The 110,655-nt window shown below is 72.1% G+C and carries 80 protein-coding genes, 4 tRNA genes and 3 pseudogenes (1 of these 87 cut by a window edge); 64 read left to right on the forward strand and 23 right to left on the reverse strand.

Translation table 11 applies throughout. From position 1 onward, the window contains the following. Positions 1-1,397, forward strand: a pseudogene (locus AB0J21_RS07740) (TIGR03767 family metallophosphoesterase); it begins 372 nt to the left of the window's first position. 66 nt (positions 1,398-1,463) lie between these two features. On the opposite strand, the gene AB0J21_RS07745 reads toward AB0J21_RS07740, so the two are convergent. From AB0J21_RS07745 to pepN, 3 genes are all read right to left on the reverse strand, one after another. After that, a complete protein-coding gene (locus AB0J21_RS07745) occupies positions 1,464-2,603 on the reverse strand; it encodes a serine hydrolase domain-containing protein (protein ID WP_363144943.1) in 1,140 nt (379 codons plus the stop codon). 199 nt (positions 2,604-2,802) lie between these two features. Beyond that, positions 2,803-3,885 (reverse strand): hypothetical protein, encoded by a 1,083-nt coding sequence (locus tag AB0J21_RS07750; protein WP_363144944.1) that lies wholly within the window; start codon positions 3,883-3,885, stop codon positions 2,803-2,805. A 245-nt stretch (positions 3,886-4,130) separates the two neighbouring features. Next, positions 4,131-6,701: an aminopeptidase N gene (gene pepN / locus AB0J21_RS07755; protein WP_363144945.1), complete on the reverse strand. Its 2,571-nt coding sequence runs from the start codon at positions 6,699-6,701 to the stop codon at positions 4,131-4,133. A 369-nt stretch (positions 6,702-7,070) separates the two neighbouring features. Between pepN and AB0J21_RS07760 the strand changes: the two genes are divergently transcribed. After that, the gene (locus tag AB0J21_RS07760) at positions 7,071-7,715 is read left to right on the forward strand and encodes a DsbA family protein (RefSeq protein WP_363144946.1); all 645 of its coding nucleotides are present in this window, start codon (positions 7,071-7,073) and stop codon (positions 7,713-7,715) included. Positions 7,716-7,794: 79 nt separating this feature from the next. Here AB0J21_RS07760 and AB0J21_RS07765 read toward each other — a convergent pair whose 3' ends face one another. From AB0J21_RS07765 to AB0J21_RS07775, 3 genes are all read right to left on the reverse strand, one after another. Beyond that, the gene (locus AB0J21_RS07765) at positions 7,795-8,010 is read right to left on the reverse strand and encodes a hypothetical protein (protein WP_363144947.1); all 216 of its coding nucleotides are present in this window, start codon (positions 8,008-8,010) and stop codon (positions 7,795-7,797) included. 146 nt (positions 8,011-8,156) lie between these two features. Then, entirely contained in the window at positions 8,157-8,798 is a 642-nt protein-coding gene (locus tag AB0J21_RS07770) for a superoxide dismutase (protein WP_363144948.1), read from the reverse strand. Positions 8,799-9,055: 257 nt separating this feature from the next. After that, positions 9,056-10,483: an amino acid permease gene (locus AB0J21_RS07775; protein WP_363144949.1), complete on the reverse strand. Its 1,428-nt coding sequence runs from the start codon at positions 10,481-10,483 to the stop codon at positions 9,056-9,058. Positions 10,484-11,106: 623 nt separating this feature from the next. Between AB0J21_RS07775 and AB0J21_RS07780 the strand changes: the two genes are divergently transcribed. Further along, the gene (locus AB0J21_RS07780) at positions 11,107-11,694 is read left to right on the forward strand and encodes a biotin transporter BioY (protein ID WP_363144950.1); all 588 of its coding nucleotides are present in this window, start codon (positions 11,107-11,109) and stop codon (positions 11,692-11,694) included. A gap of 109 nt (positions 11,695-11,803) precedes the next feature. Here the strand turns inward: AB0J21_RS07780 and AB0J21_RS07785 are convergent, their stop codons facing one another. Next, the gene (locus tag AB0J21_RS07785) at positions 11,804-13,309 is read right to left on the reverse strand and encodes an amino acid permease (protein ID WP_363144951.1); all 1,506 of its coding nucleotides are present in this window, start codon (positions 13,307-13,309) and stop codon (positions 11,804-11,806) included. Between the two features lie 164 nt (positions 13,310-13,473). Between AB0J21_RS07785 and AB0J21_RS07790 the strand changes: the two genes are divergently transcribed. The 3 genes from AB0J21_RS07790 (at position 13,474) to AB0J21_RS07800 (ending at position 17,498) form a co-directional block, all read left to right on the forward strand. Then, entirely contained in the window at positions 13,474-13,968 is a 495-nt protein-coding gene (locus tag AB0J21_RS07790; protein ID WP_363144952.1) for a ribose-5-phosphate isomerase, read from the forward strand. 20 nt (positions 13,969-13,988) lie between these two features. Beyond that, positions 13,989-14,804, forward strand: coding sequence for a DNA-formamidopyrimidine glycosylase family protein (locus AB0J21_RS07795; RefSeq protein WP_363144953.1), 816 nt, complete (start codon positions 13,989-13,991; stop codon positions 14,802-14,804). 306 nt (positions 14,805-15,110) lie between these two features. Then, positions 15,111-17,498, forward strand: coding sequence for an AbfB domain-containing protein (locus tag AB0J21_RS07800; RefSeq protein ID WP_363144954.1), 2,388 nt, complete (start codon positions 15,111-15,113; stop codon positions 17,496-17,498). A 146-nt stretch (positions 17,499-17,644) separates the two neighbouring features. Here AB0J21_RS07800 and AB0J21_RS07805 read toward each other — a convergent pair. Next, positions 17,645-18,869: pseudogene (locus tag AB0J21_RS07805) on the reverse strand (GNAT family N-acetyltransferase). Positions 18,870-19,011: 142 nt separating this feature from the next. Between AB0J21_RS07805 and AB0J21_RS07810 the strand changes: the two are divergent. Then, positions 19,012-20,160, forward strand: coding sequence for a PP2C family protein-serine/threonine phosphatase (locus AB0J21_RS07810; protein WP_363144955.1), 1,149 nt, complete (start codon positions 19,012-19,014; stop codon positions 20,158-20,160). Between the two features lie 139 nt (positions 20,161-20,299). On the opposite strand, the gene AB0J21_RS07815 is transcribed toward AB0J21_RS07810, so the two are convergent. Together AB0J21_RS07815 and AB0J21_RS07820 are read right to left on the reverse strand one after the other, a co-directional pair. After that, positions 20,300-21,541, reverse strand: a complete 1,242-nt coding sequence (locus AB0J21_RS07815) for a cation:proton antiporter (protein WP_363144956.1) — start codon at positions 21,539-21,541, stop codon at positions 20,300-20,302. Between the two features lie 184 nt (positions 21,542-21,725). Then, positions 21,726-22,874 carry an acyltransferase family protein gene (locus tag AB0J21_RS07820; RefSeq protein ID WP_363144957.1) on the reverse strand — a complete coding sequence of 383 codons (1,149 nt, stop codon included), beginning with the start codon at positions 22,872-22,874 and terminating at the stop codon, positions 21,726-21,728. A gap of 555 nt (positions 22,875-23,429) precedes the next feature. Here AB0J21_RS07820 and AB0J21_RS07825 point away from each other — a divergent pair. Beyond that, on the forward strand, positions 23,430-23,624 hold the full coding sequence (locus tag AB0J21_RS07825) for a hypothetical protein (protein ID WP_363144958.1): 195 nt from the start codon (positions 23,430-23,432) through the stop codon (positions 23,622-23,624). A 108-nt stretch (positions 23,625-23,732) separates the two neighbouring features. On the opposite strand, the gene AB0J21_RS07830 is transcribed toward AB0J21_RS07825, so the two are convergent. Then, a tRNA-Gly gene (locus tag AB0J21_RS07830) sits at positions 23,733-23,803 on the reverse strand. 138 nt (positions 23,804-23,941) lie between these two features. On the opposite strand from AB0J21_RS07830, the gene AB0J21_RS07835 reads away from it, so the two are divergent. From AB0J21_RS07835 to clpX, 5 genes are all read left to right on the forward strand, one after another. Further along, a tRNA-Pro gene (locus AB0J21_RS07835) sits at positions 23,942-24,018 on the forward strand. 233 nt (positions 24,019-24,251) lie between these two features. Further along, positions 24,252-25,634, forward strand: a complete 1,383-nt coding sequence (gene tig / locus AB0J21_RS07840) for a trigger factor (protein WP_363144959.1) — start codon at positions 24,252-24,254, stop codon at positions 25,632-25,634. Between the two features lie 386 nt (positions 25,635-26,020). Further along, positions 26,021-26,626, forward strand: a complete 606-nt coding sequence (locus tag AB0J21_RS07845) for an ATP-dependent Clp protease proteolytic subunit (protein WP_363145213.1) — start codon at positions 26,021-26,023, stop codon at positions 26,624-26,626. A gap of 53 nt (positions 26,627-26,679) precedes the next feature. Further along, positions 26,680-27,351: an ATP-dependent Clp protease proteolytic subunit gene (locus AB0J21_RS07850; RefSeq protein ID WP_363144960.1), complete on the forward strand. Its 672-nt coding sequence runs from the start codon at positions 26,680-26,682 to the stop codon at positions 27,349-27,351. A gap of 162 nt (positions 27,352-27,513) precedes the next feature. Then, a complete protein-coding gene (gene clpX / locus AB0J21_RS07855) occupies positions 27,514-28,803 on the forward strand; it encodes an ATP-dependent Clp protease ATP-binding subunit ClpX (RefSeq protein ID WP_363145214.1) in 1,290 nt (429 codons plus the stop codon). A 94-nt stretch (positions 28,804-28,897) separates the two neighbouring features. Here the strand turns inward: clpX and AB0J21_RS07860 are convergent, their stop codons facing one another. Continuing rightward, entirely contained in the window at positions 28,898-29,917 is a 1,020-nt protein-coding gene (locus AB0J21_RS07860; protein WP_363144961.1) for a hypothetical protein, read from the reverse strand. Positions 29,918-30,083: 166 nt separating this feature from the next. Here AB0J21_RS07860 and AB0J21_RS07865 point away from each other — a divergent pair, with 166 nt between their 5' ends. Next, positions 30,084-32,705: a valine--tRNA ligase gene (locus AB0J21_RS07865; RefSeq protein WP_363144962.1), complete on the forward strand. Its 2,622-nt coding sequence runs from the start codon at positions 30,084-30,086 to the stop codon at positions 32,703-32,705. 78 nt (positions 32,706-32,783) lie between these two features. Here AB0J21_RS07865 and AB0J21_RS07870 read toward each other — a convergent pair whose 3' ends face one another. Next, positions 32,784-33,311: a hypothetical protein gene (locus tag AB0J21_RS07870; RefSeq protein ID WP_363144963.1), complete on the reverse strand. Its 528-nt coding sequence runs from the start codon at positions 33,309-33,311 to the stop codon at positions 32,784-32,786. Positions 33,312-33,425: 114 nt separating this feature from the next. Continuing rightward, positions 33,426-34,436, reverse strand: coding sequence for a rod shape-determining protein (locus tag AB0J21_RS07875; RefSeq protein ID WP_363144964.1), 1,011 nt, complete (start codon positions 34,434-34,436; stop codon positions 33,426-33,428). Positions 34,437-34,667: 231 nt separating this feature from the next. Here AB0J21_RS07875 and AB0J21_RS07880 point away from each other — a divergent pair, with 231 nt between their 5' ends. From AB0J21_RS07880 to obgE, 16 genes are all read left to right on the forward strand, one after another. Continuing rightward, positions 34,668-36,128: a folylpolyglutamate synthase/dihydrofolate synthase family protein gene (locus tag AB0J21_RS07880; RefSeq protein WP_363145215.1), complete on the forward strand. Its 1,461-nt coding sequence runs from the start codon at positions 34,668-34,670 to the stop codon at positions 36,126-36,128. Positions 36,129-36,133: 5 nt separating this feature from the next. Beyond that, positions 36,134-36,493, forward strand: coding sequence for a DUF4233 domain-containing protein (locus AB0J21_RS07885; RefSeq protein WP_363144965.1), 360 nt, complete (start codon positions 36,134-36,136; stop codon positions 36,491-36,493). Between the two features lie 188 nt (positions 36,494-36,681). Further along, entirely contained in the window at positions 36,682-37,095 is a 414-nt protein-coding gene (gene ndk / locus AB0J21_RS07890) for a nucleoside-diphosphate kinase (protein ID WP_363144966.1), read from the forward strand. A 366-nt stretch (positions 37,096-37,461) separates the two neighbouring features. Next, entirely contained in the window at positions 37,462-38,481 is a 1,020-nt protein-coding gene (locus AB0J21_RS07895) for a rod shape-determining protein (RefSeq protein ID WP_363144967.1), read from the forward strand. 133 nt (positions 38,482-38,614) lie between these two features. Then, the gene (gene mreC, locus AB0J21_RS07900; RefSeq protein WP_363144968.1) at positions 38,615-39,610 is read left to right on the forward strand and encodes a rod shape-determining protein MreC; all 996 of its coding nucleotides are present in this window, start codon (positions 38,615-38,617) and stop codon (positions 39,608-39,610) included. Between the two features lie 7 nt (positions 39,611-39,617). Then, positions 39,618-40,313, forward strand: coding sequence for a rod shape-determining protein MreD (gene mreD / locus AB0J21_RS07905; protein WP_363144969.1), 696 nt, complete (start codon positions 39,618-39,620; stop codon positions 40,311-40,313). Positions 40,314-40,397: 84 nt separating this feature from the next. Further along, complete coding sequence (gene mrdA, locus AB0J21_RS07910; protein ID WP_363144970.1) at positions 40,398-42,710, forward strand: penicillin-binding protein 2; 2,313 nt, start codon at positions 40,398-40,400, stop codon at positions 42,708-42,710. Continuing rightward, positions 42,710-43,906, forward strand: coding sequence for a rod shape-determining protein RodA (gene rodA / locus AB0J21_RS07915; protein ID WP_363144971.1), 1,197 nt, complete (start codon positions 42,710-42,712; stop codon positions 43,904-43,906). Before mrdA ends, rodA begins: the two co-directional genes overlap by 1 nt. An 84-nt stretch (positions 43,907-43,990) precedes the next feature. Then, entirely contained in the window at positions 43,991-45,529 is a 1,539-nt protein-coding gene (locus AB0J21_RS07920; protein ID WP_363144972.1) for a CYTH and CHAD domain-containing protein, read from the forward strand. Between the two features lie 195 nt (positions 45,530-45,724). Further along, positions 45,725-47,656 carry a TIGR03960 family B12-binding radical SAM protein gene (locus tag AB0J21_RS07925; RefSeq protein ID WP_363144973.1) on the forward strand — a complete coding sequence of 644 codons (1,932 nt, stop codon included), beginning with the start codon at positions 45,725-45,727 and terminating at the stop codon, positions 47,654-47,656. A gap of 82 nt (positions 47,657-47,738) precedes the next feature. Next, on the forward strand, positions 47,739-49,436 hold the full coding sequence (locus tag AB0J21_RS07930; RefSeq protein ID WP_363144974.1) for a hypothetical protein: 1,698 nt from the start codon (positions 47,739-47,741) through the stop codon (positions 49,434-49,436). Positions 49,437-49,483: 47 nt separating this feature from the next. Continuing rightward, complete coding sequence (locus AB0J21_RS07935; protein ID WP_363144975.1) at positions 49,484-50,272, forward strand: TIGR03936 family radical SAM-associated protein; 789 nt, start codon at positions 49,484-49,486, stop codon at positions 50,270-50,272. 238 nt (positions 50,273-50,510) lie between these two features. Then, positions 50,511-54,836: an Rne/Rng family ribonuclease gene (locus AB0J21_RS07940; protein WP_363144976.1), complete on the forward strand. Its 4,326-nt coding sequence runs from the start codon at positions 50,511-50,513 to the stop codon at positions 54,834-54,836. Between the two features lie 274 nt (positions 54,837-55,110). Beyond that, positions 55,111-55,431: a 50S ribosomal protein L21 gene (rplU, locus tag AB0J21_RS07945; RefSeq protein WP_363144977.1), complete on the forward strand. Its 321-nt coding sequence runs from the start codon at positions 55,111-55,113 to the stop codon at positions 55,429-55,431. Positions 55,432-55,445: 14 nt separating this feature from the next. Next, positions 55,446-55,700: a 50S ribosomal protein L27 gene (rpmA, locus tag AB0J21_RS07950; RefSeq protein ID WP_363144978.1), complete on the forward strand. Its 255-nt coding sequence runs from the start codon at positions 55,446-55,448 to the stop codon at positions 55,698-55,700. Positions 55,701-55,928: 228 nt separating this feature from the next. Continuing rightward, complete coding sequence (gene obgE, locus AB0J21_RS07955) at positions 55,929-57,368, forward strand: GTPase ObgE (RefSeq protein WP_363144979.1); 1,440 nt, start codon at positions 55,929-55,931, stop codon at positions 57,366-57,368. A 77-nt stretch (positions 57,369-57,445) separates the two neighbouring features. On the opposite strand, the gene AB0J21_RS07960 is transcribed toward obgE, so the two are convergent. The 3 genes from AB0J21_RS07960 to AB0J21_RS07970 form a co-directional block, all read right to left on the reverse strand. Next, the gene (locus tag AB0J21_RS07960) at positions 57,446-61,063 is read right to left on the reverse strand and encodes a CDP-glycerol glycerophosphotransferase family protein (RefSeq protein WP_363144980.1); all 3,618 of its coding nucleotides are present in this window, start codon (positions 61,061-61,063) and stop codon (positions 57,446-57,448) included. 17 nt (positions 61,064-61,080) lie between these two features. Next, positions 61,081-63,330 (reverse strand): bifunctional glycosyltransferase family 2 protein/CDP-glycerol:glycerophosphate glycerophosphotransferase, encoded by a 2,250-nt coding sequence (locus AB0J21_RS07965; RefSeq protein WP_363144981.1) that lies wholly within the window; start codon positions 63,328-63,330, stop codon positions 61,081-61,083. 384 nt (positions 63,331-63,714) lie between these two features. Then, positions 63,715-65,823 carry a hypothetical protein gene (locus AB0J21_RS07970; protein ID WP_363144982.1) on the reverse strand — a complete coding sequence of 703 codons (2,109 nt, stop codon included), beginning with the start codon at positions 65,821-65,823 and terminating at the stop codon, positions 63,715-63,717. A gap of 627 nt (positions 65,824-66,450) precedes the next feature. On the opposite strand from AB0J21_RS07970, the gene proB reads away from it, so the two are divergent. The 5 genes from proB to AB0J21_RS07995 all read left to right on the forward strand — a co-directional run bounded on the left by proB (position 66,451) and on the right by AB0J21_RS07995 (position 71,873). Then, positions 66,451-67,560, forward strand: a complete 1,110-nt coding sequence (gene proB / locus AB0J21_RS07975) for a glutamate 5-kinase (RefSeq protein ID WP_363145216.1) — start codon at positions 66,451-66,453, stop codon at positions 67,558-67,560. Between the two features lie 347 nt (positions 67,561-67,907). After that, positions 67,908-68,378 (forward strand): hypothetical protein, encoded by a 471-nt coding sequence (locus AB0J21_RS07980; protein ID WP_363144983.1) that lies wholly within the window; start codon positions 67,908-67,910, stop codon positions 68,376-68,378. A 221-nt stretch (positions 68,379-68,599) separates the two neighbouring features. Beyond that, positions 68,600-69,883 carry a glutamate-5-semialdehyde dehydrogenase gene (locus AB0J21_RS07985; protein WP_363144984.1) on the forward strand — a complete coding sequence of 428 codons (1,284 nt, stop codon included), beginning with the start codon at positions 68,600-68,602 and terminating at the stop codon, positions 69,881-69,883. A gap of 199 nt (positions 69,884-70,082) precedes the next feature. Then, a complete protein-coding gene (locus AB0J21_RS07990; protein ID WP_363144985.1) occupies positions 70,083-70,670 on the forward strand; it encodes a hypothetical protein in 588 nt (195 codons plus the stop codon). Between the two features lie 78 nt (positions 70,671-70,748). Next, on the forward strand, positions 70,749-71,873 hold the full coding sequence (locus tag AB0J21_RS07995) for a hypothetical protein (protein ID WP_363144986.1): 1,125 nt from the start codon (positions 70,749-70,751) through the stop codon (positions 71,871-71,873). A 58-nt stretch (positions 71,874-71,931) separates the two neighbouring features. Here AB0J21_RS07995 and AB0J21_RS08000 read toward each other — a convergent pair whose 3' ends face one another. Next, complete coding sequence (locus tag AB0J21_RS08000; protein ID WP_363144987.1) at positions 71,932-73,050, reverse strand: M48 family metallopeptidase; 1,119 nt, start codon at positions 73,048-73,050, stop codon at positions 71,932-71,934. Positions 73,051-73,410: 360 nt separating this feature from the next. Between AB0J21_RS08000 and AB0J21_RS08005 the strand changes: the two genes are divergently transcribed. From AB0J21_RS08005 to holA, 20 genes are all read left to right on the forward strand, one after another. Continuing rightward, complete coding sequence (locus AB0J21_RS08005; protein ID WP_363144988.1) at positions 73,411-73,698, forward strand: hypothetical protein; 288 nt, start codon at positions 73,411-73,413, stop codon at positions 73,696-73,698. A gap of 238 nt (positions 73,699-73,936) precedes the next feature. After that, the gene (locus tag AB0J21_RS08010) at positions 73,937-74,101 is read left to right on the forward strand and encodes a hypothetical protein (RefSeq protein WP_363144989.1); all 165 of its coding nucleotides are present in this window, start codon (positions 73,937-73,939) and stop codon (positions 74,099-74,101) included. A 46-nt stretch (positions 74,102-74,147) separates the two neighbouring features. Then, positions 74,148-74,798 carry a nicotinate-nucleotide adenylyltransferase gene (gene nadD, locus AB0J21_RS08015; RefSeq protein ID WP_363144990.1) on the forward strand — a complete coding sequence of 217 codons (651 nt, stop codon included), beginning with the start codon at positions 74,148-74,150 and terminating at the stop codon, positions 74,796-74,798. A 15-nt stretch (positions 74,799-74,813) separates the two neighbouring features. Then, positions 74,814-76,832, forward strand: coding sequence for an LCP family protein (locus AB0J21_RS08020; protein WP_363144991.1), 2,019 nt, complete (start codon positions 74,814-74,816; stop codon positions 76,830-76,832). A gap of 228 nt (positions 76,833-77,060) precedes the next feature. Next, positions 77,061-77,546 (forward strand): ribosome silencing factor, encoded by a 486-nt coding sequence (gene rsfS, locus AB0J21_RS08025; RefSeq protein ID WP_363144992.1) that lies wholly within the window; start codon positions 77,061-77,063, stop codon positions 77,544-77,546. Next, complete coding sequence (locus tag AB0J21_RS08030) at positions 77,543-78,196, forward strand: histidine phosphatase family protein (protein ID WP_363144993.1); 654 nt, start codon at positions 77,543-77,545, stop codon at positions 78,194-78,196. The genes rsfS and AB0J21_RS08030 overlap by 4 nt, the downstream gene beginning before the upstream one ends. Positions 78,197-78,346: 150 nt before the next feature. Continuing rightward, positions 78,347-78,419: transfer RNA gene (locus tag AB0J21_RS08035), tRNA-Ala, on the forward strand. Between the two features lie 509 nt (positions 78,420-78,928). Beyond that, on the forward strand, positions 78,929-79,162 hold the full coding sequence (locus tag AB0J21_RS08040; RefSeq protein ID WP_363144994.1) for a hypothetical protein: 234 nt from the start codon (positions 78,929-78,931) through the stop codon (positions 79,160-79,162). A 265-nt stretch (positions 79,163-79,427) separates the two neighbouring features. Further along, positions 79,428-79,500, forward strand: a tRNA-Ala gene (locus AB0J21_RS08045). 425 nt (positions 79,501-79,925) lie between these two features. Then, positions 79,926-82,850, forward strand: coding sequence for a leucine--tRNA ligase (gene leuS / locus AB0J21_RS08050; RefSeq protein ID WP_363144995.1), 2,925 nt, complete (start codon positions 79,926-79,928; stop codon positions 82,848-82,850). A 196-nt stretch (positions 82,851-83,046) separates the two neighbouring features. Then, a complete protein-coding gene (locus tag AB0J21_RS08055; protein WP_363144996.1) occupies positions 83,047-83,760 on the forward strand; it encodes a hypothetical protein in 714 nt (237 codons plus the stop codon). A 103-nt stretch (positions 83,761-83,863) separates the two neighbouring features. Further along, positions 83,864-84,709, forward strand: a complete 846-nt coding sequence (locus tag AB0J21_RS08060; RefSeq protein WP_363144997.1) for a DegV family protein — start codon at positions 83,864-83,866, stop codon at positions 84,707-84,709. 129 nt (positions 84,710-84,838) lie between these two features. Then, positions 84,839-85,939: a ComEA family DNA-binding protein gene (locus AB0J21_RS08065; RefSeq protein WP_363144998.1), complete on the forward strand. Its 1,101-nt coding sequence runs from the start codon at positions 84,839-84,841 to the stop codon at positions 85,937-85,939. Between the two features lie 59 nt (positions 85,940-85,998). Beyond that, entirely contained in the window at positions 85,999-88,626 is a 2,628-nt protein-coding gene (locus tag AB0J21_RS08070) for a ComEC/Rec2 family competence protein (protein WP_363145217.1), read from the forward strand. Between the two features lie 106 nt (positions 88,627-88,732). Beyond that, positions 88,733-89,398, forward strand: coding sequence for a helix-turn-helix domain-containing protein (locus AB0J21_RS08075; protein ID WP_363144999.1), 666 nt, complete (start codon positions 88,733-88,735; stop codon positions 89,396-89,398). A gap of 64 nt (positions 89,399-89,462) precedes the next feature. Beyond that, positions 89,463-90,053, forward strand: coding sequence for an MFS transporter (locus tag AB0J21_RS08080; protein WP_363145000.1), 591 nt, complete (start codon positions 89,463-89,465; stop codon positions 90,051-90,053). After that, positions 90,029-90,856 carry an MFS transporter gene (locus tag AB0J21_RS08085; protein WP_363145001.1) on the forward strand — a complete coding sequence of 276 codons (828 nt, stop codon included), beginning with the start codon at positions 90,029-90,031 and terminating at the stop codon, positions 90,854-90,856. The genes AB0J21_RS08080 and AB0J21_RS08085 overlap by 25 nt, the downstream gene beginning before the upstream one ends. Before the next feature lie 151 nt (positions 90,857-91,007). Beyond that, positions 91,008-91,889: a YceI family protein gene (locus AB0J21_RS08090; RefSeq protein WP_363145002.1), complete on the forward strand. Its 882-nt coding sequence runs from the start codon at positions 91,008-91,010 to the stop codon at positions 91,887-91,889. Positions 91,890-91,968: 79 nt separating this feature from the next. After that, a complete protein-coding gene (locus tag AB0J21_RS08095) occupies positions 91,969-92,214 on the forward strand; it encodes a hypothetical protein (RefSeq protein WP_363145003.1) in 246 nt (81 codons plus the stop codon). 249 nt (positions 92,215-92,463) lie between these two features. Continuing rightward, positions 92,464-93,456 (forward strand): DNA polymerase III subunit delta, encoded by a 993-nt coding sequence (gene holA / locus AB0J21_RS08100; protein ID WP_363145004.1) that lies wholly within the window; start codon positions 92,464-92,466, stop codon positions 93,454-93,456. A gap of 705 nt (positions 93,457-94,161) precedes the next feature. Here the strand turns inward: holA and rpsT are convergent. Beyond that, a complete protein-coding gene (gene rpsT, locus AB0J21_RS08105; RefSeq protein ID WP_363145005.1) occupies positions 94,162-94,428 on the reverse strand; it encodes a 30S ribosomal protein S20 in 267 nt (88 codons plus the stop codon). Positions 94,429-94,720: 292 nt separating this feature from the next. On the opposite strand from rpsT, the gene lepA reads away from it, so the two are divergent. The 4 genes from lepA to hemW all read left to right on the forward strand — a co-directional run bounded on the left by lepA (position 94,721) and on the right by hemW (position 100,425). Continuing rightward, on the forward strand, positions 94,721-96,586 hold the full coding sequence (lepA, locus tag AB0J21_RS08110; protein WP_363145006.1) for a translation elongation factor 4: 1,866 nt from the start codon (positions 94,721-94,723) through the stop codon (positions 96,584-96,586). 354 nt (positions 96,587-96,940) lie between these two features. Next, on the forward strand, positions 96,941-98,830 hold the full coding sequence (locus AB0J21_RS08115; protein WP_363145007.1) for a long-chain fatty acid--CoA ligase: 1,890 nt from the start codon (positions 96,941-96,943) through the stop codon (positions 98,828-98,830). Between the two features lie 50 nt (positions 98,831-98,880). Beyond that, positions 98,881-99,099, forward strand: coding sequence for a hypothetical protein (locus AB0J21_RS08120; protein ID WP_363145008.1), 219 nt, complete (start codon positions 98,881-98,883; stop codon positions 99,097-99,099). A gap of 84 nt (positions 99,100-99,183) precedes the next feature. Further along, positions 99,184-100,425 (forward strand): radical SAM family heme chaperone HemW, encoded by a 1,242-nt coding sequence (gene hemW, locus AB0J21_RS08125; protein ID WP_363145009.1) that lies wholly within the window; start codon positions 99,184-99,186, stop codon positions 100,423-100,425. A gap of 119 nt (positions 100,426-100,544) precedes the next feature. Here hemW and AB0J21_RS08130 read toward each other — a convergent pair. From AB0J21_RS08130 to AB0J21_RS08140, 3 genes and pseudogenes are all read right to left on the reverse strand, one after another. After that, positions 100,545-100,801: pseudogene (locus tag AB0J21_RS08130) on the reverse strand (carboxymuconolactone decarboxylase family protein); the annotation flags it as partial. Positions 100,802-100,817: 16 nt separating this feature from the next. Continuing rightward, complete coding sequence (locus AB0J21_RS08135) at positions 100,818-101,633, reverse strand: DUF3097 domain-containing protein (RefSeq protein ID WP_363145010.1); 816 nt, start codon at positions 101,631-101,633, stop codon at positions 100,818-100,820. 35 nt (positions 101,634-101,668) lie between these two features. Then, positions 101,669-102,418 carry an MBL fold metallo-hydrolase gene (locus AB0J21_RS08140; RefSeq protein ID WP_363145011.1) on the reverse strand — a complete coding sequence of 250 codons (750 nt, stop codon included), beginning with the start codon at positions 102,416-102,418 and terminating at the stop codon, positions 101,669-101,671. A gap of 283 nt (positions 102,419-102,701) precedes the next feature. Here AB0J21_RS08140 and hrcA point away from each other — a divergent pair, with 283 nt between their 5' ends. The 4 genes from hrcA to AB0J21_RS08160 all read left to right on the forward strand — a co-directional run bounded on the left by hrcA (position 102,702) and on the right by AB0J21_RS08160 (position 106,822). Continuing rightward, positions 102,702-103,718: a heat-inducible transcriptional repressor HrcA gene (gene hrcA / locus AB0J21_RS08145; protein ID WP_363145012.1), complete on the forward strand. Its 1,017-nt coding sequence runs from the start codon at positions 102,702-102,704 to the stop codon at positions 103,716-103,718. Continuing rightward, positions 103,719-104,858, forward strand: a complete 1,140-nt coding sequence (gene dnaJ / locus AB0J21_RS08150) for a molecular chaperone DnaJ (protein WP_363145013.1) — start codon at positions 103,719-103,721, stop codon at positions 104,856-104,858. 144 nt (positions 104,859-105,002) lie between these two features. Continuing rightward, positions 105,003-106,070: a nitronate monooxygenase gene (locus AB0J21_RS08155; RefSeq protein WP_363145014.1), complete on the forward strand. Its 1,068-nt coding sequence runs from the start codon at positions 105,003-105,005 to the stop codon at positions 106,068-106,070. Continuing rightward, entirely contained in the window at positions 106,067-106,822 is a 756-nt protein-coding gene (locus tag AB0J21_RS08160) for a 16S rRNA (uracil(1498)-N(3))-methyltransferase (RefSeq protein WP_363145015.1), read from the forward strand. The genes AB0J21_RS08155 and AB0J21_RS08160 overlap by 4 nt, the downstream gene beginning before the upstream one ends. 22 nt (positions 106,823-106,844) lie before the next feature. On the opposite strand, the gene AB0J21_RS08165 is transcribed toward AB0J21_RS08160, so the two are convergent. Further along, positions 106,845-107,273, reverse strand: a complete 429-nt coding sequence (locus AB0J21_RS08165; RefSeq protein ID WP_363145016.1) for a pyridoxamine 5'-phosphate oxidase family protein — start codon at positions 107,271-107,273, stop codon at positions 106,845-106,847. A gap of 115 nt (positions 107,274-107,388) precedes the next feature. Between AB0J21_RS08165 and AB0J21_RS08170 the strand changes: the two genes are divergently transcribed. Beyond that, entirely contained in the window at positions 107,389-110,607 is a 3,219-nt protein-coding gene (locus AB0J21_RS08170; RefSeq protein ID WP_363145017.1) for a S41 family peptidase, read from the forward strand. Positions 110,608-110,655 lie beyond the last annotated feature (48 nt).

A 110,655-nucleotide genomic window follows, 5' to 3' on the forward strand; every position in this document is an offset into this window, starting at 1 on the left:
CGCGCGGTCGCCGCCTTCGTGCAGTTCACCGACCTGCACCTGGTCGACGTCCAGCATCCGCTGCGGTACGAGTACCTGCGGGCCGCGACCGCGAGTGCCTGGCGGCCGCAGGAGGCGCTGTCGGTGGCCGGCGCGCTCTCGCTCGTGGAGCGGGTCAACGCGCTGCGCGGGGCGCCCGTGACCGGGTCGCCGCTGCACTGCGTCATGACGACCGGGGACAACACCGACAACAACTCCCGCGTCGAACTCGACTGGTTCCTGGGCCTCATGAGCGGCGGCAGGGTCACCCCGAACACCGGCGACCCCCGGCACTTCGAGGGGGTGCAGGGCTCCGGCATCCCGCTGTACTGGCAGCCGGAGTCGGGACTGCGCGACGCCGACAAGGGCCTCGGCTTCCCCGGATCGACGGGTACCTCGCCGCCGCCACCCGGACCCTCACCAGCCCCGGGCTCAACCTGCCCTGGTACTCGACCGTCGGCAACCACGACTTCCTGCCCGGCGGCTGCTGGGCGCCCGGTGACGGCTGGGCCACCGAGATCGCCACCGGGGGCCGCAAGCTCATGGAGCTGCCCGCCGGTCGCGGCGGGGCCTTCTGGAAGCAGGTCATGAAGGGCGACGACCCGAAGGGGGACCTGTTCCGCGCACTGCTGCGCGGCGAGGCCCGCCACCTGCGCCCCGTGACGCCCGACGAGCGGCGCGCGCCCGTCACCCCCGAGGAGTACGTCCGCGCCCACCTCGACCCCGCCCGCACCGGTCCGGGACCGCACGGCCACGGGTACACCGAGGAGAACCTCGACGCTGAGACCCGCTACTACTCCTTCGCGCTCACCGAGGAGGTCCTCGGCATCAGCCTCGACACGACCGACTCCGGCGGGCACTACGAAGGGTCCCTGGGACAGGGGCAGTTCGCCTGGCTGGAGAGGACCCTGCGCAAGGCCGCACAGCCGTACGTCATCGTGTTCAGCCACCACACCAGCCGGACCATGCGCAATCCGCGGCCAGACCCCGCCCGGCCCGGTGAACGCCGCCGCGACGGAGCCCAGTTGCTCGACCTGCTGGAGCGCAGTCCGAAGGTGCTGGCCTGGGTCAACGGGCACAGCCACAAGAACGCCGTCACCGCGCACCGGGGCCTGTGGGAGATCTCGACCGCCTCGCACATCGACTTCCCCCAACTCGCCCGCGTCGTCGAGCTGGTGGACAACAAGGACGGGACGCTCTCGCTGTTCACCACGCTCGTCGAGTCCGCCGCGCCCTCCCGGACCGACGTCGACGACCTGTCCGCCCCCGGGCTCGCCGCCCTCTACCGCGAACTCGCCCTCAACGCGCCCGGCGCCCGCACCACCCTGGGCGGCGCGGACACCGACCGCAACACCGAACTCGTGCTCAAAAAGCCCTAAGGCGACAAAAGCCGCACGGTGGCAAAGAGCCCATGGCGACAAAGCCTCCAAGCGTCAAGGCGACTCTCAGCGCTCTCCCGCGCACAGGGCGGCGTCCGCCGCCCCCAGCACCCGGCGCAGCGGACGGCCCTCCGCGGTCCACGTCGTCGTGTAGACCGTGACCGTGCCCCGGCCGCCGCTCGCCCGGCCGCCCTCCACCGAGTTGCCCGGCAGATCGCCCCCGTGGCCCCAGTACACGCCGCCGCAGGACAGCGGGAAGCTCGCCAGCCCGTAGCCGTAACGGCTGCCGCGCGGGTACACGTCCAGGCCGCCGACGTCCGAGGTGTCGTGCGTCATCAGGTGCAGCGCCCGGGCGGGGAGCAGCCGCCCGCCGAACAGTCCGTCCCAGAAGGCGTTGAGGTCGCGCGGGGTGGAGACCAGGCCGCCCGAGGCGCCGAAGTAGTAGCCGGGCTGCTCCGTCACGTCCACGACCCCGGCCGCCGGGTCCGCCGGGCTGACCCCGTAGTCGTGGGCGTGCGGACCGCGCAGCCCGAACTCCTCCTCGGCCGGCCAGTACGTGTGATCCAGTCGCAGAGGCCGCAGGATCGCCTTGTCGATATATGTCCGGAAGTCGCCCCCCGTCACCTGTTCGATGATCATGCCGAGGGCCAGATAATTCGTATTGGAATACCCCCAGCGGGTGCCCGGAGCGAAGTCCTGGCCGTGGTCGACCGCGAGCTGGAGGTATCCCGCCTCGTCCAGCGGGTGCGTCCAGTCCGCGAGCGCGCTGTACTCGGTCAGCCCGCTGCGCTGCTTGAGCAACTGCCGCACGGTGACGCGGCTGTCCGCGAGCTGCGGCACGTAGCGGCCGGCCCGGTCGTCCAGGCCGAGCCTGCCCTCGGAGACCAGCCGCATCACCGCGACCGCCGTGAACGGCTTCGTGTCGCTGGCCAGCCGGACGCTCGCGTCGGCCCCCACCATCGGCCTGTCAGTGCCCAGTTCCGCGGTGCCCGCCGTCCAGGTCCGCCCGTCCTTGTACGCGAGGGCGCCGGGCACCCCGTCCCGCGCCACCAGGGCGTCCAGCCGGGCCTGCACCGGGTCCCCGGACCGCCCGCGCGCCTCCTGCCCGTGCGCGGCCGTCGGGGCCGCCGCCGCCAGCGGGGCCGCCGTCGCCGTCAGAACCCCTGCCAGCAGTGCCGCCGCCATGACGCGTGTACGCCGACGCATGTCGCATCCCCCAAGTCCACGGTTCCCGGCTCTCGCCGCCCGGCCACCCGGCCGGTTTCCGTGGTCCCCACTCTCGCGCCCGGGCCCGGCGGAATCAGTGGGGCGGGCGGCCGGATACGCGGTGTACTCAAGCCCCCCTGCGGCCGGGGGGAGAACCCGCCCCGGCCGCACCCCCGCGCCCGCCCCGCCCCGGGGCCGCTCAGCGCGGCAGCACCTCGATGTACGCGGCCGGCTCCCGGTCCGCCGCGGCCAGCAGGGCCGTGCGTACGACGCAGGCCTGCAGGTCGGGGGCGTCCCGCAGCTTGCGGGGGGTCATGTGGACCAGGGTGATCCCCAGCAGCTCCAGCCGCTCCCGCTTGCGTGCGCACTGCGTCCACACCGCGTCCCGCTCCGGCCGCTCCCCGGGCCTGTGCACCCGTGTGTCCAGCTCCACCGCGACCGCCTGCTCGGGCCAGTACGCGTCCACCGTGCCGAGCGCGGGGCCCTCGGGCAGCCGCAGTTCGACGTTCCACGCCGGGTCCGGCAGACCGCCCTCCTCGACCATCAGGTACAGCCGTTCCTCGGCCACCGCGCGGCTCTCCAGCAGCAGGGCGTCCACCGCGTCCGTGACGCAGGGGCGGCCCAGCAGCTCGCAGCGCCGCAGCTCCGCGACGATCGTGGCCGGGTCGCAGTGCCCGCCGCGCACCGCCTCGGTCAGCAGCCGCTCGACCTGTGCCGCGTCCGTCAGCTCCGCCACCGTGTCGGCGAGCGCCCGGGCCACCGGGGCGGTCGGCACGCCCGTCACCTGCTGCGGCACCGGCAGGTCGCAGCCGCGCACGATCCGCGCGCACCCCGTGGAACGCAGCCGCCGCGTGTGCGGGACGAGGACGTCGAAACGGTCCACCGAGGCGAGCGAGGAGACCGGGGCCTGAAGGGCGAAACCGTGCAGCGCGAGCGCGGCGGGGCCCGTGATCATCGCCTGGGCCCCGGCGTCGGGGGCCTCCTCCCCGGTGGGCTGGGCCGGGACGCTGCGGGCCCGCCCGGCCGGCGGACGGCGCGCGTACAGCACCGCCGCGTGCAGCCGCTCCTCCGTCGTGGGCCGCCCGGAACGCAGCAGGAAGACCCCCGGCAGCAGCCGCTGCCAGCCGCCCCCCGGCGCGCAACGCGCCGCCGTACGGGCCGCGGTCACCCCGCGGGCCCGCAACTGCGCGGCGTCGACCACGCAATGGGGCCCGGTCACCGGCAGCGCGCTCGCCCCCGGGGCGGCTGAGGAAACAGAGGTGGCAGAGGAAACATGGTTCATGCCGGGGGTCTTCCTCGGCGAACGCGTCCGCTAACCGCTGTGACGTTTTCGTCGACAAAACCGGACAACTTCGTCCTAAAGTACGGGTGTTCGACTGCCGATAGGGGTATTCCGCCGAACGGGTTAAGCAACCTCGCGCAAACCCGCCCGCAGGCGCGCCCGTGCTGTAGGGGCGGGGCGCGGCCCCCGGGAGCGGCCGGCCACGAGGGGCCGGCCGCTCCCGGAGCGGTCGGGGCGGGCGGCGGTCAGGCCGCCTTCGCGTCGCACTCCTGCGCGCGCAGCGCCCGCGCCAGGTCGTCACGGGCCTCCAGGACCAGGCGGCGGGCCGCCTGCGAGACGTCCGGGTGGGCTTCGAGCCACGCGTCGGCGGCGGCCAGCGTGTCCGGGCTGTCCTGGAGCGAGGGGAACAGCCCGCGCACCACGTCCATGCCGATCTGGATGGACCGTTCCTGCCACACCCGGGCGATCGCCGCGAAGTACTTCTCGGCGTACGGGGCGATCAGTTCGCGCTGCGCCGACTGCACGAAGCCCGCGATGGTCGCCTCCACCAGCGCGTTCGACAGCTCGTCGGACTCGACGACCTGCGCCCACGCCTGCGCCTTGACGGCCGCGGAGGGCCGCGCGGCGAGGCAGCGCACCTGGTGGCGCTTGCCCGACGCCGTGTGGTCGCGGGCCAGTTCGGCCGCGATCTCGGGCTCGGCGGCGCGGCCGTGCACGACCAGCGGCTGGAGCAGCGCCCAGCGCAGCTCCTGGTCCACCTCCAGGCCCTCGACGGCCTCCGAGCCCGCCAACAGCCCCTCCAGGAGCTGGAGATCGGCCTCCGTGGTGGCCGTCGCGGCGAAGAACCTGGCCCAGGTGAGCTGGTGCTGGCTGCCCGTCTCGGCGGCGCGCAACTCCCGCAGGGCGCCCTCCGCGAGCAGCCGGCCGCCCTCCTCGCGCCACCCGGGCGCGGCGTACGCGACGAGCGCCGTACGTGCCCAGGCGTGCAGCATCTGCAGGACGCCGATGTCGCTCTCGCGGCCCGCGAAGCGCAGCACCAGCGCCACGAACTCCCGCGCGGGCAGCAGCCCGTCGCGCGTCAGGCTCCACAGCGCCGACCAGCACAGCGCGCGGGCCAGCGGGTCGGTGAGCTCGCCGAGGTGCGCGCGCAGCGTGGCGAGCGAGTTCTCGTCGAAGCGGATCTTGCAGTAGGTCAGGTCCTCGTCGTTGACCAGGACCAGTTCGGGCGCCTCCTGTCCGGACAGCCCGGTGACGACCGTACGCGGGCCGGACACGTCGGCCTCGGCACGGGCGTAGCGCACGAGGCCGCCCTCCTCGCGCCGGTACAAGCCGATCGCGACGCGGTGCGGCCGCAGTTCGGGGTGCGAGGCGGCGGCCTCCTGCACGACGGTGAGCTGTGCCACCCTGCCGTCCTCACCCAACTCCACCTGCGGCGTGAGGGAGTTGACGCCGGCCGTCTGGAGCCAGGACTTCGCCCAGCCCGTCATGTCGCGGCCCGAGGTCTCGGCGAGGGCGGACAGCAGGTCGCCGAGCGTCGTGTTGCCGTAGGCGTGCCGCTTGAAGTAGCGGCGCGCGCCCTCAAGGAACGCGTCCTGCCCGACGTAGGCGACGAGTTGCTTCAGGACGCTCGCGCCCTTCGCGTACGTGATCCCGTCGAAGTTGAGCTTCGCGTCCTGGAGGTCGCCGATGTCGGCGGTCACCGGGTGCGTCGAGGGCAGCTGGTCGGCCCGGTAGGCCCACGTCTTGCGGTTGTTGGCGAAGGTGATCCAGCCGTCGGTGAAGCGGGTCGCGCCCACCATCGAGAAGGTCCCCATGAAGTCCGCGAAGGACTCCTTGAGCCACAGGTCGTCCCACCAGCGCATGGTCACGAGGTCGCCGAACCACATGTGCGCCATCTCGTGCAGGATCACGTTGGCGCGCCGCTCGTAGGACGCCTGCGTGACCTTGCCCCGGTAGATGTACTCCTCGCGGAAGGTGACCAGCCCCGGGTTCTCCATCGCGCCGAGGTTGTACTCCGGGACGAAGGCCTGGTCGTACTTGCCGAAGGGGTACGGGTAGTCGAAGTGGTCGTGGAAGAAGTCCAGGCCCTGCTTGGTGACGAGGAAGACGTCGTCCGCGTCGAAGTGCGGGGCCAGGCCCTTGCGGCACATCGCGCCGAGCGGGATCTCCAGCTCCGTGCCGTCCTCGAAGGTCCGGCGGTAGCTGTCGGTCACGTAGTGGTAGGGGCCGGCCACGACGCACGTGATGTACGTCGAGATGGGCTTCGTCTCGGCGAAGGACCACACGCCGTCCGTCAGCCCGCCCGCGCCGTTGCTCCACACCGTCCAGTCCTCGGGCGCCTGCACCCGGAAGCGGTAGGGCGCCTTCAGGTCGGGCTGCTCGAAGTTGGCGAAGACCCGGCGCGCGTCGGCCGGCTCGTACTGCGTGTAGAGGTAGACCTCGCCGTCCTCCGGGTCGACGAAGCGGTGCATGCCCTCACCCGTGCGGGAGTACGCGCACCGCGCGTCCACCACCAGGGTGTTCTCGGCCTGGAGGCCGTCCAGGGCGATCCGCGTCCCGTCGAAGACGGCGGCGGGGTCCAGCTCGCGCCCGTTGAGCGTCACCGAGGCGACGGAGGGCGCCACCAGGTCGGCGAAGCTCGCGGCGCCCGGCTCGGCGCACGTGAACCGCAGCGTGGTCACCGACCGGAACGTCCGGGGGCCCTCCCCGGCGTCCCCGACGGCGGACCGCAGGTCGAGCTCCACCTCGTACCCCTGGACGGACAGCAGCTCCGCCCTGGTACGGGCCTCCTCACGGGTCAGGTTCTCACCGGGCACCGGCACTCCTTCGTGACGCGAAACAGGGGCGGGCGTGTGCTCGTGGCGCGCGCCCGCGGGGGCGTGGAAAAACGGGTGTCCACGATCCTCGCACGCACGGTCGGACCGGCACATCCGGGACCGGCGGAGTCCCGCACTCGCCCCTGGGCCCCGGCCCCGTGCCCGTCCTCGCGCCCGGACGTGCCGCGCCGTACCCGGGAGAGTGGGGAATCGGGAACGGGGTTCGCGCGTTGCGGTGTCTGAGGGCCGCCGCGCGTACGCGGACGGTGCTCCGGGTGCGCCCGGAGGCGTCCGCTCGCCCGTGCGCCCACCGAGCTGTGCACCGGAGCCGCGCAGAGGGCCGGCCTTCCGGACTTCACGAGGAGAGACATGACCGAGCAGCAGACGCAGGAGCGGATCACCGCCGACTTCTGGTTCGACCCGCTGTGCCCCTGGGCCTGGATGACCTCGCGCTGGATGCTGGAGGTCGAGAAGGTCCGCCCCGTCGACGTGCGCTGGCACGTCATGAGCCTCGCCGTCCTCAACGAGCCGAAGCTCGACGAGCTGCCCGAGGAGTACCGCGAGGTCCTGAAGAACGCGTGGGGCCCGGTCCGGGTCGTCATCGCCGCCCAGCAGGAGCACGGCGACAAGGTGCTCGGCGACCTCTACACGGCGCTCGGCACCCGCTTCCACAACAGGGGAGAGGGCCCGACCCGCGAGGCGATCCTCGGCGCCCTGGAGGAGGTCGGCCTGCCCGCCTCCCTCGCGGACCACGCCGACTCCGACGCGTACGACACGCAGCTGCGCGCCTCCCACCAGGAGGGCATCGACAAGGTCGGCGAGGACGTCGGCACCCCCGTCATCGCCGTGCCCGGCCCGGACGGCGAGCAGGTCGCCTTCTTCGGCCCCGTCGTGACCCCCGCCCCCAAGGGCGAGCAGGCCGCGCGCCTGTGGGACGGCACCGTCGCGGTCGCCTCCGTCCCCGGCTTCTACGAGATCAAGCGCACCCGCACCCAGGGGCCGGTCTTCGACTGAGGCACCGGTACCGCCCGGCCGGTCCGTACGGCCCGGCCGGGCGAGCCTCACGGTCGCCGGGCCGGGCGGGCCGGACCGGTCAGTTCACGTCCTCCGGGATGCGCACGGGATCCCGGAAGCGCCACTTGTTCGCCGAGGTCCGCACCTTCCGGCAGGTCCCGGCGGCGCACATCAGGTAGTTCTCGACGTAGGTCTCCTCGATCCTGCCGCGCAGCCACTGCTTCTGGGCCTCGGTCAGCGGCACGTGCGGTTCGACGGATTTACACCAGACACACTCGGTCTGCCTAGGTTTCATCCCGCCACGATCCTCCGGAAGCCCGGAAACGGAAAGACCCCCGCGAGTCACGTCCTCGCGGGGGTCCTTCTTTTCATCCGCCTGCCGCGTGAAGGGTGAGAAGACGATCACGAGCAGGACGTTCCCGGGGCCGGCGGCCGGCTGGGTCAGGGAGCGAGCAGCAGGGTGCCCGCGCGGGCCCTGGCGGCGGAGTAGCGGGCGGCCACGTCCTGCCAGTTGACGACGCGCCACATCGCCTCGATGAAGTCCACCTTCTGGTTCTTGTACTGGAGGTAGAAGGCGTGCTCCCACGCGTCGAAGACGAGGACCGGGACCGAGCCCTGACCCACGTTGCCCTGGTGGTCGTAGATCTGTTCGACGATGAGCCGCCCGCTGACCGGCTCGAAGGCCAGTACGCCCCAGCCCGAACCCTGGGTCGTCGCCGCGGCCTTGGTGAGCTGCGCCTTGAACCCGGCGAAGGAGCCGAAGGACTCGGTGATCGCGTCGGCCAGCTCGCCCACGCCGTCCTGGGCCAGCGGCTCCCCGCCGCCGTCGCCGGTCATGTTGTGCCAGTAGATGCTGTGCAGGATGTGCCCCGACAGGTGGAAGGCCAGGTTCTTCTCCAGCCCGTTGATCGCACCCCAGGACTCCTTGTCGCGCACCTCCGCGAGCTGCTCCAGCGTGTCGTTGGCGCCCTTGACGTAGGCCGCGTGGTGCTTGTCGTGGTGCAGCTCGATGATCTCCGGGCTGATCACGGGGGCCAGGGCGGAGTAGTCGTACGGCAGCTCGGGAAGTGTGTAGACGGCCATGGGGAGGAACCCTCCGGAACTCTTCTTGTCGAGACGAGCTTATTGCGAATGGCTTGCAAGTGCACGCTATCAGCGAAGAGTGTGGCGGGCGCCCCGGGGCGTGCCGGGGGCGCGGGGCGCGCTGGGAGGGGGCGGGACGGCCTGGGCTCAAGGCCGGGCGCGAGCCCGGGGCATGACGAAGCCCCCGCCCACCGCGCGTGCACGGCTGACGGGGGCTCGGCCGGCTCCCGGAAAGTCCTGGGGTCGTGGGTCCTGTCCTACCCGCGTACGCCCACGCGGGTCCCGCGCCGCTGCCGCCACCGGCCGAGCGCGGCCAGGGCCACGGTCAGGCCGCCCGTGAAGTACAGCTGGAGCCGGGTGTCCGGCTCGCGCAGCATCAGGACCAGGACGGCCGCCATCGCCGCCAGGGCCACCCAGGTCAGGTAGGGGAAGGCCCACATGCGGATGACGAGCCGGTCGGGCGCCTCGCGCTCCAGCAGGCGCCGGGTGCGCAACTGCGCCACCGCGATGAAGGCCCACACCACGAGCACCGCCGCGCCCACCATGTTCAGCAGCCACGTGAACACGGTGTCCGGCCACCAGTAGCTCAGCAGCACCGCGAGGAAGCCGAAGACGGAGGAGGCGACGACGGCCGGGCGCGGCACCCCGCCGCGCGACAGCCGCCCCAGGAGGGCCGGGCCGTCCCCGCGCTCGACCAGCGAGTGGGCCATGCGCGAGGCGCCGTAGATGTTCGCGTTCATCGCGGAGAGCAGGGCCGCGAGGATGACGACGTTCATGACCTGCGCGGCACCGGGGATGCCGAGCGCGTCGAGCACGGCGACGTAGGGGCCCTTCTCGGCGACCTCCGCCCGGTTCCACGGCACCAGCGTCACGATGACGGCCATCGAGCCGACGTAGAAGAGGGCGATGCGCCACATCGCCGTGCGCACCGCGTTCGCGACCCCGCGCACCGGGTTCTCCGACTCGGCGGCGGCGATGGTGACGGTCTCCAGACCGCCGTACGCGAAGACCGAGGCGAGCAGGCCGGTGATCATCCCGTCCGGGCCGTTCGGGAAGAAGCCGCCGTCGCCCGTCAGGTGCGCGGTGCCCGGGGCCCCGGTGCCGGGCAGGACGCCGAGGATCGCGAGGACCGCGATCACCAGGAACGCGACGATCGCGGTGACCTTGAGCGCCGCGAACCAGAACTCGAACTCGCCGAAGTTGCCGACCGCCGACAGGTTCGTCGCGCAGAACAGCACCATGAACAGCGCGACCCACAGCCAGTCCGGGGTGCCGGGGAACCAGCCCGTCATGATCGAGGCCGCCCCGATCGCCTCGGCGGCGACGCCCACGCACAGCAGCATCCAGAACATCCAGCCCGCCGTGAAACCGGCCCACGGGCCGATCGCGCGCTCGGCGTGCACGGAGAAGGAGCCGGAGGCGGGACGGGCGGCCGACATCTCGCCGAGCATGCGCATCACGAGCATGACCAGCGCGCCCGACAGGGCGTAGGCGAGGACGATCGAGGGGCCGGCCGCCGCGATCCCCGCCCCCGAGCCCACGAAGAGCCCGGCCCCGATGACCCCGCCGAGGGCGATCATCGAGAGGTGGCGCTGCTTGAGCCCGTGGGTGAGCCCCGGGGCTGAGCCGGTGGCGCCCTCGGGGCCGGCGGGTCCGGTTTCGGGTGGGGCCGAAGTCCGTGTCATGGGGGAGTCCTGAAGGTGAGACGGCAGAGGGCGGGAAGAAAACGGAGGACAGTATTCCGCATGTCCGCTGGATGGGACGCGATGTCCGACAGATGGACGGTATGCGTGCTGGGCGTGAGGGGCCCGGGGTGGTCGGGGGCGAGGTCCGGGCGTCCGGCCGTCCGGCCGGAGCCTCCGCGTCCCGGGGCGGGGTGTCCGGCGCGCTGAGGGGGAGTCGCCGCCGGTCCCCGCCCCGCGTGAAGGTGCCGGTGGCCCGGGCGGACCGTCCGTGTCCGTGCGGCCCTCGGACCGTTGGGCCGTCCCTGGTGGCCGCCTCGGTGGTCCTTGGTGGTCCTTGGTGGAACCCCACAGCCCCAGGCCGCTTCTTGCCTCCCGCGCCTCCCGTAAGCCCCCGCTCCGCCAAAGGTGACGAGCGTCACCCTGTCCGAGGTGTGAGCGGCGGTCTTTGTGGGATCTCCACCAACTCCGTGATCGACCCTTTGTTCGTGACGACCGGTGAGGGCGGGTTGACCTCTGGGCTACGGTCACTGTGCGCCCGGCTGCGTTCGCCGCATCGACCCGAACCGACCGAACCGGCCCGGGCCGGCATCCGTTCCGTCCCTCCCTCACCTCGCGGAGACCCGATGAGTTCAGCGTCCGCCCTCCACCGCCCGGGAACGGTCCTCGCGGACCTGCTGCCCGCCTCCCGTACCCGGGACATCGCGCTCGTCGTGGGCGGTGCCGCGCTCACCGGCCTGGCCGCCCAGATCGCGGTGCCGATCCCCGGCTCCCCGGTCCCGGTCACCGGCCAGACCTTCGCCGCGCTGCTCGTGGGCACCGCGCTCGGCGCCCGGCGCGGCTTCCTCGCGCTCGCGCTGTACGCGGTCGCGGGCGTCGTGGGCATGCCGTGGTTCTCCGAGGGGCAGTCCGGGACGGGCATGGCCTCCTTCGGCTACATCCCCGGCATGATGATCGCCGCCCTCGTCGTCGGCGCCCTCGCCCAGCGCGGCACGGACCGCTCGCCGCTGCGCACCGCGGGCGCGATGCTGCTCGGCAACGTCATCATCTACGCGACCGGCGTCCCCTACCTCGCCCTGGACACCGGTATGAACGCGAGCCAGGCCATCGCGGCCGGCCTCACGCCGTTCATCGTCGGCGACCTGGTCAAGACGGCCCTCGCGACGGGCGCGCTGCCCACCACGTGGAAGCTGATCGGCCGCAAGGACGGCTGAACCCGGGGGCCCGCCGCGTACACCGCGCGGGTCGCCGTACGGCACTGAGGGCGCCGCACCCCGTCAGCGGGGGTGCGGCGCCCTCACGTGTGCCCGGGCCGGGGAGTGCTCAGCCGCGGGCCGTCGGCACCTTGCCGGCCGCCGTACCGGAGCCGGGACCCGGGCCGTCGCCCGCGCGCGGGCCGCGGACCTTCTCGCGGATCAGCGCGAAGGCCACGACGAACGCGGCCACCAGCAGGGACAGCAGCACCTGGGTGCGGCCGTCGTCGTCGGTGAGCATGTAGACCAGCACGAAGGAGATCATCGCGATGGTCGCCCAGGTCAGGTACGGGAACAGCCACATCTTGACGACGAGCTGGTCCGGGGTCTCCCGCTGGATGCGGACGCGCAGCCGCAGCTGGGAGAAGCAGATGACGAGCCACACGAACAGGGCGACCGCGCCCGAGGAGTTCAGCAGGAACTCGAAGATCGTGTCCGGCCACTGGTAGTTGAGCCACACCGCGAGGAAGCCGAAGACGACCGAGCCGAGGATCGCCGCCTGCGGGACGCCCCGGTGGTTGGTGCGGGCGAAGGCGCGCGGGGCGTCGCCCCGGCCACCGAGCGAGAAGGCCATGCGGGAGGCGGTGTAGAGGCCCGAGTTCAGGCAGGACAGGACGGCCGTCAGCACGATGACGTCCATGATCTGCCCGGCGTGCGGAATGCCGATCGAGTTGAGCGCGGCCACGTAGGAGCCGTCCGCCTGGATCGACTTGGCGTTCCACGGCAGCAGGGTCAGCACCACGAGGATCGAGCCGAGGTAGAAGATCGCGATCCGCCAGATCACGCTGTTGGTGGCCTTGGACACCGCGCGTTGCGGGTCGGAGGACTCCCCGGCCGCCAGCGTCACGATCTCGCTGCCCATGAAGGAGAAGACGACGAGCAGGATGCCCGTGAGGATCGCCCCCGGCCCGTTGGGCATGAAGCCGCCCGCGTCCGTGAGATGCGCGAACCCGGAACCCGGGTTGTCCGAACCGGGCAGGACACCGAACACGGCGAGCAGCCCGATGATCACGAACACGCTGATCGCGACGACCTTGATGCCCGCGAACCAGAACTCGAACTCGCCGTACGAGCCGACCGAGACCAGGTTGGTCGCGGTCAGCACGAACATCACGATGAGCGCCCAGCCCCACTGCGGGACCGCCGGCACCCAGCCGTTGAGGATCACCGCGCCCGCCGTGGCCTCCACGGCGAGCACGACGACCCAGAAGAACCAGTACAGCCAGCCGATCGAGAACCCGGCCCAGCGGCCCAGCGCCATGTCCGCGTACGCCGAGAAGGAGCCGGAGGACGGACGGGCGGCGGCCATCTCGCCGAGCATCCGCATCACGAGCACGACCATCACGCCGACCAGCGCGTAGGACACGAGGATCGCCGGTCCGGCCGCCGCGATGCCCGCGCTGGAGCCGACGAACAGGCCCGCGCCGATGACCCCGCCGATGGCGATCATCGACAGGTGACGTCCCTTGAGCCCGGGCTTCAGCCCCTCCCCACCGGGTGCGCCGCCGCTGCCGGGGTCGCCGGACGGTTGCTGCCGGGGTGAACGATCGGGCTCTCTGATCGACTGCGAGGCCATGCGATGAGTCCTTCGGGTCTCAGGTGAGCGGTTCCGGCAGGGGCCACGTGCGGGCCGCTTGCCGGAAGGCTCGATTCCGGATTGTTGTCCAGAGCACGTCCAGGGCGCGCCGTCCCCGGACCCGGGGGCGGCTACCCCGTGGCTGACATGCCACACTCATTCGCATGCGCGTGTATCTCGGCTCGGACCATGCCGGCTACGAACTCAAGAACCATCTCGTCGAGTGGCTCACCGCCCACGGACACGAGCCCGTCGACTGCGGGCCCCACGTCTTCGACGCCCAGGACGACTACCCGCCCTTCTGCCTGCGCGCCGCCGAGCGCGCCGCCGCCGACCCCGAGGCGCTCGGCGTCGTGATCGGCGGGTCCGGCAACGGGGAGCAGATCGCCGCGAACAAGGTCGAAGGCGTGCGCTGCGCTCTCGCGTGGAGCGTCCAGACCGCGAAGCTCGGCCGGGAGCACAACAACGCGAACGTCGTCTCGGTGGGCGCGCGGATGCACTCCACGGACGAGGCCACCTCGTTCGTCGAGGTCTTCCTCGCCACGCCCTACTCGGACGAGGCGCGGCACACCCGCCGGATCGACATGCTCTCCGCGTACGAGAAGACCGGCGAACTGCCGCCCCTTCCGGCGCACCACCCGCAGCAGCCCGGGGCCTGAACCCGCACGACCGACCCGACATGCCCGAAGGCCACACGCTGCACCGGCTGGCCGCCGACCACCTCCAGAGGTTCGGCGGCCGGCCGGTCCGCGTCTCCAGCCCGCAGGGGAAGTTCGCCGACTCCGCCGCGCTGCTCGACGGCGCCGTACTGGAGAGCGCCGAGGCCCACGGGAAACACCTGTTCCTCGGCTTCGGCCCGCTCGGCTGGGTCCACGTCCACCTGGGCCTGTTCGGCAAGGTGAGACAGGGGCCCGCGCCCGCCCCGCCGCCCACCGACACCGTGCGACTGCGGCTCACCGGCCCCGGCGGCTGGTCCGACCTGCGCGGCCCCACCGCCTGCGCCCTCCTCGACGACACGGAGAAGGCCGCGATCCACGCGCGCCTGGGCCCCGACCCGCTGCGCCCCGAGGACGACGGGGAACCCGCCTGGGCCCGGATCTCCCGCAGCCGGGTCAGCCTCGCGGCGCTGCTCATGGACCAGAAGGTCGTCGCGGGCGTCGGCAACGTCTACCGGGCCGAGGTCCTCTTCCGGCACGGCGTCGACCCCCTGCTGCCCGGCCGCGACCTCGACCGCGCGACCTGGGACACGATCTGGGCCGACCTCGTCCTGCTCATGCGCGAGGGCGTCCGGCTCGGCCGCATCGACACCGTACGGCCCGAACACACCCCCGAGGCGATGGGCCGCGCCCCACGCGTGGACGACCACGGCGGCGAGGTCTACGTGTACCGGAGGGCCGGTCAGCCCTGCCTGGTGTGCGGGACGGAGATCAGCCGGGGGGAACTGGGGGGACGGAACCTGTTCTGGTGCGGGGGGTGCCAGAGGCACCGGGGGTGAGGGGGTCGGCGCTTCGCGCCTCGTCCTCAAGCTCCCCCAGACTCCGTCCGGGGGGACCCCCAGGACGGGCTTGATTGGCGCTTCGGCGGACAGGCCGGAAATCGTCTCTTCTTCTCAAGTGGCCCCGTCTGCTTGGTGGTTGAAGGTTTTTCGGGATCTGTATCAGTCGGTGCGAGGGGCCTGGACACGGGTGGGTGGGCGTGCTGTCATGCCGTCGACCGGGGATTTCCAACGTTGGAATTTCTGGTCGACGTAGTGCGCAACCCCCACCCGCACGGCCTTCGAGTCGAGGACGCAGGAGTCCCCATGTACGCGAGACCGCACCCGCACCCGCACCCTCAAGCAGACCGCAGAGCAGCCGAGTTGGCCTCCGGCCGGCGTCGGCTGACGCTTCTGGCGGCCCTCTTCGCCCTGCTCGCGCCGCTCCTGGTGGCGCTCGGCACCGCCTCCCCCGCGCAGGCGGCCACCGCCGCCTGGACGCCCAAGCCGGCGCCGATGACGACCCCGTGGACCAACCAGGTCCCCGTCGACAAACCGCTGCCCGAGTACCCGCGACCGCAGCTCACCCGGCCCGACTGGGCCAATCTCAACGGGATCTGGGACTTCGCGGTGACCGGCCGGGACGCCGGGCAGCCCGCGCAGTTCACCGACCAGATCCGGGTCCCCTTCGTCGCCGAGTCGGCGCTCTCCGGGATCCAGCGGAAGATCACCCAGAACGACAAGCTCTGGTACAAGCGGCAGTTCACCGTCCCGGCCGGCTGGAACGGCCGCCACGTCGTCCTCAACTTCGGGGCCTCCGACTGGCAGACCACCGTGTGGGTCAACGGACAGCAGGTCGGCGCGCACAAGGGCGGCTACGACTCCTTCGGCTACGACATCACCGCCCAACTCGTCAGCGGGAACAACACCGTCGTCGTCTCCGTGTACGACCCGACGCAGACCGCCGGCCAGGCCGTCGGCAAGCAGCGCGTCAACGACGTCACCCCGCACGAGGGCGGCGGCATCTTCTACACCGCCGCCTCCGGGATCTGGCAGACCGTGTGGCTGGAGCCGGTCGCCGACGCGCACATCACCCGCCTCGACATGACCCCCCGGCTCAGCGACAACACCCTGCGGGTACGCGTCCAGGGCTCGGGCGCCGCAGGCGGCCGCACCGCCCGCGTCACCGTCTCCTCCGGCTCGACCGTGGTCGGCACCGCCACCGGCACCGTCGGCTCCGAGATCACCGTGTCCGTGCCCAGCCCGCACCTGTGGACGCCCGAGGACCCGTACCTCTACGACGTCAAGGCCGAACTGCTCAACGGCACCACCGTCCTCGACAGCACCGGCAGCTACACAGGGATGCGCACCATCTCGCTCGCCAAGGTCGACGGGGTCCAGCGGCCGGTGCTCAACGGCAAGTTCGTCTTCCAGACCGGAACCCTCGACCAGGGGTACTGGCCCGACGGCATCTACACCGCGCCCACCGACGCCGCCCTCAAGTCAGACCTCCAGGCGCACAAGGACCTCGGCTTCAACATGGTCCGCAAGCACATCAAGGTCGAACCCCAGCGCTGGTTCTACTGGGCCGACAAACTCGGGCTGCTCGTGTGGCAGGACATGCCCGCGATGGACTCGGGCAAGACGCCGGACAACGCCGCCCGCACCCAGTGGGAGCAGGAGTACCACGCGATCGTCGACCAGCACCGCAGCTCCCCCTCGCTCGTCATGTGGGTCGACCAGAACGAGGGCTGGGGCCAGTACGACCAGGCCAGGATCGCCGACGACATCAAGGCGTACGACCCCTCGCGACTGGTCGACAACATGAGCGGGATCAACTGCTGCGGAGCCGTCGACGGCGGCAACGGCGACGTGATCGACCACCACAACTACGTCGGCCCCGGCGTCACCACGCCCAGCGCCACCCGCGCCGCCGTCCTCGGCGAGTTCGGCGGGCTCGGCTACCGGGTGCCCGGCCACGAGTGGTACCCCGGCGGCGGGTTCAGCTACGAGGACCAGCCCGACACCGCGACCCTCAACAACCGCTTCGTGGGGCTCATCGACGCACTGCGGACCGGCGGACTGCCCGCCGGGCTCTCCGCCTCCGTCTACACCGAGATCACCGACGTCGAGAACGAGGCCAACGGACTGCTCACCTACGACCGGCAGGTCACCAAGGTCGACACCAACCGGGTCCGCGCCGCCAACCAGGCGCTGATCAACGCCTCGAAGAACCCGCCGCCGCGCGCCACCCTGCCCGCGGGCCAGCACTCCCTGCGGGTCACGACGCCCGGCTACACCGACAAGTACCTGCGCCACCGCGAGTCGCTGGCCGAGACGACCGTGGTCGACAACAACAGCAGCGCCCTGCTGAAGTCCGACGCGACCTGGAAGGTCGTACCCGGACTGTCCGACAGCTCCTGCTACTCCTTCGAGTCGCGCAACTACCCCGGCGAGTACCTGCGCCACCAGGCGTTCCGGGTACGCAGGGACGCCTCCGACGGCTCGGCGCTCTTCAAGTCCGACGCCACGTGGTGCGCCTCGGCCGCGACGGGCGGGGTACGGCTCTCCGCCGCCGCCTTCCCCGGCCAGTACCTGCGCCACATCGACTCCGAGGTCTACCTCGCCACCCCGGGCGGCAGCCACGCCTGGGACAACCCCACGCTGTTCGACCAGGACACCGTGTGGTCGGTCGAGGCACCGTGGGCCCCGTGAGGTAGCTGGCCGGCCCGGTGCAGCCCGGGAGGTGCCGCTCACCTCCCGGGCCTGCCCGGCCGTGGCCGCCGTACGGCTTCAGAAGGTGTACGGCTTCAGAAGGTGTACGGCTTCAGAAGGTGTACGGCTTCAGAAACGGTGCGGCTTCAGAAACGGTGCGGCAGCCGCGGCGCCGCCGAGGAGCCGAAGGCGATCGTGGCCTCCTCCAGCGCCCCGGCCCGGTGCTCCACGACCCGCCCGGCCGCCCCGAGCCCCGACAGGGCCGGACCGCCCAGATACACCGCGCCCAGCTCCCGCACCGAGAGCGACAGATCCGCCTCCCGCCCGGTCCGCACGCAGCGCGCGCCCGCCGGATCGCCGGTCAGCCGCCAACGGCCCGCGTTCCAGGGGCAGAACGCGTCCTCGACGTCCAGCACGACGTCCACCGGCGTCCGGTACGTCCGGGCCGACAGCGCCGCCCCGACGTCCACCAGCCGCACGTACAGACCGTCCTGCAACCGCATCCGGCAGCGGCGCACGTCCGACACCAGCTCCTGCCACGGCGCGTCCACCGGCGAGTCGGGCAGATGCGGGGTCGAGGTCAGATCGACCGAGAACAGGTACCGCAGCAGCGCCGCGTACGCCGCCGGGTCCAGCCCGTAGAGATCCCGCACCTGCACGGTCCCCCTCGGGCCCACGTCGTCCCACTCCGGCTTGATGCGGAACCGGGTGTAGCCGGCCACCTCCCCGTCCCGCTCCGCGAGCACGCACTGCAAGGGCGAGAAACCCTCCCGGTCCTTCTCCGGGTCGAGCACCGCGAGCCGCTCCCAGCCCGGCTGCCGCGCGAGCATCCCCGGGCGCCCGCCACCCGCCGCGCGTACACCGACTCGCAGGCCGCCAGGCCCTCTTCGAGCCCCACCCGCCGCAGCCGCAACTCGTCGGTGCCCGCCGGGACGGACATCCGGACCCGGTCGGTGTCGATCCGCCCGATGAGCCGCCGGGACGCGGCGGCGTAACCGAAGCGGCCGTAGATCGCCGGCTCGGAGGCGGTCAGCACCGCGAGCGGTTCGCCTGGGGCCTGTCGTCGAGCTGGCGCCGCATCATCGCGGTGAGCACCCCGCGCCTGCGGTGCGTCGTCGCCACACTCACCCTCGTCACCCCGGTCGCCGGGACCAGAGCGCCGCCGGGCACCGACAGGCGGAAGGCGAACCCGGCGGCCGAACCGACCAGCCGGTCCCCCTCCCACGCCGCGAGCGCGCGGTCGTACTCCGTGAGCGCGTCCCACAGCGCGCGCTCCTCCGGAGCCTCCTCCGCGCCGCCGAAAGCCAGCACGAAATTGCCGTACCACTCCTGGTGGAAAGCCTCGTCCAGTCCGCGCACCTCAACCGTCATGCGGCCATGCCTACCAGCGCGAACGGTGCCGTGCGCACCCATTTCGGCGCCCTTCGCGCCCGCTGTGCGCCCGCTGGGTACATCACGGACAAGCCGGACCCCCGGTGCGCGGGACCAGCCCCGATGGATAAGGTCCCGAACAATGGCTGGCGAACGCGCGGCGGCGGACACGCTGACGGCACGGTGGAGAATGCGGTACCACCGGGCCCGGATCGGCGTGCGCCGAGCCGGGGTCGACTACTTCAGGGGCGACGGCTCCGACTGGATCGCCTTCGTCGGACTGCTGCTCAGCGTGCCGCTCCTGGGCTGGATCACCGTCGCCACCCCCGTGTGGTGCGACCCCGCGATGCTCGCCCTGCCCATCGTCACCGGCGGACTGCTGCTGCGACCCGCGAACCTGCTCGGGCTGTACGCCGCCTCGGCCGCCGCGCTCATCGCCGAGTCCGTCGTCCTCGGCCCGTACACGGAGGGACCGGCCCGCGTCACCCCCGGATCGATCCTCGTCGTCGCCGGCTGCGGATTCATCGGCCTGCTCGTCGCCCAGTTCCGCAGCCGCGTCGGCGTGCCGTGGAGACGCGGCGGCACCATGCTCTTCGACCTGCGCGAACGCATCCGGGTGCAGAGCAAACTGCCCGGGCTCCCGGCCGGCTGGCACCGCGAGATGTCCCTGCGCCCGGCCGGCGGACAGTCCTTCTCCGGGGACTTCGTCGTCGCCGCGCGCACCCACGGCGGGCGCACCCTCGAAGTCGTCCTCACCGACGTCTCCGGCAAGGGCATGGACGCCGCCTCCCGCTCCCTCCTGCTGTCCGGCGCCTTCGGCGGACTGCTCGGCTCCCTGCCGCCGCACGCCTTCCTGCCCGCCGCCAACGGCTACCTCCTGCGCCAGGACTGGGACGAGGGCTTCGCGACCTCCATCCACCTCGTCCTCGACCTGGAGTCCGGGGACTACGAGATCTTCTCGGCCGGCCACCTGCCCGCGATGCAACTGCACCGGGGCACCGGCCGCTGGGAGGAGAAGGCCGCCGAAGGGCCCCTGCTCGGGGTGTACGACGGCGCACAGTTCGACCCCGTCAAAGGCTGCCTCCAGCACGGCGACGTCCTCATGCTGTTCACCGACGGGCTCGTCGAGACCGTCGACCGGGACCTGTCCGAAGGCGTCGACCGGCTCACCGGCGAGGCCGACCGCTACGTCGCGGGCGGCTTCCACGGCGCGGCCTGGCACCTCATCGAGGCCGTCGCCAAGGACGTCAACGACGACCGCGCGCTGCTCCTGATCTGCCGCGACGCCTGACCGGTCCGGAGGACCGAACCGGGCCGAACCGGGCCGGACCCGGACCGGAACGGCCTGAACGGAGCGGCGGGGCCTCCCTGTTCCCCGGGCGGCCCCGGCCCTCTCGCCACGGCGGGCTCCACGGCCCCTCCTCTCCTCCTCAGCGAGCCCCCGCCTTCACGAGGGACACCGGCTCGGCCTCCGCACGGCCGCCGCCGCTTCCTCCCGCCTCGTCCCCCTCGCCCGCGGCCGGTCCGCCGCCCGCCTTCCGGCCCGGCAGTATCCGCGCCAGCCAGTGGGAGCGGCCCGCCGCGAGCGGACCGAGGACGGCGAGCAGCAGCACGTAGCCCGCGATGAACGGCGACAGGCGCTCGTCGAGCCCCGCCCCCGCCGCCATCGTCGCGAGGATCAGGGCGAACTCCCCGCGCGCCAGCAGCGTCGTCGCGATGTTCGCGGCGGGACCGGGGCCGAAACGGTAGATACGGGCCGCCGCGAGCCCCGCCACCACGTTCATGGACAGCGTCACCACCACCGCGAGCAGCACCGGCCACAGCACGCTCGGCAGGTCGCCCGGGTCGATGGACAGCCCGAAGGCGAAGAAGAACATGGCCCCGAAGGCGTCCCGCAGCGGGTGCACGAGCGACAGGATGCGCTGGCCCGAACTCGTACTGCCCAGCATCAGGCCGACCATGAACGCGCCGATCGCGTCCGCGACCCCGAACCACTCGGAGACACCCGCGACGAACACCGCCGCGCCCAGGAAGGAGATCACGAGCAACTCGTCGTCCCTGGTCGCCATCAGCCGCCCCACCAGCCGGGTGCCGAAGCGCGCGGCGAGTGCGAGCAGCAGCAGGAAACCGAAGGCCTTGCCGCCGTCCACGAAGGCCGCCGCGAGGGAGTCCGCCCCCGAGAGGATCGGCTGGAGCGCCGCGAGGTACAGCGCGAGGAAGACGTCCTCGACGACGATGATCCCCAGGATCGGTCTGGTCTCGGGGTTGCCGAGCCGCCCGGTGTCCACGAGGACCTTGGTGACGATCGCCGAGGACGAGATGCCGAGCACCCCGGCGAGGACCAGAGCCTCGGAGGTGCCCCAGCCCAGGGCGAATCCGAAACCGAGGCCGGCGCCGACGTTCAGGGCGAGGTACGCCCCTCCGGCCAGCGCCATGCGCCGGCCGCCCGCCTTCAGGTCGTCCAGGTGGAATTCGAGCCCCAGGTAGAACAGGAGCAGGACCAGGCCGAGCGCCGAGAGCATCTCCAGATCGTGCGGATCGGAGACCAGGACGACGCCCGGGGTGTGCGGGCCGAGCAGTATCCCGGCCAGGATGAACAGGGGGATGGTGGGAAGTCCGATGCGCCCGCCCGTGCGGGCGAGGACGGCGGCGGCCAGAAAGGCGCCGCCCATGGCTATGAGGGTCTCCGCGTGTCCGATGGGCCGGCCTCCATTCAGTCAAGAGATGGTCAAGTCGCAGTCAAGAGTTACCTTACCAAAGGATTGAAAGGGAAAGAGTTGCTCCGTCGAACCTCGTCCACGCATCAGTCAGGGAGGGCGGTTCGTCGTGGTTCGTCCGGTCTGCGTCCCGGCGGTCTCAAGCGCCCGTGCGGAACGCCCACTTCAGCCGGGGTTCGAGCACCCAGCGGAAGGCCCGCCGGACCGGGGCGGTGCACAGCAGGGTGACCACCGCACCCGCCGCGAGCGTGACCGCCGCCTCGCCCCACCCGGTGCGCACCCACCCCTGCCGGTAGAGGCCCAGGTGGACGGCCGTCTTCACGAGGAAGCCGTGCAGCAGGTAGCCGCCGATCGTCCCGGCCCCCAGCCGCGTGCACCAGGCCGCCCGGCGGGGCACCCAGGCCAGGAAGCAGGCCGTCAGCACCAGCGAGCACACCAGCAGGGCCAGGGTCATCAGCACCCCGCTCCACCACGGCGCCCCCAGCTCCTGCGCGCTCTCCCGGTGGTACAGCCAGGCGTACGGCATGCGCGGCGCCAGCCAGTACGCCGCGCCCAGCGCCACCGTGAACACCGGTACGGCGACGATCTTCAGCCACTTCCGGCGCAGCAGGGCGAAATGTGCGGGGCGCAGCAGCAGACCGGCCACGTAGTACGGCAGGAACTGCAGCACCCGCTGAAGGTCCAGGTCATGGCCGATTCCGGGGGAGAGGGAGGCGAGCGAGGCGCAGGCCACGGCGAGGGGGAGCGGCCACCGCAACACCCGCCAGAGCGGGGTCGTCAGCCGCCACGCGAACAGCGCCACCAGGAACCAGTCGAGCCACCAGGGGTCCAGCAGACTCACGGGCGCGTGCGGGGAGGAGCCCGTGAGCCGCAGGAACACCGCATACGCGCATTCGAAGATCACATAAGGCACGGCCACCGTCGTGACGAGTTTCCGCGCCCGTCCCGGAGTCAGGTCCGCGCCGCGCGAGAGGTAGCCCGAAATGAGGACGAAGGCGGGCATGTGAAAGGCGTAGACGGTCAGATAGAACGCGAGCAGCGGGCGGCTGTGCGCGAGCAGCGGCTCCCAGGAATGGCCCATCGCGACCAGGACGATCGCGAGGTATTTCGCATTGTCGAAGAAGGGCTCCCGGATTTTCCCGCCCTCGCCGGCCGCCCCGGAACCGCGCGGGGCGGCCGGCGCGGACGTGGAATTCGCGCCAGGCCCGCCCCGGTGCTCCACAACGCCCTCGCGCACCGCCGGGAGGGCGCCCCTGACCTGGACGGACTCACGCTCCCCGGGGCTCATACGGCGCCTGTGCCGGGCGGAAGGGCGGGCTCCGCGAGCGCCCCGGAAAGGGCGGTGCGGGCGAAACGGTCGTGCATGTGCGTTACCTCGGCCTCGTCCGGGATTCCACCCTCCGGGCAGCCTCCCGCTCGCTCTCACTCGACTTCCGTACGCGTCTACCCGCTATTGCCGCGCCACGGCCGGCTCGGCACGCGACGGTCATCACACCTGCACATACGGCCGGTTACTCCGGTTTCGTCCAAGGCTTCCCGGGCATACGGCAGCCCTCGTGAAAACCGGCGACGATCTTTACCCACGACGGTACTTCCCGAACGGGCCCCGGAAAACGATCAAGCCGAATTCCCGGGCCCCGGCGGCGGCCGGTCGCGAGGCCCCGCGGCGCGCACCACCGGCGCGTTCATGGCGTGAAGCATCCCCCCGGCATCCGCACGCATGGCCGACGATGCGTCACGGGCCGCATGACTGGGGCCCGTTGGTGGCACGATGGTTCTGGCGGGGGTGTGCGGCCTCGTACCCCCCGGGCCGGGAGCGGACCGACCTAGGGTGTGATCAGTTGTGGCCATTTCACTGTCTGTGGTGGTGTTGTTGGCGGTCGTCCTGGTGGTGCTGATCCGCGGCGGCTCCATCAAAGCGGGACCCGCCGTCGTCGCGGTCCTCTTCGGCTTCTTCCTCGCCTCCAGCGGCATGGCGCCGTCCATCCGCCGCTTCCTCGACTCGATAGCGGACATGATCAGCTCGATCAACTTCTGACCCGGGGACACCCTCCGGCCCCGCGGGCCCGCGGGCGTCCCCGGCACCCCGGGCCCGGACGCGCGAGAGGCCCGGACGTCCAGGACGTCCGGGCCTCTCGGCGTGCAGAGCGGGCGACGGGAATCGAACCCGCGTAGCTAGTTTGGAAGACTAGGGCTCTACCATTGAGCTACGCCCGCATACGCGGTGTCACGGCCCTCGGGCCGGGACACGAGAAGCATCGTAGCGGCTTTGCCCCCGTGCTCGCACACCCCGGCCGGGCCGCGCGGCACAGGCACGGTGTGGCCTGCGGGCATGTACCCTACGATCCGCACCTGCGGGGTGTGGCGCAGCTTGGTAGCGCGTCCGCTTTGGGAGCGGAAGGTCGTCGGTTCGAATCCGGCCACCCCGACCAGCAACACGTTGTGCGCGGCGCGTCAGACCGCGGCCCCCGGCCCGGCGACGGCCGGCCGTACGAGCGCATTGCGGGTCTCATCCCGCGCACGGTTACTATGCAAGCTGCGTGCCCGTGTGTCTGCGTGTCTGAAGTACGTGTCTGCACTCCCGGGCCCGGGCCCTCATCGGCCCGTCCGCACGAACGGTGCGGCCGCGCAGTACCCCAGAAGTCAGCCACAAGGAGACCTAACCGTGAAGAGCGCCGTGGAGACCCTGAACCCGACCCGGGTTCGGCTCACTGTTGAGGTGCCCTTCGAGGAGCTCAAGTCCAGCCTCGACGCGGCGTACAAGAAGATCAACGAGCAGGTCACGGTGAAGGGCTTCCGCAAGGGCAAGATCCCCGCCCGCGTCATCGACCAGCGCTTCGGTCGTGGCGCCGTGCTCGAGGAGGCCGTCAACGACGCGCTTCCGAAGTTCTACACCGAGGCCGTCAACGAGGGTGAGCTGAACGTCCTCGGACAGCCCGAGGTCGACATCAAGGAGCTGAAGGACGGCGAACTGCTCTCCTTCACCGCCGAGGTCGACATCCGGCCCGAGATCGAGATCCCGGACTACTCCGGCATCGAGGTCGAGGTGGACGCCGTCGACGTCAGCGACGAGGACGTCGACAAGGCCGTCGAGGAGCTGCGCGAGCGCTTCGCCTCGACGTCCACCGTCGAGCGTGCCGCCGAGGACGGCGACGTCGTCACGATCGACCTGGAGGCCAAGGTCGACGGTGAGGTGCTGGAGGACGGCCTCGCCAGCGACGTCGCCTACACCATCGGCTCCGGCGAGCTGCTCGACGGCATCGACGAGGCCGTGAAGGGCCTGGAGGCCGGTGGCGAGACTACCTTCGCCTCCGAGCTGAAGGGCGGCTCGGCCGCCGGCAAGCAGGCCGAGATCACCGTCAAGGTGTCCAAGGTCGAGGCCCGCGAGCTGCCCGCGCTCGACGACGACTTCGCCCAGCTGGCCAGCGAGTTCGACACGCTGGACGAGGTCCGTGCCGACAGCCGCAAGCGGCTGGAGAACATGAAGCAGTACGACCAGGCCACGCAGGCCCAGGAGCGCGTCCTGGAGAAGCTGCTCGAACTGGTCGAGGTCCCGGTCCCCGAGAAGCTGCTCGCCGACGAGATCCAGACCCGCACCCACAACCTGGAGCACCACCAGCTCCCGCAGATGGGTCTGGAGCTGGACAAGTACCTGGAGATCCAGGGCAAGACGGCCGAGGAGTTCCAGGCCGAGACCGAGGAGCAGGCGGTCAAGGGCATCAAGACCCAGTTCGTCCTGGACGAGCTGGTCTCCCGCGAGAAGCTGAACGTCAGCCAGGAGGAGCTCACCGAGCACCTGCTGCGCCGTGCGGCCTCCTCCGGCATGTCCCCCGACCAGTTCGCGCAGGCCGTCGTCGAGGGCGGCCAGGTGCCGATGCTCGTCGGTGAGGTCGCGCGCGGCAAGGCGCTGGCGACCGTGGTCGAGGCCGCGACCGTCAAGGACACCAACGGCGAGATCGTGGACCTGGACGACGAGGAGGAGGAGGCCACCGAGGCCGCCTCCGCCGACGCCGCCGAGGCCGAGGCCGCCGAGGCCGAAGCCAAGTAGGCAGGGCTGCCGCAGGGGCCCCGGGGACACCGTCCCCGGGGCCCCTGCCTCTTTCCCGGCCTCCGGCCGTGTCCTCAAGCGCCGGACGGGCTTGAGCACCTGGCCGAAGGACCGGGCCTGACTGAGCCCGTCCGGCGCTTGAGGACGAGTGAAGCGCAGCGAACGACGTGCCTCGCTCCGCCGCCGGAACATGCGCTCACAGCGAACAGTTCCCCATGCGGGATGGCCTGCGGCGAGCCGCGCGTTAGGGTCCATGAATACGAGGGCAGGGGAGTCCCCACACACCGCCCACCGGCGGTGCGACGCGGGGTCCCAGGCTCCAGCAGAAGACGTGAGACGGCCCGGCGCCGTCGTTAAGACGAGCAGGTGGATACGTGACGAATCTGATGCCCTCCGCCGCCGGCGAGACCTTCAGCGGTGGCGGCCTCGGCGACCAGGTCTACAGCCGACTGCTCGGCGAGCGGATCATCTTCCTCGGTCAGCAGGTCGACGACGACATCGCCAACAAGATCACCGCCCAGATGCTCCTCCTGGCCGCAGAGCCGGACAAGGACATCTACCTCTACATCAACAGCCCCGGTGGCTCCGTCACCGCGGGCATGGCCGTCTACGACACCATGCAGTACATCCCGAACGACGTCATCACGATCGGGATGGGCATGGCGGCCTCCATGGGGCAGTTCCTGCTGACCGGCGGCACCGCCGGCAAGCGGTTCTCCCTCCCGAACACCGACATCCTGATGCACCAGGGCTCCGCCGGCATCGGCGGCACCGCCTCGGACATCAAGATCCAGGCCGAGTACCTCCTGCGGACGAAGAACCGCATGGCCGAGATCACCGCCCGGCACTCCGGACAGTCGATCGAGACGATCATCCGGGACGGTGACCGCGACCGCTGGTTCACCGCCGAGCAGGCCAAGGAGTACGGCCTGATCGACGAGATCATCTCCGCCGCCTCGGGCGTTCCCGGCGGCGGCGGCACGGGCGCCTGAGCACCCACCGCCGCACTCGCCCCCGCGAGAGACCCCGCCAGAACGCCACCAGGATGGTGAACACACAGATGAGCAACTTCTCCGCCAGCGGCCTCTACACCGGCCCGCAGGTCGACAACAGGTACATCGTCCCGCGCTTCGTCGAGCGCACCTCGCAGGGCGTGCGCGAGTACGACCCGTACGCGAAGCTCTTCGAGGAGCGCGTGATCTTCCTCGGCGTGCAGATCGACGACGCCTCGGCCAACGACGTCATGGCGCAGCTGCTGTGCCTGGAGTCGATGGACCCGGACCGGGACATCTCCATCTACATCAACAGCCCCGGCGGCTCGATGACGGCGCTCACCGCCATCTACGACACGATGCAGTTCGTGAAGCCGGACATCCAGACGGTCTGCATGGGCCAGGCCGCCTCGGCCGCCGCCGTCCTGCTGGCCGCCGGCGCCCCCGGCAAGCGCATGGCGCTGCCCAACGCCCGTGTGCTGATCCACCAGCCCTCCAGCCAGACCGGCCGGGAGCAGCTCTCCGACCTGGAGATCGCGGCCAACGAGATCCTGCGGATGCGTTCGCAGCTGGAGGAGATGCTGGCCAAGCACTCCACCACCCCGATCGAGAAGATCCGGGACGACATCGAGCGCGACAAGATCCTGACGGCCGAGGACGCCCTCGCCTACGGCCTGGTCGACCAGATCACCACCCCGCGTAAGGTGGTGGGTTCCGCCGCCTGAATCGGCGGCAGCGGACTACCCCCTGGACCCTCCTCGGCCGGAGCGTGAGAAGCGAACCGTGCCAAGGGGGGCCCGGGCAGGGGGCCGGGCAAGGTACCGTCGGGTATGAGGCACCAGGAGTCGTCGCACGCGCGCGTCTCCCAGGCGAAGGGGAAGCACCTCGTGGCACGCATCGGTGACGGCGGCGATCTGCTCAAGTGCTCGTTCTGCGGAAAGAGTCAGAAGCAGGTCAAGAAGCTCATCGCAGGCCCCGGTGTGTACATCTGTGACGAGTGCATCGACCTCTGCAACGAGATCATCGAGGAAGAGCTCGCGGAGACCAGCGAGGTGCGGTGGGAGGAACTCCCCAAGCCCCGCGAGATCTACGAGTTCCTTGAGGGCTACGTCGTCGGTCAGGAACCGGCGAAGAAGGCCCTCTCGGTCGCGGTGTACAACCACTACAAGCGGGTCCAGGCCGGAGAGAACGGCGGGCCCTCGGGGCGGGACGACGCCATCGAGCTGGCGAAGTCCAACATCCTGTTGCTGGGCCCCACCGGCTCCGGCAAGACACACCTGGCCCAGACGCTCGCCCGGATGCTCAACGTGCCGTTCGCCATCGCGGACGCCACGGCGCTCACCGAGGCCGGTTACGTCGGCGAGGACGTCGAGAACATCCTGCTCAAGCTGATCCAGGCGGCCGACTACGACGTCAAGAAGGCCGAGACCGGGATCATCTACATCGACGAGATCGACAAGGTCGCCCGCAAGAGCGAGAACCCGTCGATCACCCGCGACGTGAGCGGCGAGGGCGTCCAGCAGGCGCTGCTGAAGATCCTGGAGGGCACCACCGCCTCCGTGCCGCCGCAGGGCGGACGCAAGCACCCGCACCAGGAGTTCATCCAGATCGACACGACGAACGTGCTGTTCATCGTGGGCGGCGCCTTCTCCGGTCTGGAACGGATCATCGAGGCCAGGGCCGGCGCCAAGGGCATCGGCTTCGGCGCGACGATCCGCTCGAAGCGGGAGATCGAGTCCAGCGACCACCTGCGCGAGGTCATGCCGGAGGACCTGGTCAAGTTCGGCATGATCCCCGAGTTCATCGGCCGCCTCCCGGTCGTCACCTCGGTGCACAGCCTGGACCGCGAGGCCCTGCTGCGCATCCTCGTCGAGCCCCGGCACGCCCTGGTCAAGCAGTACCAGCGGCTGTTCGAACTCGACGGCGTGGAGCTGGAGTTCGAGCGCGAGGCGCTGGAGGCCATCGCCGACCAGGCGATCCTGCGGCAGACCGGCGCCCGCGGACTGCGCGCCATCATGGAGGAGGTCCTCCAGTCGGTGATGTACGAGGTCCCGTCCCGCCAGGACGTCGGCCGGGTCGTCATCACCTCCGAGGTGGTCCGCTCCAACGTCAACCCCACCCTGATCCCGCGCGAGGCGCGCGGCGGCCGGGGACCGGGGGAGCAGAAGTCGGCCTGAGGCCGCAGCCGTACGTACGAGGGAGGGCCCGGTCCGAGTGGACCGGGCCCTCCCTCGTCATCCGTCACACGGTGCATCCGTCACACGGTGCGGCTCAGAGCTTGACGCGGACGTCCCCGCGCAGGTCGGCGGCGACCTTGGCCGAGTCGTCGAGGCTCATCGTCTCGGTCGCGCCGTCGGCGGGGACGACCAGACCGATCGTGCTGTGATCCGCCCACAGGCACATGTACTGCCGAACGGTCTTGCCCGTGGTGGAGTTCGGCGCCTCGACCTTCTGGCACTTCATGACCGCGCCGTCGAGCGAGTCGGGCTCCACCGCCTGCGGGTCGCCGAGCAGCGTGAGCTTGTCGTCGTCCTTGGACTTGCGCATCTCGGCGAAGGTCGCGTCCACCGCCCCCTCGGGGTCCTTCACCTTGCCGAACAGCCCGACGAAGGACAGCGCCTTGCCGGCCGCGGCCTCCTCGGGGTCCACGTTCGACGGGTCGCTGAGGTCGACGGTCGTGTACGTCGCGCTGACGGCCTTGGCATCGCTCACCCCGCTGTTCGCGAGGTCCTTCGCGTCGCTGTCCGAGGCGGGCTCGGGGTCCTTCTGCGGGGTGAAGCGCTGGTAGTCGCCCAGTACCTTCGCCGGGGTCGTCAGCTTGTGCGGACCGTCGTCCGCGACCGAGTCGCCGTCACCGCCCGCGAACGCGAACCAGCCCCCCACGGCGATCGCCACGACGAGGGCGGCCCCGCCGATGATCAGTCCGGTCCGCTTCCCGTTGCCGCCGCCCGAGGGCGGCGGGATCTGCGGTCCGCCGTACACCGGCGGGGCGGGCGGCTGCTGCCCGTAGGGGCCGGGCGGCTGCGGGCTCCCGTAGGGGTTGGGCTGATCCGGGTTCCCGTACGGGCCCGGCTGCTGCGGGGCGCCGTAGGGCCCCGCCTGTCCCGGCTGCCCGTAGGGGCCCTGCTGCGGTACGCCCTGCGGTGCCTGCTGCGGGTAGCCGTACCCGGGCTGTCCCTGCGGGGGAGTGGGCGGCTGCTGTCCGTAAGGGCCGGGCTGTCCCGGTTGCCCGTACGGGTTCGGCGGCTGCGGCTGCTCTCCCCCGTAGGGGCCCTGCTGGTCGCTGCTCATGACTGGGGTCCCTCCGTAGCTGTCGCGTCCCCGACATCCTGACCGAGTGGACACGCGTACGGTGTTCCCGGTGCCGCACTGTTACGAAGACCGCCGTGATCGGAACGCGTCCGTGACCCCGAGAACCCGTTTCTGCCCAGGGCCCCGGGACCTCTAAACTGGCCGCGTGACCGAGAACTCTCAGCAGACTCCAGCGCCCACCTCCGAACTGCCGACCCAGTACACGCCGGCCGACGTAGAGGGGCAGCTGTACGAGCGCTGGGTGGAGCGGGGCTACTTCGAGGCGGACGAACACAGCGAGAAGCCGCCGTACACCATCGTCATCCCCCCGCCCAACGTCACCGGTTCCCTGCACCTCGGCCACGCCTTCGAGCACACGCTGATCGACGCCCTCACCCGCCGCAAGCGCATGCAGGGCTACGAGACGCTGTGGCAGCCCGGCATGGACCACGCCGGTATCGCCACGCAGAACGTCGTGGAGCGGGAACTCGCCAAGGAGGGCAAGTCCCGGCACGACCTCGGCCGCGAGGCCTTCGTCGAGCGCGTGTGGCAGTGGAAGGGCGAGTCGGGCGGCCAGATCTCCGGGCAGATGCGCCGCCTCGGCGACGGCGTCGACTGGTCCCGTGAGCGCTTCACGATGGACGAGGGCCTGTCCCAGGCCGTCCAGACCGTCTTCAAGAAGATGTACGAGGACGAGCTGATCTACCGCGCCGAGCGCATCATCAACTGGTGCCCGCGCTGTCTGACGGCCATCTCCGACATCGAGGTCGAGTACCAGGACGACGACGGCGAACTCGTCTCCATGCGCTACGGGGACGGTGAGGACAGCATCGTCGTCGCCACCACCCGCGCCGAGACGATGCTCGGCGACACCGCCGTCGCCGTCCACCCCGAGGACGAGCGCTACCGCCACCTCGTCGGCCGGCAGATCAAGCTGCCGCTGACCGACCGCACCATCCCGGTCGTCGCCGACGCGCACGTCGACCCCGAGTTCGGCACCGGCGCCGTGAAGGTCACCCCCGCCCACGACCCCAACGACTTCGAGATCGGCCGCCGCCACGACCTGCCGATGCTCACCGTCATGGACGAGCGGGCCGTCATCACCGCCCCCGGCCCCTTCGAGGGCCTGGACCGCATGGAGGCCCGCTCCGCGATCGTCGCCGCCCTGCGCGCCGAGGGCCGCATCGTCGCCGAGAAGCGCCCCTACACGCACTCCGTGGGCCACTGCTCGCGCTGCAAGACGACCGTCGAGCCGCGGCTGTCCATGCAGTGGTGGGTCAAGGTCGGCCCGCTCGCGAAGGCCGCCGGTGACGCGGTCCGCGACGGCCGGGTCAAGATCCACCCGCAGGAGATGGAGAAGCGGTACTTCGACTGGGTCGACAACCTCCACGACTGGACGATCTCCCGCCAGCTGTGGTGGGGCCACCGCATCCCCGTCTGGTACGGCCCCAACGGCGAGACGGTGTGCGTCGGTCCCGACGAGCAGCCGCCCACCGGTGAGGGCTGGCACCAGGAGACCGACGTCCTCGACACCTGGTTCTCCTCGGGCCTGTGGCCCTTCTCGACCCTCGGCTGGCCCGAACAGACCGACAGCCTCGCGAAGTTCTACCCGAACTCGGTCCTGGTCACCGGCTACGACATCCTGTTCTTCTGGGTCGCCCGGATGATGATGTTCGGCCTGTACGCGATGGACGGCACCCCGCCGTTCCACACCATCGCGCTGCACGGCATGGTCCGGGACCAGTTCGGCAAGAAGATGTCGAAGTCCTTCGGCAACGCGGTCAACCCGATCGACTGGATGGACAAGTACGGCTCCGACGCGCTGCGCTTCACCCTCGCGCGCGGCGCCAACCCGGGCGTCGACGTGCCGATCGGCGAGGAGTGGGTCCAGGGCTCGCGCAACTTCACCAACAAGCTCTGGAACGCGACCCGCTTCGCGCTCATGAACGGCGCCACGGTGGAGGGCGGACTGCCGCCCGCCGAGCGGCTGTCGGCGACCGACCGGTGGATCCTCTCCCGGCTCGGCGAGGTCGTCGCGCAGGCCGACGCGTACTACGAGGACTACCAGTTCGCGAAACTCTCCGACCTGCTCTTCCACTTCGCGTGGGACGAGGTCTTCGACTGGTACGTCGAGCTGTCCAAGACCACCTTCCAGGCCGGCGGACAGCCCGCCGAGGACGCCCGCCGGGTGCTCGGCGAGGTCCTCGACGTCACGCTGCGGCTGCTGCACCCGGTGGTCCCCTTCGTCACCGAGACGCTGTGGACGACGCTGACCGGCCGCGAGTCCCTCGTGATCGCCGAATGGCCCGCCGACTCCGGCTTCCGGGACACCGGGGCCGAGGCCGAGATCGCCACCCTCCAGCAGGTCATCACCGAGGTCCGCCGCTTCCGCGCCGACCAGGGCCTCCAGCCCGGCCAGCGGGTGCCCGCGCGCCTCGGCCTGGACGGCACCGCGCTCGCCGCGCACGAGGCGGCCATCCGCCAACTGCTGCGCCTGCAGCCCGAGGGCGAGGGCTTCACGGCCACCGCGACCCTCCCGGTGTCCGGCGCGCAGGTCGCCCTCGACCTGTCCGGCACGATCGACGTGGCCGCCGAACGCAAGCGGCTCACCAAGGACCTCGCCGCCGCCGAGAAGGAGAAGGCCCAGGCCGAGGGCAAGCTCGGCAACGCCGAGTTCCTCGGCAAGGCCCCCGAGAAGGTCGTCGACAAGATCCGCACCCGGCTCAGCAAGGCGGAGGCCGACATCGAGCGCCTCCGCAAGCAGCTGGAGGGGCTGCCAAAGGCCTGATCCCGCGAGGCCCCGCACACGCGTGAGGGCCCCGGCCGCCTCGGGGGCGGCCGGGGCCCTCACGCCTGCGCGGAGCGCTCAGGTCCCGCGCAGGCCCAGGCGCGCCAACTCCGCGTCCGCCAGGGCGTCCAGGGTCTGCGGGTCGGCGTCCCGCCAGCCCTCCGCGAGGGCGCCCGGGGTCGCGCCCGCGAGAGAGGCGGTGCGGGCCACGTCGTCCAGCGGGCGCATCAGGGACCGCAGGGCCAGCAGCTCCCGGCCGTCCGCCGAGGCGGCCAGTTCGTGCGCCGCCGTCGCCCTGCGGTGCCAGCGCAGCCGCCGCGGCAGCCACCAGCCGACGACCGGCACCGTCAGCAGCAGGAACACCGCGACCCCGGCCACCGACACCACCAGGGGCCACAGCGAGGGGTCCAGGAGACCCAGCAGCTCGACGGGGCCGGGCAGCCCGCGCACCGCCTTCGCCACGTCCCCGCCGAACAGTTCGGTGATCCGGCCCGACGTACGGTGCACGACGGCTGCCGCCAGGGCCCAGCCGGTGACCCACAGCAACACGGCGAGGTCCCCCGCGAGCTGACGGACCGCACGGCCCGGATTCTGCGCGTACCACATGGGGCGAATTGCACTATTAGTCCACGTGCATACCGGGTCACCGCGCCGCGTACGTGGCGCCGTGTCCCCTCAACGGCCCAGCGAGGGCCCGCCCCGCTTGCGCGAAGGTGCCGCTCAGCCCAGGGTCAGCACCCGGTTGAGGGTGTCGAAGTCCTCCACACATCGGCCGCAGCCCAGCGCGACGCTGTCCAGCGGGTCGTCCGCCACGAACACCGGTATCCCGGTCGCCGAGGCCATGCGCAGGTCCAGGCCCGGCAGCAGCGCCCCGCCGCCGGTCAGCACGATCCCGTACTCCATGAGGTCCCCGGCCAGCTCCGGCGGGCACTCCTCCAGGGTCTCGCGCAGCGCCCGGATCATCGCCTCCACCGGCTCGTCCAGCGCCCGCCGTACGTCCGGGGCGGTCAGCTCCAGCATCTGCGGCAGGCCCGCGACCTTCTGCCGGCCGCGCACCTGGTAGGTCCGCTTCTCCAGCTCCGGGTCCTCGGGTACCGGCCAGGCCGAGCCGATCGCGATCTTGACGTCCTCGGCGGTGCGTTCACCGATCAGCAGGCCGTGCTCCTTGCGCACGTGGTCGGTCACCGCGAGGTCGAGCCGGTGCCCGCCCACCCGCAGCGAGCGCGCCGTGACGACCCCGCCCAGCGAGAGGACCGCGACCTCCGTCGTACCGCCGCCGATGTCCACGACCATCGAGCCGCGCGGCTCCGAGACCGGCAGGCCCGCGCCGATCGCCGCCGCCATCGGCTCCTCGATCACGTGCACGGTACGGGCCCCGGCCTGCCGCGCGGCCTGCACGATGGCCCGGCGCTCCACCGGCGTCACCCCGCTGGGCACGCACACCACCAGACGGATACGCGTGGAGCGGCGCGGGGCCACCTTCCGGATGAAGTACCGGATCATGTCCTCGGCCGCCTCGAAGTCGCTGATCACCCCGTCCTGGAGCGGCCGGATCGAGGTGATGGAGCCGGGGGAGCGGCCGAGCGTCGCCTTCGCCTCGGTGCCGACCGCGAGGCTCGGGCCCTTGCGCCCCTGCCGCACCGCCACGACCGAGGGTTCGTTCAGCACGATGCCCTGACCCCGTACGTACAGCAGGGTGTTCGCGGTCCCGAGATCAATGCCTATGTCCATGATCGCCAAGTGTGCCTGATTGTGGGCGAGAACGGGGACGGAGAACCGGCCGTGGAGCGGAACCGGCCGTAAAGAGGGGGTGGCCGTGAAGGAGGGCGGGTCCTACGGCCGGGGCCCGGGCGGTGATCGTCGCGCGCTCCGTAGACTGGCCCCGTGAGTGAGCTCCCCCCGCACGACGACCACAGCGCCGAGGCCGAGGACGCGTCCGGCCCCCGCGACGACTTCGAGGCAATCGTCGGAGCCGAGACCGAGAGGGACCCGGACCTCGCGGTCATCGAGGCCGGCAGCCGTACCCTGCGCACCCAGGCGGGTCCGCCCGAGTCCGACATCCCGGCCAGGCCCGAGGACCCGGCGGTGGACCGGGCGCTGCGCGAGGTCGAGACCGAACTCGCGGGCCGCTGGGGCGAGACCAAACTGGAGCCCTCGGTCACCCGGATCGCGGCCCTCATGGACGTCCTCGGCGAACCGCAGCGCGCCTACCCCTCCATCCACATCACCGGCACCAACGGCAAGACCTCCACGGCCCGCATGATCGAGGCCCTGCTCGCCGCCTTCGACCTGCGCACCGGCCGCTACACCTCGCCGCACGTCCAGTCGATCACCGAGCGCATCTCGCTGGACGGCTCACCGATCGCCGCGGAGCGCTTCGTGGAGGCGTACCGCGACATCAAGCCGTACGTCGAGATGGTCGACACCAGTCAGGAGTACCGGCTGTCCTTCTTCGAGGTGCTGACCGGCATGGCGTACGCGGCCTTCGCCGACGCGCCCGTCGACGTCGCCGTCGTCGAGGTCGGCATGGGCGGCAGCTGGGACGCGACCAACGTCATCGACGGCGACGTCGCCGTGATCACCCCGATCGACCTCGACCACACCGACCGGCTCGGCTCGACCACCGGCGAGATCGCCGGGGAGAAGTCCGGGATCATCAAGCAGGACGCGACCGTCGTCCTCGCCCAGCAGCCGGTGGACGCGGCGCAGGTCATCCTCAAGAAGTCCGTCGAGAAGAACGCCACCGTCGCCCGCGAGGGCATGGAGTTCGGCGTCGCCTCCCGGCAGGTCGCCGTCGGCGGCCAGCTGCTGACCCTGCGGGGCCTGGGCGGGGAGTACGAGGAGGTCTTCCTCCCGCTGCACGGGGCGCACCAGGCGCACAACGCGGCCGTCGCCCTCGCCGCCGTCGAGGCCTTCTTCGGGGTCGGCTCCCAGCGCCCCGAGCCCCTCGCCCTGGACACCGTGCGCACCGCCTTCGCCGCCGTGTCCTCCCCGGGCCGCCTGGAGACCGTACGGCGCTCCCCGACCGTGCTGCTCGACGCGGCGCACAACCCGGCCGGGGCCCGGGTCACCGCTGAGGCGATCAGCGAGGTCTTCGACTTCAGCCGGCTCATCGGTGTGATCGGCGTGAGCGAGGGCAAGAACGCGCGCGGACTGCTGGAGGCCTTCGAGCCGATCCTCGCCGAGGTCGTCGTCACCCGGAACACCAGCCACCGCGCGATGGACCCGGACGAACTCGCCGCCCTCGCCGTCGAGGTGTTCGGCGAGGACCGCGTCCAGGTCGAACCCCGCCTCGACGACGCGCTGGAGGAGGCCATCACCCTCGCGGAGGAGGAGGGCGAGTTCTCCGGCGGCGGCGTCCTGGTGACCGGCTCCGTCATCACGGTCGGCGAGGCCCGGCTGCTCCTCGGAAAGAAGGGCTGAACGCCGTGCGGATGCTCTGCTCCTCGACCCTGATCGGCGAGTTCCTCATCATCGGCTTCGCCGGTCTCGTCGCGATGAAGGACGACGACCTCACCCAGGCCACGGTCTGGACGGTCAGCGGGATCGCGATGCTGCTGTGCGTCCTGCTGTGCGGCTTCGTGACCCGCCCCGGCGGGGTGCAGCTCGGCTGGGTGCTCCAGATCGCACTGTTCGTGAGCGGACTCGTCGTCCCGATGATGTTCATCCTGGGCGCGGCCTTCGGCGGACTGTGGTGGGCCTCGGTGCACTACGGCCGCAAGATCGACGAGGCGAAGGCGCGCTGGGCCGCGCTCGCCGAGGCGGAGGGCGAACCCCAGCCCGGGTGAACCGCGGGCAGCCTCTCGCACCCACCGGCCCGGCCGAAGGAAAAGCTTCGGCCGGGCCTGCGTGTGTCGCCTTGCGCCGCTCCGTATAACCTCTGGACCACCGCACCACCGCCGGACCACCGCGTCCGTACTCCCGGGCCCCGCGTCCGCACCGCACCCGTGTCTTTCCTGTTTTCAAGGAGCCGTACATGTCCCAGCGCACCCTCGTCCTGCTCAAGCCCGACGCCGTACGCCGCGGCCTGATCGGCGAGGTCGTCGGCCGGATCGAGCGGAAGGCCGGCTGGAGCATCACGGCCCTGGAGCTGCGCACCCTGGACCTGTCAACCCTGGAGACGCACTACGCCGAGCACATCGGCAAGCCGTTCTACGAGCCGCTGGTCGAGTTCATGCTGTCCGGGCCGGTCGTGGCGCTCGTCGTCGAGGGCGAGCGCGTCATCGAGGGCGTCCGTACGCTCGCCGGGCCGACCGACCCGATCGCCGCCGCCCCCGGTTCCATCCGTGGCGATTTCGGCACCATCGTCCGCGAGAACCTGATTCACGCCTCGGATTCCGAGGAGTCCGCCGAGCGCGAGCTGCAGATCTTCTTCCCGGGCCGTTTCTGAGCGGTCGCCCATTCGGTCCCGCGCACCGCGGGCGACACGCGCCCCGGACGGTCCGCGTATCGAAATGGAAAAAAATACTGACGCGCCCTCAGCCCATTCCGGGCGGAGCGCGGCGGAAGGCGACCGGAAATTCCGGTCGCCTTCTGGCATATGCGGCCCCGATCGGGGGAACCCACGCCCCGGATGGCACGTCTCCACAGGCGAGGCGTGCACCCATCGGCGCAGAATGCCGACAATGGCGCGGACCCTTGCGCCGTGTCGCCGCAGGCGAGACTACGATGGAAGCCTCCACTCCCACAGCACCCACCTCGCCGTCCTGAAAAGCCGTCAACGCTGGGAAGGCCAGACGATCTCATGGGGAACTCAATGTCGTTCATCGGCCGTGATATGGCTGTCGACCTCGGGACCGCCAACACGCTGGTGTACGTCAGGGGGCGCGGAATCGTGCTCAACGAGCCCTCCGTGGTGGCCATCAACACCAACACCGGCGGAATCCTCGCGGTCGGCGCCGAGGCGAAGAAAATGATCGGACGCACGCCCGGCAACATCGTCGCGGTGCGTCCACTGAAGGACGGCGTCATCGCCGACTTCGAGATCACCGAGCGGATGCTGCGCTACTTCATCGTCAAGATCCACAAGCGCCGCTACCTGGCCCGCCCCCGGATCGTCGTGTGCGTGCCCTCGGGCATCACGGGCGTCGAGCGCCGCGCGGTCATCGAGGCGGCCACCCAGGCCGGGGCCCGGCAGGTGCACATCATCGAGGAGCCGATGGCCGCGGCGATCGGGGCCGGCCTCCCGGTCCACGAGGCCACCGGCAACATGGTGGTCGACATCGGCGGCGGCACCACCGAGGTCGCCGTGATCTCGCTGGGCGGAATCGTCACGGCGCAGTCCATCCGGGTGGCCGGGGACGAGCTGGACAACGCGATCATCCAGCACATCAAGAAGGAGTACAGCCTCCTGCTGGGCGAGCGCACCGCCGAACAGATCAAGATCACCATCGGTTCGGCCTACGACCTCGACAACGACGAGCACACCGAGATCCGCGGCCGGGACCTCGTGTCCGGGCTGCCCAAGACCGTCGTGATCTCGGCGGCCGAGGTGCGCAAGGCGATCGAGGAACCGGTCAACGCCATCGTCGACGCGGTCAAGACGACCCTTGACAAGTGCCCGCCCGAGTTGTCGGGTGACGTCATGGACCGGGGCATCGTGCTCACCGGCGGCGGCGCCCTGCTGCGCGGCCTCGACGAGCGGCTGCGTATGGAGACCGGCATGCCGATCCACATCGCGGAGGACCCGCTCGACTCCGTGGCCCTCGGCTCCGGCAAGTGCGTCGAGGAGTTCGAGGCGCTCCAGCAGGTGCTGGACGCCCAGCCGCGCCGCTAGCAGTTCCCGTTCCACCCCGACGGCGCGCCCGGAGCGGACGCGCCGTCACGCTCCGGCCCTGAATGACCGCCGGGTGCCCGCGCGGCACCCGGCGCAGAACAGAATTCCGACGAGGAAGGCACGGCCGCCGCACGTGAGGGACACACGAGAGAGCCGGCTGCTCCTGGTGCTGCTGATCGTCATCGCGTTCGCACTGATCACGATCGACATCCGCGGTGGCGAGGACTCTCCGGTGGACGGCGCCCGCCAAGCCGCCGCCGGCGTATTCGGACCGGTCGAGAACGGCGTCTCCGGCGCCGTCGACCCGGTGGGCAACGCGGTCAGCGCGGTCCGCGACTCCGACACCAGACACAACCGCATCACCGCCCTGGAGCGCGAGAACGCGGCGCTCAAGCAGCGGCTCGGCAGCGAGGACCGCAACGCCAGCCGGGTGCGGCAGCTCGACACGATGCTCGCCAGGGCCGGGGCCGGCCAGTACGGCATCAAGGGCGCCGAGGTCATCGGCATAGGAGCCGCCCAGGGCTTCTCGTGGACCGTCACCATCGACGTCGGCACCCGCGACGGCATCAAGCGCGACATGACGGTGCTCAACGGCGAGGGACTCGTCGGCCGGGTCACCACCGTGGGCCCCTCCACCGCGACCGTGCTGCTCGCCAACGACCCCGACTTCACCGTCGGCACCCGGCTGGAGAAGACCGACGAACTCGGCTTCGCCGCCGGGCGCGGGGACCGGCCGCTCGCCGTCCAGCTCCTCAACGGCAAGGCCAAGGTCAAGAAGGGCGACCGGCTCGTCACCTTCGGCTCGCAGGCCGACAAGCCCTTCGTGCCCGGCGTCCCGGTCGGCCGCGTCGTGCGCGTCGACCCCTCGGGCGGCGACCTGACCCGCAATGTCTACGTCGAGCCCTACGTCGGCTTCACCAAGCTCGACCTGGTCGGCGTCGTCGTCGAGGCGCCCCGCAAGAACCCGCGCGACGCCGTCCTGCCGGCCAAGCCCAAGCCCGCCCCGACCGTCACCGTGACGGCCACCCCCTCGGCCCCGGCCGACCCCTCGGAACCCGCCGATCCCACGGCGCCGGACGCCCCCGCGGCCCCGCCCACGGGCGCGGCCGGCGCGAACGAGCAGGAGTAGCGGACACATGCGCGTCAACCGGATTCTGCTCTCCACCGCCCTGGTGGTCGTCGCCCTCATGATCCAGGTCAGTGTCCTGGCCCGGCTCCAACTGCCCGGCGCGGTACCGGACCTGCTGCTGCTCACCGTGCTCGGCCTGGCCCTGGTCTACGGGCACCTCGCCGGTGCCTTCATCGGCTTCGGCGCCGGGCTCCTCGCCGACCTCGCCCCGCCCGCCGACCACGCGGCCGGTCGCTACGCCCTCGTGCTGTGCGTCGTCGGCTACGCGGCGGGCCTGGCCCGGCCCGAGAACGGCCGGCTCAAGTCCATCGCCGGTCCGCTGCTCGTCGTGGTCGGCGCGGCCATCGGGTCGACCCTGCTCTACGCCGGTGTCGGCGCCCTCGTCGGGGACACCGCCGCGCGCCACGTGGGCCTGAGCGGACTCCTGGTCAGCGCGACGATCTACGACCTGCTGCTCGCGCCGTTCGCCGTGCCCTTCGTGATGTGGCTGGCCAGACGCTCCGAGAACGACCCGCTCGGGGAGAACGCGCCCACCCGCGGCTCCGCGAAGGGCGCCGACGTCGCGACCGGCTGGATCAGCTCCGGCACCGGCCTGAACATCGGCGGACAGCGCGGCGGCCGGCTGCGCACCCGGGCCCAGCGGGTCCGGATCTCCCGCGCGACCCGCAACAGCAGCCGTATCAAAGGGGTGAAGCGGCTGTGACCCGCGGCGTTCCCCGTCTTTTGGGCCGCCCGAGCGGCCCGTCCCGTCACCGCCGTCACCGCCGTCGCTAAAGGGGGGCGCAGCATGTCCAACATCCCGGAGACCGGGCGCACCCCCCGGGTGCGCATCCGGCTCGTCATCATCCAGGTACTCGTCTTCTCCCTGCTGCTCACGCTCGGCGGCCGGCTCTGGTACCTCCAGATCCGCAACGGCGACGAGTACAAGGCCGAAGCCTCCGGCAACCACGTCCAGCAGGTCGTGGACCCCGCCGTCCGCGGAGCGATCCTCGACGCGCGCGGAGTGCCGCTCGCCGACAACCAGACCCGGCTCGTGGTGTCCGCCTCGCGCACCGAACTCATGAAGATGCCCGACGACGGGAAGTCCGCCCTCACCAGGCTCGCCTCCGTCCTCGGCATGAAGCCGCAGGACGTGCGGGACAAGGTGCGGCTGTGCGACGCGAAGACCCCGCAGCCCTGCTGGAACGGTTCGCCCTACCAGCCGATCCCGATCACCGACGAGGCCACCCCGCAGCAGGCCCTGCAGATCCGGGAACGCGCCGAGGACTTCCCCGGCATCACCGCGGAACCCACCGCCGTACGCCGCTACACCGCCCCCGGCGGGGCCAACACCGCGCAGGCCCTCGGCTATCTCTCACCGGTCACCGACGACGAGATCGAGCAGGCCAAGGACAGCGACTCCCCGTACCTGCGCTCCGACATGGTCGGCCGCAACGGGCTGGAGCGCGAGTACGACAAGCAGCTGCGCGGCAAGGCCGGTGTCACCCGCTACGAGGTCGACAACCTCGGCCGGGTCATCGGCAAGGCCAAGTCGGACCGCGCCGAGCCCGGTTCGAACATCGTCACCAGCATCGACGCGCGGGTGCAGTCCGTCGCCGAGTACGAGCTGAACGAGGCGATGAAGGCCGCGCGCCACGAGTTCGACAAGAACACCGGCACCAACTACAAGGCCGACTCGGGCGCCGTCGTCGTCATGGAGGCCAAGACCGGCCGGGTCGTGGCGATGTCCTCGCTGCCCGACTACGACCCGAACGCCTGGGTCGGCGGGATCTCCGGCAAGGACTACGCGAAGCTCACCGGCAAGAAGTCGAACTACCCGCTGCTCAACCGCGCCATCCAGGGGCAGGCGGCGCCCGGCTCGATCTTCAAGGTCGTCTCCACGACCGCCTCGGTCAACGCGGGCTACGACTTCAACGGCAACTACGACTGCAGCAGTTCGTACTCGATCGGCAACCAGGTCTTCAAGAACTTCGAGTCGGAGAACTACGGCCCCATCAGCCTCGGCCGGGCCCTGGAGGTCTCCTGCGACACCGTCTTCTACGGCATCGCGCACAACGAGTGGAAGAAGGACGGCGGCACCAGGCCGAAGAAGAACGCGCACGACTGGTTCTACAAGACGGCCCACCAGTTCGGCCTCGGCAAGACCACCGGCATCGACCTGCCGAACGAGGTCAGCGGACGCGTCCCCGACCGCCAGTGGAAGAAGGACTACTGGAAGGCCAACAAGGACGCGTGGTGCAAGTCCGGCAAGAAGGACGGCGACTACGCGCAGCAGATCGCCTACGAGAACTGCCTCGAAGGCAACCAGATGCGCGCCGGTGACTCGGTCAACTACTCGATCGGCCAGGGCGACACCCTCGTCACCCCGATCCAGATGGCCACGATCTACTCGGCGATCTCCAACGGCGGCACCCTCTACGACCCGAGCATCGGCAAGGCCGTGGTCAGCCCCGACGGCAAGAAGGTCGAGCCGATCAAGCCCGCCTCGCACGGCAAGCTCCCGATGGACGGCAAGCTGCGCGACGAGATAGACGGTGCGCTCGCGGGCGTCGCCACCCAGGGCACCGCCGCCTGGCGGTTCCAGGGCTGGCCGCAGGACAAGATCCCGATGCACGCCAAGACCGGCACCGCCGAGGTCTACGGCAAGCAGACCACCTCGTGGTTCGCTACCTACACCAAGGACTACTCGATCGTGATGACGATCTCCCAGGGCGGCACCGGCTCCGGCGCCTCCGGTCCGGCCGTCCGCAAGATCTACGACGCGCTGTACGGAGTCGACGGCGGCGGCGGGATCAACAAGAAGAAGGCGCTGCTGCCCAAGCCGCAGGCCGCGCTGCCGAAGATCCAGCCCGACGGCTCGATCGACGCCCCGCGCATCAAGTCGAAGTTCGCCCCGTACAACCTGGAGGTCAAGCCCTCGACGCCCGCGCTCGACCCGGGCACCGGCCTCGCGGGCACCACCGGGACCACCGGCGCCACGGACCCCGCCGGGGCCACCGATCCGGCGGGGGCGACCGACCCGGCGGGCGGCACCGGGCAGACCGGCGGCGACCAGCAGACCGCCGGCACCCCCGTGACGTACAACGGGAGGCGCGACTGATGGCCGGCAGCCCCTCGTTCAGCGTCTCCGGCTACGGGCCCGAGCGCTCCCACTGGTCCCGGCTGCTCGCCAAGGGCTCCCTCGTACGCCGGCTCGACTGGCCGATACTGCTCGCGGCCCTCGCCCTGTCCGTCCTGAGCTGCGCCCTCGTGTACTCCGCGACCCGCGGACGCACCGAACTCGTCGGCGACGACCCGTACGCCTTCGTGTTCAAGCACGTCGTCAACATCGGGATCGGGCTCGGCCTCATGGCCGGCACCATCTGGCTCGGCCACCGCACCCTGCGCACCGCCGTGCCGATCCTGTACGGCCTCTCGGTCTTCCTCGTCCTGCTCGTGCTCACCCCGCTCGGCGTGACCGTGAACGGGGCGCACGCCTGGCTGATGGTGGCCGGCTTCTCGTTGCAGCCCTCCGAGTTCGTCAAGATCACCATCATCCTCGGCATGGCGATGCTGCTCGCCGCCCGCGTCGACGCGGGGGACCGGGACCACCCCGACCACCGCACCGTCCTGCAGGCCCTCGGCCTCGCGGTCGTGCCGATACTGATCGTCCTGATGATGCCGGACCTCGGCTCGGTCATGGTCATGGCGATGATCGTCCTCGGGGTGCTGCTCGCCTCCGGGGCCTCCAACCGCTGGGTCCTCGGACTGCTCGGCGCGGGAACGGTCGGCGCGATCGCCGTGTGGCAGCTCGGCGTCCTCGACGAGTACCAGATCAACCGCTTCGCCGCCTTCGCCAACCCCAACCTCGACCCGGCGGGCGTCGGCTACAACACCAACCAGGCGCGCATCGCGATCGGCTCCGGCGGCCTCACCGGCACCGGACTGTTCAAGGGCACCCAGACCACCGGGCAGTTCGTCCCCGAGCAGCAGACCGACTTCGTGTTCACCGTCGCCGGCGAGGAACTCGGCTTCGCCGGGGCCGGGCTCATCATCGTGCTGCTCGGCGTCATCCTGTGGCGCGCCTGCCGCATCGCGCGCGAGACCACCGAGCTGTACGGCACGATCGTGGCCGGCGGGATCATCGCCTGGTTCGCCTTCCAGGCCTTCGAGAACATCGGCATGACCCTCGGCATCATGCCGGTCGCGGGGCTGCCCCTGCCCTTCGTCTCGTACGGCGGCACCTCGATGTTCGCCGTGTGGATCGCCGTCGGCCTGCTCCAGTCCATCCGCGTCCAGAAACCGCTGTCCGCCTGAGCCGAGGGGCCCCGGCCCGGCCGCTCGTCCACATCCGGCTCCCGCAACCGGTTTGAAACGCCCGTTCGCGTCTACCTTCCAGACATGACGGAGACCGTGCGCGAGACGGAACGGAAGTACGAGGCCGAGACCGACGAGAGCGGCGCCCTCCCGCCGCTCCCGGAGCTGAGGAAGCTCCCGGGAGTGGCCGGTGAGGCGGACACCGGCGTCCAGGAGCTGGACGCCACGTACTACGACACCGAGGACCTCAGGCTCGCCGCCGCGCGCATCACCCTGCGCCGCCGCACCGGCGGCGAGGACGCCGGCTGGCACCTCAAGCTCCCCGTGTCCCGGGACGTGCGCGAGGAAGTGCGCCTCCCGCCGGGCGACGCCCTCCCCGCCGCGCTCGCCGCCCTCGTACGCGCCCGCACCCGCGGCGCCGCGCTGCTGCCCGTCGTCCGGCTGCGGAGCCGGCGCACCGTGCGCACGCTGTACGACGCGAAGGGGGCGACGCTCGCCGAGCTGAGCGCCGACGAGGTCGAGGCCGAACGCCTCACGGGCCCCACGAAGGGCAGGCGCGCCGCCTGGGCCGAGGCCGAACTCGAACTCGGCGCGGGCGCGGACCCGAAGCTGTTCGGGCCCGCCGGGAAGCGGTTCGCGAAAGCCGGGTACCGGCGCTCGTCCGCACCGTCCAAACTCGCCCGCGCCCTTGAGGAGACCGGGGCGGGGCCCGCACACCCCGTCGGGCCCGACGTCGGGGAGGCGACGGCCGGCGCCGAGGTCCTCGCCTACCTGCGGGCCCAGTACGAGGAACTGCTCGCCCGCGACGTCGCGGTGCGCCGCGAACTGCCCGGCGCCGTCCACAAGATGCGGGTCGCGCTGCGCCGCACCCGCAGCGCCCTGCGCTCGTACCGCCCGGTCCTGGACGCCGCCGTCACCGGCCCGCTGCGCGCCGAACTGAAGTGGCTCGCGGGCGAACTCGGCGCCGACCGCGACCGCGAGGTGCTCGCCGGACGGCTCCAAGCGCGCGTCGCGGAGACCGACACCGCCCTCCTGCTGGGCCCCGTCGAAGCCCGGCTGCGGCAGTGGGCGGTCGCCGAGGAGCAGGAGTCCCGGGCCCGGGTGCGCGCCGCCCTCGACAGCGAGCGCCACCTCCGCCTGCTCGACGCGCTCGACGCCCTGTTCGCCGCCCCGCCGCTGCGCGAGAAGGCGGCCCGCCCCGCGCCGAAGGTCCTGCCCAAGGCCGTCGCCAAGGAGCACCACCGGCTCGTCGGCCGCATGGAACGCGCCCTTGAGCTCCCGCCGGGGCCCGTCCGCGACCGGGCGCTGCACGAGGCCCGCAAGAAGGCCAAACGCCTGCGCTACGCCGCCGAGGCCGCGAAACCGTCCTGCGGGAAGCCGGCCAAACGCCTCGCCAAGGACGTCAAGGCCCTCCAGTCCCTGCTCGGCGACCACCACGACAGCGCCGTCGCGCGCGCGACCCTGCGCGAACTCGGCATCCGCGCCCACACGGCGGGGGAGACCGCGTTCACCTGGGGACTGCTGCACGGCCGGGAGGAGGCCAGGGCCCTCGACCACGAGCGGGAGCTGCCCGGCGTCTGGGCGGGGCTCGCGGACCGTGACGCGCGGGCCGAGCTGAGCTGACGCGCGGGCCGAGCCGGGCTGAACGGCGCGGACGGGGCGGTGGCCCCACGCGCGGGCCGGGCCGCAGTCCCGCACCGCCCCACGCCGGCGGCGGCTCACCGCACCCGGTCCGGCGCCGGGCCCCGTCACGCTACGCTGGAGGATCACGCCTCTTTCCCGGAGGCGGCCCGTGTCCGCACGCAAAAGGTCAGCGAGATGTCTGCTCAGTCCGCCCCATCGGTGTTTCCGCAGCTCGAAGCCCTGCTCCCGCATGTGCAGAAGCCCATCCAGTACGTCGGTGGCGAGCTGAACTCCACGGTCAAGCCGTGGGAGGAGTGCGACGTGCACTGGGCGCTCATGTACCCCGACGCCTACGAGGTGGGGCTGCCCAACCAGGGCGTCATGATCCTCTACGAGGTGCTGAACGAACGCGAGGGCGTCCTCGCCGAGCGCACCTACAGCGTGTGGCCCGACCTCGAAGAGCTGATGCGGGAGCACGAGGTCCCGCAGTTCACCGTGGACAGCCACCGCCCGGTCGGCGCCTTCGACGTGTTCGGCCTCAGCTTCTCGACCGAGCTGGGCTACACCAACATGCTCGCCGCCCTCGACCTCGCGGGCATCCCGCTGGAGGCCAAGGACCGCACCGAGGACCACCCCGTGGTCCTGGCCGGCGGGCACGCGGCCTTCAACCCCGAGCCCATCGCGGACTTCATCGACTGCGCCGTCATCGGCGACGGCGAACAGGCCGTCCTGGAGATCACCGACATCGTCCGCGCCTGGAAGGCCGAGGGCCGTCCCGGCGGACGTGACGAGCTGCTGCTGCGCCTCGCGAAGACCGGCGGCGTCTACGTCCCGCGCTTCTACGACGTCGAGTACCTGCCCGACGGCCGGATCGCCCGCACCGTGCCCAACCGCTCCGGGGTGCCGTGGCGCGTCTCCAAGCACACCGTGATGGACCTCGACGAGTGGCCCTACCCCAAGCAGCCGCTCGTCCCGCTCGCCGAGACCGTGCACGAGCGGATGTCCGTCGAGATCTTCCGCGGCTGCACACGCGGCTGCCGCTTCTGCCAGGCCGGGATGATCACCCGCCCGGTGCGTGAGCGTTCCATCACCGGCATCGGCGACATGGTCGAGAAGGGCCTCAAGGCGACCGGCTTCGAGGAGGTCGGCCTGCTGTCGCTGTCCTCCGCCGACCACTCCGAGATCGCCGACGTCGCCAAGGGCCTCGCCGACCGGTACGAGGAGGACAAGATCGGCCTGTCCCTCCCCTCCACCCGCGTCGACGCCTTCAACGTGGACCTCGCCAACGAGCTGACCCGCAACGGGCGTCGCTCCGGTCTCACCTTCGCCCCCGAGGGCGGCTCCGAGCGGATGCGCAAGGTCATCAACAAGATGGTCTCCGAGGACGACCTGATCCGCACGGTCTCCACCGCGTACGGCAACGGCTGGCGCCAGGTCAAGCTGTACTTCATGTGCGGACTGCCCACCGAGACCGACGAGGACGTCCTCCAGATCGCCGACATGGCGACCAGCGTCATCGCCGAGGGCCGCCGGGTCTCCGGCAAGAACGACATCCGCTGCACCGTCTCCATCGGCGGGTTCGTGCCCAAGCCGCACACCCCCTTCCAGTGGGCCCCGCAGCTGTCCGCCGAGGAGACCGACGCCCGTCTCGGCAAGCTCCGCGACAAGATCCGCGGCGACAAGAAGTACGGGCGCTCCATCGGCTTCCGCTACCACGACGGCAAGCCCGGCATCGTCGAGGGCCTGCTCTCGCGCGGCGACCGCCGCGTGGGCTCGGTCATCCGCGCGGTCTACGAGGACGGCGGCCGTTTCGACGGCTGGCGCGAGTACTTCTCGTACGACCGCTGGATGGCCTGCGCCGCGAAGACGCTGCCCGGCTTCGGCCTCGACGTCGACTGGTACACGACCCGCGAACGCACCTACGAGGAGGTCCTGCCCTGGGACCACCTCGACTCCGGTCTCGACAAGGACTGGCTGTGGGAGGACTGGCAGGACGCCCTCGACGAGACCGAGGTCGAGGACTGCCGCTGGACCCCGTGCTTCGACTGCGGCGTGTGCCCCTCGATGCAGACCGAGATCCAGATCGGCCCGACGGGCAGGAAACTGCTGCCGCTGATGGTGAAGTGACGTACCGACACCTTCGGTAACGACTCGGCCACCGTGCCCCGCGGACGGGATACGTTCCCGCGCGGGGCACGTCTGTGTGTGCATGGACCTTGAGAAGGCGCCCCCGCCGGCCGCCGAACCGGCCCCCGGCGGATGTCTGGTCGCCGTGATCCGGATTCCGGTCAGGATCTTCGCGCTCCTCGTCCTCGTGCCCGTGCGCCTCGTGTGGGACGCGGCCGTGGCGGGCGGCCGGTTCCTGCACCGGCGCGTCCTGCTTCCTCTGGGGCGCGGACTGCGGCTGCTCGCGTACGGGGTCCTGGTGTGGCCCTTCCTCGCGCTGTGGCGGTACGGGTGCGTGCCGGCCGGCCGGGGGCTGTCCTGGCTCGGGCGGACCCTGTTCGTCGTTCCGGCCGGGTGGCTGCGCCGCCGCGTGTTCGACCCGCTCGGGCGAGGGCTGCTGAGGGCCTACGCCGGGCTGGGCCGGGGCGTGTGGGCGGGGCTGTCGCGGACCGGCGCCGGTTTCGCGTGGCTCGGACGAGGCGTGGGCGGCGCGCTCGCGGGGGCGGGACGCGCGGTGTGGTCCGGGGCCTCGTGGCTCGGGCGGGGCGTCTGGGGCGGCCTCGCGTGGTGCGGTCGCACGGCGGGCAACGGGTTCGCGTGGGCCGGGCGGTCGGTGTGGGCGGGTGTCTCCTGGGCGGGGCGCGGGCTCTGGGCGGGCCTGTCCTGGGCGGGGCGCGGGCTGTGGGCTGGTGTCTCGTGGACTGGGCGCGTCCTGTGGGCGGGTGTGTCCTGGGTGGCACGAGGTGTCTGGGTCGCGGTCTCGTGGGCGGGGCGGACGGTGTGGACCGGTCTCTCGTGGGCCGGGCGCACCACGTGGGGCGGCGTCGCACGGCTCGGGCGCGGGCTCCGGTCGGGCCTCTCGTGGGCGGCGCGCACCGTGTGGTTCGGGGTCTCGTGGGTGGGGCGTACCGCGTGGGCCGGTGTGGCGTGGGTCGGTCTTGGCCTGTGGGCCGGGGTCTCGTGGGCCGGTCGGGGTGTGTGGGCCGGGGTGTCCTGGGCGGGGCGCGCGGTGTGGGCGGGATGTTCGGTGGTCGGGCGGATCGTGTGGGCGGGGCTGGCCTGGACGGGGCGGACGGTCTGGACCGGGGTCTCGTGGGCCGGGCGTACCGTCTGGACCGGGGTCTCCTGGGCCGGGCGGGCTGCTGGTGCCGGTCTCGCGTGGGTCGGCCGGACGGTCTGGGCCGGTCTCGCGTGGGCCGGGCGCGCCGTGGGGGCCGGGCTCGTCGGGGCCGGGCGCGGGGTGCTCGCCATCGGGGCCTTCCTGCTCCGGTGGCTCGTGCTCGTACCGGCGCTCGCGCTGTGGCGCTGGGTGCTCTCCCCGCTCGGGAGGGGCCTCGGGTTCCTCGTCCGGGAGGCCGCGGAGGCCGTGGCCCTGGGCTGGCGGCTCGCGGGGCGGGTGTCGAACGCGGCGGGGCGGTTCCTCGTACGCCTGCTGCGGTGGACCCTCGTCGAACCCGTCCGGTGGGCCTTCGCCCGCGTGCTCACCCCGATGGGGCACTTCGTACGCGACGAGGTGTGGCGGCCCTCGGCGCGGATCGCCCGGGAGGCGCTCGGCACGGCCGGACGCACCGTGCGGCAGGCCGTGGCCACGGCCCGGCAGACCGTGCGGGAGACCCGCGCCGAACTGCGCAGAGCCGTGTTCGGCGGGCCGGCGGCGGTTGACGCCGCCCCGTCCCGGGAACCCGAAGCGCCAGTGGCACGTACTCTAGGCAGTAGTAAGACCGCACTCACGAAGGACTGACTCCCCTGGGCAAGCGACAGCCCGAAGGCCCTCCGCCGGCGCCAGTAGTGCAGCGCATCAGACTGCGTTACACCAAGCGCGGCCGCCTCCGGTTCACCAGTCACCGCGACTTCCAGCGCGCGTTCGAGCGGGCCCTGCGCCGCGCCGAGGTACCCATGGCGTACTCGGCCGGCTTCACCCCGCACCCCCGGGTGTCGTACGCCAATGCCGCACCCACCGGCACCGGCAGCGAGGCCGAGTACCTGGAGATCGCCCTCGCGCAGTCCCGCGATCCGCAACCGCTGCGCGCCCTGCTCGACGAGTCGATGCCGCAGGGCCTCGACATCGTCGACGCCGTCGAGGCCCGCACCTCCGGCCTCGCCGAACGGCTCCAGGCATCCGTCTGGGAGCTGCGCCTCGACGGGGTGGACCCGGAGGACGCCCGCAGCGCCGCCGAACGCTTCATGGCGGCCGAGTCCGTCGAGGTGCAACGCCGTACCAAGAACGGAATGCGCAGCTTCGACGCGAGGGCCGCCGTCGCCCGGCTCGGCCTGGAGGCCCAGCGGGCCGATGGGCCCGCCGGACGCCCCTGTGCGATACTGCGCCTGGTTGTACGGCACGTGACGCCTGCCGTGCGCCCTGACGACGTCCTGTCCGCTCTCCGAGCCGTGGCCGACCTGGCGCCGCCGGTCCCCGTCGCGGTGACCAGGCTGGCGCAGGGGCCCCTCGATGAGGAGAGCGGCACGGTGACCGACCCGCTCGCGCCCGACCGCGAGGCGGCCCCGGCCGTCGTGGCTCCCGCCACGACCGCCGTACCCGCCGCCGCGACGGCGTCCGCGCCGGAAGGCCCCGCGTAAGGAACGTCGTGCAGCGCACCGCCCTCGCACTCGGGAGCCACCTGGGTCGGGCGGAGCGATACGACCACAAGACTTTCGCCAGGCCGTACGCATCCCGCGTACGGAACCGGCGAGACAGACACTGAAAGCTCCCGAGCGGCGCCCGCGCCCCGGACGGCGGCCCCGCGTACAGCGCGGGCCCGCGGACGTCACCGGAACAGGCGCGGCGCCCGGGAGCCCGACGGGAGAACCGCCCGCAATGCTTGAACCGACCGAACCCGGAACCGCCGGACCCACGAACGGCGAGGACTCCTCGCCCAGCGACACCCTGCCGCCGCGCCGCAGGCGCCGCGCCGCCTCCCGCCCCGCGGGCCCGCCCGTGAGCGGCGCCGCCGAGCAGGCCGAACCGGCCACCACGGCCGAGGCGAAGGACGACACCACTACCACCCCCGCCGCCGCCGAAGAGGCCGCTCCGGCCCGCCCGCGGCGTCGCGCGACCCGTAAGGCCACCGCTCCGGCCGGCTCCCCGCCGCCCGCCGAGCCGGCCGCCGTCGAGACGGTGCCCGAGGCCGCGGCCCCCCAGCCCGAGGCGCCCGCCGCGCAGGAGGCCGCTCCGGCCCGCCCGCGCCGCCGTGCGACCCGTAAGGCCACCGCTCCGGCCGGCTCCCCGCCGCCCGCCGAGCCCGCCGCCGAGAGCACCGCTTTGGCCGCCGAGGAGACGCCCGCCGAGTCCGGCGCCGCCGACACCGGACCGGCCCCCGCCCCGCGTGCCCGGCGCCGCGCCACCCGCAGGGCCACGGCCCCCACCGGCAGCCCCGAGCCCACCGAGGCGACCGAGGCCGTGGAGAGCGCCGAGGAGGTGCCCGCGGCCGAGGCCCCGGCCGCCCCCGCCACCGAGGAGCCCACCGCCCCGCGCGCCGCCCGCCGCGGCTCGCGCCGCAAGGCCGAGCCCGTCACGGCGGAGCCCGCCGAGGAGAACACCGCGACCGAGCAGCACGAGCCCGCCGGCACCGGCGCCTCCGGTGCGGAGGAGGGCGGCCAGCGTCGCGCCCGCCGTCGCCCCGCGCGCAAGGTCACCTTCTCGGAGCCGCAGCCCGGCAGCCGGCGCGCCGCCGCCGACGACGCCGAGGCCGACCGCAAGACCGCCCGCCCCGCCGTGCCGGTCTTCCGCGCCCCCGTCTTCGCCGAGCCCATGTTCCAGACCCCGGAGCGCGCCGCCATCGCGGCCGCCGCCGGCTACGCCGAGGCCGACGAGGAAGCCCAGGAGCAGCCCGCGCAGCCGCAGGAGGCCCCCGAGTCCGGCTCGCGCGGCCGCAAGCGCCGCCGGGGCGGGGAACCGCAGCAGGCCCCCGCCGCCGAGTCCCGCCAGGACCGCAGGAAGCGCGGCGCCGCCCAGGACACCCCGGCCCGCACCGAGGCCGAGGACACGCAGCCGGCGCCCGAGGCCCCGCAGGCCGCCGTACCGGCCCCCGAGAGCACGGACGAGACCGCCACCGAGGCCACCGCCTCCGCCGACAGCGAGCACGGCGAGCACGAGGACGCGGGCGAGCGCCCGAGCAGGCGCCGTCGCCGGGGCGGCCGTCGCCGTCGCCGGGGCGAGTCCGCCGAGCAGGACCAGTACGGCGACCGGTACGAGAACGACACCGAGCAGGGCGAGACCGAGGACGCGGACGAGTCCGCCGAGGCCCCCCAGGACTCCGCCGTCCCCGCGCCCTCCGGCGCCGGTGAGCGCCGCCGCGAGCGCGAGGCGGACACCGTACGGGCCGAGGACGACGAGGAGCCGGCCGGGCAGGAGGCGGACGAGTACCCCGCCGAGCGCGGCGAGGACGACTACTCGGGCTCCTCCAGCAGCCGCAGGCGGCGCCGTCGCAGGCGCCGCGCGGGCGACGCGAGCGCCGACCACGACCCCCGCCCCGGGGCCGACGACCCCGAGCGCACCGTGGTCAAGGTCCGCGAGCCCAAGGAACGCCGCAGGGAGACCGACCCCAGCGACGAGGTGCAGTCCATCAAGGGCTCCACCCGCCTGGAAGCCAAGAAGCAGCGCCGTCGCGAGGGCCGCGAGCAGGGCCGTCGCCGCGTGCCGATCATCAGCGAGGCGGAGTTCCTGGCGCGCCGCGAGGCCGTCGAGCGCGTCATGGTGGTCCGCGAGAACGGCGAGCGCACCCAGATCGGCGTGCTGGAGGACGACGTCCTCGTCGAGCACTACGTCAACAAGGAGCAGTCGACCTCGTACGTCGGCAACGTCTACCTCGGCAAGGTGCAGAACGTCCTGCCCTCGATGGAGGCCGCCTTCATCGACATCGGCAAGGGCCGCAACGCCGTGCTGTACGCCGGTGAGGTCAACTTCGAGGCGCTCGGCCTCTCGGGCGGCCCGCGCCGCATCGAGACCGCCCTCAAGTCCGGCCAGCCGGTCCTGGTGCAGGTCACCAAGGACCCCATCGGCCACAAGGGCGCCCGTCTCACCAGCCAGGTCTCCCTCCCGGGCCGTTACCTCGTGTACGTGCCCGAGGGCTCGATGACCGGGATCAGCCGCAAGCTGCCCGACACCGAGCGGGCCCGGCTCAAGACCATCCTCAAGAAGATCGTCCCCGAGGACGCGGGCGTCATCGTGCGCACCGCCGCCGAGGGCGCGAGCGAGGACGAGCTGCGCCGCGACGTCGAACGCCTCCAGGGGCAGTGGGAGGAGATCCAGAAGAAGGCCAAGAGCGGCAACGCGCCGACGCTGCTCTACGGCGAGCCCGACATGACCGTCCGGGTCGTGCGGGACATCTTCAACGAGGACTTCACCAAGGTCGTCGTCAGCGGCGACACCGCGTGGCAGACCATCCACGGCTACGTCTCGCACGTCGCCCCCGACCTGGTCGACCGGCTCTCGAAGTGGACCTCCGAGGTCGACGTCTTCGCGACGTACCGCATCGACGAGCAGCTCGCGAAGGCCCTCGACCGCAAGGTGTGGCTGCCCTCCGGCGGCTCCCTCGTGATCGACAAGACCGAGGCCATGATCGTGGTCGACGTCAACACCGGTAAGTTCACCGGCCAGGGCGGCAACCTGGAGGAGACCGTCACCAGGAACAACCTGGAGGCGGCCGAGGAGATCGTGCGCCAGCTGCGGCTGCGCGACCTCGGCGGCATCGTCGTCATCGACTTCATCGACATGGTCCTGGAGTCCAACCGCGACCTCGTGCTGCGCCGCCTCCTGGAGTGCCTGGGCCGCGACCGCACCAAGCACCAGGTCGCCGAGGTCACCTCGCTCGGCCTCGTGCAGATGACCCGCAAGCGGGTCGGCCAGGGGCTCCTGGAGTCCTTCTCCGAGACCTGCGTGCACTGCAACGGGCGCGGCGTCATCGTCCACCTCGACCAGCCCACCGCGGCCGGTGGCGGCGGGGGCGGCAAGCGCGCCAAGAAGAAGGGCAAGGGCGACTCGGGCCACGAGCACGAGCACGCCGTGACGGCCGAGCCGGCCCACGAGCACGAGCCGCAGGCCGCGACGGAGACGGAGGCCGAGGTGGCCGCCGAGGCCGCCGAGCCCACCGCGCTCCCCTCGCCGCAGTTCACGCCCGACGAGGAGCTGTACAGCAGCGCCGCCGAGGCCGAGGCCGCCGCGGGACGCGGTGGCCGGCGCGACCGCTCCCGGCGCCGCGCCTCCCGCAGGGCCTCCGCGCCCGCCGGGGCGCCGCGCGGCAGCGAGGAGCAGACCTCGCAGGACGCCGTCGGCAACTACGACCCCGAGGTGCTGAAGGACGGAGCGGACGGCGGGGCCGAGGCGAAGGCCGAGACCGTCGTCGAGCCCACCCCCGCTCCGGTCGCCGAACCGGTCGTCGAGGCGGTGCCCGAGGCCGAGGCCGCGCCCGCCGAGTCCGCCGCCCCGAAGGGCCGTACCCGGCGCCGCGCCACCCGGAAGGCCACGGCCCCGGCCGGTGCGCCCAAGGAGTCCGCGGAGCCGGTCGAGGTCGTCGTCGCCGTCCAGGAGACCGAGCCCGCCCCGGCCCCCGAGCCGGAGCCCGCCGCCGCGTCCAAGCCGGAGCCCGCTCCGGCCCGCGCCCGGCGCCGGGTCGTGCGCGAGGTGGCCGCCCCGGTGTCCACCGCCGCCGACGAGGCCGCCGTCGTGGTCGTCTCCGCCCCCAAGGCGCAGACCGGGGCGGAGCCCGCCGAGGCCCCCGCCGAGGAGAGCGCCGAGCCCGCGAAGAAGACCGCCCGCAAGACGGCGGCCAAGAAGGCGACGACGGCGAAGAAGGCGGCCACCGCCAAGAAGGCCCCGGCCAAGAAGGCTCCCGCCAAGAAGGCGGGCACCAAGAAGGCGACGGGGAAGAAGACCGCCGCCGAGGAGCCCGCCGCACCGGAGGCCGCCGAGGCCCCCGCCGCGCAGGAGCCGGCCGCCGAGGAGGCGCCCGCCAAGAAGGCCCCGGCCCGCAAGGCGGCGGCGAAGAAGACCGCAGCCAAGAAGGCCGCCCCCGCGAAGACCGCCGCCAAGAAGACGACGGCCAAGCGGACCACGAAGCGGACGGCGGCGGCGGAGCAGTCCGCCACCGGTGTCTCCGCGCAGGCCCCGGAGACCTCCGCGGCCGTGGACTCCCAGGAGTCCTGACGGCCCGGGGGCCCCGCGCCCCCGGCCGCCGTGATCCCCCGATCACCGGGGTGACGGGGCCCGGTTTGACCCTTCGGACCGGGCCCCGTAGCCTTGACCCTCGGCGTCTCTACGCCACCTTCTGAGCACCCCACCTCCTGGTGGGAGGCGCATTGCCGCCTCATCACCCGGGGAGGCCGCTCACCGTCCTTCCGGTTGACCGGGGGCCCTTCACGGCCTTCGACGGAGCGGCTGGCATCAGAAGTCCCGTTCGAGCACAGAGAGTGAGATCCGCGTGTACGCCATCGTGCGCAGCGGTGGTCGCCAGCACAAGGTTGCTGTCGACGACATCGTTGAGGTTGACAAGATTTCCACTGCCAAGGTAGGCGACACGGTCGAGCTCTCGACCCTGCTGCTCGTCGACGGCGACGCCGTCACCAGCGACCCGTGGGTGCTGGCCGGCCTCAAGGTCACGGCCGAGGTCGTGGACCACCACAAGGGCGCCAAGATCGACATCCTGCGCTACAAGAACAAGACCGGCTACCGCCGTCGTCAGGGCCACCGCCAGCAGTACACGGCGGTCAAGGTCACGGCGATCCCCACGGCTGCGAAGTAAGGGACTGAGAAGACATGGCACACAAGAAGGGCGCATCGTCCACTCGGAACGGTCGCGACTCCAATGCTCAGCGGCTCGGCGTGAAGCGCTTCGGCGGTCAGGTCGTCAACGCCGGTGAGATCATCGTCCGCCAGCGCGGCACCCACTTCCACCCGGGCTCCGGCGTCGGCCGCGGCGGCGACGACACCCTGTTCGCGCTGAACGCGGGCGCCGTGCAGTTCGGCACCCACCGTGGGCGCAACGTCGTGAACATCGTCCCGGTCGCCTGATCCAGGCACCGCACACGGTTTTCCCGCGAGGGCGGACTCCTTTCCCTACGGCACAGCCCGTACGGGAAGCGGGTCCGCCCTTCGTGTGTTGAGACCTGTGAGAGCGCGCGTGTTGCGCGCAGCGGTGGAACAGGCCGTCTGTACCGGCCGCCCCCCGCCGCACCCTGTCGTGAAAAGCCGTACGGGACGTTCCGTACGCGAGAACCGCAGTAACTGGAGGCACCCACCATGACCACCTTCGTGGACCGCGTCGAACTGCACGTCGCCGCGGGTAACGGAGGCCACGGCTGTGCCTCCGTCCACCGGGAGAAGTTCAAGCCGCTCGGCGGCCCGGACGGCGGCAACGGCGGGCGGGGCGGCGATGTCGTCCTCGTCGTCGAGCAGTCCGTGACCACCCTCCTGGACTATCACCACAGCCCGCACCGCAAGGCCACCAACGGCAAGCCCGGTGAGGGCGGCAACCGCTCCGGCAAGGACGGCTCGGACCTCGTCCTGCCCGTCCCCGACGGCACCGTCGTCCTCGACCGCGCCGGGAACGTCCTCGCCGACCTCGTCGGCCAGGGCACGACCTACGTCGCGGCGCAGGGCGGTCGCGGGGGACTGGGCAACGCGGCGCTGGCCTCGGCCCGCCGCAAGGCGCCCGGCTTCGCGCTGCTCGGGGAGCCCGGGGACCTCGGCGAGGTCGTCCTGGAGCTCAAGACGGTCGCCGACGTGGCGCTCGTCGGCTTCCCGAGCGCGGGCAAGTCCTCCCTGATCTCCGTCATGTCGGCCGCCAAGCCGAAGATCGCGGACTACCCCTTCACCACCCTCGTCCCCAACCTGGGCGTCGTCACCGCCGGTTCGACCGTCTACACCGTCGCCGACGTCCCCGGCCTCATCCCCGGCGCGAGCCAGGGCAAGGGCCTGGGCCTGGAGTTCCTGCGGCACGTCGAGCGCTGCTCGGTACTCGTGCACGTCCTGGACACCGCGACGCTGGAGTCGGACCGCGACCCGCTCTCCGACCTCGACATGATCGAGGAGGAGCTGAAGCAGTACGGCGGCCTCAACCGGCGCCCGCGCGTCGTCGTCCTCAACAAGGTCGACATCCCGGACGGCAAGGAGCTGGCCGAGATGGTCCGCCCCGACCTGGAGGCCCGCGGCTTCCGCGTCTTCGAGGTGTCGGCCGTCGCCCACACCGGTCTGCGGGAGCTGTCCTTCGCGCTCGCCGACGTCATCGCGAAGGCCCGCGCCGCCAAGCCCGACCAGGAGGCGACCCGCGTCGTCATCCGCCCCAAGGCGGTCGACGACAGCGGCTTCACCGTCGTCTACGAGGAGGCCGAGGACGTCTACCGGGTGCGCGGCGAGAAGCCGGAGCGCTGGGTGCACCAGACCGACTTCTCCAACGACGAGGCCGTCGGCTACCTCGCCGACCGGCTCAGCCGCCTCGGCGTCGAGGAGCAGCTGATGAAGGCCGGCGCCCGCGCCGGGGACGGCGTGGCCATCGGCCCCGAGGAGAACGCCGTGGTCTTCGACTGGGAGCCCACGATGCTGGCCGGCGCCGAGATGCTCGGCCGCCGAGGCGAGGACCACCGCCTGGAGGCCCCCCGCCCGGCCGCCTCCCGCCGCCGCGACCGCGAGGCCGAACGCGACGAGGCCCAGCGGGAGTACGACGGCTTCAAGCCGTTCTGATCCCGGACAACCCCGGAGGGGCGGCGGGAGAGTGAGTGTCACTCGCCCGCCGCCCCTCCGCGTTGTGCTGCGGCGACTCAGCCCTCGTGCCGCAACTGTGAGCCCAGTTCCAGCATCCGGTCCGCCACCCGGTGCGAGGCGCCGCCGTCGTCCTGGGCGCAGAAGCGCTCGTGGAAGCGGCGGTAGCGGTCGCTGTAGGTCTCCGAGACGACATCGACGTTGCGGATCGCCGTGATCAGCTCCTGCGAGTCCGACAGCATGGGCCCGGGCGCCTCCCGCTCGAAATCGAAGTAGAAGCCGCGCAGGGTGTCGCGGTAGTGCTCCAGGTCGTACGTGAAGAACAGCATCGGCCGCTTCAGGTGCGCGTAGTCGAACATCACCGAGGAGTAGTCCGTCACGAGGATGTCCGCCGCCAGATAGAGGTCCGCGATGTCCGGGTAGTCGGAGACGTCGAAGACGAAGCCGTTTCCCGCGCCCTCGACGCTGTCGACGACGTTGGAGTGGCGGCGCACCAGCAGCACGTGGTCGGCGCCAAGCCGGCGCTGCGCCTCCTCGGTGTCGAGCTGGAGATCGAGGCGGAACTGTCCCCTTCGGTGGGCCTGGTCGTCGCGCCAGGTCGGCGCGTACAGCACGACCTTCTTGTGCGCGGGGATGCCCAGCGCCTCCCGCGTCCTGCGGGCGCGCTGCTCGCGGTCCGGCGCGTACAGCTGGTCGTTGCGCGGGTAGCCGGTCTCCAGGACCTCGCCCCGGTAGGCCATGGCGCGGCGCAGGATCGGCGTGCTGAAGGGGTTCGCGGAGACGAGGACCGACCAGTTGGGGGACTCCTGGAGCAGCCGCTCGTGGTACTTCGGGTCGAAGGCCGGGGCGTCGATGTCGAGGCCGATCTTCTTGAGCATCGTTCCGTGCCAGGTCTGTACGATCACCTGCCCCGGGCGCCGTTCGACCCAGTGGGGGAGGTGGGCGTTGGTGACGATGTAGCGGGCGCGGGCCAGCGCGTCGTACCACTCCTTGCTCCAGTACCGTACCGGGGCGACCGTGGAGGGCAGCTCGACCTGGTTGTCCCGTACGGCCCACAGCTGTTCGAGGTCGCTGCCGCGGCGCAGCAGTTCCTCGTGGACCGCGCGCGGGCTGTCGGAGAACTGGCGGCCGTTGAAGCTGATGAACAGCACCGCGTCCCGCAGCGGCCGCTCGCGGCCCGCCTCGTACACCTCGGTGCGCATACGTGCCTGGTTGTACGGGCCCTGGTCCCGGACATCGAGGTCGGAGCGGCAGTTGAGCTGCGGGAAGTTGTACCAGCGCGCCTCGAAGTCGAAGCTGTCGCGGCCCACCTCGCCGCGTACGGGGAAGGAGTCGACGGCGAGCCGGTCGATGACGGTGGGAATGTCGAGCGGCCGGCCCGGCACGCGCAGGAAGAAGTTCCAGCGGCCGCCGCGCAGCGGCAGGTTCTGCCGCGGTCCCGACATACGGGCCGGGGTGAAGGAAGCGACGAACCCGCCGTCCGGGAGCAGCCGCAGCGAGGCGGTCTTCTCGTCGAAGCGGTCCCGGGCCTTGACCAGGAACTGGGCGCCGTCCAGGCCGATCGGCGACCGGCCGTGCACGACGAAGCGCTCGCCGTCCCACTCGACCTTCGTGATGGCGGCCTGCACCGGTCGGCCGGTGAACTTGAGATAGCCGTTGCTGCCCGCGTAGAGGCCGACCTCATAGCCTTCGGCTCCCGGGGCCAGTTCCGGGGGCAGGGTGAACTGCCCGTCCGCGAGCCCCTCGCGTACGACCGTGGACAGCTGCCGGGACTTTCCGTCGGGCGCGGTGACGAGGAGGGCGGTGCTCCAGTTGCGGCGGGCGGCGAGCACATCCGCCCCGGCCTCGGTCCGCTCGGTTGTCTGATCCTGATCCTGATCCGGCATCTCGGGGGGAAGGAGGGCCACGTCGGCGAGTGGGACCAGAACCCGGAAGGTGTCGTCGCCGCCGACCTGCGGGCGGATCGTCGCCGGGTACTGGTGGATCTCGCCGGTGTTGCGGTTGGTGACCTTCAGGGAGAGGGTGTCCTCGTCGCGGAGCCGGTCACGGACCTCGCCACTGATCTCGACCGAGCCGCCGATCAGCGCGTAGCCGGTGACGAGCGCGCGGACACGTTCGACACGCAGCCGCAGCGCGTTCTTCTCGGCGAAGGGCAGCAGCCGGTAGTCGCGGTCCAGCCACTGGTAGGGCGGGGCGCCGGGGCTGTCGGGGCCCTTCGCGCCGATGGAACGCTTACGCAGCAGGCCACCGGAGGCCATCGCCATGCCCACGCGCCAGACGCCCTCTTCCCAGGTTCCGCCCTTGCGCAGCTTGCGCGGATCGAGGCTGACCTCCCAGCCGGCCCAGTCGTAGTTGGTGTCGGCGCGCTTGGCGACGGCTGTCGCCTCGGGGCTGTACACGTTGCGCAGCGGGATCAGGAGGGGGCGGCGGCTGCCCTCGCGCTGGAGAGCGAGGACCTTGACCGAACTGTGCTTGGAGGACTGGTTCATCCGCTGGATGGAGGCGTGCCCGGCCAGCCGCAGGTGGCCGCCCTCCCACGCTATCTCGCGCAGGGTGGTCCACAGCCCCAGGTCCTGGTCGATGCGGCGCACGCTCTTGGGCAGCAGTCCGCGGGCCGCGCGCAGCGCCGGGTAGCTCGCGTACTTGCGTACCAGCCCCTCGACCTCGCCGCGGTCGCCCTGGCGTTCGGCCTCCATGATGGCGACCAGTTCGTCCATGGCGTGCTTGCGCACGAGAAGCCATTTGATGCGGGGCTGCGTGGGCAGTCCCATGACGGCCTCGGGGTCGATTCCGTCGAGGTAGCGGTTGACGTGGTGCAGGAACTCGGCGCGGAACTCCTCGCCGGCGTCCGGCAGGACGTTGAGGAACAGCCTCAGATCGTCGGTGAGAGCGGAGCGGTCATAAGCCCGCTTGAGTTCCGCGGCCTCCGGCTCGGGGCGGGCGGCCAGGAAGTGGCTGACGCCCTCGACGGCGGCGACCCGGTCGCGCAGCCCGCGCACCTCGGTGCGCCGCTGGGTGATGGAGGCGTTGCCCTCGCCCTGGCGCAGTCGCCAGTAGTAGACGGTCTCCCCGATCACGTCCACGGCCTCGGCCAGGAAGTGCGCGGGGATCGTCGCGGGGGTGTCCTCGTACAGGACCCCCTCCGGGAAGGACAACTGGTGCTTCTCCCAGAAGCGCCTGCGGAAGACCTTGTTCCAGGCGGTGCGGTCGCGCAACAGCCGCTTGTCCTCGGTGACATGGGTGCGCTTGGCGTTGTAGCCCGCCAGGAAGCGGTGCATGGGGGACTGCCACACCTTGGCGCTGTTGAGGTGCTGCACGTTCCCCAGGGCGAAATCGGATCCGCTCTCGTCCAGGCTCGTGACCATCAGCCGGTACGCGTCCGGCGGCACCGTGTCGTCGCTGTCCACGAAGGTGATGAACTCGGAGGCCGGGTGCAGGTGCTCGCAGCCCGTGTTGCGAGCCGCGCCGAGCCCGGCGTTCTCCTTGCGCACCAGTCGGAAACGCGGGTCGGCCGCGGCGTACTCGGCGGCGATGGTGGCCGAGTCGTCGGGGGAGCCGTCGTCCACCATGATGACCTCCAGCTCCCGCAGCGTCTGCGCGCGCAGCGAGTCGAGGCAGGCCGGGAGGTATGCCTCCACGTCGTAGATGGGGACGATGACGCTCAGGCGGGGGGCCATGCGAAAGTTCCTCTCGGTCAAGCCCGCTGAACCGGTGCGGTGGCGGCCGGTTGCTGAAGAAGTGCGGAGGGGGAGGGGGCGGGGACGCGCTCCTCGAACGGGATGTGCGGGAGTGGTTGCTCCTCGCCCAGGAACACCTGACGCACCACGCGTTCCGCGGCGCGGCCGTCGTCGAACTCGCAGAAGCGGCGGCGGAAGGCCGCGCGTCGCGCTGTCGACTCGTCCCTCTCCCACTCGCCGGACGTCAGGATGTCGAGCAGTTCGTCCTCGGAGACGGCCACCGGGCCCGGGGCCTCGTTCAGGAGGTCGAAATAGGTGCCTCGCACGACCGAGTAGATGTCCCAGTCGTCCGCGTAGACGATGATCGGCCGGTCGAGGTTGGCGTAGTCGAACATCGCCGAGGAGTAGTCGGTGATCAGCGCGTCCGACGCCAGGTACAGGGTCTCGACCCTCGGGTGAGCGGACACGTCCACGACCCGTCCCGCCCCGTCCGGGGTGGAGAGTACCGCTCCGGCGTCGTAGAAGTAGTGCCCCCGTACCAGCAGGACTGAGTCGGGGCCCAGTCGCTGGGCCGTCCTCGCCAGGTCGAGCCGGGAACGGAAACCCGCCTCGTACTCGCGGTGGGTCGGCATGTAGAGGAAGACCTTGGTGCCTTCCGCCAGCCCCAGCGAGGCCCGGGCCTTGAGGACATCGGCCGCTGTGGCGTTCACGAGGACGTCGTTGCGGGGGTATCCGCTGTCGAGAGAGGCGTAGGAACAGGGATAGACCCGTTCCCAGATGGCAGTCGAGTGGCCGTTGGAGGACAGGCTGTAGTCCCAGCGGTCGCAGCGCCGCAGAAGCTGCCCGAAATCCATTTTGGTGGAGGCCGGGTAGTTGCGCTGGTCGAGCCCCATGGTCTTGAGCGGGGTGCCGTGGTGGGTCTGCAGGTGGATCTGGCCCTCTCGCTTGACCAGGGCGTCACCGAAGTTCACGTTGTTGACGAAGTAGGTGGCACGTGCCGCGATGTTCCAGAACTCGCGGGAGCCGAGGCTGACCGCCTCGACCCCCTCCGGTATCCGGTCCCGGTGGTCCGGCCGTACTGCCCACACGCGGCGGATGTGGGGGGCGGTGCGGCCCAGCTCCGCGTCGATGGCGGCGGGATTGCAGGAGACGCTCTTACTCCAATACGCCGAGAACAGTGCGAGATTGGGGTCGAGCGAGCCGCGCAGCTGGGACCGGTACAGCAGCCCCATCGCCGTGCGCTTGGACTGGTTGACCGTCTTCTTGGTCTGGCTGCGCACCTTGCGGCGGGTGCGGGCGGCGGTACTGGTCCCGGCCATCACGGAGTACGAGTCGCGCTCCAGCATCGCGTACTTGTAACCACGCCTGCCGGTCGGCCGGCTGAAGTCCTTCGGCAGCCGCGTGCGGTAGTCGGCGGCCGCCCGGTGGAAGAACTCCGCCCGCGCGGACTGGGGCAGCCGTCCGGGACGTTCCAGGATGGTCAGGTAGTGGTCGATCATCTTGCGGAACAAGGCACTGCGCCAGCGCGCCAGTTCGGGACGCCGGTCCAGGAAGTCGAAGACCCTCGCGTACTGGTCGAAGGCGTCGAAGTGCTTACGGCTGACGGTCTGGAGGATGTTGCCGCCCTCGCGTCGCTGCCGGTACAGGACGCAGACCCGGTCGAGGACGGCTATCGACTCGGCACCGACCAGCGCGCAGTACGTCCACGGCGCGTCCTCGTAGTACCCCGGCGGGAAGGTCAGCCCCAGGGCGTCCACGAACTCGCGTCGGTAGGCCTTGTTCCAGACGATTTGCAGGAGTTCGAGCAGTTGCGGTCTTTCGGACAGCGCGAAGGAGGCCGGGCCCGACTCGTCCAGCAGCGAGGACAGGGTGTTGCGAAGCTTCCGGCCGTTCCAGTAGGTCCGCGCGTAGTCGTAGATCAGGATGTCGGGCTGCCCGGCCCGGCCGATCCGCGCGTCCAGCGCCTCCAGCGTGCCCGGAGTGAGGGTGTCGTCGCTGTCGAGGAACAGGATGTACTCGCCCCTGGCATGGGCCAGTCCGGCGTTGCGGGCGCGGCCCAGACCGACGTTCTCCGGCAGGTGGATCACCTGAAGTCGTGCGTCCCGCTCCGCGTAGGAGTCCAGGATCCTGCCCGAGGCGTCGGGAGAGCAGTCGTCGACCGCGACGACCTCGAAGTCCCCGAAGCTCTGTCCCAGTACGGAGTCGAGGCATTCCGCCAGGTAGCTCTGCACCCTGTAGACGGGCACGATCAGGGTGAATCTAGGCATCTCTCAACCTGTTCCAGGGGCAAGGAGACGGACAACGAATCAGCCTCTGCTGTCAGGGGCAGGTCAGCGCCGCCGAAGCCTAGCGATTCATCAGATGTTTTATCGGAGACAGTAGCGCCGTGCACAAGGGTGATGTTGGTCAGGGAGAGAGGAAAACTAGTATCAAATGCTGCTTTAAATGGTCGAAGGTGATCACTGGTGGCGTGAATTCGTGTGGGTGATTCAGCTCACTCATGCAGAAGGAGAGGGGAAGCGCCGGACCGCGCCGGCGCAGGGGAGGAGAAGGGCCGACGCTCCGGCCCGGGGCCCGAACGGACAGAAGAACGCCCGGGCTCACGGCGGTTCGCCGAGAGCCCGGGCGTGTGGGCGCGGTGTGCGGAAGGTTCAGTCCGCCGTCGTCTCCAGGGCCTCGGCCTCCGAGGCGAACTCCGCCTGAGCCTCCTCGGCCTCGGCGCGGCGGCTGACCGCCCTGGCCGGGGGCTGGGAGGGGACGAGCGTGGTCACGGCGGCGGTGTCGCGGTCGGCCATCCGCACCCGGCGGGCGTCGGCCGCTGCCGACAGCGCCGTGACGGCCCGGCCGAAACGCACCTGAGAGCTGGGCTCGGAAGGGCCGAGCAGCCGCTCCTTCAGCTGGATCCGGTCCTCGGTGAACTCGTCGAGGGAGGGATCCCGGACGGCCGCCAGCAGCGCGGGCACTCCCTGCGCGTCCGGGGTCAGGATGGTCGCCGCTCCCACGGTCGGGAAGCCGATGCGGAACTCCTCCTCGCCCACCCCCGAGGTGTTCGCCACCGCGTACGGCTTTCCGCTGGCCAGGTAGTCGGACACGACGCTGGAGACGTCGCTGATCAGCAGGTCCGCCTGGTTGAAGCAGGAGTACAGCGAGGGTCGCGGGCCGGTGATGATCTGGTGGCGGCCCTCGGGCAGTGAAGCCCAGTAGGCGGTCTCCCACTCCTCGGTGGCCCGGGTGACGGCCAGGCTGCGACCCTCGCGCGGGGTGCCCTGGACGAGCATCCGCTCCAGTTCGTCGGCGCCCCGGCGGTAGTCCGCGGCGGTCAGCCGGTCCAGCTCCGCGGTGAGGCGGTCCAGCTCGGCCGAGGCCGTGCCCGAGGGGCCCTGGGCGGCACCCGCCTGCTCGATCATGGCCTGGATGCGCTGGTCGGCCGCGCCCGCGCGCGGGTCCACCGAACCGGTCATCGGGTGCGGCTTGTAGAGGAGGCGGACCCCGGGGTCGGCGAGCAGCTCGCGGACGATGTTCTCGCCCGCCTCGATGACCGAGGTGTTGCCCGGATTGCCGTCCCAGCCCTCCCAGGTGGGGGCGTACAGCACCGTCGTGACGGAGCCCGGGGCGCCCTTCGCCGGGTCGATGCCCCGCAGCTGCGGACGGCCGATCTCCACGATGTCCCGGTCGTCGACGCCGACGTCGGCGAGGGCGTACCGCTCGCGGGCGGCGGGACCGGCGACCCACACCTCGTCGTACGCCTTCGCGTACGGGTTGCAGCTCGACAGCTTGTCGCTCTCGCCGTGGTTGACGAAGGCGTGCTTGATGGACGGAATGCGCAGGACCTGCGAGGTCTTGCCCGAATTCGCCGGGTGGAGCAGCGTGTTGAGCGTCGAGTGCTCAAGGCGCATGAGGTGCGCGACCTTCGGCAGGCACAGGATCGGCAGGTCCGTCGCGCCGATCTTCTGCACCATGAACCGCTCGCGCAGCACGATCAGCGGACGGCCCTCCAGGCCGGCCAGCGGTTCGAGCCACATGTTGGCCTGGTACGCGGAGGAGGCGCCGCCCGAGAAGTACATCCCGGTGGTCGGCCGGTAGTCCGCGAGCCAGTTGTCGAGCCAGGCGAGCGCCTGCTCGTCGCCCAGCGCCCGCCGCGAGGGCAGCAGGTGCACGAGCAGGCGTACGAGGCCCGCCACCGAGAGCAGCAGGGACACCGCGAGGCCCGCGACCCCGGCGGCCGGCGCGTCGGCCCCGGCCATGACGATCAGCCCGACCGTGGCCGGCAGCCCGAAGCCGAGCAGCCGGTGCCCGGGACGGCGCAGCAGCAGCGCCGGGGGGGCCGGGGTCAGCCGCAGACCGCTCGTGTCGATGTTGCGGGTCGCGAAGGGCAGCGTCCTGGACCGGCGCACCAGGATCGCCCCGGCCTGCGAGACGGAGTGCAGCGCGTAGACGAGCAGGAGCCCGCACACCACCGTCAGGTAGTAGCCGTCCTGAGCGATGTCGTCGATCCGCACCAGCCCCACGACCAGCAGGAGATCGCGCAGTACCTGGCGCAGGGTGACGTCGGCCCGCAGCCGGGTGAGCGTGGCCAGGGCCGGCTTCTGCCAGCGATGCATGATCAGCTCGACGGCCAGCCCGACCGAGGCCGCCGCGACCAGCAGAGCGGTCTGCGGCAGCAGGGCGCCCAGCGCCAGAGCGACGAAGGACAGGGCCAGAACCCCGGTAGTCAGGAGTCGACCGGCCTGACTACGGAGGTGGCGGTAGGTGGGGGGCACTACTCAGACTCCAGGGACTCGGATCGGCGGGTAGGTGAGAGGGCAGGAGAGAGGCACTCCGCGCGAGGGCGGCCGGCAGGGACAACGGTAAAGCCGTAGCCCAGGTACCGGCTGTGAGGGAGTCGACATCGCTGCTGTGGGGGAAGCCGACGAAGGCGACCGGGGCCTGTCTGCCCGCAGTGAGCGTCTGCATGCCTGTGGACAAGGTCACTCCACCATTCCACGCGCCTCCCGTCACTCCACGGCACGAGAATGACAAGAGTGGGAAAAGATTACTGCTGACGGGGCATGAGTATCGCACGTAGTGTCCAGACCCTCACGGCAGGTCGATCGCTTGTTCACATCACCGCCGGGCACCCCGTCCAGCAGGCGAAATACCCCGCTGCCTCCCGCCGCCGCTCCCGTAGATTGCGGGACGCACGGCAGGAAAGAACGAGCGCGGAACAGACGAGCAGAACAGGGGAAGGGCGCGTGTCAGCGGGAAGGCGAGGAGCGGCGGCGGGACCCTACGGACCGGACGGCAGGACGCAGCCGGGTCAGGGAACGGAACCAGGACATATAAGGGGACAGGGCGTGGCGGCGGACCGGGCGCTGACCGCCCCCGTGCGCACGGCCGCGAGGCAACGCGTGACCGAGGCCCGCAGGATCGTCGTCAAGGTCGGCTCCTCCTCTCTCACCACCGCCTCCGGCGGACTCGACGCCGACCGGGTCGACGCCCTCGTGGACGCGCTCGCCGCCGCCCGGACTCCCGGCACCCGGGACGTCGTCCTCGTCTCCTCCGGCGCCATCGCCGCCGGGCTCGCCCCCCTCGGGCTGCGCGAGCGCCCCCGCGACCTCGCCCGCCAGCAGGCCGCCGCGAGCGTCGGGCAGGGGCTGCTGGTCGCCCGGTACACCGCCTCCTTCGCCCGCTACGGCGTGCGCGTGGGGCAGGTCCTGCTCACCACCGCCGACACGAGCCGCCGCTCCCACTACCGCAACGCCTACCGCACCCTGGACCAGCTCCTGACCATGGGCGCCCTGCCCGTCGTCAACGAGAACGACACGGTCGCCACCGACGAGATCCGCTTCGGGGACAACGACCGGCTCGCCGCCCTCGTCGCCCACCTCGTCCACGCCGACCTCCTCGTCCTGCTCTCCGACGTCGACGGGCTCTACGACGGCGACCCCGCACGGCCCGGCAGCACCCGGGTCGAGCAGGTGCGCACCCGCGCCGACCTGGCCGGGATCGAGATCGGCAGCACCGGCAAGGCCGGGGTCGGCACCGGGGGCATGGTCACCAAGGTCGAGGCCGCGCAGATCGCCGCGGCGGCCGGCATCCCCGTCGTCCTGACCTCGGCGGTCCGCGCCGCCGAAGCCCTCGCGGGCCGGGACACCGGCACCTACTTCCACCCCACGGGACGCCGCTACGCCGACCGGCTGCTGTGGCTGCAGCACGCCTCCACCCCGCAGGGCGCGCTCAGCCTCGACGAGGGCGCGGTGCGGGCCGTCGAGTACCGCAGCGCCTCGCTGCTGCCCGCCGGCATCGTCGGCGTCGAGGGCCGGTTCAGCGCGGGAGACCCCGTCGAACTGCGCGACCCCAGCGGCCGGCCCGTCGCCCGGGGACTCGTCAACTACGACGCCGAGGAACTGCCCCGGCTGCTCGGCCGCTCCACCCGGGAACTCGCGAAGGAACTCGGCCCCGAGTACGAGCGCGAGGTCGTCCACCGCGACGACCTCGTCCTGCTGCGCCGGCCCTGAGCCCGGGTGGTCCGCGACCCCGTGCTCCGTGCCGTTCCGGACCGGGCTGACTGCGTCCTCCGCCGTAGCCGGCCGTCCACCGGAGTACCAGGACGGCCGCGCACACCGGCGCGCGACGCGTACAGCTGTACGCAGGGTCTCGCGCCGGGGGAGCGAACCCGGCACGCGGCCGTACCGAACGGCCGAAAGCGCTCACCCCGCGCGAGGGACCTTCCGGGAAACGGCCCCATGGCGCCGCCCGGCCTGTTCCACTGTGTTACGGCGGTCCGTCGTGTCCCGGTACCCGAAGGTCCGCCGAGGTCCGGCGCAGGGACCGGGCCGAGGACGCCGGTACGAGGGAGGCCGTGGTGGCACGAGCGCACCCCGGGGCGCGGCCCCGGGCACTCACGAGTGTCAGGAGCACCGACATTCGCCGGCGTGAACGCGCCACGACCGAGCCGGACGGGGACCACACCGTCCACCCCGAACCCGAACAACTCCCCAGACTGTGGCACGTGACGCTCAGCGTCTCCGGTGAGAAGGCCCCGCTCGCCGACCTGCGGCGCGCTCTGGAGCAACTCGCCCACGACCACCCCTTCCTCCTCACCAGCAGGTACGCCGCCGACCACGCCGAGATCCGGTACTGGGAGGAGGCCCGCGACCTGCACGACGCCGCCGCCGTCGCGCTGCGGCTGTGGGGAGAGCACCGGCTGACCGCCAGGCTGCCGCCCTGGGAGATCGTCGGCCTGGAGGTCGTCGACCGGGAGACCTACCACCACCGCGTCGCCGAGGGCGCCGGACCGCTGCCGGTGGCACCGGTGGGTGTGCACCCGTTCTGAGCCGTGTGCCGGTGGGCCGTGCGGGGCAGGGCCTGTGCGCCGCGGGGCCCGCGCGCCGGTGAGCCCGTGCGCTGCGGGGACTGCGCGCCGGTGAGCCCGCGGAGGCCGGTGCGCTCGGGAGTCCGCACGTGCGGGCGGCCCGCCCCCGGGCCGTCCCCCGTGCGTGTCTCGGCCCCCGGAACATCGGCCGGGGCCCGGGCGCGCGCCGCTACGCTTCCCCCATGACCTCCCTCTCCCCGTACGACACGATGTCTCCCGTCGCCCAGGCCGCCTACCGCGCGCGGGCCGCGGCCACCGATATCGCCGCGCTGCCGCGGTCGGTGAAGGACGACGTACTGCTCGCCATGGCGGACGCCCTGGAGGTACGGGCCGCCGAGATCGTCGAGGCCAACGCGCTGGACGTCGCCCTGGCCCGGGAGAAGGGCACCGCCGAGTCCGTCGTCGACCGGCTGAGCCTGAACCCCGAGCGGGTCCGCGCCATCGCCTCCGACGTACGGGAGATCATCGCGCTGCCCGATCCGGTCGGCGAGGTCGTGCGCGGGTCGACGCTGCCCAACGGGATCGACCTGCGTCAGGTCCGTGTCCCGCTCGGCGTCGTCGGCATCATCTACGAGGCCCGCCCCAACGTCACCGTCGACGCCGCCGCGCTGTGCCTGAAGTCGGGCAACGCGGTCCTGCTGCGCGGCTCCTCCTCGGCCCGCGAGTCGAACACGGCCCTCGTCCGGGTGCTGCGGGACGCGATCGGCGGCGCCGGACTGCCCGCCGACGCCGTCCAGCTCGTCCCCGGCGACAACCACGAGTCGGTCACCGAACTCATGCGCGCCCGGGGCCAGGTGGACGTGCTCATCCCGCGCGGCGGCGCCGAGCTGATCCGCAACGTCGTGGAGAACTCCACCGTGCCCGTCATCGAGACCGGCACCGGGAACTGCCACGTGTACGTCGACGCGGACGCCGACGTGGACATGGCCGTCGAGATCCTCGTCAACTCCAAGGCGAGCCGCCCCAGCGTGTGCAACGCGGCCGAGACCCTCCTCGTGCACCAGGACATCGCGCCCGCCTTCCTGCCGAAGGCCCTCGCGGCCCTCGCCGAGGCCGGGGTCACGGTGCACGGCGACGACCGGGTCCTCGCCCACGCCGAGGGCTCCGGCGCCGCGGTCGTCCCCGCGACCCCCGAGGACTGGGAGACCGAGTACCTGTCGTACGACATCGCCGCGGGCGTCGTGGACAGCCTGGACCGGGCCGTGGCCCACATCCGGCTGTGGTCCTCCGGGCACACCGAGGCCATCGTCACGAACTCCCAGGCCGCCGCGCGCCGCTTCACCCGGCTGGTCGACTCGACCACGGTCGCGGTCAACGCCTCGACCCGCTTCACCGACGGCGGGCAGTTCGGCTTCGGCGCCGAGATCGGCATCTCCACCCAGAAGCTGCACGCCCGCGGGCCGATGGGCCTGCCGGAGCTGACCTCGACCAAGTACATCGTCACCGGCGACGGCCACGTGCGCTGACCGGCGCGTACCGGTGCCCCGGCGGCCGCCGGGGCGCACGGCCCGCCCGGCAGCCCCGGCCGGTCCCCGGGCCGTCCCCCGGAAGGAGCAAGCTCCCCTCTTTCGGCCCAGGCACCGGACGCCCGGATAATTCCCCGACGCCCTGCCCAAATCGCCCGCCCCGGTCTACTCTGGACGCGTGCCGGAGGACGTGGGGGGCATGCCGTTTCCGGACGGCAGGGAGCCCGACGACGACCGCGACCACGGACGAGCGGACGAGGAGTTCGCCGCCGTGGTCTTCGACGAGGACTTCGTACGGGGCGCCCGTATCCACGAGCCCTCCGCCGTGGAGCGCCTGCTCGCCGCCGCCGAGGCCCGCGCCGAGGCGGAGGCCAAGGCCCGCGCCCGGGGCCGCACCCCGGACGGGGAGTACGAGGAAGGGCCCGGATTCGGCCCGGCCGGCGAGGACCGCGGCCACGACCCGTACGCCGCCTACGACGTCGGCGAGGAGTACGACGAGTACCGCGACGGCGGTCACCGGCGGTTCGGCGGCCACAGCGGCCGCATCCGCTGGCACCGGCCGGTCGCCTGGATGCTCGCCCTGCTGCTCGGGGTCGGCATGGTGGCCCTCGCCGTCTCCGCCGTCTACCGGGGAGCCTCGGACCCGAAGGACCCCGGCGTGCGGCCCCCCGCCCCGACCGGCGTCGAGCAGGGCGCCGAACAGAGCGCCCTCTCCTCCGCCGAAGCACCCTCCGCCTCACCCGGCCACTCCCGTCCCGTGGCCTCCGCCGCGCCCCGCACGCCCTGAGCCGCGCGCAGCGGTCCGGCCGGAAGCCGACCCCCACCGCCGCGTTTACCGCCACCCGCGGGGACCTACTCTGAAGGTATGGCAGGGGCAGCGGAACCCCCCGAGGGCATACCCCCCGAGGGGAGCGAGGAAGAGTACCGGTCCGTCGTCTTCGACGAATCGTTCGTCAACGCTGCCCGGCTCCAGGAGTTCTCCGCCAACGAGCGGCTGCGCGAGCACGCCCCCGCCGTCCGCCGCCGCGTCGGCCGGGGGCTCAACCGGCAGCTGGTCGTGCTCGTGGTCCTCATCGCCCTGGCCTTCGGCACCGCCGTGTTCATGGGCGTGCGCACGGGCGAGGTCACCGCGAACTCCCCCTCCGCCCGGCGCGCCGAACCGCTGCGCACGACCGTCATCCCTCTCGTCCCGCAGGACACCGTCCCCGGCGTGGCCGACGTGAGGAGCCTCTACGCGCACAGCCCCGCGGCCTCCTTCGGGGTGGGCGCGGCCGGCATCACGCTGCCGACCCCGCGCGCCACCGAGCACTACACGCAGGTCCAGGTCCAGTCGGCGCTGACCATCGCCAAGGACTACCTGGTCCGCTCCTCGCTCGACCCGCAGGTGCTGTCCGGCCGCAGCGACCGCCGGGTGCGCATGCTGCTGGACTCCCGTCAGCTCGACCAGTTCGACCACAGCCTGCAACGCCCCCGCGCCGACGGCCGGCACGCGGCGACCGGCTGGCTGACCCGGCTCGACCCCCACCAGGCGGTCCTCGCCGACCCGCACGTCCCGGCCCGCGTCCAGGGCACGGTGCGCTTCGAGGAACGGGGCGGGATGCTAGAGATCACCTCGGACCACACCTTCGCCTACGCCGTCCGGCCGGCCGGGGCGGACGCGCGCGAGGCCGGCGCGGGGGGCAAGGACCCGGCCGCGGCGGGCCTGGCCTCCCTGCTCACCGTGCGACGGGAGATGCACTTCCGCTTCGACCCGACGGATCTGCGCAGCCACCGCACCGAGCTGCTGATCTCCTCGCTCCAGGCCGGACCGCTGGACTGCGCCGCCGACTCCGCGAGCCGGCTCCGGCCGGTCCTGGCCGGGCACAAGGCCACGAGCGGCGGCCCCTCGGAGGGCACCAACCCCTACGCCCCGGACGGCTCCGCCGCCCTGTGCGGGACGCTCGCGGACGCTGCCCAGCCGGTCCTGCCAGGAGGGCACCGGGCGGGGTGAGCGGGGCGACCCGCTGTGGCCGGTGGGCTGGGGCGGAGCCGCGCGGGGCGGGCCGTCCTCAGCCGTCCGTCGCGCCGTCGCCCCAGGAGCCGTCGCGGCCTTCCTTGCCCTCGCCCGGGGCCCCGCCGCCCTCGTCGGAGGAACCGCGCCGGCCGCCGAAGCCGCCGAAGCGGTCCCGGACCTTCCCGCCGAGATCGCCCGCCCCGCCCGCGAGATCGGAGACCAGCTTCATGAGCGGGTCCTTGCTCGTGCGGACGTCCTCCGCGTAACTGCTCGCCGACTGCCGGAAGGACTCACCGACCGAGGTCGTGCGGTCCTCGTCCCGGCGCGGATAGTGCCCGTCCATGATCCGCTGGTAGTCGCGGGTCGCGGCCCAGCGCTTCAGCTCCGCGGCCCGGACCGTGGTGAACGGGTGCGAACGCGGCAGCACGTTGAGGATCTTCAGGACCGAGTCCCGCAGGTCACCGCCCGCCTCGTACTCCTCGGCCTGCTTGAGGAACGCCTCGGTGTTCATCTCGTGCAGATGGTTGCCGCCGGCGATCTTCATGAGCCCGCGCATCGAGGCGCCGAGATCCTGACCCACCAGCAGACCCGCCCGGTCCGCGGACAGCTCGGACTTGCGGAACCACTCGCGCAGCGCGGTGACGAGCGCCATGATCGCGACGTTGCCGAGCGGGATCCACGCGACCTTGAGCGCCATCGTGGTCAGGAACAGCAGGATCGTGCGGTAGACGGAGTGGCCGGACAGCGCGTGCCCCACCTCGTGGCCCACGACGGCCCGCATCTCCTCCTCGTCCAACAGCTCGACGAGGCCCGTGGTCACCACGATGATCGGCTCGTCCATCCCCACGCACATCGCGTTCGGCCGCGGGTCCTGGCTCACGTACATCGGCGGGACCTTCTCCAGGTCCAGGACGCGGCACGCGTCCGTGAGCATCAGGTGCAGATGGGCGAACTGCTCCTCGCCCACGCGCACCGAGTCCGAAAGGAACAGCAGCCGCAGACTGCGCTCGGGCAGCAGACCGCTCAGTGCCTTGAAGACGGTGTCGAAACCGGTCAGCCGCCGCAGCGCCACCAGGGCCGAGCGGTCCGCCGGATGTTCGTAGGCCCGGGCCGAGATCCCCGGGAAGGCCCGGCGTTCGCGCGCGGGTACGTGGGTGTGCTGGCTGTCCGTCATCGCGGTCCCCCTGGTCGCGTCGTACCGGCCGCCCCGGGAGCGCCGCACGCCCCGGGAGCCCTCCCACCCTAGACGGCACCGCCGACAGCGGAGAGGCATCGAACAGGACAGCCCGTCTCCGGCGGCTACGGCTACGGCTCGGAGTCCGGCTCCGGCTCCGGCTCGGGCTCCGGCTCAAAGATGAAGGCTCCGGAGGCGGAGGGAGGGCGGCCGCGGTGCCCGGGTCAGGGAGGTCGTGGAGTTCAGGGAGGTCAGGGAGGTCATGGAGGTCATGGAAAGGAAAAGTGGGGCGGGGCGGCCGGAGCGATCCATCCGTCGCGGTCTACCGTGGGTGCGCAGCACACCGAAGGAGTCACCCTCATGGCGTACACAGGGCACAGCGGCACCACGTTGCTGGCGGTGGTCTCGGACCAACCGGGGGCCGGTAACTTCCTGCGCATCCTGCTCGTGGTCATGATCCTGGGCGCGGTCTTCATGGCCTGGCTCCTGCTCCACGGCTACCGCAGGCCGCCCGGCGGCACCGAGGAGCCCGCGCCGGACGAGGCCCCCCGTACCGCCGCCGACCCCGGCCCCGTCCCCGGGCAGGCGACCGCGCGGTCCGCCGCCGCGACGGCGGAGCCCGGGACGACGGCCGGACCGGACGACTGAGCCGCACCCCCGCCGGGTCCGGCGGGGCGAGCACGCCCGCCGCGCCCGCACCGGCGCTCCGGCCGCCCGGAGCCGTCTGGCGCACCGGTCGCCACGCGCCGGAGCCGTGACGGGCCGTCGGCATTCGGCCGACCCGCGCGGCAGGACACCTGAGTCGGCGTGAGCAGCCGCGAGGGCCCCGCTTACGATGGGCCACAAGTTACTGCCCGCCCCCACCACCGGATAGGTCCTGCCGACGATGAGCCTCCACAGCACCGCTGCCCAGCTGGTCACCCTCGCTGCCGAGGGGGGCGAACACGGCGGCAACCACGAAAGCCTCAGCCCGTACGTCACCGGCGGCGGCGCGTTCATCGCGCTTCTCCTGCTGCTGTGGATCACCACCCGCTTCAACCGCGACCGCTGAACCGCGCTGCGGGGGCCGGGAGACCGGGACAGTAGGCTCTGCACGCATGGGAGAGCAGGACATGCCCACTGGCCCGGTCAGCAGTCCGGCAGGCGGCACGATCAGCACCGTGAAACGCCGGCTCGGCGTCATGGGCGGCACCTTCGACCCGATCCACCACGGCCACCTGGTGGCCGCGAGCGAGGTCGCGTCGCAGTTCGGTCTGGACGAGGTCGTCTTCGTCCCCACCGGCCAGCCCTGGCAGAAGAGCCACAAGAAGGTCACCCCCGCCGAGGACCGCTACCTCATGACGGTCATCGCGACGGCGGAGAACCCGCAGTTCTCGGTCAGCCGGATCGACATCGACCGCGGCGGACCGACGTACACCAACGACACCCTGCGTGATCTGCGCGCGCTCAACCCCGGTACCGAACTGTTCTTCATCACCGGGGCCGACGCCCTGGGACAGATCCTGACCTGGCGGGACGCCGAGGAACTGTTCTCCCTCGCCCACTTCATCGGCGTGACCCGTCCCGGCCACCAGCTCACCGACGCCGGGCTCCCGGAGGGCGGCGTCTCCCTCGTGGAGGTCCCGGCGCTGGCCATTTCCTCCACGGACTGCCGGGCGCGAGTCGCCAAGGGGGCTCCGGTCTGGTATCTGGTGCCGGACGGCGTGGTGCGTTACATCGACAAGCGAGAGCTGTACCGCGGCGAGTAGCCGAGAGGGGCACCGGTGAACGACCGAGACAACCCGTACCCGCCGTACGACGGCGGTGACTACGGGGCCGACAGCTACGAGATCGTCGGCTACGACGAGTACGGCCGCCCGGTCTACCAGCAGGTCCCGCCCCCCGGACAGTCCCAGACCGGCGTACAGGACCGGCGCCCGCAGTACGGGGGACCCGAGGGGTACGAAAGCCAGGGGGGCTACGACGGCGGCCAGGGGGGCTACGACCCCTACGCCACCGGGCAGCAGCCCCGAGTACCTCCCCAGCAGCCCGGACCGCCCCCGCAGGACTCCTACGGCTCCTCGTACGACCCGTACGGGACCGGACAACAGGGCGCGCGGTACGGGGGACAGGAGGGGTACGAGTCGTACGGACCGTCCTACGGGACGTCGTACGGCCACCAGGTCCCGGCCCAGGGCACGCCGCCCTACGGGAGCGGCCCCGGCGACGCGCCGTACGGGAACGGCCCCGGCACCCCCTACGGCCGGGAGGGCGACACCGGCGGGGCCGGGGCCCGGCAGGAGGGTGCGAACGGGCCGCATTCCGGGGCCGCCGGGCCCCCCGCAGGGACGCGTGATCCGGAGGCCGGGCTCCAGGAGCCCGGGTACGCGGGTTCCCCTGGGACGGGGGGCGGTACAGCGGGCGGCGGCCCGGCCGCAGGCGCCGCCGAGTCCTTCGCGCCGACGAAGCGAGGGCGCACCGGTTCCGCCGGTTCCACGGGTTCCGCCGGTTCGGCCACGGACACCGACGAAGAGGCGCGCGACTACCGCACCGAGATGTTCTCCTTCATCGAGGAGCCCACGGAGCAGTCCGAAGACGTCATCGACTGGCTCAAGTTCACCGAGAGCCGCACCGAACGCCGCGAGGAGGCCAGGCGAAGGGGGCGCAGCCGGGTCATAGCCCTGGTCGTCGTCCTCGCGCTCGTCGTGGTGGGAGGCGTGGGCTACCTCTGGTACGCCGGAAAGCTTCCCGGCACGTCGAGTCCGGCCGGCGGCGGCGCCGACGCGACGGGCCCGCAGAAGCGCGACGTGATCGTCGTCCACCTGCACAACACGAAGAAGAGCGGTACCTCGACCATGCTGCTGGTCGACAACACCACGACGAAGCGCGGAACGGGCGTCCTGCTGCCCAACGACCTCGCGCTCAGCGACGAGGACGGCAACCCGACGACGCTCGGCAAGTCCGTGGACGACGACGGCTCCAGCGGCACCGGCGAGGCGCTCGACGGACTGCTCGGCACGGACATCCAGGGCACCTGGCGGCTGGACACCCCGTACCTCAACAACCTCGTGGAACTCGTCGGCTCGATCGAGGTCGACACCGACACCGACGTCCCGGACACCAAGAAGGACGCGGAACCGCTCGTCCACAAGGGGCGGGCACAGAGCCTGAGCGGGGCGATGGCCGTCGCGTACGCGACCTACCGGGCGCCCGGTGAACCGGAGAGCGCCCAGCTCAAGCGCTTCGGGGACGTCATGCGCGGAGTGCTGCGCAAGATCTCCAGCGACCCCAAGTCCGCCACGGTCACGGTCCAGTCGCTGGCCCAGATCCTCGACCCCTCCCTCACCGAGAAGGACCTGGGCGCCTTCCTCGCCAAGCTGTCCGGACTGGCCAAGGCCGGTGACTACAGCTCCAAGGTCCTGTCGGTGCGCGGCGACGGCTCCCTCAGCGAGTCCACGACCGAGGACATCGTCAAGGACGTGCTCGGCGGCACCGTGAAGCCCGCCCCGGACGGGGCCTCGGACAGCATCCGGGTCGGCGTGAAGAACGCGACCGGCGACAAGTCCGCCACCCAGAAGGCCCGGGTCACCCTGCTCAACGGCGGCTACACCTTCCTCGACGGCAGCACGACCGGCACGGTCGCCGACTCGCGGGTGCTCTACGCCGACGCGAAGAGCAAGGAGCAGGCCGTCGAGGTCGCCCGGACCCTGGGCCTCCCGGACTCCGTCGTCACTCAGGGCAAGGTCACCAACGGCGACGTGTCGGTGGTCCTCGGTTCCGACTACAAGCCCGAGGCGGACTGAGCGGAGCGACGGGGCGCGCGGGCGACCGGAGCCACTCAGTGGTGTGCCTGCCTCGGGGCCCATGCGCCGGGTCCCACGTGCCGGGGCCTACCGGGGACATCCGGTGGGCCCCGGTCCCGTTTGCCCGCTCCCGTGGCCCCTGTGTGCCGCCCGCCGAAACGGGCGGGAGGCGCACGTCCGGAGCGTGAGACCCTGGGAGGGACTGTCCTCCTACCCGAAAGCTGTGCAGTGACCGCTACGGACCGCTCCACCGAGCTGATCAAGGCCGCCGCCCAGGCCGCCGCCGACAAGCTCGCCCACGACATCATCGCTTACGACGTCAGCGATGTGCTGTCGATCACGGACGCCTTTCTGCTGGCCTCCGCCCCCAACGACCGCCAGGTCAAGTCGATCGTCGACGCCATCGAGGAGCGCCTCTCCAAGGAGCTCGACGCCAAGCCGGTCCGCCGCGAGGGCGACCGCGACGCCCGCTGGATCCTGCTCGACTACGTCGACATCGTCGTGCACGTGCAGCACGCCGAGGAGCGGGTCTTCTACGCGCTCGAACGGCTCTGGAAGGACTGCCCCGAGATCGACCTGCCCGCCGAGGCGAAGGCCACGCGCGGCAAGGCCGCCGAGTACGCGGCCCAGCGCTCCGTCGCCGAAGAGGCGTCCGAGGACTACCCCGAGTACCAGAACTTCGACGGAGTGGAGCTCGACGGAGGGGTGCGGTGACCGCAGCCACCGAGCCGAGGGGCCGCCGGATCATCCTCTGGCGGCACGGCCAGACCGCCTGGAACCTGGAGCGCCGCTTCCAGGGCGACACCGATGTCCCCCTGACGGTGACCGGCGTCTCCCAGGCGCGCCGCGCGGCCCGGCTGCTCGCCTCGCTCAACCCGGACGCGATCATCGCCTCCGACCTGGGCCGGGCCGTCGCCACCGCCGACGAACTGGCCGCCGTGACCGGCCTCACCGTCACCCACGACAAGGGACTGCGTGAGACCTACGCGGGTGACTGGCAGGGGCTGACCCACGACGAGATCATCGCCCGGCACGGCGACCAGTACGCGGCGTGGAAGCGCGGCGAACCGGTCCGCAGGGGCGGCGGCGAACTGGAGACCGAGGTCGCCGACCGGGCGGCCCCCGTCGTCCTTCGCCACGCCGAGAAGCTTCCGCGGGACGGCACCCTCGTGGTCGCCAGCCACGGCGGCACCATCCGCACCACGATCGGCCGGCTCATCGGTCTCGATCCCTTCCACTGGGAGGGCCTCGGCGGCCTCTCGAACTGCTGCTGGTCGATCCTGGGCGAGGGCGCCCGCGGCTGGCGGCTGCTGGAACACAACGCCGGCACCCTGCCCGAGCCGGTCCTCGGCGACGACACCTGACCTCGGTCATGAGCCGGTCGGCGGCCCCGCACGGGGCCGGTCCCGCAGCGGTCCGTGCCGGTGGCGGACGCCGCGGCACCGGATTTCACTTTCCGGCAGGTCACAGGCTAAAGTTCTTCTTGTTCGGCCCGCAGGACGGGAAGAACACGCGGGGCTATAGCTCAGTTGGTAGAGCGCCTGCATGGCATGCAGGAGGTCAGGAGTTCAATTCTCCTTAGCTCCACAGTGATGGACGATCCAGCCTCATCCGACAGTGTCGGGTGGGGCTGTTTCGTTTCCCCGCCGATCGTCGGCGGACGGGGGTGGCAGGGATGCGCGTGCGCAGTGCGGCACGGTGCGGGCTTCGGGCTGAGGCCCAGGGGCCGGCTCGGTGCCCGGAGGTTCGCATCAAGATCCTTCTCCTTGGGCAAGTCGGGGGATGCATCCCTTCCCTCATGGGTAGTGTCCGGAGGCCGGAGGGGCCCGACACCCTCCATACCGTGTCCTGACTGGTATTTCATCGCCGCTGCCCCGGCCGTGGTGGCCGTGGCAGAATCGGACGGCCGGTAGGGGGACGGGCCTGACGGGAGGGAGCGCGGAATGCCTGTGCACGTCTACGGGAAGCCGCGAGGCGTTCCCGGCGCCGGGACGCGCACTCTCGACTCCACCGCCTTTCGCCCCGCCCGCGCCTGTGTTCCTGCCTGTGCCTGCGGTGGCGGGCTCCCCGGCCGTGACTCTGGCCGGTGTTGAGGGATGGGTGCTCACCGCAGGACCTGTGACTGGTGCGGCAGTGGTACGCCCATCGTCCGTGACATGGAACCCGTCAGCAGCCGCTATCAGTACTGGTGCGAGGACTGCGCGCGCGCCCTGATCATCACCGGCGACCCGATCGAGACCTACCGCGAGCTTGAGGGCGAGCCGATCTACGGCCGACTGCTCGACGAGCACTGCACGCTCAAGCGTTTCTACTCCTTCGCTTCGGCCTGAGGTCTGAGGTCTGAGGCCTGAGGCCTGAGGCCTGTGTCCGGTCGGCCCGAGGCCTCCTTCTGGCGTTTCCGCCGGTGTCCGCGCCGGGCGCTGGCGGGCCTCTCCCCGGCCGCTCAAATCGGACAAAGGGGCCGCCCGGGGAATCGATTTGGTGGACGGCGGGAGGACCCGCTAATGTTCTCGATGTCGCCACGGGAAACGGCACAAACCGGAACCCCGAGGCAGTGCACGAAGACCGTGGAGCAAGCGTGCGGTACATGTGCGCGGGGCTATAGCTCAGTTGGTAGAGCGCCTGCATGGCATGCAGGAGGTCAGGAGTTCAATTCTCCTTAGCTCCACAACAGTTCCTCCTTCGAGGAGATCAAGCGGGCCACCCGGTAGGGGGCCCGCTTTTTCGTCGCATTGAATCCGCCTCGATCCGCCTCGATCCGCCTCGTGGCGTGCGGACCACCAGCCAGGGCCGCCCGGCCCGCCCCGGACTCCAAGGGGCCGTCTCGCTCGCCCGGGGTGCCGTGAGGGCTGCCGCACCCGCCGTCCCCCGTCCGGGAGCCGGCAGGCCCGTGCGGGCGCTGCGTTCCCTGCGGTACCCTGACGCCATGCGTGCCGTACGCCTTCTGCTTAGCGAGCCGCGCTGAACCCTGCCGGTCACCGGAGTCTCCCGAGAACTCCACGACAGAGACCGGAATCGGCGCGGCGTCCCCTCCTGTGCGAGGGGATTTTTCATTTCCCGGGGCAGATGCGATCGATGGAGTTTTGAGAACCCATGAGTCAGACGATTTCCTCCGCAGCCGCCGGGGCGGCCGGCCCCGCCGCCGAGACGACCGCCCCGCACCGCTACACGGCTGCCCTGGCCGCGGACATCGAGGCACGCTGGCAGGACTTCTGGGACGCGAACGGTACCTACGAGGCCCCGAACCCCTCCGGTGACCTGGCGGGCGACGCCGAGCTGGCGGCCCGCCCCAAGAAGTACGTGATGGACATGTTCCCGTACCCCTCCGGGGCGGGACTGCACGTCGGCCACCCGCTGGGGTACATCGCCACCGACGTCCACGCGCGCTACCAGCGCATGACCGGGCACAACGTCCTGCACACCCTCGGGTTCGACGCTTTCGGCCTGCCGGCCGAGCAGTACGCCGTGCAGACCGGCACCCACCCCAGGACCTCCACCGAGGCCAACATGGCCAACATGCGCAAGCAGCTGCGCCGGCTGGGCCTCGGGCACGACCAGCGCAGGTCGGTCGCCACGATCGACCCGGAGTTCTACCGCTGGACCCAGTGGATCTTCGTGCAGATCTTCAACTCCTGGTACGACCCGGAGGCGGACCGCGCCCGGCCGATCGACGAACTCGTCGCCCAGTTCGCCTCCGGCGAGCGCCCCACTCCGGACGGTCGTCCCTGGGCCGAGCTGGACGCGGCCGAGCGCGCCGACCTGCTGAGCGAGTACCGCCTGGCCTACGCCTCCGATGCCCCCGTCAACTGGGCACCGGGCCTCGGCACCGTGCTGGCCAACGAGGAGGTGACCGCGGACGGCCGCTCCGAGCGCGGCAACTTCCCCGTCTTCAAGGCCAAGCTGCGGCAGTGGAACATGCGCATCACCGCCTACGCCGACCGGCTGCTGAACGACCTGGACGGCCTGGACTGGCCCGAGGCCATCAAGCTGCAGCAGCGGAACTGGATCGGTCGCTCCGAGGGTGCCCGCGTCGACTTCCCCGTGCACTCCGCGGCGGACACCGGCCGCGAGTCCGCCGGGGCCGAGCACATCACCGTGTTCACCACCCGCCAGGACACCCTGTTCGGCGCCACCTACATGGTGCTGGCGCCCGAGCACGAGCTGGTCGCCTCGATCGTGCCGGCCGCGTGGCCGGAGGGAACCCGGGACGCGTGGACGGGGGGACACGCCACCCCCGCCGAAGCCGTCGCCGCCTACCGGGCCCAGGCCGCCGCCAAGTCCGACGTCGAGCGGCAGGCCGAGGCGAAGGACAAGACCGGTGTCTTCACCGGCGCCTTCGCGACCAACCCGGTGTCCGGCGAGCCGGTACCCGTGTTCATCGCCGACTACGTCCTGATGGGCTACGGCACCGGGGCGATCATGGCCGTGCCCGCGCACGACAGCCGGGACTTCGCCTTCGCCCGCGCCTTCGACCTGCCGATGCGCTGCGTCGTCGAGCCCACCGACGGACGCGGGACCGACCCGGCCGCATGGGACGAGGCCTTCAGCTCGTACGACGCGAAGCTGCTCAACTCCGCCAATGAGCAGATCTCCCTGGACGGCCTGGGCGTGAGCGAGGCGAAGGCGCGGATCACCACCTGGCTGACCGAGCGCGGTATCGGCCGCGGGACCGTCAACTACCGGCTGCGTGACTGGCTGTTCAGCCGGCAGCGCTACTGGGGCGAGCCCTTCCCGATCGTCTACGACGAGGACGGCATCGCCCACTCCCTGCCGGAGTCGATGCTGCCGCTGGAGCTGCCGGAGGTCGACGACTACTCCCCGCGCACCTTCGACGCGGACGACGCCGACACCGAGCCCGAGACGCCGCTCTCCCGCAACGAGGACTGGGTCAACGTGACCCTGGACCTGGGCGACGGGCCGCGCGCCTACCGCCGTGAGACCAACACGATGCCCAACTGGGCCGGCTCCTGCTGGTACGAGCTGCGCTACCTGGACCCGCGCAACGACCAGAAGCTGGTCGACCCCGACGTGGAGCGCTACTGGATGGGCCCGCGCGAGGGCGTCCCGACGGGCGGAGTCGACCTCTACGTCGGTGGGGCCGAGCACGCGGTGCTGCACCTGCTGTACGCCCGTTTCTGGTCGAAGGTGCTGTTCGACCTGGGGTACATCTCCTCCGCCGAGCCCTTCCACAAGCTGTTCAACCAGGGCATGATCCAGGCGTTCGTCTACCGCGACAGCCGAGGCATCGCGGTGCCGGCCGCCGAGGTGGAGGAGCGCGACGGCGCGTTCCACTACCAGGGTGAGAAGGTCTCCCGCGTCCTGGGCAAGATGGGCAAGTCGCTGAAGAACGCCGTCACCCCGGACGAGATCTGTGCCGAGTACGGGGCGGACACGCTGCGGCTCTACGAGATGGCGATGGGCCCGCTGGACGTCTCCCGTCCCTGGGACACCCGTGCCGTGGTCGGTCAGTTCCGGCTGATCCAGCGGCTGTGGCGCAATGTCGTGGACGAGGGCACGGGGCAGGTCACCGTGGTGGACGCCGAGCCGGACGAGGACACGCTGCGTGCGCTCCACAAGGCGATCGACGGGGTGCGGCACGACCTGGACGGGCTGCGCTTCAACACGGCCATCGCCAAGATCACCGAGCTGAACAACCACCTGACCAAGTCCGGTGGGGCGGTTCCGCGCTCCGTCGCCGAGGCCCTGGTGCTGATGATCGCTCCGCTGGCCCCGCACGTCGCGGAGGAGCTGTGGCATCTGCTGGGGCACAGCGAGTCGGTCGTGCACCACGACTTCCCGGTCGCCGATCCGGCGTACGTCGTCGACGAGACCGTGACCTGCGTCGTGCAGATCAAGGGCAAGGTGAAGGCGCGACTGGAGGTGTCTCCCTCGATCACGCAGGAGGAACTGGAGAAGGCCGCGCTGGGCGACGAGCGGGTGGTCGCCGCTCTCGCGGGCGCGGGGGTACGGAAGGTCATCGTGCGCGCCCCCAAGCTGGTCAACATCGTCCCGGCCTGAGCCGGGAAGGTGTCGTCGGCTCCGGCGATGGTCACTCTGTGTAGTCATGGAGTGATCGTGACAGTCAGTCACCGATCCTGTCCATAGGGGATTTCCCTTAGGGGTGTGGTCCGGGTTCCGGGGGAACCCGGACCACACCCCGGGCGTTTACGGTGGAGGGACGGCCGGTGAAGGCCGTCCGACTGGAGGAGCAACGATGGAAGCCGTGCTCATCGTCGTCGCGTTGATCTTCGTGCTGTGCGTCGTGGCCGGCCTCTACGCGACCGTGCGCGTCGCGCGCACCGCGAAGAGGGGTGTGGACCGCACGGTCTCGCAGGCCAGGCGGGCCGTCGAGGACACCACGCTCAAGGCCAAGTCCCTCGCTCAGCCGGGCGCCGTCGGGGAACTCGCCGCGCTGCGTCTTTCTCTGCGCTCCTCCATGCGCTCGACGCAGGACGCGCTCGCGGCCGAGGCCGCGCAGGACGGCGGTCTCGCGGAAGCCGTCTCCCTCTTCGAGCGGCTGAGCACGCACGGCCGTCGGCTGGACGACGAACTCAGGCGGCTGGAACGCGACCCCGACAAGACGGGGCTCGCGGTCGAGCTGGCCCCGCTGCGGGAGCGCACGAAGCAGATCGTCCACTCGGCGGAGGCCCTGCGCTGGGCGGCGAGGGACCGGGCCCACCGGTTCTCCGGGGACGAGCTGGACGATCTGCGGGAACAGATCGACCTGGAGGCCGGCGCTCTTCGGCACTGGACCTCCGCGGGCCATCCCGGCGGGCCGGCCACCGCGCCCCCGCACGGAGCGGACCCGTCGGGAGCGCCCGCCGACGCGGTCTCCGCACCCGCTCTCGACGGGAGCGGGGCGGAGAGCCCCGGCACCTGGGACCGGCTCCTCAAGGAGCCCCGGCGCGAGAAGCGGCGGAGGAGCTGACCGTCGCACCACAGCCGGACTCCTCCCGGTATCTCCCGCCCGGCGAGTGCGGGCGGAGGGCCCGAGCCACCGACCGGCCGCCCGGACAGGTAATCTCCAGCCCATGTCACGCCATGTCGCGATCGTCACCGATTCCACGGCCTACCTGCCGCAGCGGACGGTGGAGCGACACGGCATCACCTCCGTCCCCCTCACCGTCGTCCTCGACGGCCGGGCCTGGGAGGAGGGCACCGAGATCTCCGCGCGCTCCCTGGCCCAGGCGCTCCGCAAGCACCAGCCCGTGACCACCTCCCGGCCCAGCCCCGCCGCGTTCGCGCAGACGTACGCCCGGCTCGCCGAAGCAGGGGCGAGCGCGATCGTCTCCCTGCATCTGACCTCGGAGTTCTCCGGGACCTATGACGCGGCCGTACAGGCGGCACAGGACGCGCCGGTGCCGGTGCGGGTCGTGGACACCGGCATGGTCGCGATGGCCCTCGGCTTCTGTGCCGTCGCCGCCGCCGAAGCGGTGGAGGAGGGCGGGACGGCGGAGGAGGCCGTGTCCGCCGCCGAGAAGCGTGCGGCCGACACCTCCGCCTACTTCTACGTCGACACGCTGGACTACCTGCGCCGGGGCGGCAGGATCGGCGCCGCCCAGGCGCTCCTCGGCTCCGCGTTCGCCGTGAAGCCGCTGTTGCAGCTGGTGGACGGGCGCATCGAGCTGCGGGAGAAAGTACGGACCGCCTCGCGGGCGGTGGCCCGGCTGGAGGAGATCGTCGCCGAACAGGCCGGTGGGGGCCCCGTCGACATCGCCGTCCACCACCTCGACGCCGCCGACCGCGCGCAGACGCTCGCCGACAACCTGCGCAAGCGGGTGCCCGGGCTCGTGGAACTACAGGTCAGCGAGGTGGGAGCGGTGATCGGGGCGCACACCGGGCCCGGGCTGCTGGGCGCGGTCGTCTCTCCGCGCTGAGCCGTCCGTCGTGGCCGGCCACCGATGCCCTCACTCCTGAGAGTGACGGAGTTATCCACAACTGGCGAGTAATCCACAGGAATGGCCGCTCGTCAGCGAGAAATCCGGAAAGTCCTTACCGTCCGTGACATGGGACGAGAAACTCTTGAAGAGACGAGACCGGCGTACGGCCCCACGCGAGCCGCCGCCGGCACCGCGCGCCTGGGAACCGCCCGGGCGGACACGCTGACGAGGCGTCGGCGGTTACGCGAGCAGGACCGTGAAGCGCTGCGGCTCCGGCTCGAAGGGCTGCTGCCCGGCAGGAGCGGGGGCCCCGGGCTCGCGGGCCCGGACGAGGCGGTCGTCCCCGCCTCCCGTGCCACGGACCGTACGGGAGAGAACTGTCGTACGTACGTGGACGGGGAGAGGCCGGCCCCCTCGGTGGCCGCTCCGGCCGCGCTGTCCCCGCTGTCGCGGTGGGCCGGGGCGGTGCGGGACCGCCTGCCGCTGTGGGTGAGGACCCGGTGCGCGGTGGAGCGCAGGAGCGTGCTCGCCCTGTCGGCGGTCCTCCTCGTGGCTGCGGGGCTCGCGGGCCTGCACCTCTGGTCGAGCAGGCCTGAGCCGGTCGAGGTGCCGCGAGACGTGGGCGGCGCAGGGGAACGGCGGGAGCGCACGGTGCTGCTCCCTTCGGAGGAACCCGGCGGGGCGGCGAAGCGGCCACAGCCCGCGGGGGAGCCCGAAGCGGAGGCACCGGTGCCCGGGCAGGGCGGGCAGGCCCTGGTGGTCGATGTCGGCGGCGAGGTGCGCCGTCCCGGAGTGCGGCGGCTCCCGTCCGGTTCACGTGTCCAGGACGCGCTTGAGGCGGCCGGCGGGGTCGAGAAGGGGGCTGATCTGGCGGGCCTGAACCGGGCGCGGCCTCTCGTGGACGGCGAACTCGTGTGGGTGGGCGCCCCGCCGCCCGGCGGGGTCCCGCCCGGCGGGGTCCCGCCCGGCGGGGGAACGCCGGGGTCCGGTGCGGCCGTTGGCGGCGGTGGGGGTGGTGCGCTTGTGGCGGCGGCCGGCCCCGTGCCGCTCAACGCCGCGTCGGTGGAGCAGCTCGACGCCCTGCCCGGAGTGGGACCGGTCCTGGCGCAGCGCATCCTCGACTACCGCACGGAGCACGGCGGCTTCCGTTCCGTGGACGAACTGAGAGAGGTCAGCGGAATCGGCGAGCGCCGGTTCGAGGACCTCAGGGAGCAGGTGCGGCTGTGACGGCCGTACGAGAGGCGGTACGCCGGGCGGGGCCGGCGACCGGCGGCGACCGGCCGGAGGTGCATGCGCGCTCCGGGCACCGGCTGGGGGCCGCCGATCCGCGACAGGAGGGGCCCGCCGATCTCCGGTTGGTGGTCCTGGCCCTGGTGACCTGGGCGACGGCGGCCCTGTGCCTCGGCCTGCCGGCCGGCTGGACGGCGACCGGCGCGGCGATGTGCGCGGGGGCCGGGGTCTTCCTCCTGTGGCGCTCCGGGCGTCGCACAGCCACCGTCCTGCCGGGAGTCCGGGCCCCGGAGGCGGAACGGGAGCGGCGTCGGCGCATGTCGGGAGGGGCGGTCCTGATCGCGGCGATGCTGTTGTGCGCCGCGGCGTCCGCGACCTCGGCGGCGGCCCGCCGGGCGCAGGTGGAGAGCGGGCCCGTGCCGCGACTGGCCCAGGAGCACGTGGCGTCCGAGGCCGAATTGGAGATCGACGGGGATCCGCGGCTGATCCGGGCCTCGGTGCGCGGCGGCCGTCCCGTACCCGAACAGATCCTGGTCGACGTGCACGTGGTGCGCCTCGCCGGTCACGACGGCCGGGAGACGGCGCTGCGGACGCCGGCGCTTCTCGTGCTCCGCCTTCCGGAGGAGAGCACGGGGGAGAAGAACGCGAACGGCCGGGGAAGGAACGGGGACGGGGAGCACGCGGCTGGTGGGGCCTCGGCGCGGTCGGCCTGGCTGGGGCTGCTTCCCTCGACGCGAGTGACCGCGCGGGTCCGGTGGGGCCCGCCGTGGACGGAGGACGGGCCCGCCGCGGCGGTGGCGAGGGCCGAAGCGGGCGAAGGCCCGCGAGTGGTCGCCGGGCCGAGCCGCGTGCAGCGCCTCGCGGGCGGCCTGCGCCGAGGACTGCGGGAGGCCGCGGACGGACTGAGTCCGGACGCCAGGGCGCTGCTGCCCGGGCTGGTCGTCGGGGACACCTCCCGCGTGACCCCTGAACTCCAGGAGGCCTTCAGGGACACGGACCTGACCCACCTCATGGCGGTCAGCGGGTCGAACTTCACCCTCCTGCTCGCGGTGCTGCTCGGCCCGCCGGGGCTCGCCCGCAGGGCCGAGCGCGGTGGGCTCGCTCCCCGGCTCGGGCTGTCCCTGCGGGCGACGGCTGTGGCCGGCGGGGCGCTGACCATCTGCTTCGTGACGGTGTGCCGGCCGGAGCCGAGCGTGGTGCGTGCCGCGGCGTGCGGGGCGGTGGCCCTGGTGGCGCTCGGGACGGGGCGGCGACGTTCGATGCTGCCCGCGCTGGCGGCGACCGTCGTGCTGCTGGTGCTGTGGGACCCGTGGCTGGCCAGGAGCTATGGCTTCCTGCTGTCGGTCCTCGCCACGGGGGCGCTGCTGACGGTGGCACCGGGGTGGAGCGCGGCACTGCGGCGGCGCGGAGTCCCGGCGCGTGCGGCCGAGGGGATCGCCGCGGCGGCCGCCGCCCAGGCGGTGTGCGCGCCGGTCGTGGCCGTACTCGCCGCGCGCGTGAGTCTGGTGGCCGTGCCGTGCAACCTGCTGGCCGAGGTGGCGGTGGGACCGGCCACGGTGCTGGGCTTCGCCACGCTGGCCGTGGCACCGATCGCGCTGCCCGCGGCGCGGGCCCTCGCCTGGTGCGCGGGCCGGCCGACGGAGTGGATCGCCCTGGTGGCGCGTACGGGGGCGGGGCTGCCGGGCTCCGGGATCGAGTGGCCGGGAGGCTGGACGGGAGGCGGACTGCTCGCTCTGGTCACGATCGTCGCGATCCTGGTGGGGCGGCACAGGGCGGTCCGACAGCCCTGGGTGGTCTGTGGTTGTGCGCTGGTACTGGTCCTCGCGGTGTTGCGCCCGGTGCCGTTGACGCGGGCGGTGGCCGGCTGGCCGCCAACGGGGTGGCGGTTCGCGATGTGCGACGTGGGGCAGGGCGACGCGACCGTGCTCGCGACCGGCCCCGGTACGGGCGTCGTGGTGGACGCGGGGCCGGACGCGCGCCGCGTGGACCGTTGCCTGCGGTCTCTGGGGGTCACGGGTGTGCCGCTCGTCCTGCTCACGCATTTCCACGCCGACCACGTGGCGGGGCTCGCCGGTGTGCTGCGCGGCAGAGCGGTGGGCGCGGTGCAGACGACGGGGTTGCGGGAGCCCCGGAACCAGGCGGAGTTCGTCGAGCGGACGGCGGCGAAGGCCGGGGTACGTGTCATCGGCGCGGGGCAGGGTGAACAGCGCCGGTCCGGTCCGGTGAGCTGGCAGGTGCTGTGGCCGCCGACCGGCGCGACGGGCGCGGCCGGGCAGGGACCCAACGACGCCAGCGTCGTCCTGCTCGTGCGCACCGCGGGGCTGAGCCTGCTGCTCGCGGGGGACCTGGAACCGTTGGCGCAGCGAGCCCTGCTACGAGGGCCCGGCGGCGTGCCGCGCGTCGACGTGCTCAAGGTCGCGCATCACGGGTCGGCCTATCAGGAACCGGAGCTGCTGCGGCGGACCGCTCCTCGTCTGGCCCTGATCTCGGTCGGCTCCGACAACAACTACGGGCATCCCGCGCCCCGCACGATGCGGGCACTGAACCGCGCCGGGGCGCTCGTCCTGCGCACCGACCGGCACGGTTCGATCGCCGTCACGGGCGGGACGGGCCCGTCAGGTTCCGGTCTCCGCCGGGGACCCGCGCTGGGGGTGGTCACGGAGCGGGGCGTGGTCGGGCGGTGAGGGGCCGCAGGGGGTGCTGCGCGGGCGCACAGGGCGGCATGTGGGAAAGCCGCACGCCCTGCGGGAAACCTTGTAAAGAAACCTTTCTAAAGATAGCTTTACATGCATGAGAGAGCAGAGTGAGGCAGGGCGGGAGGGCCCCGCGCAGGAGCGCGGGACGGCGGCAGCCGGGACCGGTCCCGGACGCGAGGCCAGACTGACCGACCCGGGCGCGCTGCGGGCCTACGCGCACCCCACGCGCCTGCGGCTGGTGGGACTGCTGCGCTCGGAGGGGCCGTTCACGGCCACCAGGGGCGCCGAGCTGACCGGGGAGTCCGTCGCGAGCTGCTCCTATCACCTGCGGATGCTGGAGAAGTACGGACTCGTCGAGCAGACCGGGGGAGGGCGGGGCCGGGAGAAACCGTGGCGGGCGACCGCGACGTACACCTCGTGGCCCGAGTACTCGGAGGACCCCGCGACGGCCGCCGCTTCCGCAGTACTCGGGGTCTCGGTCGCCGAGGCGTACTTCGAGCAGACGACACGGGCCCTCGAACGGCGTCACACCCTGCCGCGCGCCTGGCAGGAGGCGGAGGAACTCGGCGACAGCCAGCTGTGGATGACGCCCGGCGAACTCCGTGAAGTGCGCGACCGGATCAGGGAGTTGCTGGGCTCCTACGAGGAGCGCGACACCGATCCGGCGCTGCGGCCGGCCGAGGCGAGACGCGTCACGTTCCTGCGCGTCGCCCACCTGGCCGACCAGCCCGGGACACGACGGCCGGCGCACGAGGACTGACGGACGACTGACGCACGACGGATGGCTGACACACGACGAGGTCACGGACGGGGGAGGGCGTGTGGTGAGGGCGAGGGATGCGAGCGGGGTGGCGCGGCGGCTGCGGGAGCGGGGGGCCGCGAAGGTGCCCGCGCTCCTGCGGGAGCGGGCGTTCCGTACGTACTGGACGGGGCAGACCGTCTCGCTGGTCGGCGACCAGATCTCGTTGCTGGCGCTGCCGCTGGTGGCGGTGCTGGTGCTCGGGGCGGACGCGGCCGAGATGGGCTGGCTGAAGACGGTGGAGCTGCTTCCGGCGCTGTTGCTGAGCCTGTCGGCGGGCGCCTGGGCGGACGGGCGGGCGCACCGGAAGCGGATCATGATCGTCGCGGACCTGGTCCGGGCGGCGCTGGTGCTGTCGCTGCCGGTGGCGTACGCGTGCGACGCGCTGACGCTGGGACAGCTGTACGCGGTGGCCTTCGGGATCGGCGCGTGCACGGTGGTCTTCGACGTGTGCAACGCCACCGTGCTGGTGGCGCTGCTGCCCGTCCGGCAGTACGTGGCGGGGAACGCCCTCGTCAACGGGGCCAGGTCGATGGCGTGGCTCGGTGGTCCGGGCCTCGGCGGGCTGCTCGTCAGGCGCTCACCGCGCCGGTGGCACTGGTGGCCGACGCGGTGACGTACTGCTGGTCGGCGCTGTGGCTGACCCGGATACGGCCCGTGGAGCCCGCACCTGCCCGCCCGGTCAAGGGGCACTTCACCGCCGGAATCCGGTGGGTCTTCGCCCAGCCGGTCATGAGGGCGCTGTTCGCTGCGTCGGCGACGGTGCAGTTCTGCAACTTCGCCTTCCATACGATCTTCGTGCTCTACGCGACGCGGGAACTCGGGCTCTCGCCCGGGCTCCTGGGCCTGGTCCTGAGCGCGGGGGCGATCGGCGGACTGCTCGGGGCGGCGGCGACGTCCCGGATCGTCGTACGCGTCGGCGTCGGGCCGGCGATCGTGGCGGGCTTCGCACTGTTCTCCGTGCCCCTGGTGCTCGTGCCGCTCGCGCGGGGCGGTGAACCGTTCGTCGTGGCACTCCTGTTCACCGCGGAGTTCGTCTCCTGCGCGGGCGCGATGCTCGTCGACATCACCTCGGGCTCGCTGCAAATGGCGCTCATACCCGACGCCCTGCGCTCTCGGGTGACAGGTGCCTTCCGGACGCTCAACCACGGGTTCCGTCCACTGGGGGCGCTCGCCGGGGGTGTGCTGGGCTCGGCCCTCGGGCTCAGGCCCACGCTGTGGATCGCCACGGTGGGCGGGACGTTCTGCGTGCTGTGGGTCATCCGCTCGGCCGTCTCCCGGACGCGGGCCCTTCCGGTGGCCGCCGAAGAGGGGGAGCGCCCGGAGGTCGCAGGCGCAAAGGAGGCCCCGGTGAGCGCAGCGGTGGTCAGCGCGGACGGTGCGACCGCTGGTAACGGGTCTGAGCTGGGAAAACGCTAAACGGAATGGAAAATTCAGGCAACTTCGCCCAGGTGGGCAGGTTCCGCTGATTCCGCTGGTGGGGGCTCTGTTTGCTCGAAAGCCGCAACGATGGTCGAATGCATATTCGTCAAGCAGTCAGCGGCGAAGTGCAGGGGTGGGTGTCCAGGGGATGTTCGGCCTAGGAACGAAAAAGCGTACGGACAACGCGCGGCGCAACGGGCCCCTCGCGGGACTCGAACCTCCGGCCGGGGCCGGGGTCATCAGTTGCCGGGCCGTGGACCCGGTGAGCGGTCCGCTGACCTCGGCGGAGTTCACCGTCACCGACGCGCGGGGCCGTGTCGTCGTCAAGTCCGGCGCCGACCCGTTCGGTTCCTTCATGGTGACCGTGCCGCCGGGTGAGTACCGGCTCGCGGTGTCGGCCGACGGCTACACCCCCTACCGCACGGACGCCGTGGTGACCGCGGAGACGGGTGCGGTGCTCGGCGAGGTCACGCTCCAGGTCGCCGCCCCGCCGCCGTTGCCGTCCCCCGGGGACTGGGACGTCGAGCCCAGCCACTCCTCGATCGCGTTCACCGCGCGGCACATCGGGCTCGCCCGGGTGCACGGCCGGTTCAACACCTTCGCCGGGGCCGTGCGGATCGCCGAGCGCATGGAGGACACGGCGATGCACGTCGTGATCGACGCCGCGTCCATCGACACGAACGTGCGGATGCGGGACGACCACCTGCGCTCGGCGGACTTCCTGGACGTGGTGCAGTATCCGACGCTGGAGTTCTACAGCGACCGCTTCGTGCACCGCGGAGGCGCTCGGTGGGCGGCCACCGGGGCGCTCTCGCTGCACGGTGTGACCCGGACCGTGACGCTGGACGTCGACTACCTCGGGGTCGGCAACGGCATGGAGGGCGAGACGCGGGCCGCGTGCCGGGCCACCACGGAACTGCACCGGGACGACTACACCATCAGCTGGCAGACGATGCTCGCGCGCGGCATCGCGGTCGTGGGGCCGAGCATCACCATTGACCTCGACATCCAGATCGTCCCCAAGGGCTGAGATCGTCGTCTGTCGCCGTGCCCGGAGCCTGCCGTCCTCGCGTCGCTGTGCCGCGTCTCCGATACGGGAGAATCGAGGGGTGAGTGACGTGAGACATGTCCTGGTGTTCCCCGACCGTGACGCGGCGGAGGAGGCGCTGGAGGAGCTGGGCAGGCGGTTCGCCGTCATGCGGGAGCCGGAGCTGGTCCGGGACGCGCTCGCCGGGGAGGACGACGCCGAGGACGCGCAGTGGCTGCTCGTGCTCGCCGATCCGGAGGGTCGTCTGGACGGCGGGGAACTGGACGCGTTCGCTGCCGAGTGGGACGGGTGGCGCGAGGAACCCTGAGAGGCGGGGAGCGGAACGCGTTCCCCGTCGGCTCCCCGCCGTCCCCTCCCTCTCCCCTGAGCGTCCCCCTCCCCTCCCACCACGAGTGCCCTGGGGCCGGGTTTTCGGCCTTTCGGCAGCGCCTGGACGTAGGGCCCCTCTGCGAGGCTTGACCGTCGCGGCCCTTGTACGCGGTCCTTGCGGGGAGCGGCCTCTCCGGAGTGCCGCTCCCCGCAGGGGTGTCGTAGGGGCGTGGGATGCTGGACGGCGATGCCCAGGAAACCCGCACTCGACGATCCGCTCGCCCCGCTCACGCTCGCCGTGGGCCAGGAGGAGTTGCTGCTCGACCGTGTCGTGCAGCAGGTGGTGGCCGCGGCCCGCGCCGCCGACGCCGACACCGACGTACGCGATCTCGCCTCCGACCAGGTGCAGCCCGGCTCCCTGGCCGAGCTGACCAGTCCCTCGCTCTTCGCCGAGCGCAAGGTCCTGGTGGTCCGCAACGCGCAGGACCTCGCGGCCGATTCGGTCAAGGACGTCAAGGCCTACATCGCCGCGCCCGTGGAGGAGATCTCGCTCGTCCTGCTGCACGCGGGGGGCGCCAAGGGCAAGGGGCTGCTGGACGCCGCGCGCAAGGCGGGGGCGCGTGAGGTGGCCTGCCCCAAGATGACGAAGCCGGCCGACCGGCTCGCCTTCGTACGCGCCGAGTTCCGGGCCACGGGCCGTTCCGCGACCCCCGAGGCCTGTCAGGCTCTGGTGGACGCCATCGGCAGCGATCTGCGCGAGCTGGCGAGCGCGGTCACCCAGTTGGTCGCCGACGTCGAGGGCACCATTGACGAGGCGGTGGTCGGGCGGTACTACACCGGGCGGGCCGAGGCGTCGAGCTTCACCGTCGCGGACCGGGCCGTGGAGGGCCGGGCCGCGGAGGCCCTGGAGGCGCTGCGGTGGTCGCTGTCCACCGGGGTCGCGCCCGTCCTGATCACGAGTGCGCTCGCACAGGGCGTCCGGGCGATCGGCAAGCTCTCCTCGGCGCGCGGCGGACGCCCCGCCGACCTCGCACGGGAGCTGGGGATGCCGCCCTGGAAGATCGACCGTGTACGGCAGCAGATGCGCGGCTGGGGGCCGGACGGCGTGGCGCTCGCGCTCCGTGCGGTCGCCGAGGCCGACGCGGGCGTGAAGGGCGGGGGCGACGACCCGGAGTACGCCCTCGAAAAAGCGGTCGTCACCATCGCCCGCGCGGCCCGGATGGGTTCGGCACGCCGGTAGCCCCTGTAGCCCCGGTAGCCCCCTTCGTCCCGCGTCCCGCGTCCCGGTGCTCCGGCGTCCCGGTGCTCCGGCGTTCCCGCGTCCCGCCGTTCCCGTAATCCCGGCAAAAGATCCCACGGCCTCCGGGAAAGCTGAAGCTCCCACGCTCCCGAGTAGGCCCGCAGTTTCCGCGCCTCCGGGTGGGCCCGAAGGCCCCGGGCCCCCGGAGCAGGCCCCCAGCTCCCACGCCCCGGGCGAGGCCGAAGGCCCCGGGCTCCCGAGCGAACCGGTAGCTCCCCCGCCCCCGGGCGAAGCCGAAGCTTCCCGCTCCCGAGCAAGCCCCCAGCTCCCACGCCCACACCCCCGGGCGAAGCCGAAGCTTCCCGCTCCCGAGCAAGCCCCCAGCCCCCGCGCCCCACCTGGGCGGAGCCCCCAGGCCCCCACGCCTCCCGGGCGGAGCCCCAGGCAAAGCCGAAGGCCGCCGCCTCCCGTGGGGAGGCGGCGGCCTTGGACAGGTGCTGCTGGGTGCTGCTCGGGTGGCTCCACGCCCGCGTGGCGAACGCAGGTCGCGCGTGGAGGCCGGGGTGCCGGGTCAGGAGCGGTAGAGAGGGCCCGCTGAGTCCTGAACGCCGGCGGTTGTGTCAGTCAGGTCGTAGTCAGGTCAGAGAGGAACAAGACGGGACCTTCCGGCCGCGCGGTCCGGGGACCGTGGCCGGGTGAAGGGGCTCAGCCCTGGAGGCCGGCGACCTTCGCCGCGAGCGCCGACTTCTTGTTGGCGGCCTGGTTCTTGTGGATGACACCGGCGGAGGCGGCCTTGTCGAGCTTGCGCGTGGCGACACGCGTCAGCTCGTTCGCCTTCTCGACGTCACCCGCGGCAGCGGCCTCGCGGGCCTTGCGGACCGCGGTCTTGAGCGAGGACTTGACGGACTTGTTGCGAAGGCGGGCCTTCTCGTTCGTCTTGTTCCGCTTGATCTGGGACTTGATGTTCGCCACGAAGAACCTTTTCAGCTACAGGTACAGATGAATGGTGCGGAGAGTGGTGCCCGGCGAGCACGGCCGACCGCCGAAGGAGCGGAGGGGGAGTCTCACCGTCGTGCGCCTCGAAGCCGAGAGGGCTGTGAGACACACAGTGGACCAGGCTAGCAGCCCCTTCATGAGCGGCCCAAACCCGTCGCTGTCCGTCGCTCGTGGGACGATGGAGCCTGCGTATCGATCCGACCGACCCAGCCCGAGCCAGAGCCGGCTGCCGACATCCCGCCGGCCGTCTCAAGAATCAGGACCCTGCGTGCCCGCGACCCCCATCAATGTGCCGGAGCCGAGCCGTACCGACCCGGCGCTGATCCGCAACTTCTGCATCATCGCGCACATCGACCACGGCAAGTCCACGCTCGCCGACCGGATGCTCCAGCTGACCGGGGTGGTGGAGCAGCGGCAGATGCGCGCCCAGTACCTCGACCGCATGGACATCGAGCGTGAGCGCGGGATCACGATCAAATCGCAGGCCGTGCGTCTGCCCTGGGCCCCGCGCACGGGCCCCGACCTGGGCAGCACGCACATCCTCAACATGATCGACACCCCGGGCCACGTGGACTTCACCTACGAGGTCTCCCGCTCCCTCGCGGCCTGCGAGGGCACGGTCCTGCTGGTCGACGCGGCCCAGGGCATCGAGGCGCAGACCCTCGCCAACCTGTACCTGGCGATGGAGAACGACCTCACGATCATCCCGGTGCTCAACAAGATCGACCTGCCGGCCGCGCAGCCCGAGAAGTTCTCCGAGGAGCTGGCCAACCTCATCGGCTGCGACCCCTCGGACGTGCTGCGGGTCTCCGCCAAGACGGGCGTGGGCGTCGAGGAGCTGCTGGACAAGGTCGTCGCCTCGATCCCCGCCCCGGTCGGGGTGGCGGACGCGCCCGCCCGCGCGATGATCTTCGACTCGGTCTACGACTCGTACCGGGGCGTGGTCACCTACGTCAGGGTCATCGACGGCCAGCTCAACAAGCGCGAGCGCATCAGGATGATGTCGACCAACGCGACGCACGAGCTGCTGGAGATCGGCACCAACTCCCCGGAGATGCTGCCCGCCGACGGCCTCGGGGTCGGTGAGGTGGGCTACCTCATCACCGGCGTCAAGGACGTGCGCCAGTCCAAGGTCGGTGACACGATCACCACGCTGTCCAAGGGGGCCACCGAGGCCCTCGGCGGCTACAAGGACCCGAAGCCGATGGTGTTCTCGGGCCTCTACCCGCTCGACGGCTCCGACTACCCGGAGCTGCGCGACGCGCTGGACAAGCTCCAGCTCAACGACGCGGCGCTGGTCTACGAGCCGGAGACCTCGGCGGCTCTCGGCTTCGGCTTCCGCGTCGGCTTCCTCGGCCTGCTGCACCTCGACGTGATCCGCGAGCGGCTGGAGCGCGAGTTCGGCCTCGACCTGATCGCGACGGCGCCCAACGTCGTCTACCGCGTCGTGATGGAGGACCGCAGCGAGACCACGGTCACCAACCCGAGCGAGTTCCCCGAGGGGAAGATCGACCAGGTCTTCGAGCCGGTCGTGCGGGCCACGATCCTCGCGCCCAGCGAGTTCATCGGCTCGATCATGGAGCTGTGCCAGAACCGGCGCGGCGTCATGCTCGGCATGGACTACCTGTCCGAGGACCGCGTGGAGATCCGGTACACGCTGCCGCTCGCCGAGATCGTCTTCGACTTCTTCGACCAGCTCAAGTCCAAGACGCGCGGCTACGCCTCGCTGGACTACGAGCCCACCGGCGAGCAGACCTCCAGCCTCGTCAAGGTCGACATCCTGCTGCACGGTGACAAGGTCGACGCGTTCTCCGCGATCACGCACAAGGACGCGGCGTACGCGTACGGGGTGCGGCTCGTGGCCAAGCTGCGCGAGCTGATCCCCCGGCAGGCCTTCGAGGTGCCCATCCAGGCCGCGATCGGCTCCCGGGTCATCGCCCGCGAGACCATCCGCGCCATCCGCAAGGACGTCCTCGCCAAGTGCTACGGCGGTGACATCTCCCGTAAGCGGAAGCTGCTGGAGAAGCAGAAGGAGGGCAAGAAGCGCATGAAGATGGTCGGCTCCGTCGAGGTGCCCCAGGAAGCCTTCATCGCGGTGCTCTCCAGCGACGAGAGCGGCGGCAAGAAGAAGTAGCGGCCAATACCGGAGAAAAGTAGCGGCCAGTACCGGAGAGAAGTAGCGGTCGGTACCGGAGGAGCGGCGGCGGCAGGGGAAGCAAGGACCGGCCGCCGGGCCTTCGATGACCTCCGGTGAACCGCGGGCCCGTCACGTTCCGGCGTGGCGGGCCCTTCGTCGTCCCCGGGGCGGGTCACCGTGGACGAGAGGCTGGTGGGGCCCGTGGGGCGGGTGTGAGGAATTGTGCTCAGGTCACCCCTTACATGCAGGCCACGCGGGCTCTACTCTGATCACCATCTGATAGTTACTCGCCAGTTAAACAACGATCGATCGTTACCAGTCGCACGCAGAGGCGCGGGCCCGGAGGTTGTCGTGAGCGACACACAGACCAAGATCGAGAACCGTCCGCCGTCCGTGGCGAACCTCTTCCTGGAGCGGGTCGCGGCGACCCCGGACGCGGAGGCGTACCGGTACCCGGTCCCCAGCTCCTCCGGGAGCGGCCCCGACGACTGGGCCTCGCTGAGCTGGGCGCAGGCGGCCGAACGGGTCGAGGCGATCGCGGCCGGCCTGATCGCCCTCGGGGTGCGGCCCGAGGAGCGGGTGGCCCTCGCCTCCGCCACCCGCGTCGAATGGGTCCTGGCCGACCTCGGCATCATGTGCGCGGGGGCCGCGACGACCACCGTCTACCCCTCGACGAACACGAGCGAGTCGGCGTTCATCCTGGCCGACTCCGACAGCCGGGTGCTCATCGCGGAGGACGCGGCGCAGCTCGCCAAGGCCCGGGAGAAGCGCGCCGAGCTGCCCGCGCTGCGGCACGTCGTCGTCCTCGACACGGAGGGCGTCGACGCGGACGAGGCCGATCCGGAGGGCTGGCTGCTCACCCTCGCCGACCTGGAGAAGAACGGCGCCGAACACCTCGCGAGCCACCCCGAGGCGGTCCGGGACCGGGTCGGCGCCATCACCGCCGACCAGCTCGCGACCCTCATCTACACCTCCGGCACCACCGGTCGCCCCAAGGGCGTCCGGCTGCCGCACGACTGCTGGTCCTACCTGGCGAAGGCGATCGCCGCGACCGGCCTGGTGCGGCAGGACGACGTCCAGTACCTGTGGCTGCCGCTCGCCCACGTCTTCGGAAAGGTGCTCACCTCGGGGCACATCGAGGTCGGGCACGTCACCGCCGTCGACGGCCGCGTCGACAAGATCATCGAGAACCTGCCGGTCGTACGGCCCACCTACATGGCGGCCGTCCCGCGCATCTTCGAGAAGGTCTACAACGGGGTCGCCGCGAAGGCGCGGGCCGGCGGGAGCGCCAAGTACCGGATCTTCCAGTGGGCCGCGGGCGTGGCCCGCGAGTACGCCAAGGTCTCGCAGGACAACTTCCGCCGCACCGGCACCGCGCACGTGCCCTACGGGCTGCGCTCCCGGCACAAGGTCGCCGACGCCCTCGTCTACTCCAAGCTCCGCGAGGCCTTCGGCGGCCGGCTGCGCGCCGCCGTCTCCGGCTCCGCCGCGCTCGCCCCCGAGATCGGCTACTTCTTCGCCGGGGCCGGCGTGCACATCCTGGAGGGCTACGGACTCACGGAGACGAGCGCCGCCTCCTTCGTCAACCCGGGGGAGGCGTACCGCACCGGCACCGTCGGCAAGCCGCTGCCCGGCACCGAGGTCAGGATCGCCGAGGACGGCGAGATCCTGTTGCGCGGCCCCGGCGTCATGTCCGGCTACCACGGGCTGCCGGAGAAGACCGCGGAGGTCCTGGAGAGCGACGGCTGGTTCCACACCGGGGACATCGGCGAACTCTCCGTCGACGGCTACCTGCGGATCACCGACCGCAAGAAGGACATCATCAAGACCTCCGGCGGCAAGTACATCGCGCCCGCCGAGGTCGAGGGCCGCTTCAAGGCCGTGTGCCCGTACGTCTCCAACATCCTGGTGCACGGCGGCGACCGGAACTTCTGCACCGCCCTCATCTCCCTCGACGAGCCTGCCCTCACGGACTGGGCGAAGGAGAACGGGCTGGGCGACCGGAGCTACGCCGAGATCGTCGCGGCCGAGGAGACCGTGGCCCTGATCGACGGCTACGTGCGGGAGCTCAACGCCGGCCTCCAGCGCTGGGAGACGATCAAGAAGTTCCGGCTGCTGCCGCGCGACCTCGACATCGAGCACGGTGAGCTGACCCCGAGCCTCAAGCTCAAGCGGCCCGTCGTGGAGCGCGAGTACGGCCACCTGCTGGACGAGATGTACGCCGGGGCGCGGGAGGCGTGAACCGGCCGGCCCGGGATGCGGACGACGGACCGGCACGCGATGCTCGGGGCATGGCCGGATCAGGACCGCACGTGACAGTGGACCCGCCCGCCCCGGACGGAGGCAGGCGGGTCCGGGCCGACGGCGAGAACCTGGGTGTGGCCCACGGCACTCGCGACCTCGCCGAGTTCCTGCGCCGGGCCGGTCTGGAGGACGCCGACGAGTCCGTCGCCGAGTCGAGCGGGCTCATCGAGTGGCGCGGCGGCGGTCCCGAGACCTGGGAGGGGTAGCCGGGCGGGGCCGGGGCGCCTCGCGCGGGCCCCGGCCCTTCCGCGCGGAAGCTCACTCCCGGTGACCTTCGCGGGCCTGGGACAATGGACCCCATGCCTTCCGCACTGCCTGACGGCGAGCCCGTGCCCGAGACCGGGGAGCTGCCCCCGTACGCCCTCGAAGGCGCGGGGGAGCGCCCGCTCGGGTTCTACCTGCACGTCCCGTACTGCGCGAGCCGCTGCGGGTACTGCGACTTCAACACGTACACCGCCACCGAGCTGCGCGGCTCCGGCGGGGTGCTCGCCTCGCGCGACAACTACGCGGACACCCTCGTGGACGAGGTGCGTCTGGCCCGCAAGGTGCTCGGCGCGGACCCGCGCCCGGTGCGGACGGTGTTCGTCGGCGGCGGTACGCCCACGCTGCTCGCCGCCGCCGACCTCGTCCGGATGCTGAGCGCCGTACGCGAGGAGTTCGGGCTCGCCGAGGACGCCGAGGTGACCACCGAGGCCAACCCCGAGTCCGTCGACCCGGCGTACCTGGCCGAACTGCGCGAGGGCGGGTTCAACCGCGTCTCCTTCGGCATGCAGAGCGCGAAGCAGCACGTGCTGAAGATCCTCGACCGCAACCACACGCCGGGGCGGCCCGAGGCGTGTGTGGCCGAGGCGCGCGCCGCCGGTTTCGAGCACGTCAACCTCGACCTGATCTACGGGACCCCCGGCGAGAGCGACGAGGACTGGCGGGCCTCGCTGGACGCGGCGATCGGCGCGGGTCCCGACCATGTCTCGGCGTACGCGCTCATCGTCGAGGAGGGAACGGGGCTCGCGCGGCGCATCCGGCGCGGTGAGATCCCGATGACCGACGACGACGAGCACGCGGACCGCTACCTGATCGCCGAGGAGGCGCTCAGCCGCGCCGGTTTCTCCTGGTACGAGGTCTCCAACTGGGCGACGACCGAGGCCGGTCGCTGCCTGCACAACGAGCTGTACTGGCGCGGCGCCGACTGGTGGGGGGCCGGGCCGGGGGCGCACAGCCACGTCGGCGGGGTGCGGTGGTGGAACGTCAAGCATCCTGGCGCCTACGCGGCGGCCCTGGCCGGGGGACGCTCGCCGGGGGCCGGGCGGGAGATCCTGAGCGAGGAGGACCGGCGGGTGGAGCGCGTCCTGCTGGAGCTGCGGCTGAGCGAGGGCTGCCCGCTGTCGCTGCTGCGGCCGGACGGGCTCGCGGCGGCGTCGAGGGCCGTGGCCGAGGGACTGCTCGATCCGGCGGCGCATCGCGCGGGGCGGGCCGTGCTCACCCTGCGGGGGCGGCTGCTGGCGGACGCGGTGGTGCGGGATCTGGTGGACTGAGGCTCGCCTGCGGCCTCGCTCGGTCCTCAAGCGCCGGACGGGCTTCATGGGGCTGGTGCGATCTGGGGGTGTCCTCAAGCGCCGGACGGGCTCGAAGGGGCGCGCGTCCGAGGCGCGGGTCAGCTCGACGTACGGGCGAACATGCCGGGCTCGTACGAGCCCCCGGGTTGTGCGCGATCACGTTCACGCGCGTCGCGGTGTTGATCAGGGAGACCAGGCAGACCAGCGCGCCGACCTGGTCGTCGTCGCAGTGCTCGCGCACCCGGGCCCACGTCTCGTCAGACACGCCGTGGTCGCCGAGCCGGGCGCCCTCTTCGGCGAGCGCCGGCGCGGCCCGTTCGGCCTCGGTGAACACCGTGCTGTGCCGCCAGGCGGCTCCCGCCGGGATCCGGCTACGGTGCCGTCACGAAGTCGATCAGCTCCTCCACCCGGCCGAGCAGGGCCGGTTCCAGGTCCTTGTAGGTGTGGACGTGGGACAGGATGTGCTGCCAGGCCGCCCCGGTGTTCTCCGGCCAGCCCAGGGCGCGGCACACGCCGGTCTTCCAGTCCTGGCCGCGGGGGACGCGGGGCCAGGACTCGATGCCGAGGGAGGACGGCTTCACCGCCTCCCACACGTCGATGAACGGGTGGCCGACGACCAGGGCGTGCGCGCTCGTCACCCCGGCGGCGATGCGTGACTCCTTCGAGCCCGGGACGAGGTGGTCCACCAGGACGCCCAGGCGGGCGTCGGGGCCCGGGGCGAACTCGGCGACGATCGAGGGCAGGTCGTCGACCCCCTCCAGGTACTCCACGACCACGCCCTCGATCCGCAGGTCGTCGCCCCACACCCGTTCCACCAGCTCCGCGTCGTGCCGGCCCTCGACGTAGATACGGCCCGCCCGCGCCACCCGGGCGCGCGCCCCGGGCACCGCGACCGATCCGGAGGCCGTACGGGAGGGCGCGGCCGGTGTGGTGGAGCGCGGGCGCACGAGCGTCACCGCACGGCCCTCCAGCAGGAAGCCGCGCGGGGCCAGCGGGAAGACCCGTCGCTTGCCGAAGCGGTCCTCCAGCGTCACGACGAGGCCCTCCGCCGACTTCTCCCAGGACAGCACCGCCCCGCAGAAGCCGGTCGTCACCTCCTCCACCACGAGGTCCCGCTCCAGGGGAACCTCGGGAGCGGGCCGCTGCTTCTTCCACGGCGGGGTCAGGTCGGAGGAGTACGCGCGCATTCCTCAGACGATAGGAAATGCCGCCGTTCGGGGGATCACGACACGCCGTGCGCCGCGTCGAGTTCGGCGCGCTGGGCCCGGACGAAGGCCGCGTCCACCACCGCTCCGTGCCCCGGGACGTACAGCGCGTCCTCGCCGCCCAGGTCCAGCAGCCGGTCCAGGGCGTCCGGCCAGCGGGCCGGGACCGCGTCCGGTCCGGCCTGCGGGGGACCCGACTCCTCGACCAGGTCGCCGCAGAACACGACGGTGGGCGCGGCCGGTCCGGCGCCCGGTACGACGACCACCAGGTCGTGGCCGGTGTGCGCCGGGCCCACGTTGGCGAGCAGGACCCGGCGGCCACCGTCCAGGCCGAGCGTGAACTCGCCCGACACCGTGTGCTCCGGGGCGCGCGCGAGGTCCGCCGCCTGCGCCGCCTCGTCCTCGTCGAGCCCGTGCCGCACCGCGTCCGCGTACAGCGCCGCACGGCCCTGCGGGGAGCCGAGCAGCCCCTCGACGCCGACCGCCCCGTACGTCGTCACCCCCGCGAAGGCCCCGGCGCCCAGCACGTGGTCGAAGTGCGGATGGGTCAGTGCGAGATGCGTCACGCGCCCGCCGCCGAGCAGGGACTGCGCCCCGGCACGCACCGCGCCGCCCTCCCGCACGCTCGCGCCCGCGTCGACCAGCAGGGCCGTGCCGCCCGCCGTGACCAGGCCCACGGTGCAGTCCCACGCGGGCAGCCGCAGCCGGGCCACCCCCGGTGCGAGCCGCTCCCATCCGCCGTCGGTCACCGCTCGCTCCCGTTCCATGTGCGCCGCCTCCCGTGCCCGGGCGCCCGGCGAAACCGTCCACCGGCGCTCCGGGCCCGTCCCTTGGTGACAGCCGCGGCTGTCCGTTCGTGGTCTTCGGCCCTACCCTGCCCCGTCCTGTCCTCCTCAGCCGTGCCGGGGGCGCACGACCTGCCGTGCCACCGCCCTTGCCGGGGGCGTACCTCACGGCCGTACACTGGCCGGGGAAGTGCTGGCACTCAGACAGGGCGAGTGCCAAGCCCGGACCGGTGATCGCCGGCCGGCGACCAGGGAGGTGTGCGCGGTGCTCAGTGAACGCAGACTCGAAGTGCTGCGCGCCATCGTCCAGGACTACGTCGGGACCGAGGAGCCGGTGGGCTCCAAGGCGCTCACCGAGCGGCACCGGCTCGGGGTCTCCCCGGCCACGGTGCGCAACGACATGGCCGCGCTGGAGGAGGAGGGGTACATCGCCCAGCCGCACACCAGCGCGGGCCGTATCCCGACCGACAAGGGCTACCGGCTGTTCGTCGACCAGCTCGCCGACATCAAGCCGATGACCGCCCCCGAGCGGCGCGCCATTCAGAACTTCCTGGACGGCGCCGTCGACCTCGACGACGTCGTGGGCCGCACGGTGCGGCTGCTCGCGCAGCTCACCCGGCAGGTCGCCGTCGTGCAGTACCCCTCGCTGACGCGCTCGACGGTGCGTCACGTGGAGCTGCTGGCGCTGGCCCCGGCCCGGCTGATGCTCGTGCTCATCACCGACACCGGCCGGGTCGAGCAGCGCATGGTCGACTGCCCGGCGCCGTTCGGTGACACCTCCGTGGCCGATCTGCGGGCCCGGCTCAACAGCCGGGTCGCCGGACGCTGGTTCGCCGACGTCCCGCAGCTCGTGCAGGATCTCCCCGAGTCCTTCGAACAGGACGACCGGGGGACCGTCTCGATCGTGCTCTCCACCTTGCTGGAGACCCTCGTCGAGGAGACCGAAGAACGGCTGATGATCGGCGGCACGGCCAACCTGACCAGGTTCGGGCACGACTTCCCCCTCATGATCAGGCCGGTGCTGGAGGCGCTGGAGGAGCAAGTCGTGCTCCTGCGGCTGCTCGGCGAGGCCAAGGACTCGGGCATGACGGTCCGGATCGGTCATGAGAACGCCTACGAGGGGCTCAACTCCACCTCGGTGGTCTCGGTCGGCTACGGTTCGGGCGGCGAGGCAGTCGCCAAGCTCGGCGTGGTCGGACCGACCCGCATGGACTACCCCGGAACGATGGGAGCGGTACGCGCAGTGGCTCGTTACGTCGGACAGATCCTGGCGGAGTCGTAAGTGGCCACGGACTACTACGCCGTACTCGGCGTGCGCCGCGACGCTTCCCAGGACGAGATCAAGAAGGCGTTCCGGCGTCTGGCGCGGGAACTTCACCCCGACGTCAACCCGGACCCCAAGACGCAGGAGCGGTTCAAGGAGATCAACGCCGCCTACGAGGTGCTCTCCGACCCGCAGAAGAAGCAGGTCTTCGACCTCGGCGGGGACCCGCTGTCCCAGGCGGGCGGTGGCGGGGCCGGCGGCTTCGGCCAGGGCGGCTTCGGGAACTTCTCCGACATCATGGACGCGTTCTTCGGCGCCTCCTCGCAGCGCGGACCGCGCTCGCGGACCCGGCGCGGCCAGGACGCCATGATCCGGCTGGAGATCGACCTCAACGAGGCGGCCTTCGGCACCACCAAGGACATCCAGGTCGACACGGCCGTCGTCTGCAACACCTGCAACGGCGAGGGCGCCGCCCCCGGCACCTCGGCGCAGACCTGCGACATGTGCCGCGGTCGCGGTGAGGTCTCCCAGGTCACCCGGTCCTTCCTGGGCCAGGTCATGACCTCCAGGCCCTGCCCGCAGTGCCAGGGCTTCGGCACCGTCGTGCCGACGCCCTGCCCGGAGTGCGCGGGCGACGGACGGATCCGCTCACGGCGCACCCTGACCGTGAAGATCCCGGCCGGTGTCGACAACGGCACCCGCATCCAGCTCGCCGGGGAGGGCGAGGTCGGCCCCGGCGGCGGCCCCGCCGGTGACCTCTACGTGGAGATCCACGAGGTGGCCCACGCCGTCTTCCAGCGGCGCGGGGACGACCTGCACTGCACCGTCACCATCCCGATGACGGCGGCGGCGCTCGGCACGAAGGTGCCACTGGAGACACTGGACGGGACCGAGGACGTCGACATCCGGCCCGGCACCCAGTCCGGGCAGTCCGTGCCCCTGCACGGCCGCGGCGTGACCCACCTGCGCGGCGGCGGGCGCGGCGACCTCATCGTGCACGTCGAGGTCCAGACGCCCGGGAAGCTCGACGCCGAGCAGGAGCGACTGCTGCGCGAACTCGCCGAGCTGCGTGGCGAGGAGCGGCCCCTCGGGCAGTTCCAGCCCGGACAGCAGGGCCTGTTCTCCCGGCTCAAGGACGCGTTCAACGGCCGTTCCTGAGGCTGCCGCCCGCCGAGGGCGTACCCGTGCGGCCCGCGTGAACTTCTCGCGCGGGCCGCACGGCCGTGTCCGGCTCCCTCCCGGCCGCCGCCCGAGGGCTCGGGTGGCGGGCGGCGCCCGGCGGGCTCGTGGGACGATGCGGGCATGTCCTCAAGTCTGACCGAGCTTCTGCGGCACCCGATCGTGCAGGCTCCCCTCGCGGGCGGTGCCTCCTGCCCGGCGCTGGCCGCCGCGGTGTCCGGCGCCGGCGGCCTCGGGTTCCTCGCCGCCGGGTACCGCGGCGCCGACGACGTACGCGACCAGGTCAAGGAGACGAAGGAACTCACCTCGCGCCCCTTCGGCGTGAACCTGTTCCTCCCGCAGCCCGCCGGGGACCCGGAGGCCGTGGCCGCCTACGCAGGGCACCTCGCCGAGGAGGCGGACCGCTACGCCGCGCCGCTCGGCCCCGTCCCCGAGGGCGCTCTCGACGACGCGTACGAGGACAAGGTCGAGGTCCTGCTCGCCGACCCCGTGCCCGTCGTGTCCTTCACCTTCGGCTGCCCCACCCGCGACGTCCTCGACGCCTTCCAGCGGGTCGGCACCGTCACCGTCGTCACCGTGACGACGCCCGAGGAGGCGCGGGCCGCCCAGTGGGCGGGCGCCGACGCCGTGTGCGTCCAGGGCGTCGAGGCGGGCGGCCACCAGGGCACGCACCGCGACGACCCGGCCTGCGACGGCGCCGGGATCGGTCTGCTCGCGCTCGTCAGCCAGGTCAGGGAGACCGTGCCGCTGCCGTTGGTCGCGGCCGGCGGGCTCATGCGCGGCGCGCAGATCGCCGGGGTGCTGGCCGCCGGGGCGCAGGCCGCGCAGCTCGGCACCGCCTTCCTGCCCTGCCCCGAGTCGGGGGCCTCGCCGCTGCACAAGGCGGCGCTCACCAACCCGCTGTTCGTGCGCACCGAACTGACCCGGGCCTTCTCCGGCCGGCCCGCGCGCGGACTCGTCAACCGCTTCGTGCGCGAGCACGGACCGCAGGCCCCCGCCGCCTACCCCGAGGTGCACCACCTGACCTCGGGGCTGCGGAAGGCCGCCGCGACCGCCGGGGACGCGCAGGGCATGGCGCTGTGGGCGGGGCAGGGCCACCGGATGGCCCGTACGCTGCCCGCCGCGCGGCTCGTCGAGACGCTCGCCGCCGAGACCCGTACGGCCGCCGCCGCCCTGGGAGGTGCCGCGTGACCGCGCCCGTCTTCCTCGCCGAGGACCTCGCCGCGCGCGCCCGCGAGGGCGCCGCCTACGTGCTCGACGGGCCCGAGGGGCGGCACGCCGTGTCCGTGAAGCGGCTGCGGCCGGGGGAGGACGTCGTCCTCACCGACGGCCACGGTCACTGGGTGCCCTGCGTCGTGCTGTCCGCCGAGGGCAAGGACCGGCTGACCGTCGAACTCGGCGCGCTCGCCGAGGAGTCCGTGGGCAGTCCGCGCATCACCGTCGTCCAGGCGCTGCCCAAGGGCGACCGGGGCGAACTCGCCGTCGAGACGATGACCGAGACCGGCGTCGACGCCGTCGTCCCGTGGCAGGCGGCCCGCTGCGTCACCCAGTGGCGGGGCGAGCGCGGCGCCAAGTCCCTCGCCAAATGGCGGGCCACGGCACGCGAGGCGGGCAAGCAGTCGCGCCGCCCCCGGTTCCCCGAGGTCGCCGAGGCGATGACCACGAAGCAGGCCGCCGCCCTGCTCGCCGAGGCCGACTTCGCGGCCGTCCTCCACGAGGACACCGCGACCCCGGGCGAGGCCCTGGCGAGCGTGGAACTGCCCGACCGCGGCGAGATCGTCCTCGTCGTCGGCCCCGAAGGCGGCGTCTCCCCCGAGGAGTTGGCGGCCTTCACCGCCGCGGGGGCGCACGTGTGCCGGCTGGGCCGCAGCGTCCTGCGCACCTCCACGGCGGGAACGGCGGCCGTGGCGCTGCTGATGGGGCGCACGGGACGCTGGGGCTGAGCACGCCCCGGCCCGGGCCCGCTCAGGCGGGCTGCCCCCGCAGCAGCCACCGGCGCACCCGTACCTCCAGCAGCGCCCGCGGTTCGCCCGGGCGTTCCGGGATGGCCGGGTCCCAGCCGTACTTGGCGAGGAAGCCCTCGCGCACGGAGTCGGGGAAGCGGGTGTGGTGGACGCGGGCCTCGCCCTCCGCGACGAGCGGGTGCTCGCCGTCCTCCAGGGCCAGCGAGACCTTCGGGGACCGCTCGGCCAGCCGCGCCTTGACCGAGTTCGCGCCCGTACCGATCCACCACACGCCTTCGGGGCCGCGCGGGCCCTCCTCCTGGCCCCCTCGGTCCCGCTGTCGCGGCCGGAAGACGAACCAGACGGGGGTCACGTGCGGGGGCCCCTCGGGGCGAGCCACGCACAGCCAGACATTGCGTGCACGGTCCAGGCGTTCGGCGACGGTCTCCATGGGCCCATCCCACCCCCGCCGGGGCCGTTTCGGGAAGTCTCCGGACCCGGCGGGCGGCGCGCGCGGAGCGAGGACCCCTGTCCCGAGCGGGGCCCCGCTGCTTAGGGTGGCCCTTGTGACACAGCCTGCCTATCTCCGTTTTCCGCACATCCACGGCGAGTTGCTCGCCTTCACCGCAGAGGACGACGTCTGGCTCGCCCCGCTCGACGGGGGACGCGCCTGGCGCGTCAGCGCCGACAACGTGCCCGTGCACCACCCGCGGATATCTCCCGACGGCACCACGATCGCCTGGACCTCCGCGCGCGACGGCGTGCCCGAGGTGTTCGTCGCGCCGGTGGACGGCGGTCCCGCGCGCCGGCTCACGCACTGGGGCAGCCACAAGACCTCCGTGCGCGGCTGGACCCCGCAGGGCGAGGTCGTCGCGGTCACCGCGCACGGCCGGGCCTCGCTGCGCCGCACCTGGGCCCACGCGATCCCCCTCGACGGTTCGCCGCCCCGGGTCCTGCCCTACGGGCCGGTCGGCTCGCTCGCGTACGAGGGCGAGGGGGAACTGGTCCTGCTCGGCACCGTCACCATGGGCCGCGAGGCCGCCTGGTGGAAGCGCTACCGGGGCGGCACGGCGGGGAAGCTGTGGATCGGGCCGGACGACGACGGTTCGTGGGCGCGGGTCCACGAGGGGATCGACGGCAACATCGAGGACCCCCTGTGGGTCGGCGGGCGCATCGCGTTCCTCTCCGACCACGAGGGCGTCGGCGCCGTCTACTCCTCGCTGCCCGACGGGAGCGACCTGCGCCGCCACACCCCCGTGGACGCCGACGGGTTCTACGCGCGCCACGCCGCCGGCGACGGCCGCCGCGTCGTGTACTCCAGCGCCGGTGAACTGTGGCTGCTGGACGACCTCGACGGGGCCGAGCCCCGCAGGCTCGACGTGCGCCTCGGCGGTCAGCGCGCCGACCGCCAGCCCTATCCGGTCAGCGCCGCCCGCTGGTTCGCGGGCGCCGCCCCCGACCACACCGGACGGGGCAGCGCCGTGCTGGTGCGCGGCGCCGTGCACTGGGTCACCCACCGCGACGGGCCCGCCCGCGCCCTCGCCGTCGAACCCGGCGTACGGGCCCGGCTGCCGCGCACCTTCCGGGTGGACGGGGAGGAGTGGGTGGCCTGGGTCACCGACGCGGAGGGCGAGGACGCCCTGGAGTTCGCGCCCGCCACCGGCAAGGCGCCGGGCTCCGCGCCGCGCCGGATCGCGGCCGGCCGCCTCGGCCGGGTCCTGTCCCTCGCGGTGTCCCCCGACGGCAGCCGGATCGCGGCCGCCGCGCACGACGGCCGGGTGCTGCTCGTCGAGCGCGAGTCAGGAGAGGTCCGCGAGGTGGACCGCAGCGAGGACGGCGACGTCTCGGGCCTGGTGTTCTCACCGGACTCGGCGTGGCTCGCGTGGTCGCACCCCGGCCCCGACCCGCTGCGTCAGCTCAAGCTCGCGCACACCGCCGACCTCACGCCCGTCGAGGCGACGCCGCTGCGGTTCAGCGACTACAGCCCGGCGTTCACCCCGGACGGCAAGCACCTCGCGTTCCTGTCCGACCGGGCCTTCGACCCGATGTACGACGCGCACAACTTCGACCTGGCCTTCGTCGGCGCGACCCGCCCCCACCTGATCACGCTGGCCGCGACGACGCCCTCGCCGTTCGGCCCGCAGCGGCACGGCAAACCCTTCGAGGCCCCCGACAAGGACGGCACCCCGGAGGCCGAGACCGGGGGCGGCACGCAGACCCGCATCGACCTCGACGGGCTCGCCGACCGCATCGTGCCCTTCCCCGTGGAGGCCGGGGAGTACTCCTCGCTGCGCGCCGCGAAGGACGGCGTGCTGTGGCTCTCGCACCCGCTGCACGGAGTGCTCGGCACCTCGGGCGCGACCCCCGCGTCGGAACCGCCCAAGTCCCGCCTGGAACGCTGGGACTTCGGCCAGCACCGGGTCGAGGAACTGGCCGGGGAGGCGAGCGGGTACGCGGTGACCGGGGACGGCAGGCGGGTCCTGCTGTGGACCGGCGAGAAACTGCGCGTCGTGCCCAGTGACCGCCGCGCCTCCGGCGACGAGGACAGCGACTCCAACATCACCGTCGACCTCGGCCGGGTACGGCAGAGCGTGGACCCGGCCGCCGAGTGGCGGCAGATGTTCGACGAGACCGGCCGCATCATGCGGGACAACTTCTGGCGCCCCGACATGGGCGGCGTCGACTGGGACGGCGTCCTCGACCGCTACCGGCCGGTGCTGGAGCGGGTCGCCACCCACGACGACCTCGTGGACCTGCTGTGGGAGGTGCACGGCGAACTCGGCACCTCGCACGCGTACGTCACCCCGGCCGGCGGCGGGGGCCACGCGGCGACCCGCGCCGGACTGCTCGGCGCCGACATCTCCCGGCACGAGGACGGGGTGTGGCGCGTGGACCGCGTCCTGCCCTCGGAGACCTCCGACCCGCACGCCCGCTCCCCGCTCGCCGGGCCCGGCGTCGCGGTACGGGCCGGGGACGCGCTGCTCGCGGTCGGCGGCCGGCCCGTCGACCCGCTGCTCGGCCCCGGTCCGCTGCTGCTGGGCACCGCCGGGCACACCGTCGAACTGACCGTGGCCCCGGCCGGCGGCGGCGAGCCCCGGCACGTCGTGGTCGAACCGCTGCGCGACGAGGAGCCCTTGCGCTACCACGACTGGGTCGCCGGGCGCCGCGCCCACGTCCAGGAGAAGTCCGGCGGCCGGCTCGGCTACCTGCACGTGCCCGACATGGTCGGCTCGGGCTGGGCGCAGATCCACCGCGACCTGCGCGTGGAGATCGGCAAGGACGGGCTGATCGTGGACGTCCGTGAGAACCGGGGCGGCCACACCTCGCAGCTCGTCGTCGAGAAGCTGGCCCGCCGCATCGTCGGCTGGGACGTGCCGCGCGGGATGCGGCCCTCCAGCTACCCGGAGGCGGCCCCGCGCGGACCGGTCGTCGCGGTGGCCAACGAGTTCTCCGGCTCCGACGGCGACATCGTCAACGCCGCGATCAAGGCGCTCGGCATCGGCCCGGTGGTCGGCACCCGCACGTGGGGCGGGGTCGTCGGCATCGACAACCGCTACCGCCTCGTGGACGGCACCGCGATCACCCAGCCGCGCTACGCCTTCTGGTTCGAGACGGTCGGCTGGGGCGTCGAGAACCACGGCGTCGACCCGGACGTCGAGATCGTCACCGCCCCGCAGGACTACGCGGCCGACCGTGATCCGCAGCTCGACGAGGCGATCCGGATCGCCCTCGCCGCCCTGGAGGAGAACCCGCCGAAGACGCCCCCGCAGCGGCCGGGGGAGTAGACGCGAGAAGGACCGGGGCCCGCCCGCACTCCTGGTGCGGGCGGGCCC

The organism is Streptomyces sp. NPDC049954, assembly GCF_040656295.1.
GTDB lineage: Bacteria > Actinomycetota > Actinomycetes > Streptomycetales > Streptomycetaceae > Streptomyces.

Coding starts and splice junctions, on each gene's coding strand:
- AB0J21_RS07745 (WP_363144943.1), bottom strand. CDS start 2,603: ATGCGTCGGCGTACACGCGTCATGGCGGCGGCACTGCTGGCAGGGGTT.
- AB0J21_RS07750 (WP_363144944.1), bottom strand. CDS start 3,885: ATGAACCATGTTTCCTCTGCCACCTCTGTTTCCTCAGCCGCCCCGGGG.
- AB0J21_RS07760 (WP_363144946.1), top strand. CDS start 7,071: ATGACCGAGCAGCAGACGCAGGAGCGGATCACCGCCGACTTCTGGTTC.
- AB0J21_RS07765 (WP_363144947.1), bottom strand. CDS start 8,010: ATGAAACCTAGGCAGACCGAGTGTGTCTGGTGTAAATCCGTCGAACCG.
- AB0J21_RS07770 (WP_363144948.1), bottom strand. CDS start 8,798: ATGGCCGTCTACACACTTCCCGAGCTGCCGTACGACTACTCCGCCCTG.
- AB0J21_RS07775 (WP_363144949.1), bottom strand. CDS start 10,483: ATGACACGGACTTCGGCCCCACCCGAAACCGGACCCGCCGGCCCCGAG.
- AB0J21_RS07780 (WP_363144950.1), top strand. CDS start 11,107: ATGAGTTCAGCGTCCGCCCTCCACCGCCCGGGAACGGTCCTCGCGGAC.
- AB0J21_RS07785 (WP_363144951.1), bottom strand. CDS start 13,309: ATGGCCTCGCAGTCGATCAGAGAGCCCGATCGTTCACCCCGGCAGCAA.
- AB0J21_RS07790 (WP_363144952.1), top strand. CDS start 13,474: ATGCGCGTGTATCTCGGCTCGGACCATGCCGGCTACGAACTCAAGAAC.
- AB0J21_RS07795 (WP_363144953.1), top strand. CDS start 13,989: ATGCCCGAAGGCCACACGCTGCACCGGCTGGCCGCCGACCACCTCCAG.
- AB0J21_RS07800 (WP_363144954.1), top strand. CDS start 15,111: ATGTACGCGAGACCGCACCCGCACCCGCACCCTCAAGCAGACCGCAGA.
- AB0J21_RS07810 (WP_363144955.1), top strand. CDS start 19,012: ATGGCTGGCGAACGCGCGGCGGCGGACACGCTGACGGCACGGTGGAGA.
- AB0J21_RS07815 (WP_363144956.1), bottom strand. CDS start 21,541: ATGGGCGGCGCCTTTCTGGCCGCCGCCGTCCTCGCCCGCACGGGCGGG.
- AB0J21_RS07820 (WP_363144957.1), bottom strand. CDS start 22,874: ATGAGCCCCGGGGAGCGTGAGTCCGTCCAGGTCAGGGGCGCCCTCCCG.
- AB0J21_RS07845 (WP_363145213.1), top strand. CDS start 26,021: ATGCCCTCCGCCGCCGGCGAGACCTTCAGCGGTGGCGGCCTCGGCGAC.
- AB0J21_RS07850 (WP_363144960.1), top strand. CDS start 26,680: ATGGTGAACACACAGATGAGCAACTTCTCCGCCAGCGGCCTCTACACC.
- AB0J21_RS07860 (WP_363144961.1), bottom strand. CDS start 29,917: ATGAGCAGCGACCAGCAGGGCCCCTACGGGGGAGAGCAGCCGCAGCCG.
- AB0J21_RS07870 (WP_363144963.1), bottom strand. CDS start 33,311: ATGTGGTACGCGCAGAATCCGGGCCGTGCGGTCCGTCAGCTCGCGGGG.
- AB0J21_RS07875 (WP_363144964.1), bottom strand. CDS start 34,436: ATGGACATAGGCATTGATCTCGGGACCGCGAACACCCTGCTGTACGTA.
- ndk (WP_363144966.1), top strand. CDS start 36,682: ATGTCCCAGCGCACCCTCGTCCTGCTCAAGCCCGACGCCGTACGCCGC.
- AB0J21_RS07895 (WP_363144967.1), top strand. CDS start 37,462: ATGTCGTTCATCGGCCGTGATATGGCTGTCGACCTCGGGACCGCCAAC.
- mreD (WP_363144969.1), top strand. CDS start 39,618: ATGCGCGTCAACCGGATTCTGCTCTCCACCGCCCTGGTGGTCGTCGCC.
- mrdA (WP_363144970.1), top strand. CDS start 40,398: ATGTCCAACATCCCGGAGACCGGGCGCACCCCCCGGGTGCGCATCCGG.
- rodA (WP_363144971.1), top strand. CDS start 42,710: ATGGCCGGCAGCCCCTCGTTCAGCGTCTCCGGCTACGGGCCCGAGCGC.
- AB0J21_RS07920 (WP_363144972.1), top strand. CDS start 43,991: ATGACGGAGACCGTGCGCGAGACGGAACGGAAGTACGAGGCCGAGACC.
- AB0J21_RS07925 (WP_363144973.1), top strand. CDS start 45,725: ATGTCTGCTCAGTCCGCCCCATCGGTGTTTCCGCAGCTCGAAGCCCTG.
- AB0J21_RS07930 (WP_363144974.1), top strand. CDS start 47,739: ATGGACCTTGAGAAGGCGCCCCCGCCGGCCGCCGAACCGGCCCCCGGC.
- AB0J21_RS07940 (WP_363144976.1), top strand. CDS start 50,511: ATGCTTGAACCGACCGAACCCGGAACCGCCGGACCCACGAACGGCGAG.
- rpmA (WP_363144978.1), top strand. CDS start 55,446: ATGGCACACAAGAAGGGCGCATCGTCCACTCGGAACGGTCGCGACTCC.
- obgE (WP_363144979.1), top strand. CDS start 55,929: ATGACCACCTTCGTGGACCGCGTCGAACTGCACGTCGCCGCGGGTAAC.
- AB0J21_RS07960 (WP_363144980.1), bottom strand. CDS start 61,063: ATGGCCCCCCGCCTGAGCGTCATCGTCCCCATCTACGACGTGGAGGCA.
- AB0J21_RS07965 (WP_363144981.1), bottom strand. CDS start 63,330: ATGCCTAGATTCACCCTGATCGTGCCCGTCTACAGGGTGCAGAGCTAC.
- AB0J21_RS07985 (WP_363144984.1), top strand. CDS start 68,600: ATGACCTCCCTCTCCCCGTACGACACGATGTCTCCCGTCGCCCAGGCC.
- AB0J21_RS07990 (WP_363144985.1), top strand. CDS start 70,083: ATGCCGTTTCCGGACGGCAGGGAGCCCGACGACGACCGCGACCACGGA.
- AB0J21_RS07995 (WP_363144986.1), top strand. CDS start 70,749: ATGGCAGGGGCAGCGGAACCCCCCGAGGGCATACCCCCCGAGGGGAGC.
- AB0J21_RS08000 (WP_363144987.1), bottom strand. CDS start 73,050: ATGACGGACAGCCAGCACACCCACGTACCCGCGCGCGAACGCCGGGCC.
- AB0J21_RS08005 (WP_363144988.1), top strand. CDS start 73,411: ATGGCGTACACAGGGCACAGCGGCACCACGTTGCTGGCGGTGGTCTCG.
- AB0J21_RS08010 (WP_363144989.1), top strand. CDS start 73,937: ATGAGCCTCCACAGCACCGCTGCCCAGCTGGTCACCCTCGCTGCCGAG.
- nadD (WP_363144990.1), top strand. CDS start 74,148: ATGGGAGAGCAGGACATGCCCACTGGCCCGGTCAGCAGTCCGGCAGGC.
- AB0J21_RS08040 (WP_363144994.1), top strand. CDS start 78,929: ATGGGTGCTCACCGCAGGACCTGTGACTGGTGCGGCAGTGGTACGCCC.
- leuS (WP_363144995.1), top strand. CDS start 79,926: ATGAGTCAGACGATTTCCTCCGCAGCCGCCGGGGCGGCCGGCCCCGCC.
- AB0J21_RS08055 (WP_363144996.1), top strand. CDS start 83,047: ATGGAAGCCGTGCTCATCGTCGTCGCGTTGATCTTCGTGCTGTGCGTC.
- AB0J21_RS08060 (WP_363144997.1), top strand. CDS start 83,864: ATGTCACGCCATGTCGCGATCGTCACCGATTCCACGGCCTACCTGCCG.
- AB0J21_RS08065 (WP_363144998.1), top strand. CDS start 84,839: ATGGGACGAGAAACTCTTGAAGAGACGAGACCGGCGTACGGCCCCACG.
- AB0J21_RS08075 (WP_363144999.1), top strand. CDS start 88,733: ATGAGAGAGCAGAGTGAGGCAGGGCGGGAGGGCCCCGCGCAGGAGCGC.
- AB0J21_RS08090 (WP_363145002.1), top strand. CDS start 91,008: ATGTTCGGCCTAGGAACGAAAAAGCGTACGGACAACGCGCGGCGCAAC.
- holA (WP_363145004.1), top strand. CDS start 92,464: ATGCCCAGGAAACCCGCACTCGACGATCCGCTCGCCCCGCTCACGCTC.
- AB0J21_RS08120 (WP_363145008.1), top strand. CDS start 98,881: ATGGCCGGATCAGGACCGCACGTGACAGTGGACCCGCCCGCCCCGGAC.
- hemW (WP_363145009.1), top strand. CDS start 99,184: ATGGACCCCATGCCTTCCGCACTGCCTGACGGCGAGCCCGTGCCCGAG.
- AB0J21_RS08135 (WP_363145010.1), bottom strand. CDS start 101,633: ATGCGCGCGTACTCCTCCGACCTGACCCCGCCGTGGAAGAAGCAGCGG.
- AB0J21_RS08140 (WP_363145011.1), bottom strand. CDS start 102,418: ATGGAACGGGAGCGAGCGGTGACCGACGGCGGATGGGAGCGGCTCGCA.
- AB0J21_RS08155 (WP_363145014.1), top strand. CDS start 105,003: ATGTCCTCAAGTCTGACCGAGCTTCTGCGGCACCCGATCGTGCAGGCT.
- AB0J21_RS08165 (WP_363145016.1), bottom strand. CDS start 107,273: ATGGAGACCGTCGCCGAACGCCTGGACCGTGCACGCAATGTCTGGCTG.